This window comes from Flammeovirga pacifica, from assembly GCF_000807855.2.
In the GTDB taxonomy this organism is placed as follows: Bacteria; Bacteroidota; Bacteroidia; order Cytophagales; family Flammeovirgaceae; genus Flammeovirga; species Flammeovirga pacifica.
On record NZ_JRYR02000001.1, the window covers coordinates 3,230,054 to 3,345,396 of the forward strand.

Genomic DNA, 115,343 nt, shown 5'->3' on the forward strand with positions numbered 1-115,343 from the left:
CAATAAACTAGAGGAACTACTGCCTGTTAAATAGTTGGTGTAGACAAGTGCGGGTTTGCCGACTGCTTACATCTACTCGGATCAACCAATAAAGAAAAAATCAAAATGGACGATATCATCAACTTTAAAAGGTGGTATATCTGCAAATTTAGTTCGAGAATTTACAGTTCAAGAAATTAACGACGTGCAAATTACAGTGAATGGAGTCTCAAAAATTACTACCGATCCAAACAATAAAGAATTTGCAACTATTAATGGTATGCCTACTCGTTTTGAGGGAAGTGGTGATATGACTTCTACTTTGGTACTTGATGCGAAAACTGGATGGATAATTTCTGCGAATGTTAATCAACAAATAGACGGTAAGAATATAATCAAAGCACAAGGACAAGAAATGACTATCCCAATAAAGATGTCTTCACATACTTCTTTAAATAACTCATCCACTGTAAAATAGATTATTCCTAATGTTTTTATCATTTATACAAGAGGCTATGGAAAACCTATTTACTCACAAGGCTCGTAATATTACTACGGGTCTTGGGGTATCATGGGGGCTTTTTATCCTTATCTTACTCTTAGGAGGTGGAGAAGGTTTGTATAATGGTATTCAAAATATTTTTTCGGGGTATGCTCAAAATACTGTATGGGTTTATGGAGGAGAGACATCAAAAGTGTATAAAGGAAAAGTTGAAGGGGAACGGATTGATTTTGATCCTATTTTTTTAGATAATGTACAAAAGAAATTTAAGGAAATAGATCAGATTGCTTTAGACATAAAATACCAAGGTCACCTTCGTACTACATATTATAGAAATGAGGTCCAAAGTGTTTTGAAAGGAGTCAATAATGCTTTTTTTGAACTAAAGAAAGTTCCATTAAAAAATGGTAGACACTTTAATCTTTTAGATCTAAAAGAACACAGGAATGTTTGTATCATTGGTCAACATCAACAAGAAGTATTGTTTCATAAGGAAAGTGCTTTAGAAAAAACGATATATATCGATAATATTCCTTTTACAATAGTGGGCGAACTGGAAAACAATCACCTTTTTTCTCAATCTGAAAATCGAAGTATTTTCATTCCTTTGGATAGTTATCATCATCATTTTGAAAAAAATGAGACGTATAGTTCATTTGGTTTTGTATTAAACGAAAAGACAAATGAATTTATTAAGAAGAAATTTAAACCCTTTCTCTCAGAGTCACTCGGTTTTGATCCAAAAGATAATTCTGCTATTTACCTTTTAGAAGCTAAAGAACAGAAAAAGTCATTTGACTCATTATTTAACTATATCAATGGCTTTTTATGGAGTGTAGGTATATGTCTATTATTAAGTGGAATGATTAGTATTAGTAATATGATGGTTATGGGAATTAAAGAACGCACCAAAGAATTAGGAATAAGAAAAGCTTTGGGAGCTACTCCAAAAGAATTGTTAATTATGATTATTACCGAATCTACTATTCTTACATTTATCTCTGGTGCTTTCGGTATTTTATTAGGAGTCTTTTCAATTGAGTTAATCAACTATTTGCTCAGAACATTAGAAGATAAGATGTTTATTGAACAACTTGAAATTAATATTCTCGTTATCTTCACTGCTTTTATTTTACTGATTTTTTCTGGTATTATCGCTGGGTTGATTCCGGCTAAAAAAGCAATGAATCTAACTGTTGTCTATGCATTAAACGAAGAAAACTAAACGACTATGAAAAGCACTTATTTTGTTTTATTTATTATTATTATCGCTGTATTTTCTGCATTTGCGTTTAAAGAACAACAAAAAGAAGATCGGTTAAAAAATAAAGGGGTACACCCTTATTACACTATTATAAAGAAAGAGAAGAAAATTTCAGGGCATATAGAACCTGTGAAAGAAATACATCTAAAACCACAGATTTCTGGTGTAATTCATCAATTATATGTTCGTCCTGGCGATTATGTACGTAAAGGTGACTTAATAGCAACATTAAAAGTAATTGTAGACCCTCTTTCTTTGGAAGATGCGGAAAATAAAATGCTAATTGTAAAGGAAAATTACCAACTCGCAAAACTAGAATTAGAGCGAAATAAAAAATTATTTGACGCCGGAGGAATTTCTTTAAGTGCTTATCAAAAAATTAAAAATGAAGCACAAAACCTTTATCAAGAATTAAATTCTATCAAAAGAAAAATTCAATTGATCGAAAAAGGCCATATCTCTGGTGAAAAACAAATTTCTAATCAAGTCTTCTCTACCATATCGGGTATCGTTTTATCTACCCCTTTTAAAGAAGGAAGTTATGTTATAGAAACCAATACTTTTAACGAAGGAAGTACAATTGCAACCGTAGCCGATATGAACAAAATGTTGTTTAAAGGTATGGTTCCTGAAAATGATATTCAGTTTCTCAAGCCCAATATGCATTTCCCTGTGCTAATAAATGCAACTGGAAATCAGTCATTTAATGCTATTTTAAGTTATATATCTCCAAAAGGTAAGCAAGTGAATGGCATCTCAAAATTCGAAATCGAAGCATTAATTCAATACGAGCAAAATAAACATTTAGTTATTCGTTCTGGCTATTCTGCTATTGCTAATATTTTGATTGAAGAAACAGATAGTGTGCTTGCTATCAAAGAAGAACTTTTACATTTTGATCAGAAAGAAAAATCTTATGTCTATTTAAATAACGAGGGGAATAAAGAAAAAAAATATGTGGAAATAGGCATTTCAAATGGTACCGAAATAGAAATCACTAAAGGCTTAACAAAAAATTCATTACTAAAAATATGATACAAATTTCCAATATCTATAAATCGTACCTTACGAATAATACCACTACCAATGTTTTAAAAAACGTTTCTTTGAATGTTCAAAAAGGAGAATTTATTGCTTTAATGGGGTCCTCAGGTTCTGGAAAATCTACTCTTTTAAATTTGATCGGCTTATTAGATTATTTCGATAAAGGTGAATTGATCATTAACAAACAAGTGTGTAATTCATTAAATGAAACAGAAAGAGCTTTATTCAGAAATAAAAATATGGGTTTCGTCTTTCAATCTTTTCATTTGATACCTACAAAATCAGTAATAAAGAATGTAGAACTTGCACTTTATTACAAAAGAATTCCTCAAAAAGAAAGATCTAAGTTAGCTATAGAAGCCTTACAAAAAGTAGGATTGGGGGATAAACTAAACCAAAAACCAAATGAGTTATCTGGCGGGCAAAAACAAAGAGTAGCTATCGCAAGAGCAATCGTCACCAACCCTTCTATTCTTTTTGCTGATGAACCTACGGGTGCATTAGATTCTAAAACTTCTCATGAAATTATGCAATTAATAAAAGAGATACATCAAATGGAAAAAACCATCGTAATGATTACCCATGATGTCGAAATTGCCAATTTCGCAGATAAAATTATACATATTAAGGATGGACAAATCGTATCTTAAACATGAAAACCAAGCAACTAACTATTCTATTTTTGGGGCTATATACCCAAATCTGCTTTTCTCAGACTACAGTATTATCGTTAAATGATGCAATACAATTTACATTAGTCAAAAACTACGATATACAAATAGATCAACTTTCTCTTGAGAATGCAGAACAAAATAATACTTGGGGAAATGCTGGAAGATATCCAGATATACAACTTCAATTAGGTGGTTCTAATCAATATCAATACAACAATCCCGCCTCCCCTTTTGCTTTAGGTGGTTTTACAAATAATGCTGTATTTAATTCAGGGATATCTGGTCAATGGATCCTATTTAATGGCTTTAATGTTTCTCTAAAAAAAGATCAATTATCTTCTCAAGTGAAACAATCTGAATGGGAGCTTTTAGCTACAATGGAGAATCAAGTAGAAGCACTTATACAAGCTTATTATCTAGCTCAATTTGAAAAAGAAAAATTAAAAACTATTCAAGAAATTTTACAATCATCAAAAGAAAAGTGGAAACTGTCAAAATTGCAAAATAAACTTGGTGCAGGAAGTAAATTTGAAATGATTCGTGATGAAACAAATTTTTATACTGATTCAACAAGATATATCGATCAAAAAGTCCAATGGAAAACTGCTATTCAGGATTTAAATTATTATATGAACAATGATAATATTCATACTACTTATGATCTTAAAGACAAACTAAATGTACCATCCCCTATGTTAAATTTTGAAGATTTATTGGATGAAATGCTAAAAAATAATTCCAATATAAAAAGACAACTGGTTATATCTCAACTTCGTGAAAATCAAATTCAACAACAAAGAAATACAAAAGTACCTACTCTAACAGCTGATATCAGTTTTACATCAAATACCAATAGATTTACAGCAGATATGCCACAAGTAGATGGAGGTTTTCAAAAAGAAACAAATATTGGATATAATTACGGTCCATCAGCCGGAGTTACCCTAAGAGTTCCCATTTTTTCAGGTGGTAAAAATAATCGTTTGATTCAAACTGCAATTATTCAAAAAGAAGTAGCTGATACTGAATCTAAAAAGACTTTACTATTTTTAAAAAATAAATTTACTAAACTTTTTATGGAATATCATAATTCTATTGAAAAAGTAAAATTAAGCACAAAAAGTCTTGAGGCTGCAAAATTAAACCTAAACTTATCAAGACAACAAATGGATAGTGGTATGATTTCATCATTTGAGTTCAGACAAATTCAAAATAGTTATTTAGAGTCATCCATAAGATTATTAAATAATCAATACTTCTTGATTATTAATCGTGTTGCATTATTAAAAATTTCTGGTAAGCTCGTTAAATTATAAAATTCACTCCGAATCTGAGGTAGTCACCTTGATAGAATCTTGTTTTGCTTTGCGTGCCTGAATCTCTTTATATCTAGCTTTGTTCTTCTCTCTTAGTTCTTTGAGTTTTCGTTCACGCTCTTTTCTTGCTTCTTCTTTAGCAATTAAATCACCATTGTAGATATACTTTTCTAGGTAGCCTCTTTTTACTTCACCATTTACATATTTCTCCATCATTAATGATGCAATTGGAGCTGCCCATGTACCGCCAAATCCAGCGTTTTCAACATAAACTGCTATCGCTATTTTAGGTTTGTGAAGTGGTGCAAATCCCATGAAAATAGAGTGATCTTCACCATGTGGGTTCTGTGCAGTACCTGTTTTACCACATACAACAAGATCTTTACTAAATGCTCTTTGTGCAGTACCAATTCGAGGTACATCAGCCATTGCCCTAGCAATGTGATCTACGTATTCTGGTTTAACATTTACGGTATGCTTTTCTTTAAAATCTTCTATTGGACCTTCGCCTCCAACATCTTTAATAATGTGAGGGGGGTAATAATAGCCTCTATTAGCGATGATTGCTCCTAGATTAGCCAATTGTATCGGCATAGCCAAAACTTCGCCCTGCCCAATACTAATAGAATGAATGGTACTAATTTTCCATCCTCCGCCTTTGTATATTCTATCATATAATTTTGAACTAGGTACTAGACCGCTTTTTTCATACGGCATATCTACACCTAGCTTTACACCAAAACCATATCCTTTAACTTCTTCTCTCCAAGTGTTAAGTGTTTCTCTTAAACGATCAGAAGTCTCATATCTTTTCCCTTCATCATCTAGTAACCTTCTAATCTCTTGGTAATACCATGGGTTACAAGAATTAACTATTGATCCTTTTACATTTAGAGGAGTAGGGTGATTATGACAACCTACTAACCTTTTATTACAAGCAAAATAAGTGGATAAAGTATCTACTTCTCCATTTTGAAGGCCTATCATCGCCATAACAGTTTTAAAGGTCGATCCCGGAGGATACCTCGACTGCATGGCTCTATTAATTAATGGCGTATATTTATTTCTTGATAACTTACTGTAATTTTTAGAAACTCTTTTACCTTCACCTGTTAATTCATTTGGGTCATATGAAGGTGCAGAGATCATGGCTAATATTTCTCCTGTACTTGGGTCGAGGGCTACTATAGACCCTACTTTATTGACCATCAACTGCTCTCCGTATTTCTGTAATTCTATGTCTATAGAAGAAGTAAGTGTTGTACCAACTCTTGGAATAGTATCTAGCTTACCATTTTCATAAGGACCTTTAACCACCCCTTTTACATTCTTCATTACATAGCTTACACCACGTTGCCCTCTCAATTCTTTTTCGTAAAATTTCTCTACTCCAGTAATACCAATAAGGTCACCACTCTTGTAATAACTTGTTGTATCTTTTTTAAGAAATGATCCCGAAACTTCTTTTACGTAACCAAGTGCATTGGCTAAACTTTGATGAGGGTAAGAACGAATGGTTCTTGCTTGAATTTCGATACCTTTAAATCGAATAATTTTATCCTGTACTTTAGCGTAATCTTCTTGGTTTAATTGTTTTTTTAGAATGGATGGTTTAAACCAAGAGAAAGTTCTAGCCTTTTTAATATTATATCTAAGTTCTTCTATAGTATAATCCAACATATTGGCCAATTCTAGAGAGTCTTCCTCTGCTAGTTTGAAATACTTAGGAATAACCATCACATCAAAAACAGCCGCATTAGACGCTAATAATTTACCATTTCTATCATAAATCATCCCTCGCAAAGGATATTCGACAATACGATCTACGATGTTAGCTTCAGACATGGTCTTATATTCACTACTTAATACTTGAATATTAAGTAGTACAATACCATAAGTGATAAATAAGATGGTAAAACCAAATATAAGGTGCCAGCGTCTATTCTCCATTTAAATTACTGAGGATTAATCTTCTAAAGCGTTAGTTAAGAATGTACTTTTTAATGCCATCCAAATTAGGAAAAAAATCATTCCATAAATCAAATACACCTGATAATAATCTTTAGTATCCTTATATCTTGTCTCTTTGATCTCCGCTTTTTCATAATTATCAATTTGATCAAAGATTTTTGCTAATGCTTTATTATTGGTAGCTCTAAAATATTTCCCTTTACCAATTCTGGCAATATCTCTTAAAGCAGTCTCGTCCAAATGTTGTTCAATATATTTTGGAACGCCAAACATATCTGTACCATAAGGTACTCTTCCTTCTTTTCCTACTCCAATAGTATAGACTTTCACTCCATATCCATAGGCTAATTCTGCGGCGGTTTTAGGGTCGATACTACCTGCAGTATTTTCACCGTCAGATAATAAAATAGCTACTTTTGATTTAGCCGTTGATTCTCTCATTCGGTTAATAGCAACCCCTAAGGCAAGACCAATTGCAGTACCGTTTTTCTTGATCATATTAAAATCAATATCAGTCACTAAGTCTTTAAGAAGAGTGTAATCTGTGGTTAGAGGTGCATAAGAAATCGCTTCTCCAGAGAAAATAACTAAACCTATTCTGTCTTGTACCCTGCCATCAATAAATTTTGTAGCTACTTTTTTAGCGGCCTCCATTCTGTTCGGAACAAAATCCTCAATTTTCATGGAGTGTGAAATATCCAATATCAACATAATGTCGATACCTTCTGACCACTTTTCTACTTGTTCATTGGTTTTTTGAGGACGAGCCAAAGCAACAATCATTAAAGCTAAGCCAATGCTTAACATAAATGGTGGAATGAATCTTAGGAACGTACTCCAATCTGCTTGAAGTCTCCCTTCAGGTAATGCTACATCTAACTTTTGTCTAACTCGATAACGTAATAACCATCTTAGTAAAAATAAAATGGGTATAACTAAAATGAGATAGAGATAATCGAAATGCTCCCAATCAAAATTGGCTAATGTAGATGGCTTGAACCAGTGTAATGATAATATATCTTCGTACATAATTACTTCTTGTAGTAATCTTACTCCTTATCTTCTATTTTTTTTCTTGAACTTCAACTTCAACAGTCATATCCAAAACAAAAGGTGGCTTATCAGGATTATTCACCATTTCATAAGCATAGCCTTTTGTGGCAATTTCATTGAGGTATTTCAAAACAGGTTTTGCTTCTTCTCCTCCAAACCCAGAATAAATAACTCTATCCAATATTTTTAATTTCTTCTCTAACTGATCAGATTTTAAAATTTTACCCGTTTCCTTAGAGGTAAGAGGTTGAATGTCCTGATGAGATACTTTAGATAAATAAGCTTTCCAAATAGCCACTGCTTCTTCAGTAGTCTTACTGTCTAACTCTTTTTCTAAGTAAATATCAAATTGTGATCTGAAGTTATTGTAATGTTTCTGAATTTTCTTCTTTCTCCAATTTTCTCTGAATTTATTTCCAAATACAGCATAAAATACCATGACTGCTAGAAGTAAAAAGCCCAATATCAAAACTAACATAGGAGTGTTAAATTGAGTCTTTAAATCTAGGAAATTAGCATCGACAATTACTGTAGTTGTATCTGATACAACCGGAATCATTTCTTTAAGAAAAACACCGTCTAAATAAGCGTATAAGGTATCTGTTTTTTCGCTTCCTCTTCTTAAAACAGGTAAACCTAACTCATATACAGAATCAATTTCGTAGGTAGCTAAACTATATATCACACAGTCTATACTTACATTACCCAACGTTCTTGTATTAAAGTTCTTCTTATGTAATAACTCGAATGGTTCAAAGTTAAAAGTGGAATCAGGAAATAAAACCTCCTCTTCTGGAGAGTGTTCGTACCTTAAAGTATACTGAATTTCCTCTCCAAGCATGACACTATCTCTAATAAACCTACCATAAGGCAAATTTTGCTCTTCTTCTTGAGCAAAGACCATTGAAGGTAGAACTATAAATAATGTAAAAAATATGCTGATGTATTTTTTCATCACGTTGATGCTCGTTTGATTCGTTTATTTTCTTCCGCTGTTTCTTACCTTAAACAGTTGGACCAATTTAGGTACATAATCTTCTTGTGCATTAATAAAGGTATAATTACCTCCATTTCTTCTTACCAAATCGCTTAGTTCTAAACGATTTTGTGCATAGAATTTATCCAATTTCTCTCTAAACTGTTTAGAGGAAGTATTGACCCAAATTGTTTTGCCTGCTTCCTTATCAAATAAAGGAGCAATACCAATTCTCGGAAAACTAGTTTCTCTATCATCACCTACATGTATTACCACTAAATCGTGCTTTCTACATAAGGCTTTTAGATGACGTTCATAATTTTCATCTACAAAATCGGAGATTACAATAATAATACTCTTTCTTTTGATCATAGATAAAGTTTGCCCCAAAGCTTTATTGATATTTGTCTTTGGTGATTTTGGCTTCAAGCGGAATAACTCCCCTATCAGCTGATACGCATGCTTGTTTCCTTTATTCGGTTTTACATAGCGTTCTTTGTCATCAGAAAAACATAGAAGTCCTACTGAACTTGCCTCCTTTAATGCAGACATTGCCAATACACTTGCTATCTCTTTCGTAACATCTATTTTCTTTCTGGTCGGTTTACCTATATCCTGAGATGCACTCACATCGACCACGAAGAAAACGTTTTGTTCTTTTTCTTCTTTGAACGTTTTGACAAAAGTACCATGTCCTTTTGCACTAACATTCCAGTCAATATGTCTAATATCGTCTCCATACTGATAAAGGCGTACATCATCGAACTCCAAGCCGGAACCTTTGAATACAGAATGAAAATCTCCCTGCATGTGCGAGTTGATCGCCTTGCGGATACGAATTTCATACTTCCTTAACTTTTTCAGTAATTCTTTCATTCATTAAAATTTAGACTTTCCCAGTTACCAAATTTACTTCAACCTTATCTTTGTGTACAACTTAAATGCTCATTTAACACTATTTAACCACATTTTTACATACTACTAACATTATATGATTCTTAGTTAACTAGTCTTTCGATATTTTTGCCTTTATGAAAAGAATATTAAATGTACTCGCATTAGGATTAATACTAGTAAGTTGTGCTCCTAAGCAACAAGCTGAAGCACCTGCTGATCTACTATCTAAGGATATTGTGATTAATGTATTAATTGATCTTTATAAAGCAGAAGCTACGGTGTCTACGCAACACCTTCCTAAGGATGAAGCTATGAATGCATACATTGCTTTACAAGATAACATTTACACAAAAAATAATGTAGATTCTGCAGCATTCAATAAAAGCTATAACTTCTATTTAAAAAATAGAGTAGAAGAAGCAGCCGAAATCCAAAAAACTGTAGTAGAGCGTCTTAAAGAAGAAAAAGAAGAACTTTCTAAAAATCAGACTAATAATGGTTTGATAGAAGAATAAATATCTTTCTAAAAAAGATTTAAAGCACCATTTATTGGTGCTTTTTTTATGTCTGATGCCCTTCTATAAATATATTTTCACAATAAAAATTATCTTCTCAAACTACTGCTCTCTAAATTTGTTGTTTGATAAAGAGATATTTCATTCCATATGATCAAGACATTATTAGTTACACCGCCACTCACGCAGCTCAATACACCTTATCCTGCTACAGCTTATTTAAAAGGTTTTTTGAGAGAACAAAACATTGAGGCACATCAAATTGACCTTGGGTTAGAATTGGTACTCAAAATTTTTAGTGTAGATGGCTTAACTCAAATTTTTGATCAAGCTGAAGATGTTATTCAAGAGGCGAGTGATAATGTGCAAAGAATATTCATGCTTCAAGATGACTATTTGGAGACCATTCAACCTGTTGTTCAATTTCTTCAAAATAAAGACAATACGTTAGCACACAGTATTTGTCAGGATGATTTTCTACCAAGAGCCTCTCGTTTTAATAATGTAGAAAATGTAGAGTGGACTTTCGGTACTATGGGTATCAATGATAAAGCACGTTACCTAAGTACATTATATTTAGAAGATATAGGTGATTTTATCATAGAGACTATCACAGAAGATTTTGGCTTCTCTAGATATGCTGAAAGAATTGCGATGTCTGCCACTAGCTTTAATCCTATCGAAGAAGCTATTGAAAGCGACCCTCATATATTAGATCAATGGCTATTAGATATTTTTGAAGAGAAACTTCAACTTTTCAATCCCGAATTTGTTGCCTTCACTGTTCCATTTCCTGGTAACTTGTATGGTGCGTTAAAATGTGGTCAGTACTTAAAGAGTCATTACCCACATATCAAAGTAGCCATGGGTGGAGGGTATCCTAATACCGAACTAAGAACCTTAAAAGATCCTAGAGTCTTTAACTATATAGATTTTATCACTTTAGATGATGGAGAAGGGCCTCTCATGAACCTACTTCAATTTATTAAAGGTGATAAGAATGAAGTACAGCTACAACGTACTTTCAAACTTACAGATGATGGGGAAGTCACCTACATCAATCAAAAAGTTCAAAATGTAATTTCACACGCCAATGTTGGTACGCCAGATTATAGTGATCTTTTACTAGATCAATATTTATCAGTAATTGATGTGGCCAACCCTATGCATCGACTTTGGAATGATGGCCGATGGAATAAACTTACAGTCGCTCATGGCTGTTATTGGAAAAAATGTACTTTCTGTGATATATCACTTGACTACATTGGAAGATACGACCCTGCCCCAGCGCAATTGATAGTTGATCGAATTGAGCAAATTGTAAAAGAAACTGGACAAACAGGTTTTCATTTTGTAGATGAAGCTGCTCCTCCTTTGGCTTTAAGAGATATTGCCATAGAACTGATCAAGAGAGGAACAAAAATCACTTGGTGGGGAAATATCCGTTTTGAAAAAACATTTACAGCAGATTTATGCCGATTACTTTCTGCTTCTGGCTGTGTGGCTGTGTCTGGAGGAATAGAAGTTGCCTCAGACCGCTTATTAAAACTGATGAAAAAAGGAGTGACCATCAAGCAAGCTGCTCAAGTTACTAAAGCATTTAGCGATGCTAATATTATGGTGCATGCTTACTTAATGTATGGTTTCCCTACTCAGAATACACAAGAAACTATCGATTCTTTAGAGGTGGTAAGACAGATGTTTGCACAAAAGTGTCTTCACTCTGGTTTCTGGCATCAATTTGCCATGACTGCCCACGCACCTGTTGGATTAAATCCTGAAGAATATAAAGTTGAAAAAGAAGCATTTGAATTTGAAGGTTTTGCTTGGAATGATTTACCACATATCGATCCTACCGGAGCCAAACACGATCGATTTAGTCAAGGGCTAAAAACATCTATTTTTAATTATATGCACGGCTTAGAACTGGAATTACCTGTTCAAAACTGGTTCGACTTTTCAGTTTCATCAACGACACTAGATCCTACTCTTATTGAAGATGCTTTAGGAGAACATCAAAAATCTGATGATACTCTTTTAAAATACTCTTTGATATGGCTTGGCAAAACTCCTATGGTAGAAATTGATGAAGAAGAAGATTGGGGAGAACTTATCTTTATCAATAAAAAAGAAGACATGGTCATTGAGACTTCAGCATTCATGGCCGATTTTATTGCTGAACATATTGAAGGTTTAAGTATCTACAGTGAAGAGAGCTATCCTTCTCTCCTTTCTATCTGTGAAGCTTTTGAAGAACAGACAGGTTTACCAAAAGAAGATCTATTAGAAAGCGAAGCGTGGGAAAAACTTAGAAAAAATGGTTTACTGCTCATCAGGTTGTAAAAAATAGAAAAATTATCAAAAATAATTCACCTCAATTATAACAAAACACACAGTTTAAAATACTCTCAAAAACGTAAAATGAGTTTGATTTAGTTATTTTTAAAATTAGTTCCAGAAATGTTAATACATTAACTTCTGTTAGCTAAAATAGGGTAACGTAATGTAAGGTTTATCAGTATATATAGATGTAATTCAAAACAACATAAACCTTTAAAAATCAACATTATGAAAAAGAAACTCGTTGCTATCGCTCTATTAATTGCAGGTATTACTTTTACAGCAAATGCAGATAATCCTCAAAAAAATATTCGCAAAAGTTATAAGACAACAACAGTTGCTCAACAAGATAAAAAATTAGCCGTTATGCATGAAGAAGATGTGGTAGTAAAGAACCGTAAAGGTGCATATCACATTCAAAATAAGGCAGGTGTTACAACGCTAAACGAAGCGCAAGACGTTACTCCTGGCAAAACAATCAAGCAAACGGAGACTGCTAAATATCCATACATGAAGTGGAACAAATAATTTAGTTAGTAAAATAAAATATATTACTTCAGTAGCTATTATGTAAGTTATATGAAGTAAAAAGAAACCCAACCGAGGTGCATTCGGTTGGGTTCTTTTTTTTATGTAAGTTTTTTTTGATTAGTCCACTTTTTTACCCTAACAAGTTATTTGGATTGAATTTACATTTGCAATTCATATGGATTCAAAATATACCCAGCTTCCCCTGTTATTAACTCATATTGCACTTTTCTTTGCCCTCCTGTAGGTTTAGCATTAGAGTCAGAATCCTTATAAATTGGATAAGTTCTGATGATATTATTTTTTACAAATTCAATTTCATCATGTCCCATATATCCCACCGATAGATCGTCATGGTCAGTAATTGGAGGGACAATAATTTCTCCGTAGCTATTATCACTCATCGAAGTGACTCCGATAATTTTGGCATAACTTCCAGAGCCAGCTGATCTTTGGGTGATATAAACTTCTTCAAAACCATCATCATTTAAATCCATTACATTAAACTGTTCTATGGGGTCTGTTTCATTTGTTGAAATGATTTCCATAGAGTTCGGGAAATTGACGCCTTGAATTAAAATGTTACTCACACTGTGACTAAGTTTTTCTTCAGTCAATGTGAATACCATACCTGATGATGTTTCAATAGTATGGTCAATAGTTTTAGGAAAAATCCCTTCTGTTAAGTTATCAACAGTTCCCTTTTTTTGTTGTTCTTTTTTAGAGTGACAACTTATTGTTATTAAGCTAATTAATGGGATTATCAACAATCGTTTCATGTGCAGTAAGTCTTGTGAATAAGTATTCTTTAATGGAATTTAAACATAATTTTGATGATTGTGTATCAAAATCTTTATTTTTCGAATAAAAATAAGTTATCAACATGAATTGTGAATAACTTATTGATTTCAACAACATAATCAAGTAAAAAGTAATAGAGAATAAGTCATATTTGTTGATAACATTATTTGGAATACAATTTTAAATAGGCTTCTCTTTGAAAGAAATTAGATATCCACAAGAGAAAAAATAAAAAAAATAGGCTGCCATTTACCTATTGTAAACAGCAGCCTAATTTTTTGTAGAATAGTCTACTACTATTTTACATAAAATACATTTCTAAGTAGAATAAAGCTACACCACCAAGGTAACCAATTGCTGCTATCCAAGCGATATTTTTTAAGTACCAAGTAAATGAAATACGTTCCATCCCCATTGCAGCAACACCTGCTGCAGATCCGATAATAAGAATACTACCGCCGGTTCCTGAACAATAAGCTAGCATTTCCCAGAATTTTCCATCAACTACAAAATTAGCCATCTCACCTGTAGCACCTGCTTCTGCAATTGGGTACATTCCCATAAATGCTGCAACAATAGGAACGTTATCAACAATAGCAGATAAAACTCCAATTAATGTATTTTGTAAATATATATCTGTAAAATGTTCTTGCATAAATCCGGCTAGTACATTTAAGTGACCAGCACTACTTAAAGCTCCTACACCTAATAAAATACCCATTAAGAATAATACGGTAGGCATATCAATCTTTTTTAAGATTCGTCCTACATTTAGCATACGCCTATCGGCTGCAGTTTTGCTGTGTAATTTAAAATCAGTCATAAACCACATTACACCCAATCCTAATAACATTCCAATAAATGGAGGAAGGTGTGTATAAGATTTAATTACAGGCACTGCCAATAAGGCTAAAATACCCATTACCAAAACAATAATTCTATCACGCAAAGAAATAAAGGCCGTTTTCTCATCCTCATGCATTTCTGGAGGATCAATTTCACCTTTTAGTTTCATGGCTAAAACTATCATAGGCAAAACCATAGCTACCAATGACGGCATGAAAATCTCTTCTATAATTTTTAAAGCGGTAATTTGACCACCAATCCACAACATAATAGTCGTTACGTCACCGATTGGAGACCACGCTCCTCCTGCATTAGCAGAAATGACAACCATACTGGCAAAATACCAACGTGTTTCATCATCTTTAATCAGTTTTGCCAATACTGCAACAATTACAATTGTTGTTGTCAAGTTATCTAGGGCAGCTGATAAAAAGAAAGTAAGTAAAGACATAATTACCAATAGTTTCGACTTTTGAGTCACTTTAATCTTATTGGTAATAATTCGGAATCCTTGGTATTCATCAATCACTTCGACAATAGTCATTGCCCCCATTAAGAAGAATACAATTGATGCAATTTCGGAGAGATGCTCGGTGAGTTCATGATGTACAATAAACTGTACAATGCCTTCATGACTTGTTTCATTACCACCTTCTACCCATGCTTTCCAAGATTCACTAAATCCTAGTTGAAGAATATCATCAGCACCAATCGCATAAAGTGCCCAAAGACCAGCACCCATAATAAGGGCTGTTGCGGCTTTGTTAATGTGTATATTGTGTTCGAGAACAATTAAAATATACCCGAAAATAAAAATTTCGAGCATTAGATAGTACATCATTATAAAAAATTTTAGGTATAAATTAGGTTTGGAAAAATTACTAAAAAAATAACATTCCAAACATGGTCCAATAGTTATTTTTCGCAAGTTAGGGGAACCTTATTTTATCTACTAATTTTAAAGAATATTTGTTAAGTTTTCTAAACGATAAAGTCTATAATACAGTACAAAACTCTTATTGTACTAACTCATTTATAAAAAAAAGTTGATAAGAGACAAATATTGACCACTAGCATTGAAAAGCTTTATTAGGTTTGATTTTTACACCGTTAGCTATGAACAAGCAAACTAATGTTTGATTAGATCCGAGTCCAAATTAGAAGTAGGCACTGAAATGAAAAATCATTGTCAAATCCTCAATTTTCAAAAGGTTTCTTAACCAATTATGGCAATTTGACCGATATTTTGTTAATTGAAATTATCAGATGACAAACAGCTAAAAAAACACTACTCAGATTATCCACAAAATGTATCAATTATTATTTAAAAGAATAATTCTATTCACCTGTATTATTCTGACTACTAAAATATCTGCACAAACTAATGTTGAAGATGACACCTATTTTATCAACTTTGATATTAAACCTATATCTATTTTAGGAAAAACCAACATCAATTCTTTTGATTGTGATTATGTTCCAGATGAACCATTACATTCTAGTTTTAAACTAAAAAGGGTGAATGATCATTTTCAAAAGATTATTCATGATGAAATGAGCTTGGATGTATTAAAGTTTGACTGTGGTATTAAACTTATGACGAAAGAATTTAGAGAGCTTTTAGATTATAAACACAATCCTTCTATATACATACAGTTTACAGGTCTTGAAAAAGATATATCCGATAAAAAACAGGCCTACATTCATCTGATTTTAAAAATTGGTAAATTGAGTAACCCTCAAAAGTTCAAAGCTAAAATTCATAAAGTATCCACCGAAAAATATGAACTCACCGGCATAGGTCAATTTTCAATTTTAGATTATCAGTTAGACCCTCCTCAAAAAATGATGGGTATGGTAAAAGTCAAAGATCAAATTTCTATTGATTTTACCATACATGTTTCTAAAAATGAAAAATCGTAATCATCATTGTATTAAAAATACAGTAGCTAAACTAAAGTAAATTAATAAGCCTGTTACATCAACAATTGTGGTAATGGCAGGACTAGCTACAACAGCTGGATCACCTCCAAATTTTCTTACTATTAGAGGAAGTCCTGCTCCTATCAAAGTAGAACTAACTACTTGCAATGCTAGCGCTAGGGATATAACAAAAGCAACAAAAGGTAATGTAAGATGGCCTGGTAAAACAGTGTCAAAAGATAGTAAAGACACTTTTACAAAAGCTATTGCTGATAAGCAGACCGCTAATAATAATGATATCCTCATCTCTTTAAAAGTAATTAACCACCAATCTTTCGACTTTACTTCTCCTAATGATAAAGCTCGAATAACTACTGTAGATGCTTGTGATCCTGCATTTCCTCCTGTATCAGCTAACATGGGCATGTATAAAGCCAAAATAACCATTTGATCTAATGCTGATTCAAAATGGTGGATAATCAAACCTGAAACCATTCCTATCACCGCTAAAGAGACCAACCAAATTACCCTTTTCTTAAAGTGTTTGAAAACGGATAAATCTAAATAACTTTCGTCCTCATCAGCCTCATCACTGGGTTGTATACCCATCAGGCGTTCCATATCTTCTGTTTGTTCTTGTACGATGACATCAATTGCATCATCATGTCGAACAATACCTACTAATTTCCTTTCTATGTTGATAATAGGTAGGGCTACTAAATTGTATTTTTCAATCATCTTCGCCACATTTTCTCTATCATCATCTACCTGAGACGCTACAAAATCAACATGAATTAAATCTTCAATTTTATCTTCCAATTCAGCAAGAATAAGATCTTTTAATGTAACGAAACCAAGTAATGTTTTTTCGTTATCTACTACATATACATAGTAGATCATTTTCTTTCCAGGAGAATCTATTTTTATTTTATCAACAGCTTGTCTAACGGTCATCCAGTTACGAACAGTTGCAAAATCTGTGGTCATGATACCACCCGCTGAATCTGCTTCGTAGCCACTCAACTCCAAAACATTACTCCTTACCTGTTTATTTAAGTAAGGCAATAATGCCGATTGTTCTTGTACTGATAAATCTTGATAAAAATCGGCCCTCTCGTCAGAACGCATGTCCTGAAACACTTTTGAAAAAGCTCTTTTATCCAATTGCTGAAAGAAAAAATATTGAGTATCAGCAGATAATTCGCCAAAGATTTGTGCTTTTTCCTTTTTAGAAAATAAAGAGAATACAATCAGTTGATTTTCTTCTTCTATTTTCTCTAGAATTTCTACAATCTCTATGGTAGGTAGTTTTTCGAGTACTTCGCTTAGTACTTCCCAATCTTTTTGATCGATAAGGCTTTTGACAATTTCATATCTTTGATCGCTGTTAGTAACTGTCATTATTATTTGAAATATGAGATGGTAGTATCAGTTTTATATCAGAATAGTATCTAATAATTAAGACTATTTGAAACGATTTAAATTTAACAAATAGGCAGTATTGTAGACTATATTATGATTATTCCTTAAAAGTAAAATATCTATAATGAATTTTGACTAAATTGTATTTTAATAATCACAAAACCCTTAATAATTAAAATGTTTACAGGAATAATTGAAGCTTTAGGCAAGATTACTGATATAACAAAAGATCAAGAGAATACGATTTTTACAGTAGAATCACCGATTTCTCACGAACTTAAAATTGATCAAAGCTTAGCACATAATGGGGTTTGTCTAACCGTAACACATATTGATGGTCAAAAACATCAAGTAGTAGCGATTCATGAGACACTTCAAAAAACAAATTTAGGAGATTGGACCGTTGGCGATGTAGTCAATTTAGAAAGAAGTATGCCTTCTCACGGCCGTTTTGATGGTCATATTGTACAAGGTCACGTCGATCAAATCGGAGAGTGTATTAATGTACAAGACGAACAAGGTAGCTGGAGATTTACTTTCGAATATGATGCATCTACTAAAAACTTTACTGTAGAAAAGGGTTCTATTTGTGTAAATGGAGCAAGTCTTACTGTGGTTGATGATGCTAAAGGTCAGTTTAGTGTTGCTATCATTCCTTATACTTATGAGAATACTAATTTCCATAAAATTAAAAAAGGAACAAAAATCAATTTAGAATTTGATATATTAGGAAAGTATATTCAAAAGTTAAAAACACTAGATCTCTAAAATGAGCAATATTAAGTGTCTTATAGTAGATGATGAAGAAGTTTCTCGCATGGTAGTGCGTGACTTTGTGAAACGTTCCGAGGGTTTAGAACTTGTCGGAGAGTTTGACAATGCCGTATCTGCTTATGAAGCCTTACAAAATACTGCTGTTGATGTACTTTTCTTAGATATAGAGATGCCTCAAATGACGGGCATTGAATTAGTTCAATCTCTAGAAAAGTTACCTCAAGTTGTTTTAATAACAGGGAGAAGAGACTTTGGAGCCGAAGCTTTTGAATTTAATCTCACAGACTATTTGATCAAACCAATTACCTACCCTAGGTTTTTGAAAGCCGTTGAGAAAGCAAAACAGTCTATCGAAACAAGTGATCAGAAATTAGTTGAAACAAGCTCGGATGATACCTTGTTTGTTAAGGCTGATAGTAAAATTATCAAATTATCTCTCTGTGATATTTATTTTGTCGAAGCTCTGTCAGATTATATGCTGATCAATACATTGGATAAAAAATATGTGGTACACTCTACCATGAAAGCATTAGAGAAAAAATTTCCTGATAATTTTATTCGTGTTCATCGGTCATATATCGTCAATTTAGAAAAAGTAGACACTATTGAGGACATGCAAATAGTAATGCCTCAAAAAGAAATACCAATAGGAAATAGCTATAAAAACAATTTCCTTTCGAAATTGAATTTCTTATAAACAGAAACGCTCCAAGATTTGACTCTTGGAGCGTTTTTTTATTTAGCCTTTTTCTTTTTAACTCCTTTTTCTACTGCATCGATTAAAGATCCAGCAATATCTTTATCAGAAACGCCTTCTATTCCTTCTAAGCCAGGGGACGAGTTTACTTCTAACAATAATGGGCCGTTACTACCTCTAATAATATCTACTCCAGCTACTTTTAATCCTAAAGTTTTAGCCGCTTGTATGGCGATTTTTTTCTCTTCAGCAGTAATTTTCACTTTAGAAGCAGTACCTCCCATGTGGATGTTTGCTCTAAATTCTCCAGGAGCAGCAGTACGCATAATGCTTTCTACTACTTTACCATTCACAACAAAAATTCGAATATCCTTTCCATTCGATTCTTTGATAAACTGTTGTACAAGAATATTAGCTTTAAGACTTTTAAATGCATTAATAAGACTTTCAGCTGCCTTTTTTGTCTCTGCTAAAACAACTCCTTTACCTTGAGTTCCTTCTAGAAGCTTTACAATAAGAGGTGCTCCCCCTACCATTTCTATAAGACTTTCGGTATCTAATGGCGAATTAGCAAAACCAGTTGTTGGTATAGGTAATCCACTGTTGATAAGTAGCTGTAAAGAGTGCAATTTATCTCTAGATTGAGTAATGGCATTTGCGGTATTTAAAGTATACACTCCCAATGCTTCGAAATGCCTTGTTAATGCTGTACCATAAAATGTCATCGATGGGCGAATTCTAGGAATGACTGCATCAAAATGGTTAAGTACTCTCCCTCCTCGATAATGCATCTCTGGTTTTTCTCCATCTAGTTTAATGTAACAGTCTTTGATATTCAAAAATTCTATATCATGACCATGTTGTTGTGCTGCTTCTATGATTCTTCTATTGCTGTAAAGGTTAGGGTTACTAGCTAATAGCGCAATTTTTAAACCCGTAGAATTTCTTTCGTGAGTTTTATAAAATTGATCAATAACATTAGAAGATAACTCGCCTAAATTAAAAGATACTTCGGGGTCTACCAATAACTTTCCAGACATTGCTTGTCTCCCTAAAAGCATACGGTATCCCATAGAATCTCTGTTGGTTAGCGTTAATTCTACATCCCAAGTGGCTTCAGCCATAGAAATCACCGATTTGATTACATATCGTTTTTCACTTTTTCCACTAGAGCTTTTAACCGTTCTTTTATCAATTACTTTTGCCTCACAATGCACCGCAGTCTTACCGTTGTTTTGTAGTGGATGCACTTCAAAACTTACCCAGCTTTCTCCATCCTTTTTAAATGGAGTTATATTTACAGCGTGTAATGCAGATGTCTTAGCTCCAGAATCCACTCTTACTTTTATAGCAGGAATCCCTAATTGAGGTAATGCAGACCATTCTTCACTCCCCACAACAACTTTGTCAATAGAAGTCATTATTTATACTATTTATCAAACAGAAATATTTAAAATAAAAAAAAATGATTGTGATATAATTATACCACAATCATTAAACTGATTTTCTGATGATTAGTTACAAAAATCATCAGAAAATAGAAATATTTTTTATATCAAATTTAAACAAGGTTCTTTAATCACCTAACTTTCCATAATCAACAGAAAATCTATAGAATTCCTCATCCACTTGACCTCTTACATCAACTGCTCTGATTTTAAGAATAAACTCAGAATTTGTGTATCCATAAAGGTCTTCTCCTGAAGGAATTGATTTAACCAATAAATTCATATCTGATACTATTGTTCCTATATCAATTGGATAAGTTAAATTAGAAAAGTCAGTAATTATTCTACTTTCTCCTTGTCCTTCAGTACCTAATTGAACATCAGTAAATTCTATCACTAAAGAATCCAATGCTACATTTTCATCTACTTTACCGTCTAGTTGAATACGAACATTATCTGTATCTGCTTCATCAAGTACTTTTACCGTATTTTCTGGTACATATTCTTTTACTCCATTAAATATAAAATCCGTAACAAGAATTGCTGGTGGTAAATCTTCTTTAGCCACAATAGAGTATCTAAATAAAGATGCTTCGCTCCAAGTTTGATCTTGATCAATAACTTGTACACTTACAGTAATTGTCTCACCTGTTGATGAACTTGTAGGATCAAAACCCCAACTGAAATCTAAAGACGATAATGATACTAAATCAATAGAGTTTACACCATTTAAAGGTAACTCTTGATCAAATAAAGTTTCAGGAGTTACAGACTCATTTCCTAAATCAAGTGTTGATTTTATTACTTGTAGTCTAACTGAATCTAGCCCACCTTCATCTTGTACAACTAAGGTATTTAATGCAAATTCAGCACCTGGGTAAATCAAAACAATTCTATCAGATGGAATTTGCTCTGTTGATGTATAACTGTCAAAATTAGGAGCAACATCATCACAGTTAATTGTTAACTGTTTGATATAAGTAGAAGTATTACCAAAAAGATCCTCGATGATAAGTGTCAAGTTGGTAGTACCATTTACAATATCATTAGGTATAAATAATTTTTTTTGAACGATAGAGTTAATATTTACGCTTTCGCCCTGTAAAGGAAATAGTATAGGGTAACTATCACCTATCTGTACAGAAACTTTTGCTAGACCTATATTATCAATTAACATTCCGTCTAGATAAATTCGCTCTCCTCTACAAAAAACAGTCGCCTCTGTATTTCCAGGTATAGCAGATACAACATCAACATCTCCGTCAACAGATGGCCCTAAGGTATCTGTCCCAATTTGGAAAAAAGTAGTGTCTTCTATAATATTGCCACCTGCATCTTTATTCCTTAGAGATAGATAATAGGTACCAATAGAAACATGAGGAGGTACCACTAAAGCCGAATCAATAACAATGGCTCTTGCATTTACCTCATAGGTTGAATCATATTCAAATTTTACAGTTGATGTATTTTCATCATTTACTTTTCCAATAGAAACAGTAGCCTCTTCGATTAAAAAATTATCAGAAAAAGTAACTTGTAAGTTAAAGGTATCTTTATAGAAAAATATGCTCTCTTCATTTATGTCCATTGAATTTATCGATGGATCAAAATTATCTTCTAAAGCGATACATGAAGTAAAAACAGCATAAAGAATAAAGTATAAAGCAATGTTATGTAGTTTCATTCTAGTAATTTGGTGAGTCAGTTGACATGCAATTTAACGAATGTTAATAAAAGATGATAATATTCGGAAGAGAAAATAGTTAACAAGATGATTTTCAGTAAAAATTCATGCAATCGGTTTCTACAAAGTAACAATGATACTTATTTTTAAGTTATTTTTTAATTTTTATCTTAAAGAAAGTTTAATATTGACCAAATAGCATTAAAAACTATAAATCATTTCATTTTACAGGATATTATGAAGACTTTTGTAAGGTCATCAAGAAGATATTGATGTTAGTTGGAGCCCTAAGGTAATTCAACGATACATCTAAATTTTTACTATGTTAAGCAGCATAGAAGTCAGATGAATAGATTGAAGAGAGAGCTTGGAGAACGTTAGATATTTTGTAACTAACGTTCTTTTTTTATGTCTCATTTTTCATAACATTTAACACATCAATCATTTGAATAATTTGAAATTAAACACAAAAAAAGGTATCTCTTTTTCAAGAAATACCTTTTCAACTTCAATAATAATTATTCAATTTTTCAATTAGAAACTAATTGCAGCTTCTAACATGAATCCATTGAATTTACCATCTTCATATATAGCATTTGTTGATCCACCTACTGCTCCTTCAGGTGCAGCTCTGTGTGTTTCAGCATAAACATCATATCCACTGTAAGTATGGTGTACATAACCCGCTTTCATCATCACGTTTCTTGTCATGAACCAACCTGCAGCTACTTCAATTCTATTTTGACGTAGGTTAGCGTTATCCACTGACCATTCTTCGCCTACACCGTTTCCGTCGGCATCAAAGTATTCACCACCTTCATTTCTATTAGTACCCCAAGCAGTGTTGTATTTACCACCAACATAGAATTGCTCAGTACCACCAAATCTGTAAATCAATTCAGCATTGATTTGGTTCCAGTTTCTAGACTCGATATCATCGTTATCATTGAATTCATTTTTACCTGAACCATTAGATACTTCATATGTACCGAAGAATTCTAAACCTTTGAACTTCACAAATGGGTTAATCATAAATGAAGTGATTTGTCCGGTAAAACCTGGATCTACACGACCATTTTTATATGATGATGTAGTTGAGTGATCTGGTTCATCCATTACTGAATAGAATCTTGAACCAGCTCTATCACCTGCATAAAGGTTTGCGTTAGCAATATTAGAGTTATGATATACTGAACCTGTTAAACGAGCTCTTAAGTCGTCGTTGATTTGTTTGTCGTAACCTAATTTACCATAAACAGACCAGTTACCTGTAGAAGTTACATTTTGGTTTAATTTACCATTTGAAACACCGGCCATACCGATCCAACCTGCTTTTTGAGCATATACTTCCATAGCCATTTCAGTAGCAAATGGATCCATGATTGTATTTCCGAAGAATGCATTACCTACTGCATAAGCATTGTTTGTTCTTCTGAAATGTTGATCACCATAGTTGATTTCCATTTGACCAACTTTCACAGTAATGATATCCATGATATCGTCTGCCAATTGGCTTTCTAGTTTAAGGAAGTTCAAATTATCAATTTGTAAATAACCACCCATAACCCATGCATCGTTATGGTGACGTGATGACAAGTAAGTTTGTAAGTGAACTCTAACACCATCCGCTAACTGAGCATCAATGTTTAAATTGGCTGTAGGTAGGTTAAAACCAGGATGAATATTCGCAAGTTCAACTACACCACTGTTTGAGTGAGATAAACCTTGCATCTGTAATGCGAAGTCAGCACCTACTCTTACTTTCATACCATCAAATCCTACTGTATCTGATTTTGTAGTTTCGAATACGCCAATGCCTCTTTGGTCATTGTAACGCATATATTGCATATCTCTGTTGAAAATACCGCCTTTATTTTGAGCATAAGTAGACCCTAAAGTGGCGAAAAAAAGCATAGCAAGTACACTCAACACTTTGTATTGATTGTTCATAATAATTTAATTGATTAGTTTGGTTTTAGGATAATTCTTAGAATGAGAATCCCAATAATTGTTTTAGTTTTTACTCAAAGTAAAATATTTAGGAGGGGGAAAACACCTCAATATCAATTTCTTTACTTTGAGATAGTATTTAATGAAGATTGGAATGGGTGATAATTCCAGTCTGAACATTCTGATTAAATGAAAGTGACTTTCATCTCGATTTTCACTTCGTCGACAACCTTAATGGCACCAAACATCAAACTAGGTGGTTCTACACCATAATCAGACATATTGAAAGTTGTGGTACCTTTAAAAGTGACCTTACCATTACTTACTGTAGTTGTTGGTTTTAGCGTTATTGCTTTTGTGTTTCCATTAATTGTAAGATTACCTTGAGCAGTTACATTACCCTCAGAATCTACAGTAGCAGATGTCAATTTATAAGTGATATTTGGATGCTTTTTGGCATACATTGTTTTGTGCATGTTACCATCTAGGCTACTTTTGCCCGATTCCATGCTGCTCACTTCCATAGTAAGATTTAATGACTCGATTGCAGTTACATTAGCATTTTCAACTGTAATTTTTGCATCACCTGTCATCTTTTTGACATCTCCTTCCCAATCGTGCGTATTGGACGTACCAATAGCAGTCACCTTGCTTTCTTCAAGTACTAGCTTACTTGTTTGAGCTTGGACAGTTAACGATAATAAAAGAATGGACACAATGGTAGAAATGATATTAGTTTTCATTAAATGGTTTTAGTTTATAATTTTAGATAATTCTTTTCTCTTACGGGGTGTATTCAAATGTACATTAACAATTGGCAGAAATCGAAAAAAAAATAGTTATTGATCGTAAACAAAAAACAACAAATCTAAATCGATGCGCCGATTTAAATTTGTTGTTTTTTCTATTGATACAGGTCATTTTTATTTAATGACTATTCTTTCTCAATCACTTCTTTTTTTAATTCTTTCTTATCATACTCTGCAAATTTATTTTGAAAAATAAAGATGAAAAGTACCCCTAAAAAGATTGCAGAGTCTGCAATATTAAATACCGGGCTAAAGAATAAAAACTTGTCTCCTCCATAAAAAGGCAACCAATCAGGAAAATTACCTCTTACCATTGGGAAGTAAAGCATATCAATTACTTGTCCATGAAACCAAGGAGTTGGAGAATTAGGAATCATATTTCCTTCTATAAATACTCCGTAGAATACAGAATCTATAGAATTACCAATTGCACCACCTAATATCATTGCTCCACAAACAAGAAAGCCCCAATGTGCTCCTTTTTCATTCATGATGTAAAGACCATAAACAATACCTCCTGAAGCTATAATTCTAAATGTCGTTAATATTAATTTACCGTATTCATTACCAAATTCCATCCCAAATGCCATTCCTGGATTTAATAAGTAATGTAATCTAAACCAATCGCCAATTACTTTTACTTCTCCAAAAGTACCCATATCCATAAAGTTATGAACCAATAACTTGCTCAGTTGGTCCAACACTATAACCAATATGGCTACTCCATAAATTTTTGATAAATTATTTTTCTTATTTCCCATCATTCCTTTCCCTTCGGAATTAAAATTAGCTTTAAATTAGAATCTACTCCAGAAATAAGGAGTAAATATGATCATTACAGTAAAGAGTTCTAGTCTACCTAGTAACATTAGAAACGAAAGTACCCATTTTGCTAAATCTGGCAAATGAGCAAAGTTATCAACCGGACCTACAGTACCAATACCTGGTCCGATATTACCTAATGATGTAGCCACTGCACCTATAGAAGTCATTAAATCTACACCAATAGCAGACATCACTAAAATTCCTATTCCAAATATCAAAAAGTAAGCCATGATAAAAGCAAGTACATTAAAGGTAATACTTCCTTTTATTGCTTTACCATTAAACCTTACAGGTATAATTGCTGTTGGATGAAGTTGTCTTTTCAATTCTAAAAAAGAGTTCTTGAATAGAATAATATGACGAACAATTTTTACACCTCCTGCAGTAGACCCTGCCATACCACCACTAAACATCAACACAAAAATAATCATGGTAGCAAATGGTGTCCAAGCAGTATAATCTGCAGATACAAAACCTGTTGTTGTTATGATTGATATTACTTGGAAAAGAGCATCTCTAAACGATTTCTCTACACCTAAGTCGGTAGTCATCACTATAGTTACTCCTATGGCGAAAGTAGCCAAGGCTATTACATAAATATAATATTTATACTCTTCATTGTTCCAAATCGCTTTAAACATTCTCTTAAATAAAAAGTAGTTTAAGGTAAAATTGGTACCCGCCAATAGCATAAAAATAATCAATATGTATTGTATGTATGGAGAAAATGAGGCTGCACTATCATTAAATGTAGAAAATCCTCCTGTGGCCATTGTTGTTAAAGCATGGTTTAAAGCGTTATAAAAACTCATCCCACCAGTCATTAGTAAAATGGTTTCAACACCTGTTAAACCTGCATATACCCACCACAATCTTCTTGCTGTTTCTTTTATTCTAGGTTGCAATTTATCTGGTGTAATACCAGGGGCTTCCGCCACAAATAACTGCATACCTCCAATGCCTAAAAATGGTAATACTGCTACTGCCAACACAATGATACCCATACCACCAATCCATTGTGTTAGTGATCTCCAGAATAGTATCCCTTTTCCGACACTTTCTATATCGTTAAGTATACTTGCTCCAGTAGTAGAAAAACCAGAAATTGTTTCAAAATATGCATCTGCAAATGAGGGATTAATCTCACTAAACAGATAAGGTAGACTACCAAAAAATGCCATCAAAGCCCAGCCCAACGAAACGATTATATAACCATCTTTCTTTCTGAATTCTTGAGAATATCCTACTTTCCTAGCATATAAAGAGGCAATACCTCCTGAAAAAATAGTGATTGCTCCTGCTTTGACTAATGCTTCCCAGTCACCATCACCAAAATAAAATGCAAATGGCAAGCAGAAAAGCATAAAAACCCCATTCAAAAGAATAAGGATACCTAAGATTCTACAGATAAGCCATATATTGAATAAACCTTTTCGTTGCATGCGTTTAGTAAAAATCAGGTTTAACGGAAGAATGCTTCCACTTTAGATATACATTCGGGACGGGTCAAGACCACTGCCCTATCATAAGGTTCGAATTGGAAATCGCCTTTAGGAATATAGGCTTTTCCTTTTCTAATTGCTCCACCAATAATAGCTGACTTAGGAAACCCTAAATCTTTCAATACTTTTTCAGTTACTGGAGAGTTTTCGTTCACTACGAACTCCAATACCTCAGCATCTACACCATGAACATTGGTAAGTGAAATAATTTCGCCTCTTCTTATGTATCTAAAGATGAAACTTGCTGCAATTAGTTTTTTATTAATTAAAGTATCTACACCCATGTTTTGAGATAAATGAATGTAGTCCATGTTTTCAACCAAGGCAATAGTTTTATCTACGCCATGCTTTTTGGCAACCAAAGAAGTGATAATGTTGGTTTCAGAGTCTCCAGTAACAGCAATAAATGCATCTGCACTATCAATTCCTTCTTCCTCAAGAAGATCAACATTTCTACCATCTCCATGAATAACCAATGTATTTGGTAGCTCTTCTGCTAATTGAAATGCTTTCTCTTTATTTTTTTCAATAAGAACGACATTGTATTTAAAGCTCAAAGATCTAGCGGCATAAAAACCTACTTTACTACCACCAAGAATAATCAACCTCTTGATCTTTTTCCCTAGCTTTTTTCCTGTAAGTCGAATAACACTCTCTACGCCATCAGGTTTTGCGATGTAGTAAACGTGATCTCCTAATTCAAATTTAGTATGACCTCTAGGAATAATAGTTTCATCATTTCTTAGGATAGCTACAGTTAGAAACTTGAAATCTTTATTTAGATAAGTCGTTTCTTCTAGTGTTTTCCCAACTAATGGTTTTTCAGAATCAATGGTGATCCCAATAAGAGAAAGTAAACCCTTTTCGAATTCAAAAGTATCGGTAATTGCGGCCTCTTTTAAAAGCCTTTTAATTTCTTTTGTAGCAAGAAGTTGAGGTGAAATCATTTCATCGACACCCATTCTTCTCATATCCAATATATCACGAGAGTGTAAATATTCACTATTCGTAATTCTTGCAATTGTTCTTTTTGCTCCCAATCTCTTGGCAACCATTGCAGTAATAAGGTTGGTCTCTTCTGATGAAGTCACAGAGATCAACATATCAGATTTATCAACATTCGCTTCCTCAAGGACAGCAAAAGATGTAGATGAACCTTTTACAGTCGCTACATCTATATGATTAGCGGCATGATTTAAACTATCAACATTAGTATCGATAAGTGTAATATCATGGTCTTCGTGTGCCAGTAGTTTACCCAAATGGAAACCTACATCACCTGCTCCCGCAATAATGATTTTCACAGCTACTTTCTCTTTATTTCGAAACTTGTTTTCCTAAAATTAGGAATATTAAGGCAAATATAAGCAGATAAGTATAGTTGTAATAATTTTTAGCCCTCAACCCACGATTCTCTGTCTAAACTTCTAAATTGAATCGCCTCAGCGATGTGTCCTGCTTCCACTTTTTCACTTCCTGCCAAATCAGCAATCGTCCTTGCCACCTTCAAAATCCTATCATATGCTCTTGCAGACAAGCCGAGTCTATCCATTGCAGATTTTAGAAGATTTTTTCCTAATGGATCTAAAGTGCATATTTTTTTCACTACTTGAGAAGGCATCATTGCATTACTATGTAATTTTAATCCTTCTTTTTCGAACCTATCTTTTTGTATCTCTCTAGCCTCGATTACTCTTTTACGAATTTCATTACTGGATTCTGCTTCTTTTAAAGACGCAATTTGATCAAAAGAAACTGGAGTAACCTCCACATGTAAATCTATACGATCTAATAATGGTCCGCTAATCTTGTTCAAATATTTTTGTACTGCTCCTGGAGGACAAGTACAATCTTTTTCTGGGTGATTATGATATCCGCAAGGACAAGGGTTCATACTCGCAATCAACATAAAATTAGCAGGAAAGTCTACTGACATTCTTGCTCTTGATATACTTACTTTCCTCTCTTCAAGAGGTTGGCGCATAACTTCTAATACCGTTCTTTTAAACTCTGGTAATTCGTCTAGAAATAAAACCCCATTATGAGAAAGTGATATTTCTCCGGGTTGAGGCACTCCTCCTCCTCCAACTAAAGCGACATCACTAATGGTATGATGTGGCGATCTAAAAGGACGAGTACTTATAAGATGTCCATTATTAACCCCTAACTTTCCTGCTACAGAATGAATTTTTGTTGTTTCTAATGCTTCCTGTAAAGAAAGTGACGGTAAAATTGTGGCCAATCTTTTTGCCAACATTGTTTTACCTGCACCTGGAGGTCCTATCATAATAACATTATGACCACCTGCTGCCGCTATTTCTAAAGCCCTTTTCATGTTCTCCTGACCTTGAACTTGAGAAAAGTCTAGTTCGTAATCATCTAACATATCATCAAAAAGCTCTCTTGTGTCTATTTCTAGTGGTTTTATTTCTTTATCTCCTTGCACAAACTCAATAGCTTCTAATAGACTTGAAACACCTATAACATCCAAGTTATTAACAATAGCTGCTTCTTCAGCATTTTCTTTAGGAAGGATAAAGCCTTTTTTACCTTGTTTTCTTGCTTCAATAGCGATAGGTAAAGCTCCCTTTATAGGTCTTAACTCTCCATCTAATGAGAGTTCTCCCAAAATGATGTAGTCTTCTAATGCTCTTGCACCTATCTGTTCTGAAGATTGTAAAATGGATAAAGCAATGGGTAAATCGAAAGCAGCTCCTTCTTTTTTAGTAGCTGCAGGAGCTAAATTTACGACCACTTTTTGCCTTGGAATAACATAGCCATAATGCTTAACAGCACTTTCTACTCTATGTTCACTTTCTTTTATGGCACTATCGGGTAAACCTACCACAAATAGTCCTTTACCATTTAAAACATTCACCTCTATTTCTATAAGAGAGGCATCTACTCCGTAAACAGAGCTTCCGTAAGTTTTTGAAATCATAGTTATTTTTGAATCGTAGCAGTTTTGAATTTATTCATTTGTTTCATCAGAAGAATCTATCGTTGCCTCTTCTGTAGTAGTCTCTTCTTCTACAGGAGGAGGAGCATACATTCTTCTCAATATTGCTCTTAAGTTATTTAATGCTTTTCTAGCATCTAAATAAGAAGGATCTATTTCTAGTGCTTTCTCGTAGTTATTTCTAGCCTCTCCATAGTCTTTAATTAAATACTGTTCCGTTAGTCCCAGTTCATACCAAAGTTCTTTTGCGTTTTGTTCATATTGTAATCCTTCTAAAAATACTTTTTTTGCTTCTAATGGAAGTCCTTTTTTACGTAATAGTTTTCCTAATTGTCTTGAAGTATGCATTTGAGTAGGATCAATTTTCAATACTTCTTTAAAAATAAACTCTGCACTATCGAGATGTTGTTCTTGTACTAATAATTCTGCTTCGAATGTCTTTAAAGACAAAGAAGTAATCTCTTTTTCCTTTGTGGTATTTATTATTTGCTTTGCTTCCTCTAATTGATTTTTTTTCATCGCATCATGAACAAGGTAAGCATAAGCCAAGGTATCAAAAGGATTCAATCCTATAATTTCTTTATTGATATTTTTGACCTTTTCAGTATTTCCAGAAATAAAATAATATTCTGCCCATACTCTTTTTAATTGGATACTATTAGGTGCTTCTATATTTGATTTTAATAGTAATTGATAAGCACTATCCAATTCATTCATTTTTAGAAAAGATTGAGCAAGAAGAATATTTAAAAACGGATGTTTATAAGCTTTCTCTGATGCTAATTTGATATTAGAAATAGCATCTTCATAGTTTTTAAAGGCATAATGATTTTTTGCAGCGAGGAAAAAGTAACTCCCTACAGTAGAATCTATAGCTGTGGCTATTGAAATATCTTCTAAGGCTGCTGCCCATTGTTTGATTTCATATTCAGCATTAGCTTTTAAATAGTGTAGGTTAGCATTGTTCTCATCATCACGGATAAGATCTTCCAAATAATTAATTTGCTTCACATAATAGGCTTCTTTCTTCGATTTTGCATCAACAAAGCCTTCCATTACATCAACCTTTTGTTTACAACCTATTAGGAAAATAAAAAGGATGCTATATAAAATTGATAATCTAATCATTAAACACTTAATGCTAAAAAATATGTTGTGTAGATTGTTTCACCATTAAAGTAATGTACCATAGCTTGATTTTGATAAACCACACTAGAAAAATGTATCTAATAAAATCCTACCGTTGATAAAAAAATCGCTATAATATAAAAAGTACGTTGGTATACTACTTCAACACTCTAAGTTCTAGAAATTTTAAGAATAAAAAAAGCCCACTTTGGGGAAGAAGTGGGCTTTTTGTAAAGAATAATGCTTATGACATCTTATTTTCTCTTTTTCTTAAAGAAGAAAGTTCTTTTTGCATTTCTTCTCCTTTATTTCTTTCAGTAACTAGTTCTCTTCTGACTTTCATCTCTCTTTCTTGAGCCTTAGTTCTGAAATCATCATATTCTTTTTCAACATTATCATAATCTCGTTTCACCTCAACTACTGTTTGGTTATTTGATTTGAATTTGATCAAACCAAAAATCAAAACGAGGATCAAAATTACAATAATAGAAAAGGCGGTATAAACTACAGAATATTTATCTAGATCCATACCTGCTAGTGTGATGTAATCTCCAAGATCGATTAAACGATCTTTCTCACCCAACCTAGCTTCCATTTCTTTTACTTCCTGATTAGCTAATGCCGTCTCTTTACGCGCCTCTATAGCATCAGTGTAAGCTGTAGACAACGTATCATCTACTTCTGCCCAATAAGAGTTTAACCAATCTTGTTTAATCATACGGTACTCTTTCCAGCGACCGCCTCTTTTAGACATAAACTCGTATTTTGATTTAAGCGTATTATCCGCTGGGCCTTTAGGTTTGGCAGGTGCAGCCTTTTTAGTAGAAGTAGTTTTCACAGTACTACTTGTAGTATTACCAGTTTGAGTTGCTGAACCTGCAGTCTCTTGAGCATAAACACCTAATATCGTTAATGATAAAGTTAAAGTGAATATGACTTTTAATATTCTTTTTGACATGTTAGTTGGTATTTTTATTATATCTATTTTACAAATATAAAAATAGCGAGCAAAAAAAAAGCCTTACAGTGAAAATCTGTAAAGCTTTTTTGTTGTCCGACTAGGTCTCGAACCTAGACTCTTCTGTACCAAAAACAGACGTGTTGCCAATTACACCATCGGACAATATTCCGGAAAAAGATCTCAAATGTTATTTATGTTGTCCGACTAGGTCTCGAACCTAGACTCTTCTGTACCAAAAACAGACGTGTTGCCAATTACACCATCGGACAATTTCTGAGAGCGTTTCCCCGAAATGCGATGCAAAAGTATATCGAAAAATTTAATCTTGCAAATTATTTATTAAAAAAATCAATAAATAATTGTAAATAAAAACCATTAAAAATGATTATTTCTCGAAAAATCTTGATTACATCTTGATATAAAACTCTCTAATTCAGGGATATTCCCATCTACAAAAAACTGATTTTGTACTCCATTTTTTTGTAAAACTTCTATTTGATAATTTCCTACAAAGCCATAATAGAATAAAAAGGCACACGCCAAAAAAACAGAAAATCCTGTGAATAACTCAAAGAAACCTGAAAAAGAAGAGAACAAAGCAAATGGACCTAAAATTCCTCCTGATAGTAATGGTAGTATCAGTTTCTTCTTTTTCACAAATAGTTTTTTGATATGACGTTTCTCAAATTTCCTTCTAGTGCTGGTAAGATTTAATTCAAAAAATATAGTAGTCATTTTTATATAATTCCCTTCCCCCAGTTGGAGTACCTCATCATTATTTTCTTCTATATTTAGCCATTTATATAAATAACTATAAGAGTAATAATATTGTGAAGAAGGTACTGCCTTCGACATATTAGTATCGTCAAATTGATCTTCAGGGCGATATGTTGTGTATTCTGCCAAAGAAACTATTAAATTAAATCTATGTTGTGCTTTCTATAAAGAGACGTCAAAAAATAATCATTGAACATAATTCATATTCAATATATCATCAAATTCTTTCTAAATTTACATAGAGTATGTTGTTTTTAGGTTTTCATTCATAATATGCAAAAATTAAACTTACCATTATCTAAAGTCCGAACAGAAGAAAAAGAGGGAAAAACCTATATTTTTGATCCAATCAGAAAAAAAATGTTGTTACTTACTCCTGAAGAATGGGTAAGACAACAATTTTTACAAATGTTATTGGGCATGGGATTTTCTAAAAACTTAGTAGGTATAGAAAGTGGGCTAACGGTTAATAAGCGTATTAAACGTTCTGATCTCTTGTTTTATGAAAGAGGTGGCACTCCTTTTCTACTTGTAGAATGTAAATCTCCTACCGTAAAATTAAGTAATGAAACATTTCAGCAGGTGGCTCAATACAATAGTAAAATTAAAGCTCCCTTTATTTGTATTACTAATGGGCTGCAACATTACTTTTGTTCTATTAACTTTGAAAAAGGAAGCTATGAGTTTTTAAAAAAAATCCCTCTTCCTTGTTATATTAATAAGAAAAAATAATGAAATCATTTTTTATATACATCTTCACTTTTATTTCTTCATTTCTTTTGTACTCTTGTGGAGTAGAAGAAATTAAAGACCCGCGTTTAGAAGTGGCCATTATATCTCCAAAAGTTAACCCGACTACCGCAAGAGCATTGGTTTTAAAAGATCAAAAATTTGTTTACGAAGCAAGGGTAAGAGGTGGAGATGACGATTCCTATAAATGGTCTGTCAATAATGAACAAATTGCCACTACCTTAAGAACTGATTCTATTTCATATAGTAATGAAGGTTTTCAAATTGCCAAATTTGAAGCGGGAAACAATACCTATACAGGAAGTGCTGAAATCACATTATATGTTGTTGAAAGAGCTGCATCTTTCGACGATCTTACTTTAAATGATAATTCCTATTGGGTAGGGAATGATATGAGTGGATCTTCTTCTACATTTACTTCAGGGAACATATCATTTAATAATGTTTCTCCTACCTCTTCTGATGATTATTATGAATTTGGATATTCTAATATTACAGATTCTAGTGTTAGTGAATACGGTCAGTACGGTGCATTTTTATTACTACCTTCAAATAATCAATTCGGAGTAGTAAGAACTTATGAAAATGGAAAGTTGATCATGAAATTTGATGGAAAATATAGCCCTATGAGCATAGATTTAGCGAATAATGGCTCTGTTGTTCAATATGCTAAAGGCGAAACCGGGAACAATGCTTTCAGTAATGGAGACTTTTACCAAATAGACATCAGAGGTATTAGAGGCGATACTGTTGCTACTGATACTGTCATTTCTACTACTTTAATTTCTAGAATAAGTAACAACTTATCTGTTAACAACAGTTGGGAAAATCAAGAACTCATTTCACTCGGTCTTGTTGAAGGGTTAGAATTTACGATTACAACAAGTAAAAAAGATACGGCAAATGTCATTACTTACCCAAGAAGGTTCTGTATAGATAACCTTATCTTACTCAATGATTCTGGAGAAATTTCATCATTAATTAATGACTAACTTATGCTTAAAATAGAAAATTTAATCAAATCTTTTGGAATAGGTGATGATGCATTAGAAATCATCAAAAATATTTCTTTTGAAGTAAAAGAAGGCGAATCTGTGGCTATTGTAGGGACTTCAGGTTCTGGAAAAACCACCTTACTTGGATTGACCGCAGGATTAGATACCCCTACCTCTGGTAAAGTCTTTATTGATAATATTGATATTACTACTTTAAGTGAAAATGATAAAGCTGATATTCGAAATCAAAAAATTGGTTTCATTTTCCAGAACTTTCAATTACTACCTTCTCTTACTGCTTTAGAGAACGTGATGACCCCTTTAGAATTACAAGGTCAATCAAATGCAAAGAAAAAGGCCAATGATATGCTTAAAGAAGTAGGTTTAGAAGGAAGAGAACATCATTATCCAAATCAACTTTCTGGAGGGGAACAACAAAGAGTGGCTTTAGCTAGAGCATTTGTAACTACGCCAAAAATTCTTTTTGCCGATGAACCTACAGGTAATTTAGATGAGGAAACAAGTGCTCATGTAGAAAACCTACTTTTTGAGCTCAATAAAAATCATAATACTACTTTAGTAATTGTCACTCACGATCCTCAGCTTGCTCGAAAAGCTAAACGTATTTTAAAGGTAAAAGATGGCAAAATGGAAGAAGACAACATCAGTTAGTTGTTGATTTTTTAGACCAATTCGAAACTAATGCTACACCTGTAAAAATAAGAATTGTAGCATATAATTGCTCCCATCTAGGTTGTTCATCAAACAGAAAAACAGCAATAGCTCCAGCTATTAAAGGTTGGAAATAAATATAAAAGCTTGTTGTACTCGCATTCAAAACCTGAAGACTTATAGCATTAAATAGATAAGTGATACATGTAGCACCAACCAATACGAAAACTACAGACCATGTTACTTCTGGTGTAAAAGTATGCCATTGTACTTCCACAATATCCATAATTCCAAATGGTAAAACGAGTGGTACTCCAAATATGAATACCCATTTTAGAATAGTAAAAGGATGATACTTTGTCGCTAAAGGTTTAATTAATATCAAGTAATAACCATATGAGCTAGCATTGACAATCACCAAAATATCACCTAGTGTAGATCCATTACATAAATCTAGTCCATTCATACTCACTAAAATTAACGCTCCGCTCAATCCTAATACAATACCTATTACTTTTTTTAGTGTTACTTTTTCTTTTAATATGAAGGCAGACATAATCAATACTAAGATGGGAGAAGATACCATAATTACAGAAGCATTGATGGGTGATGTTAGAGACAATCCTTCAAAGAAAGTGATCATATTTAAACATGCTCCAAAAAAAGCAGCAACAATCAACTTTCTATAATCTTGCTTACTTTCAACCTTTTCTTTGACAAAAAAAGCATGAATTATAGTAAATAATATTGCTGCAAAGGCGACTCTCATTAATATGAAACCTTTGGGTTGTATATAATCCGGCATCACAATTTTAGCCACATTATAATTAGCTCCATAGGCGAACGATGCCCCAACAAGAAATAAATGTGCTTGTAATTTTGTTATACTTTTTCCCATCGATTTTTATTGATTGATATGAACTCCGATTCACTCATTTCTGTGAAACTATTTTGATCAGATTAGTCTATTTTTTAGAAATTTCTTTCTCTTTGTTCTTCTTCTTGATACTTATCAAATACACGCCTGAAAAAATTAAAGCTGCAGCAATAACCTGAACTATTTTGATCGTTTCATCAAAAACTAATATGGCTACAAATGTAGCTACCATCGGCTGAAAATAGATATAGAAACTCGCTGTGCTAGCATTCACCACTCTCATCGCAATTGCATAAAATAAATAGGCCAAGAAGCTTGTAAAGACTATTGTATAACTAATAGCTCCCCAAATAGGTAAGGGAATACTTTCCCAATCCATGGTGTTAATATCGTTCCATGTCATGATTGTCACAAAAGGAAGTGCCAAGACAAACGTCCACTTTGTTACCGTAAAAGGATGATATTTAGCAAGAAGAGGTTTTGATATAATTAAATACACACTATACAGTGATGCATTAATAAGTACCATCATGTCTCCTTGAACAGATCCTGAATGAAATGCTATTCCATTAAGTCCAATCATTAGTACTGCTCCTATAAAACCTAATGAGATACCTACCACTTTTAGTGGTGTTACTTTCTCTTTCAGAAAAATAGAAGATAAAGTGAGGACAATAATTGGAGAAGAAACAACAATAACCGAGGCATTGATTGCACTAGTTTGTGCTAATCCTTCATAAAAAATTAATTGATTAAAACTCGCACCAAACAATGCTGCTAAAAGTAATCTACCAAAATCCTTCTTATCGGTTACCTTTTCTTTTACCGTAAAAAAATGTAAAAGAGAAAATAATATAGATCCTCCTAAAATCCTTAGAAAAATAAAAGCAAAAGGAGTAATAAACTCAGGCATTGCTAACTTTGATACTACAAAGTTACAGCCATAAATAATTGAAGCACCTACTAAAAATAAGTGTGCTTGAAGCTTAGAAATATGTGCCATTAGTTAGTCTTCCAATTCTCCAATTGGATCAAATTTATCAAAGACAAAAGCCGTATGAGGGGCATCTCTCATTTCAGGAGTTAAATCTTGCCCTGCCCAATGTTGATAATGTCTTCCTTCTCTCCATAGTCTAGACTTAGACATATCGTATACTTTTCCTTCGAAAGCAACCCATATTTCTTCTTTGTCTTGTCCGTTTCTGAGCGATAATTGGCTTCTAGTAATTTTTTGCATAGTCATAAAAAAATAGTGACTTTATTAATATTGAAAGTTAACAAAGCCACTATAAATATAGTTTTAGAATCTAATTATTTAATAGGAACATTTACGTGACGTTCCGCATGGTAAGAAGAACGTACCAATGGACCAGATTCTACATATGTAATTCCTCTTTTTAATCCTTCCTCTCTTAAGAAGTCGAATTTGTCTGGGTGGATATATTCGATTACCTCATGGTGCATTTTAGTGGGTTGTAAGTACTGACCTAAAGTCAATACGTGTAAACCTACTTCTGCTAGGTCATCCATTGCTCTAAAGATTTGCTCATCGGTCTCACCTAAACCAAGCATGATACCTGTTTTAGAACGGCGACCTTCATCTACAATTCTTTTGATATGCTCTAAAGAACGATCATATTTAGCTTGAGGACGAACAGCTCTGTAAAGTTCTTTCACTGTTTCCATGTTATGTGAAATCACTTCTTGACCACCCTCTATCATTCTGTATAAAGCATCCCAATTTTTTCTTGTATCAGGAATTAATGTTTCAATAGTAGTTTCAGGACAAAGTTTTTTTATCTCTACTACTGTTTGATACCAAATTTCTGCACCTCTATCTTTAAGTTCATCACGGTTTACTGAAGTTATTACCGCATGCTTCACTTCCATTTTATGAATAGCGTCTGCAACACGTTTTGGTTCCTCAGCATCGTACTCTGTAGGACGACCTGTAGCTACTGCACAGAACGAACAACCACGTGTACAAATATTACCAAGAATCATAAATGTTGCTGTACCTTCACCCCAACATTCACCCATGTTTGGACAGTTACCACTTTGGCAAATTGTATTCAAATTATGTTTGTCTACCAATTTACGAACGTTAGCGTACTCTTTCCCAATTGGCAACTTCACACGCAACCAATCTGGTCTACGTTTAGGTTTATCTTTCTTCTCCGAAGAGATTACTGGTAGTTCTATCATTTAATTTTTCGTTTTCTTGGTGTCCATAACGACACAACTGCAAAAATACGAAGTTGTTTTTCAATAATGAAATCCTTCTTCAAAAAGCAACATTTTTATGGTGATATTAGTTAACCTTTATGAAAACAGCTCAGATATAGATGTTAATAATCAAATTCACCACCCTTAAGTGTTAATTTTTAAGAGAAAGACTGTTTGATTTATCGAATTCTTTTGATTAAAAACATCTATATGTTTGTTTTGCCAAATATTGTGATTGCGAATATAAAATTCTTACATAATGGAAAATTCAACAACAAATAGATCTCATCAAAATATAACCATATATACAGAGGCAAATCCTAACCCAAATTCTATGAAGTTCATGTTGAGCTTCATGTTATTACAAGGTGGAGAAAGCTATGATTTCCCTAGTATTGAAGAAGCTGCTGTTTCTCCTTTAGCCAAAGAGTTATTTGGTTTCGAAGAAGTAGAAAGAGTTTTCTATATGAGTAATTTCATTACTATCACTAAAAAAGAAGGATCATCAGATTGGATGGAAATCATTCCAAAATTCAAGGAGTTCCTTACGCAATACTTCGAAGCTGAAAAGCCAATCTTTGAAGATGTTGCAGAAACAATTGTAGAATCAGCTGATTCTGAAGCAGTGAAAAAAATCAAAGGTGTTTTAGAAGAATACATCGCTCCAGCAGTAGAAACGGATGGTGGTGCTATTAAATTTCACTCTTTCGATGAAGAAACTGGTGTTGTGAAGGTTTTACTTCAAGGTGCTTGTTCTGGATGTCCGTCATCTACATTTACTTTAAAAATGAGCATCGAAAACTTACTGAAGAAAATGGTTCCTCAAGTAACTGAAGTAGTTGCTGAAGGTGTTTAATAAAATATAACTGATTGATAAGATCATTCTTTTAATGCGATATTCTAATTAAATTAGGGTATCGCATTTTTCTTTAAAAACAAAACAATGGAAAATAGAAATATAGTATTTATTGCTAAAAGTTTGGATGGATATATTGCTGGACCAAACGGTGAATTAGAATTTTTAAATAGTGTTCCAAATCCTGATCAAGAAGATGTAGGTTTTCTACCTTTAATGGATCGTATTGATGCATTAGTAATGGGCAGAAACACTTTTACAATGGTCTGTAACTTTGGCGGTGAATGGCCTTATTCTAAACCCGTTTTTGTTTTATCGAATACTCTACAAGAAATTCCTGAAGAATTTCAAGATAAAGCCATTATTGTTAATGGTGAATTGACAGACCTTGTTGCCGATCTTAACTCTGAAGGGTTCCATAAATTATATATTGACGGAGGAGCCACGGTACAAAGTTTCTTAAAGGAAGACCTTATTGATGAAATGGTGATTTCTACTATTCCTATATTAATCGGTGAAGGCGTACCCTTATTTGGTAGCTTACCTAAATATATGATGTGGAATCATGTGGAATCAAAAGTCTTATTAGGGCAAATAACACAAGATACTTATTATAGAAATAGAGGATAAATAAAAAGTCCAATTGAATCTCTAAGTTCAATTGGACTTTTTATTATTGTTTTATTTCTTGGGCACTTGAGGTAAAAGCAAAACCATGTTGACCTATATAACCTAAATTTACGGCCTCTATAATTGGTTTATTCTTTAATTCTTGAGGAGCTCCATATTCTACAATAAAATTAGCTCCTGCCCCGCTTACCTTTTCTCTAAACTCTACAATATATTCAGCAGAACCTAGTGGCTTTATTTCTAAATTTCTTTTTAAATAGTTTTTCAAAAGATTACCATCACTATCATAATAATCAATTTTAGTAAAGTAGATACTTTCTGTTGGACTGGTATTTCTAAGGCTTAATACTACAGTAAAGTAGATTTTACTTTTTCCAGATTGATGATAAAGATTAGAATAAGAAGATACATAAAACGATTTTTTACCTACTAATTCTGGAGTATCTTTTTGATCCACATAGTGTAAACTCTTTCTTGAAGTTTCTAAGTGAATTTCTTCCACTTTTTTTGTATTGTCTTGAGGAGTACAATTCATCATCAAAGATGATAATATTCCCAATACGATTATTTTTATTATCTTTTGCATAAATTATTTTTTTACAACTTGAATTTAGTCAAAAAAAATAAGAGTGATGATCAAAAATTGATATCACTCTTGTGATTTATTTTATTAGGGTATTAGAAACTCTATTTGGCCGTAGAATTTACTTTTTCACCTTTCGGTAATTTATACTCACCATTCAATACAGATTGACCTGGCTCGTAGATTCTTAATAAGTAGTTCCAACCATCTGCTGGTGCATCTAATCTGTTGGAAACATCACCTACTTGCTCTTCTGAACCGAAGTAAACTGTAAAAGTTCCGTCATCATTTAATGTTACATTTGATGAATTAACAATGTTGTTATCTGATTCCATATAACCATCAGCATTATAAACTGTGATAGACCAGAATCCTGTATTTTCAGGTACTTCAAATGTCGATTTATAAGAAGCTCCTTTCTCAACATCTTCACCAAAAATTAGGTAAGTTGCTGCCTCCTCTGGAAGTAAACCCCATCCTGCTGCAGTTGCAATGTGTCTTGTTTCCTCATTTACTTCTCCTCTTTTACCTTGCATTCCGTCGAAGCTGTCATAATTTAATGCATCGCTTACATATTGTGCTCTAACGTCAGCTAAAGACTCTAAATCCCAGTTATGCTGAGGGAATGACTCATTGGATTTTGAAACTGCTGTAAATTGATTTTGTAAATCATTGATATATTGAATTTCTTGTGGATCTAATGGATCAATGACTTGAATTCTTAAGATTAGGTAAACAAAATCTGTTTCTGCTGGTGCTAATTCATAAGTTCCAGGTTTATTGAATATATCTAAAGTATAGTGATCGTTATCCATGACTTGAATTGTAGCATATCTACCATCTGTTTCAGGATATGTGATTGTTAATCCTTCTTTGTTATCCCAAACACTTCCGCTGTATAACACATCACGGTTCATTCTAATTACCGTTTGTTTATCTAACTGTGTAATATTTCTAAAGTGATAATAGGTATTTGATTCTCCTTCTGCATTATTGATAATTGCTTGATACATAAAGTCTGATTCTGCTCTATTGAAGGTCTCTGGTGTAACTTTGATTGAAGTATCATTTTGAGCAGTTGCTACTGAAGCGAAGGCCATTAAACCGGCAACAAGGGAATAGATCTTTTTCATTTTTTCGTTATTTAATTTGTGAAAGATAACTACTATAACGCCATTTTATTTCCTCATAATGATAAGCTAATGTAAAAAAATAACTAAAAATAGGAATTGTATATTTTCTAAAAAAAAGAGAAGAAATAATCTAATTATGAGCATCATACATATTATGTAAAAACCCCTTAGATAAGTAATACATCACTTATCTAAGGGGTTAGCTTGATTTTAATTTTTATTTATTCTTCAATTACAAAGTCTCCTGGTTTCCACGTCTTATCAAACCAAGGCTCTAATGGGCCGTATAATCGGGCGATACAACTAAAACTTTTTCCAGGAATAGTTTGTACCCAATTATTCTCTTTTCCTACTGGAGGTTCAGCTGAAAACCAAATTGTATATGAGCCATCTTTATTTTGTTCTAAACCTTCTTGGAAACTATCCATACCGGCAGCTCTTTGATTTGTTTCTAACAGGCTTCTATGTTGATTAGAATAAACTGTAAATGACCAAAAATCTTTTGCAGGAACTGGTCCTGGTAACGTTACAGAATATACTTTATCACCTGATAAAGTTTCTCCGTTAGAATCTTGAGCCGTAAATACATACGAAGAACCAACACCTACTTGAGATTTAGCCATTGCTGGAGTTACACCAATAGCCATATAATGCATGAATGTTCTCCAATCTGTAACGATAGTATTATTCACATCTCTAAACTCATGATTTTCAGGAGCATATGGAGAGAACCATTGACGGTCATCATAGAAATAAAGACGACGGTCACGCGGTTTAAAACTTACTGCTCTTGAAGTGGCATTACCTACCGCTGCTGCTTCTACTAAAATTTCTTTCATTCTTGCATCAGGATTGAATTCTTCTCCTTTTACAATACCAATACCTTCCCATAATGCTGCATTCCCTTCTCCAAATGCCCCCTGATCTTCATATTGAATAGCAGCATTTAGTTCTTCATAAAACTCAAAATTATTAGCGTGAATAGTATTATATTGTTTACCTGTCAGATCAACAAAATGTTGTTCGGGTACAGATTCTGCCTTTGAATATGGATATAATTTCCAATTGGCCTCTACATGTTTCACAGTCTTAGGAATATCTCTATCGATAACAAAAGCCCTCATTAACAAGCCATTTCTATAAGTGGGCGTGTGTACAATATGGTAACCTTCATTAGGTAATTCTCCTTTATATCCAGGAGGAACAAAAAGGTATTTCCCTCCTTTACCTTGATCAGCACCTGTAAATCCAACATCTGCAACAAAGCGGAAGTAAGCGTCCATTACAGGACCTAAAACACCTGATGGAACTTCCAATACCGTAGGGCCTTCTTTTACATTAATTTCTGCAATGCCATAAAGAGTTGTTGTATTTGGTGTTAACCATAATGACCTTGCATCAAACATATCTTTGTAAATACCTAAACTATAAGTATCCATTCCTGTTTGTTTCATTCCCTCTAAATAACCATACATAGAAGCAGCAGGAACACCCACCATAAAAGATTCTACACCTCTGTAGAAATCCATATTATCATACAGTTTTTCTACTGTTTTATCTGTTGGTACGCCGTCTTCAAAGTTCAATGTTCCTAATTGACGAGTTTCTACAACATCAGGTGTCAGAATTTTTTCTGGAACATCTGCTTTATACTTAATATCTTGAGCTTCAGCTAAAGGTCCCATAATACTAAAAAAGAATAACATTGAAACTTTTGAAAGTTTGTTCCAAATTGTTGAAGTGAGTAGATTATTTTTTTTCATTGTTTTTTTATTTTTTTGAAAACATAACTACTCTAACGCCATTACAATTCTTTAAAATGACAGGGTATTGTAAAAAAATAACTAAAAATAGGAATTGTATTTTTAGTTACTGATAACATTACTCATAAGCTTCTCTTTTCCCTATATAAGGTATACTTAATAGTGGTGAGTAGTACTCTTTGTTACTATTCCGATTTTTGATCATTCTTTTGATGAAACTTGACATTTTTAGCTATCCACTTTCCCGTTTACAAAAACATACTTCACAACTTTCATCAGTCAAAAAGAAAATGAAAAACATCTTATTAATTGCTTCTACAGCTTTACTTTCTCTATACCTTTTCAATTCATGTAAATCACAGAAAAGGTTATTCATAGAAGAACTTCAAAATGAAATTCCTAAAGATGAAGAGGAAAAAGTCAACGTCAATGTTATGCACAAAGGGTCTACCATCATTTTTGAAATAGAACCTATTGGTGTTGAATATTCTTACACATCTGTAAAAATGTTTGAATTATTGGCTAATGCTATCATGTCAAATAATATCTCAATAGGTAAAGATTCTGCTCTTTATGGAGGTATAGATCATTTCGATAACTATAAAGTCTTTGTAAAGTTTACCGATAAAAAAATATTCATTGGAGAGCGCCCTTTAACCTATGAGGCTGAATTATCCACTGCTATAAATTAAAAATCTAATCATTTTATTATCATATTAAAAATTACATCATCATGTTTAAAAATTTAAAATCGTCTATTAATCACTGGTACTTATTACTAATTGCAGGTATTTTGTTTATTGTTGGAGGAGTACTCACCTTTACCTTCCCTATAGTTAGTTACATTACTTTAGCCACCGTTTTTGCTTACTTATTTTTAATAGAAGGAGTTTCAGAAATGATATTCGCTATTGCAAATAGAAAAGAAATAAAAGGTTGGGGCTGGACATTATTTTACGGTCTTCTTTCTTTCGTAATTGGTGTTTATTTAATTCTAAATCCAGGACTTTCTGCTGCAACAATGCCAGTATATTTAGGCTTTTTCTTTATGGCTAAATCTTTAGTAGGAATAGCGATAGGAGGTAAAATACAGAAAGATTTTGGCTTAGGAGGACACCTTATTGCTGTTGGTATTGTTGGAATTATTTTATCTACCATACTCATTGTAAATCCAATATTTGCTGGTTTCACCATTTTATTAACTACTGGTATTGTACTGATTTCATCAGGAGTATATAGCTTTTTACTCGGGTTAAGGTTTAGAACCTTAAATCAATTAATGAAACAGAAAAAGCAATCTAATTCTGATAAAAAACAGGAAAAGACATCAGAAGAAACAGTAAAAGATAAAAGTAATAATGAGGTAAAAACAGTTGATAACGAAGAAACTGAAATAAAAGAAAATAATGTAGAAGTTGTAGTTGCTGAAGAAGTGACTGAAGAAAAAGATGCTTCAAAGAAAGATAATGTTATCCACCTATAAACTGAATAAACCATGGAAATTAGAAAAATAATGATTGCTGGAGGTGGTAACCTTGGCTCTCAAGTCGCTTGGCAGTGTGCAGTAAAAGGATTTAATGTTGTGGTATACGATGCTTTTGAACAAGGAATTGAAAGAAGTAAAGCTTACCATTTACAATTTGCTCAGTTATTTATGGATGAAAAAGGAATGACTGAAAAAATGAAGGAGAATACATTCCAAAGAATCAGATATACGACTAATTTAGAAGAAGCTGTTCATGATATTGACCTTGTGAATGAGTCGATTCCAGAGAATGTCAAAATCAAGAAAAGTTTTTACATGGAGCTATCTAAATATGCTCCTAAAAAGACGATTTTTACCACAAATTCTTCTGCTACATTACCGAGTGATTATGCTTTATATACGGATCGTCCAGAAAAGTTTCTTGCTTTACATTTTGCTAATGGAATTTGGGATGCAAACATAGGAGAGGTGATGGGACACAAAGATACTGCTCCTCAAATTTTTGAAAGAGTAATAAAATTTGCCAAAGAAATCGGTATGGTTCCTATCCCTATCTATAAAGAACAAAATGGTTATATCATCAATTCCCTGCTTATTCCTATCTTAAAAGCGAGTGTAGACTTATTGAAAAATAATGTCTCTGATATTGAAAGTATTGATAAAACCTGGATGATTTGCACCGATACAGAAGCTGGTCCTTTAGGCATTATCGACTTAATAGGTATGAAAACAGTTTATAATATCTATAAGTTTATTGGTGAGCAAAATAATGATCAAAAAGCCATTGACCGTGCAGAATACCTCAAAGAGAATTATATAGACTTAGGTAAAATGGGCGTTTCTTCAGGAGAAGGTTTTTATAAATATCCTAACCCGGCCTTTAGAGATCCTTCATTTTTGAGTTAAAATTCATTTTAATATAGTTTTATTTATTTGTGTAACGGTAGAATTAGAAGTATTATTTACTTCTTAATTTTACCGTTTTTTTTGTTTTAAAAATGCTGTTTTGATACATTCTGGTAAGATAGAAGTATCAAATATTTATTTTCAATTTTCATCATATTTATCACCCATAACAACCCGCACTAACAATTCCTATTTTTAGTTATAATTATCATTTTTAATGTCATTTTTCAGTAATAAAAATCACGTATAAATAAGCATAATCTACAAAAAATCAACAATTTAAATTTTAAAATTATGCCTATCGTTGTCATTGCACAAGCCATCATATCGTCTATTTCAATTCCTACTGAAGCGGACAATATTAATATCCATATGAAAGATGGAGAATTGATTTCACTTACAAAAAGGGAATTGAAACAAAAACATTCTACACCAACAGATATTGTTTATAAAAGAGATAAAGAGTACCACAATATAGCTGTTGCTGATATTGATTATATCAGATACGAATCATTAGATACTTATGATAAAACTGTCAACTTTATTGATGAGTACAACATTATGGTCAAAGAACTAGATCAGCATGTATTGGATTATTACAATACAAAAAGATATAAGAAGTCGAGGACCTCACAAACTTTAGCAGTAGCAGGTTGGACATTGGCTGTTGCTGGAAATCCATTGTTTTGGGCAGTGGCTCCAATTCCTACAACACAAGCTGCTTTAACAATGAAAAAAGTAGATAAAGCCTACGTTCTTAATGGTAGTGAGTGGAAAGCTTGTAAAAAGTTCCAAAAGGAAAAAATTAAAGATTTAAAAGCGAAAGCAAAATTGAAAGAAGAAAATGGAGTGACATCAGAAGAAGAGAAAAAATCACCTTTGATGCCTACAAATAACCAAGAGTTAGAACAAAATTTAGAAACGAAATAACAAAAGTTCTACTCCAATCCTAATTCTTAAATCTATCTTACTTCACTCTAGCAGTCTTTATCATCTCATTTATCATGAAAATTAATTCTCTACTAAAATCGTTTATCACTTATTCTAGCATTATTTTCATAACCTTCACAAATGATTTACAGGCGTCTTCTCCTGTTGAAGGAAAGCCCTTTTTAAAATATTTAAAAGATATCAAAATTGAAAAAAATGAAAGAATAGATGAATTTTATTATGCTGATGGAAAAGTGGTTTCATCGAATGATGCTATATCTAACGTTGTATTGCAATATGAAGGAAAATCTATGGGTTTTAGTATTAATAGAACTTATTTTATTCCTGGTGCTGGATTCACAAAAAAGGATTACAGAGATGCTTCCACTTTCAATTATGAATTGATCAATTCTTCAAAAGAAGCATTGAAGGAGGATTTTATTACTGTGGAAAGTAGTATCAGAAAAATCCCTTTTTTACCACTAAGAGCAGGATTAAGCGGACGCTGGGCTATCTTGAATGGATATGCTCCTCTTGATTATAATACGCATAAAAACATTAAGCGTACTGTTTTTGAAATTGAAGAGAATTTTACTACGTCATCAGGAGAGTCTATGAACATTATTGGTTCGAGTTATGGCAGTGTAGTTGCTGCCAATACAGTAATAGCACTTTTAGAGAGAGACAATGGCATTGATAAAATAGACGTATTGATTTTATCTGCATCGATGATCGATCAGGAATCTGAATTAGGGATGAAGCTAAAGACTTTACAAGAAGAAGAAAAAATAGCAGTATTGTATTATCAGATAACACCAAATGATAATATTACAGCTTGTTCTGGCAAATCTAAAAAAGAAGCCAGGAAAGGATTTAGAAGAGTGGTATTTAATACAGCACCAAGTATTATCAACCTAAAAAAACATGCACATAATATTGCTTCTAAAAGTCCTAAAAGAGCTAATGAAGTATTTGATGTGATTATAAGAAATAGTGAGGTAAACTGGACCATTGACAATAATGATTACTTCACTCAGAGTAAATAATCAGAATACATATTTACTATTCTTGTTTTTAGGTATTATTCTACATCAATATGTCATTTTCAGAAGGGCTAAATTTCGTTTAATAAACCATACTAAGAAATCATCAACTAAAAAATCTACTATAATGTCTACTACTATTAATGATGACTGATTTGGCTTTTAAATAATCTGAATCGATCATTGGTGCTTAAAATATTTAAAATCTACTTTCAATTTTAAGCAACAATTTATTCATGAACCTCAAAAATAAGGTTCAAAAAATTCTCAATCATATTATCTAATCAATTTATTTACAACAATGAACTCTAAATTCTTAAGAATTCTAGGTGTCCTCATCTTTATGTCCTTTTATCAACAAAGTTTTGCTCAGAACGACAAAGTAAAACGAAGCGATCTTTACAGTCGCGGAATTGAAAATAATACTTTCGTAAAGAAAGGACAATGGCTTACAGGAGCTACTTTCAACTATTCAGAACATTCTAATGATAATTACAAATTCTTGATTCTGGAAGATTGGAGCGGTAAAGGATATAACTTCCAAGTAAGCCCGTTTGTCGCTTATTTCTTAAATGACAATTTCTCAATAGGAGGCAGGTTCACTTACAATAGATCTCTGCTCGATATTGATGAATTAAATCTGAAAATAGGAGATAACTTATCGATGTCTATTAATGGAGCACATCAGTTATCTCACACATTTTATTCTACTTTTTTCATTAGAAACTACCTGAGTTTAGGAAAAAGTAATCGATTTGGTTTATTCAATGAAGTGCGCTTATCCTATGGTTATGGGCAATCTAAAGAGACAACAATTGGTAATACACCAGCGGAAACTCAAGGTGTTTATTCGGTCATCAATGAATTTAATATTGGTGTAGCTCCAGGTCTTGTTGCATTTATTAATGATAACGTAGCCTTAGAAGCTTCTATCGGATTAATTGGTTTTTCAAACAAATGGACAAAACAGGTTGAAAACCAAGTAGAAGAAGGCGAACGTAGAGTAAGTAAAGCCAACTTCAACATCGACATTTTCTCTTTAAATATTGGTCTAGCATTTTATCTATAATTTCATGAAAAAACTTTACAAATTAATCGTTATATCAATTCTTATTGCTTTTTCATCTTGCATTAAAAATGACATCCCTTATCCTACAGTATTTGGTGAATTTCTACACTTCACAATTGAAGACCAAGTAGGAGCAACAAGAATTTCTACAGCAGAACAAACAGTGACTATTCGTGTTCCTTCAAATGCTGATTTAACTAATTTAACCGTAGACAGTGTAGTCATCACAGCAGACGCAATGGTTTCTCCTGATCCATTAGAAGTGATAGACTTTTCTGAAAAAGTTATCTTCACCATAAAAACATACCAAGAATATGATTGGGAAGTTATTGTAGAGAAAGAAGACGAGGAGGAAATTTCCTTATCTGACTTTACTATTGAAGGACAAGTAAGAGCAGAAATTAACCAAGAAAATCAAACCATTGATGTGATCATGCCTTCAGGAGTATCTTTAGAAGATCTTACAATCTCAGTATTTGATTACAATCCTATTTCTGCTGTAGTAAGTCCTCTACCATCAGAAACACATGACTTTACGAACCCAGTGGTATTTACTTTCAATGACACACTTTCTTGGACAGTAAATGTTTCCAACTTGGAAGATGATGAAATTTCATTGTTTGATTTTAAAATTGAAGGGCAATTAAGTGTTGATATTAACCAAGAAAATCAAACCATTGATGTACTTATACCTGCGGGAGTATCTTTAGAAAACCTTACAATATCAGTTTTCAATTATGAACCTATTTCTACTGTAGTAAGTCCATTACCATCAGAAACACATGACTTTACGAACCCAGTGGTATTTACTTTCAATGACACACTTTCTTGGACAGTAAATGTTGATCAAGAAGTGATTGAAGGTGATCAGGTACCTTATTCAAATTTTCAAACATGGTTTCAAACAGGTAGTGGAGATCGATCATTTTATCTACCAGGACAATCTTTGGATGAAAATATATGGAGATCAGGAGATAAAGCTGCAGCAGATTTATGGATAAAAACATATCCAAAAACCGTCACTCCATATCCTAGTATTGACACTCCTGAATATGCTTTATTAGAAACAAAATCAACAGCAGGTGTTATTGCAGCAGGTTCTTTATTCACAGGTGATATTAAAGGTAGTGGTATAAGTAATGTCACAACTGATTTCGGTATTCCTTTCACAGACAGGCCTAAATCTTTTACAACAGAAATTGAATACAATCCAGAAGTGTATGGAGATAACATTGTTGATAAATGTGATGTGTATGTAATTCTTCAAGTAAGAGAAGGAAGTGGATCAGATGAAAAGCGTTACCGCTTAGCAACAGGATGGTTTAGAACAGATGAAAACATGGATAGTTTTAAGCTATTAGACATCCCTATGGTCTATGGTGATGATGCTTCTTTGGAATCTTATATGTTGCCTAACGCAAGTAGTAAAGAAATGCCTGAAGAAGGTTTTTACGATAACCTTGAAGCGCAGCCAACACATATAATTATGGTTTTTGCTTCATCGGCAGACGGAGCGAATTTCAATGGTGGAGTTGGTTCTAAATTAAAAGTAAAAAATATTGAATTAAAGTATTAGTGATAGATCAATATATTTGAGTATATGTTGTATTGAGGATTTCTAGCATAGAGAAATCCTCTTTTTTATTTGTGGATAGACTTAAAAGTAATGCAAGTGGTAGACCTAGAAATAGGCTACCCTTTTTTTGTGTAGATACTGTACAGGTATCGCATTCAAATAATGATAAGACAAACTAAAGAGACACGACCATTCAACTTCATTTTTGTTTGAATACAAAACGAAGTAAACAAGTGAAAACTTAAAAGGTAAAACCAAAAATCCTTACTTATCTCCTCAATGATTAACCGCCTTATGTTATGAAGTTACTCACAACTTTTACTTTAATGCTGATGAAAATATGATTAAACTATTGGAGTGGAAGGAGAATCATTACAAATGATGAAATGATTGTTTTAATCATATTCTGTAGCTGACAAGAAAATATATTAAAAACTAATCAGTAAGTATTCGAAATGATAGCTTACTCTGTCATAAGTTTAAAGGCTTTAGTGTCTTGTATTTATGATTTACTGGGAGTGCCATAGGTATGTAGGTCGATGATACAACAGGTATATTGACGCTTCTGATGTACAAATAATAGAGTGTTAAATGTTCAATCAACTTCATGGTTTTTGTGATGCATAACATAAAATTTATTCCTTTTGATTGTAGAACATACCTTGATAAAGTATGCCATCACAAAAGTTGAGACAAAAGAAAAGCCCTTGAAAAAGTCAAAGTGACTATTCAAGGGCAAACCTTCTAAATTACCAACAACTACACCTAGTATCTTACATCGTTTCTTTAATTTCAGGCAATTTATACTCTCCATCAATGATAGACTGTGCAGGAATATATACTCTCATATTAATCCAAAAGTCTTCAGACGGCATGATCAACTCGTTTGGACGGTTCTGGAAATCTTCTTCAAATACATAGTGTATATCAAAAGTTTTTCCATCTGAATTTAATTGGATCTCACGGTTACTAATCGAAGAACCTTCATCTGTTTTTAAATGCTGATCATCTCCGTACACAGTGATCGAATAAAAGCCTAAATCAGTATCTTTTAATTCTGGAACTTGGTAGGTTACCTTATGTGAATTTCCTTTTTTAACTTTATAATTAGCCGTTAAATAAGCTGCATCTTCGTCTGGTAAAAGCCCTGTTGCAATAGAAATCCCTCTATTTGTATCTTCTTTAGATACGGGGTTTTCTAATGTTCCCATAGAACCTTCTACTCCTTTTTCATTAGCTACTTGTACATAATGTTGATGCACGTTCTTAAACTCTTCCATATTCCAATTTTTCACTTGGAAAGGAGTCGGTTCATAACCATTTAAATATTCAATTTTTAATAAATTCTGAAAGTCAGAAGTCTTTTTAATATCTTCAGAGTCTTTTGCATCTACCTGAATTCTAACATTTGCCACAAAGTAGTCGCTACTTACTGAAGCAGGAATAATATATCTACCAGGGCCGTAAAAAACTTTATAAGTTACATGATCGTCATTCCAGACATGTAATGACATATAACGGCCATCTGTTTCTGGTAATGTAATAACCACATCTCCACCTCCATCTAAAATTGAGAAAGAATATTTGGTATCTCTATTCATCATTGGAGCAGGTTGTTTATCCAATTGCATCACATTATAGTGATGGTGCCACTGTGTATTATTTGCTCCTTGTAAAAACTCTTTATTCATAGCCATATCTGCCATGGCATTGGCATAATTATCTTTTGTAACCGATATGGATTTATAGTCTTGTGCGATAGCTAATGCTGATAAAATAACTAAACAAATAACAAGAAAGTAAGCATATATTTTTTTCATTTTAATGACATTTTATTTTATGAAACATCCCCTCTTTAACGCTAATACTTTACTCGAAAATGACATTGATTAGCAAAAAAATAACTAAAAACAATAATTATCTTTTCTTATAAATCATTCCTGTTTTTGGTTATAAAATTATCTTTTGATGTTATTTATTAGTAATAAATGACGTATACATTAACATACTAATTGGAAAAATTATCTACTAAAATTATATCGTTATGCCTATCGTTGTTATTGCACAATCCATTATTTCTGCGATCTCAATTCCTACTGAAGCAGATAATATTAATATCCATATGAATGATGGTGAGTTAGTTTCTCTTACAAAAAGAGAATTGAAACAGAAACATTCTACACCAACAGATATTGTTTATAAAAGGAATAAAGAATACCACAATATAGCTGTTGCCGATATTGATTATATCAGATACGAATCTTTAGATACTTATGATAAAACAGCCAATTTTATTGATGAGTACAACATTATGATCAAAGAACTAGATCAGCATGTTTTAGACTACTACAATACTAAAAGATATAGAAAATCAAGAACCTCACAAACGTTAGCAGTGGCAGGTTGGACATTGGCTGTTGCTGGAAATCCAATATTCTGGGCGGTGGCTCCAATTCCTACAACACAAGCAGCTTTAACAATGAAACAGGTTGATAAAGCCTATGTGCTTAATGGAAGTGAGTGGAAAGCTTGTAAGAAATTTCAAAAAGAGAAAATTAAAGCTCTAAAAGAAAAAGCACAGCAAAATAAGGAGGTAAAAGAAAGTCCTTTTGAAATATACAGGTTATCCTCTCCAACTCCATATCAAGAGCATTTCAATAAAAATTTAGAAATCTAAACCTTTACTACTAAACCACTTCAAACATGAAAAAATCAATCATAATATTCTCATTTCTCTTTATAGGTTTTGTCTATAAAGCAATGGCACAAAAAGATGAATTAGCTGCAAAGCTTCAAAATCCATTGGCCAATATTATTGCTTTACCTATACAAAATAATGTAAGTGTTGGCTCTTCTGCTTATGATGGATCAATTTACACGATGTCGTTACAGCCTATTGTTGCAAATGAGCATAAACATTTCAATTTGATCCATAGAGGTGTTTTTGACATCTCCCATTTACCTTCTTCAGCAGAAGGGAGTGGCAGCACTTGGGGAGTAGGAGATTTAAATTATTCCTTCTTTTTATCCCCTAAAAAGACCAATAAATTGGCTTGGGGTGTTGGTCCTTCCATCACTCTGCCTACTGCTTCACATGAAATGTTAGGAACAGGAAAATGGGCAGCAGGTGCTGCAATGGTAATGGTATATCAAACACCAAAATGGACTTTTGATATGGTCATGCGACAAACGTTTTCTTTTGCTGGTGATGAAAGCAGAGCAGATGTAAATAGCTTTGTTTGGCAAACACTTGCCGCATATAGTCTTGGTAATGGATGGGTATTGAATACTTTTCCTACAATCACTGCAAATTGGAATGCCGACAAAGGTCAAAGGTGGACAATTCCTGTTGGAGGAGGTATAAATAAATTAGTCTTTATTGGTGGGAAATTACCCGTCAATTTAGGAGTCCAATATTATCATAATGTGGTAAGGCCTGATCACGGACCAAAAGGAGAATTTAGAGTTGTGACCTCATTTGTATTAAGAAAATAATCTAGTGTTAGTTTAATTATTGTTATCCATGAAACCAACAATCTTTTCTTTCACCATAGTACTACTTCTTTTGGGAAGTACTTCTATTTATGGCCAAGATCAGATTGCTTGGTTTCATTATTTTAATAAAATGAATTTGTCATATAAATATTCTATTGATACAGATATTGGTTATCGTAATGATTTTCAATCAATGGAGAGGTGGCAAATAAGGACAGGTTTAAAATATAACCTCAATGAAGACTTTAACATTCGAGCAGGAATTATGCATGTACAAGGTACTCATGCTGACAATGAATTAAGACTTTATCAAGATTTCCTTCATAAAACAACATTTTCTGATTTTCATTTTTCACATCGTCTTCGATTTGAAGAACAATTTTTCCCCATGATTAATCAGCGTAATTATAGAGTGAGGTACAACCCAATGGTGAAGTTTTCTACTGGCATTGGAGCTGTTACTTTAGGAATTGAACCTTTTATCAATCTCAACCCTTTAAAAATTTCAAGCAACAGAATTTACTTAGGAATCACTCGCTATACTTTTAAAAATACGTTGGTAACACTACAATACATTAGAGAAGGTAGTTATGCCAATTCAGAGATGAATCGTTTGAATTCTTCTCATATGATCAGAATAAAAATAGATCATACCATCAATCCAATACGGTTTAAGAAATAAAAAAACAGCATCTAGTTCATTCTGATGCTGTTTTTTTTATTACCCATTATCTATCTTATTTATTCATGAATTTGTACAACGTCCGATTTAAAGGAAAAGCCGTGTTGACTAAAATTCCCAATGTTTACAGCTTCTATTAATGCCTTATTTTTAGGAGGGGTAACACCTCCATATTCTACAATAATATGAGACCCATTACTTTCATTAATATTCTTTTCAATCACAAATTCAGCTGATTTTAATGGAGTTAACTCTATAACACCCTCTTCTTTAATGTGCCTTTCAATCAGCTCTGCATTGCTATTATAGTAATCTACTTTTGTAAAATAAAGGGTATCAGACAAACTTGGATTTCTAAGATTGAGTACAGTTATACATGGTGTCCTTTTTCGTTTTTCAAGTCCTTTGATTTCAGCATAGGCAGATACATAATATGTTTCCTTAAATGATAAATGAGGAACTTCTTTCTTATTTATTTCATCTTCTATCTGTTGTTCTTTAGTATCACTAAGGTCTTCTAAAGAACGGCAACCCAATGATATTATGAGTAGCAGAATTAGGCTTAATGTTGATTGTTTTGTCATAGTATTCGCTTCAATTATTTGAAATAAAAAAAGCCTGATTACTTAATGAACCAGGCCTTAATCTATCATCACTAAAAACTATTTCTCTTGATTTAAGACATCTTCTAATGGATTACCTTCTGCTCCTGATGGCTCTAAGATCATTAGGTATTTAGATAAAGTCATGGCCACATCAATCGTAGAAATTTCAGAATAAATCATCCTTTTTTGTAACTGATGCCCCGCAAAAATGACAGGTACTGAAGTATCGTAACTCCATGGCGAACCGTGATTTACTAAAGCGATATCCCCATCTACAGTTAAACTCCAATTAGGCTCGTTGATAAGGTAAATGTCTCCAGATCGTTTAGGGTTGTAATTATTCAATACTCTTCTCGTGATAGGAGTATCTGGTAAATTTCCATTGGCTACATCAGTACTAGTATAAGCGTAGGCAATACCATTTACTTTCATGAATTCTTCAGCAATCATACTCGAAACTGCTTCAAGGTCTAATCCTTTTTCTTGTATTAATTTTCTATCAAGATAGATATATGGAACATAACTCAGTTTAATCACTTCTTTTCCTATACCGAACTGCTTTTTCAACTTTGTGTCGATAGTGGATAAATCTAATTGTGTGACATCTAAAACATCAACAGGAAATCCTTTTTGCTTTAAAGATTGAGCAGACTCAGGTGCTCCATGATCTGATGATAATACGATAAGCGTATTTTCTAATCCAACCTTCTGATCTATATATTGGAACAGATCAGCTAGGTTACGATCCAAACGGATCAAGTTATCTTCACTTTCTAAGCTATTAGGTCCAAATAAGTGCCCTACATAATCTGTACTTGATAAACTGATACTCAAATAGTCAGTAATCTCATCTTGTCCAATACCTTCTTTTTCAATTAATTCTTTGGCAAAATCTACCGTCAGCTCATCTACCACAGGACTTGCCATTAATAAAGTATAGTAGTATTTGCTGTCTCCGTAAGGATGAGGAAATACGTTTCCAAAACCTAAACCTTCTGGGTTTTCAAATGGACGATCATCAGCGTCACCAAATCTGTATGTTTTTATATCATTTGTTAGATTCCAGTAGTCATTTTTAAATTGATCTGCTTCTTTTTTATCATTCCATTTGTTCACCCATTCTGGAAATTCATTATAGTAGAAAGTACTCGATGTAAATGCACCATCTTTTGTACTGTACCAAAATGCTTTTCCATTATGCCCTGCCATAGAAACAGCCCCTCTATCTTTACCAGAAACGGCATATATTTTTGATTGAGGACCAAAAGCACTCGCCATTTCATCACTAAAAGTAGTGGTCATAATATTGTGTGGAGATCTTCCTTCTGATTTTGATACTTGAGAGTGATCTACCTCTGAACTTTTATCTCTTGCACTTATACCACCAGTTGCATCATATGCACTGTCTTCAATATTGTAAACTAATCTATCTTCTTCGTGATCAAACCAAGCATTTCCAACCATACCGTGTACAGAAGGATAAGCACCAGTAGATAAAGTTACATGACCTACAATTGTTTCAGTATTGGCATGAGGGTGATGTGCATTGGCATACCAAACTCCACTATCTAAAAGGTATTTGAAACCACCTTCGGTCCATCTATTTTGAATACTAAAAGGCATATCACCTCTTAATTGATCCACTGTAATTTGTAACACTAACTTAGGTTTATCCTGAGCGAAAAGGGGAGAAAAACTACTTGCTAAAACAATGCTTAAAAGTGTAATTATTTTTTCCATATAGAGGTAATGATTAATAAATTTATTAGTTGATTGTGAAGAATAATTTTGCTTGATAAATGATATCGTTGGTAGAAAAGTCTTCTGTGATTGTATCCCTAGAGTAGTGATACCCCACTCGGGCTTCAGCTTTCCATTTTCGATTAAAAACAGCACCTACTCCAGCACTTGTTCTTACTACATCATTGAATTGCTTTACACCGATCAGGTTCCAAAAAAACTCTATAGACATTGGGAAATAAATGCCTTTTGCTTCGGCTAAAAGATCGCCTTGTAATTTTAAATTGAGATCTAATAAATAGCGAAAACGCATACCAAAGTTGTTGTTCCAATTATTGGTATTCAACTCAAAACGTTCTTCTAGCTTTACATAATGTCTTAATCGTAATCGTTTCCAGTTTGGCCAATCTAAAGTATATCCTTGGTAAGGTCTTATTTCTAATCTATCTGAAATATCTTTATTATCTGTATAGAAAAAAGCTAATCCACCCGATAGTGATTCTTTGTATTGTAATTTTTTAAACATTATTTTAGGTAATGTTATATTGATCCCTGGATTTACATAATACCTGTTCCAATACTTTGGTGAAATTGTTCTGAAGCCAAAATCGCTTGAAATATTTGTAGTATTATTCAACCTGTAAGTCATCTTATAACTTGACCAAATCTGCTCTGTTAAATTACTAGATTGATTCAATTCTTGAGCTTTTACATTAAAATGTAAAATACTAAAGAATATAAGAAGTATAATTTTAAATTTAGTATGAAGAAGCATATCCGATGAGAATTGACGTTGAGAAAACGCTACTGAATAAATATTAATAGAATATTATCCGAAAAACATATTATCTCAAACGTCGTTTGTTAAAGTATATATGCTCTAATTCATCAAAAAAATAACCAAAAACAGGAATATGGATTTTATTATTGAGGCTGGAAATGCAAGTGTGATTTCACAGAAGCTTTGTGAAGATTATGGTGTTGAAGAAAACTACGGAATAGTAGAAGTTGATACACCTCAATTCCAAATTTCTTATTTAGTTTTAGCTTTTGAAATAGGAATAGAAATCAGTATTGCTAAAGGTAAGGCAATTGAAGATATTCACCTGATTAGAAGAGCGAACAAAAACAACGATAATATCCCCTTAGTTTTTTCTAATATCCCTACCTATCATTCCGGTAGGAATAAAATTCCTTTCCACAACAATACTTCTTCTTTTGAAGTTTCTTGGTCAAATACTAAAGATGAGACGTATATCGACATTCCTAAAGAGGAAGATTTTGTCATCATTACCTTTCATATCAATAGACAAAATTTTAGTGAATTACAGGACAGTAGACTTACTGTATTAAGAGAACTTTTAGATAGTGACAAACCTTTTACTTTTTATCACTTTTGTCCTCATAAAATTCAAGTACTCATCCAACAAATTGTAGACTTGGATGGAGAGTATGATTGGATGGAATTGATGATTAAATGTTATGGATATAATGTTTTAGCAGAGTTCTTATTACTTATCAAAAAAATAGATACAGAACAATATACACACTACCATCAATTACAATTGCAAAGGGTTTTAGATATCAAAAAATATATTCTAAAAAACCTAGATGATAATCTTACCTTGAAACATCTTTCAGAACAATTCTTTATTTCAGAAAGTAGTATTCAAAAAGATTTCAAAAGAGTATATGATCAGACGCCACATCAATTTATAAAAGAAGAAAGATTAGAAAAGGCAAAAGATTTACTTCAAAATTCTAATTATGCTATTAATCAGATTGCATATATGCTTCGTTTTAAAAATGCATCCCACTTTAGCTCAAGTGTAAAGAATAAATTTGGAATGTTGCCTAAATCTTTAAGATTGATGACTAACTAAATTTCATAAAAAAACGGTACTTCAGTCGAAACCAAAGTACCGTTATTTATTTTTTCAGAGGGATTGATTAATACTTTTTAGGCATTAAATCTTCGTAAGCTTTACCTTTTGCAGGTTTACCACCAACGATTGTCATCTCATCAATTAAGTTCTTCGCACCGTATACTTTATCCATAATCCAAAGTACATAACGTACATCTACGTTGATACAACGTTGTAGATCTGGCTCGAAAGAAATATCACCTGACATTGCTTCCCAGTTACCATCAAATGCTAAACCGATTAATTCACCTTTACCATTAATTACTGGAGAACCTGAGTTACCACCTGTAATATCATTATTAGTAATAAAGGCTATTCTTAACTCGCCATTGGCATCAGCATATTGACCAAAGTCTTTCTTAACAACTCCTTCTTTAATTTCTTTTGGAAGGATGAACTCATGGTTCTTAGGGTCTTCTTTTTCTAATAAACCTTTTGATGTTGTATAGTAAGCATAAAACATTGCATCACCAGGAATATAGTCTTTCACTTGACCATAAGTTAAACGCATCGTTGAGTTCGCATTTGGATAGTATGATGTACTCGGGTTCATTTCTCTGATACCTTTTACATACAATCTATTTCCATCAGACACTTTTAGCTCTGCTTCTTGCTCTTCTTTTGCTACTGTTAGGTAAGCTTGGAAAAACTCATCATGTAATTCCTTCAACATATCAGCAGCATAAGCTTCTTGTGAAGGGTTATTGATAAATGCCTCTGTTCTGGCTTGATCAGAGAAGATAGAAGTAGAATATGCTTTTTCAACATATGCTTCATAGCTGCCATCAAATTCTCTTTCAATTTCTTCGTATATACCTGGTACAGGAAGATTTTTATTTTCTGGGCGGTCTAATACCTCTTTGTATTTTCTTAATAAAACAACTGCTAATTCTTTATCAGAAGAATAGTCGTAATCTTTGAAGAATCCTTTAGCGGCATCTAAGGCTGCTTCTTGAGCTGCTTTTAATGATGCTTCCGAAGTTTCTTCATTAGAAGCTTCTCCTACAAATCTTGCCATCTTTCTAGCTTGCATTACTGCTTCCATTCTGAAGGCCCCTTGTGTAAGTAACACCATCGCTACACGACCATCTCTCTTACCTGCATATCCTTCTTTTAGCATTTCAGTTACCTCACCATATTCTGATTTACGTGATGCATCTTGGCCAATCCACTGATTGAATTTTGCCTCATCTGCTTGTTTTTTCTCAATCACATGCTGACGCTTCAAACCTTTTGTTTGACCAATGAAATACTTCCAGTAATTTGCTGTAGAAGCATATTTAGACGCATATTGTAATCTTACTTTAGGATCAGCATCCATGTGCTTTCTCCAAGTTTTAAGAATAGCATCACGCATCTCAACAAAAAGTGGGTTAAATACCTCAATTTGTTGTTTCACTCCTTCAGATGTTAAGTAACGATCTGTAGATCCTGGGTAACCCATAATCATGGCAAAATCATCTTTAGCTACACCATTAATAGAAACTGGCAAGTGATGTTTTGGCGTATAAGGTACGTTATCTTCAGAATATTTTGCTGGTTGGTTGTCTTTGTTTGAGTATACACGAAAAACAGAGAAATCACCAGTATGTCTTGGCCACATCCAGTTGTCTGTATCGCCACCGAATTTACCAACTCCTTCAGGAGGGTTACCTACTAAACGAATATCGTCGAAACGCTCATAAACAAACATGTAGAATTCGTTACCTTCGAAGAAAGACTTCACAGATACCTCATAGCTGTCGTTATTTAATTCTTTTTCTTTATCCGCTTTGATTTGGTTCATCACCTCAGCAGCTTTCTTTTGTCTTTCCATTCCTTTAAGACCTTCCAACTCTTTATTTACTTGAGGTGAAACATCATCCATTCTTTGTAAGAAACGAACGAAAAGACCATCAATTGGCTTTTCTTCATCAAAAGATTTTGCAAAGAAACCATTCGTTAAATAATCGTTTTCAACTGTAGAAACCGATTGGATACCACCGTATCCACAGTGATGGTTAGTGAAAATCAGTCCTTTATCAGAAACAATTTCACCTGTACAGAAACCACCGAAATGAACGATAGCATCTTTTAATGAGCTGTTATTGACACTGTAAATTTCTTCAGCTGTTAATTTTAAGCCCTCTTTTTTCATATCGACATAGTTCAATCTCGATACAAACATTGGAAGCCACATCCCTTCATCTAGAGGTTTGTTATTTCCAAAATCAGAGGCGGAAGCTTGTAGAGACATTATCAATACAAGCGCTAGTTGCATGAATTTCTTCATCATTTCGTATGGTTAGTAAATATTTTTATTAATTCTAAGTGCAATTCTACCAAAAACTTATCATAAATCACATTAGGTCTAAGATTTGCTTTGGTATTATTTAACCTCAAAGGACGTCTTTAAGATAGATTAACTAATTCACTATTATTATCGTAAATATTGTGAGGCGTTCTTTACCTACTTAATAACATATCAAAACTGTTATGAAGCGATCATTTAAGATTATCTTTACATGTATTTTTCTTTCCGTAATTTTATTCAATCAAAGTTTTGCTCAAGATTTTAATACAAATTACACAACGGGTAAAAGTGCTTACGAAAAGAAAAGTTATAACAAAGCAATACAAAGCTTACAAACTGCCAGGCTTCAGGGAAAAGAAACTGTTGGAGATACTCACCCTGACTACATTCACACCATCGAATATTTGGCTTTATCCTACCAAGCACAAAAAGATTTAGGTAATGCTAATATCTATTTTCAATCTTTAGAAAAATTACTTTTCAAATCAGGTAATGCTGTTTCTGAAAAGATGGCGAGTACACAAACTCACATTGCTGATAATAGTCTGCACATGAAAAATTTTGCTCAAGCAAGTATTTATTATGACAAAGCAGAAAAAACGACAGAAAAAGTAACAGGAACTGATTCTAAAGCTTACGCTTCTGCAAAACATAAACATGCCTTACTTTATGTAAAAGGAAGGAAGTTTAAGGAAGCTGATGGAATGTACAGAACGCTTACACCCATCGCAGAAAAACACCTGAAAGGTACAGCTGAATATGCAAGTATTCTCTCAGAACAAGCTGATATTTCTATGGGTTTAAAACGCATTGAGGAAGCTGCTATACAATTAAACCTAGCAATTACTGAATATGAAAAATCAGATGCTCCTAAACAATCTTACGTTCACCTTTACTTAAAAGAGGCTACATTATTAGAGAAAAATCTAAAAACAGATGAAGCCATCAACGCCTATAAGAAATACGTAGATCGCTTAGGTGATGCTTTTGGAATCGATCATAAAAAATATTTATCAGAAGTAGAAAGATTAGCTGTACATATCGATTTAAAGCTACACTCTGAAAAAGATGCTTATGATTTAATGAAGAAAAAATCAGCAGGTATACAAAAGAAATTTGGTGATAAGAGTTTAGAAGTGGCGATTACTTTTATTGAGTTAGCTGAGTTGGAAATCAATCAAAATCAAATTGATATAGCCAACGCAAATACTGATAAGGCAATAGCTATTTATACTGAGAAGGGAAAAAATAAGTCTCCTGAAGGTATTTCTGCTTCAATTACTAAAGCGAGAATTATGAATATCCAAAATTCTCCTGATGCTGAAACTGCTTATAAGCAAATTATTTCTGATACTGAATCTGCGCTAGGAGCAGATCACACTACTTACGGTAAAGCTCTTGATAGTTTAGCCTTTTTCTACATCGAAGCTAAACGTTTCGATGAGGCTGAAAAAGCAATTACTGACGGGATGACTGCAAGAGAAAAAAGTGTAGGAAAACAACATATCGATTATGGTAATTCTTTATATAGCTTAGCTACTCTTTATTCTTCTCAAGATAGTTTAGTGAAAGCAGAAAAAACGCTTATTCAAGTAGCAAAGGTGAGAGAAGCATATTATGGGGCTCTTACATTAGAACATGCTACTTGTATCAAAGAACTTGGTGATTTGTACAAAGATATGGGCGACGAAAAGTCTGCTGCTGCTTTAAAAACTTACCGTAGAGCAATTAACTTGTTTGAAGGAATTGGTATGAAAGACAGTGATATTGTAAAAGATATTTACAAAAGTATTGACCACATCAATACGAGATAATTTATCTTCTCAAAAGAAGAAAGGCCTCAAAAGTTTGATGAAAATTTTTGAGGCCTTTTTATATATCAATAGGTTTTTATTGAGGTAAATATCCTTCTCCCAAGCTCGCTTCCCTAAACCACACTTCCGCGTAGGCACCATTAGCATATTGTTTCTGTATATCTCCTCCAAAAGAGTCCGAGCCTGTATGCCAAACTATGTTTGTATTAGGATCTTTTCCGTTCGTCTGATTATAGGCTCCTTGTTTGAAAATCTGCTTTTCTCCTGCATAAGCATCCTTCTTCTCTACGCCATCACGACCTAAAGATGCATATAACTCATGTATTTGATCAGGAATTTTATCATAAGTTTCAAATTCTGATGATAGCAAATTTTTAGTGAAGCGAACTGTCGGATGTCTTTCACTTTTAAAAGTTAGGTACATTATTCCTTTATAGACATTGACTTCATAAGAAAACTCCTCTCCCAAGGCAATTCCTTCTTTTGGTTCTTCAGGGTATTGATCTTTTTGATGTCCGACAACAGACATATCATATCCCCAAACTGCTTGAGAATAATCCCATCTTTTTCCATTATCGCCTTCTGTATTGATCTCATAGTTCCAAAAAATAGATCCTTTTTGATGACCAGGAAACTTTTTATAGAAGATCTTTAAAGGTTCATTTTCATGTCCTTCATCACTATGAATTTGGCCAATAACTACCGAATAAGAAGCAGCTACTCTAGCATCCCCTAATGTAGAAACATGTTGCACTTTTAGTGTTCCTGTCAGTCTTCCTCCTTCTTTAGGGTACCATCTTTTCTTTTCTCCTAACTCGGTTCTTGTATTACTAGATGTTTTTGATGTGATACCTGAATTAGGTGTTTTATATACTACCCAATCCGTATTTCCATCATTTTGAACATAAAAAAAGTCTTTCTTTTCAAATTTTGTTAGATCGTTTGATCGGGTTCCATCACCCAATAGTATTTTCCAATTCGACATAAAGGGAATTACATCATTAGGGTATTCTATTAAGTCAGAAGCTTCATCACTTATTTTTTTAGGATTTGATGAACACCCAATAAATAGAATGCACCCAACTAATAGAAACAGGTTGTTTAATTTAGTCATCTTTATTTGTTTGATTTAGATTCAGTAATTGATAGAGAGTTTCATTTCATATAATTGATAACTTACAAAAGTTTATTCACTTTTATTCTTTTTCAAAATAATTCTATAAAATTGGAGGCTTTAACAGTAATTAAAAAAGCCTCACTTTATACAAGTGAGGCTTCTTTTGTTACCAATAATTTGAAATTAAATTATCATTTATCTAATACTTATTTTCTTTCTAATATCTATTCCATTACCAAGTACTCTAATAAAGTATATACCTGTTCCAAGTCTTGAAACATCAACTACTGCTTTAGATGTAGCGTCAACTATTTGTTTTGATACAGGAATACCTGAAATGTTCATGATCGATACACTGTATTCTCCTTGAGGTAAACCTTTAATGTTTAATACCTTACTTACTGGCACAGGATATAATACCACTTCAGAATAATCAGGTAGAGCTACATTCGAGAATCTAGCTGCAGATAAAGTTCTGAAAATAATTTTATCCAAATTCCATTGCCAAGAACTTGATCCTGATGCAGTTACTTTTAATATATGCGTTCCCGCAGTTAATGAAATAGTACCTCCACTTAAAGCAGAATAACTATCCCACTGACCATTATTTGGAACATTAGTAACCGAAGTTTGACCGTCAATTTCAATTGTTATTTGTGCATCATTTTGAGGTGTAGAAATCAAATACTCAATAGAATATACACCTGTGGCAGGAACAACTACAGAATATTCTGTCCAATCTCCTGAATTTACCCAATTGATATTAGTTGAAGTTGTATTCACTCCTAATCCTGGACCACCCCAAGCAGCATCATTTATTGTACCTCCAGTTGAAGTAAATAACTCAGCTTCTACCGTAAATTCTTCATCTTCAACTATAATACTTGTCACAGTTACCATTGATGAAGCTGTAAAATTACCATCATTAGTTATTACAGTTATGGTAGCACTACCCTCACTAACAGCTGTAACAACTCCATTACTAACTGTTGCTACAGCATCGTTTGAAGAAGACCAAGTCACAGACTTGTCATCGGCATTTGATGGGCTTACTGATTCTACTAATGTAGCGTTACCTCCAACCGTTAAATCTATACTTGAAGAATTTAAAGTAACTCCAGTTACAGCAATTGGTTGAGGTACTTCGGTAGATGTTGGTGTGATCACGAAGTAATCCATATTCCATTCCCAACCATTTGTACCTGCTCCTTCTAATTTGATGGTATTAGAACCTGTCAAATTAATTTTATGAGTTGATTTAACTGAAGTGAAATTATCCCAGTTTCCAACATTAGGAACGGCGTCTGATCCAACTTCTACATTGTCAACATATATTTTGATTGCTGCACCAGATACTGAAGTACCTACAAAATACTCCACTTCATATTCTCCAGAAGCTTCAACATTATACTCTGCCCAATCACCAGTCTGATTATAATTTGTTGCAGTCACCCCGTTTACTGAATACGTTTCGAAACCACCATAAGTACCTCCTGTAGCCACAAATGATTCCGCTTCAATTACTAATCCCGTAGGTGGAGTAATCACATCATCTGCTGTACCAGTCACTAATAATGAAACTGACTCTCCACCTTCAATACTTGTTATAGTAATGTTTGCTGTTCCTTCTGACACAAAACATACAGATCCATTATTATCCACGGTAGCAACCGATGTATTGCTTGAAACATAAGATACCGTTTGATCTAGAGTAGTCCCATCACACGTTTCTCCAACAGTTTGAGTAGATAACTGTATACACTCATTTATTTTCGCCGATGTTACAGAAGATGTGATAACCACAGAAGGTGTTTCAGGAACACACACTTTTTCTGTAACAGTAATTGTGGCTGTTGCGGTAAATCCTCCATCTGAAGAAGTTGCAGTGATTGTTACTTCGCCCATGGCAACACCTGTTACTGTACCATTTGGAGAAACTGTAGCGATCGCTTCATTACTTGATGACCAACCTACAGATTGATTCGTTGCATCTGCAGGAGTAATTTCAGTACTTAAACTTAATACATCTCCTTCTTCTACATTACCAGCCAAAGGAGTAATTGAGATACCAGTAACATCAACAGTATCTACAGGTAGATCAATTACTGTTACTTCAATATGATCAGTGTGACCACCATCTTGTGCAGTAACTGATATTGTAGTTGTACCTGCTTTTAGAGGAGCAATCAAACCATTCGCACCTACAAAAGCGACTGAAGAGTTAGAAGACTCCCATAGTACTCTTTGATCTGTTGCATCCGCAGGAGTGAATATTGGATCAATGGTAATATCTTGTCCGACATTTAATTCAAGAGCAGTTTCTGTAATTTCAATACTTTGAACAGGGTTAGGAATAGCATCACCCACTACCTCTACTTTACAACGAGCAAAGAATTCTCCATCCTGAGTAATTACATCTGCAGTAACAATACCGCTTGAAATTGCACGGACTACACCTTCGCCGTTTACAGTAGCTATCATAGGGTTACTTGTGGTCCAAGAAACTGCTTTTTTCGTTGCATTTGCTGGTAATATCACGTGATCTAAATCAAATGTTTCTCCAGGTTGTAAAATAATTTCTTGCTCAGAAACAGTAACACCTTCCACTGCAACTACCCCTGTTTCAGGAATTACATTGTATAATCTTACCCAGTCGATTAAATAGAAATTTCTACCATTAGCATCGTCTAAATCTTCATCAGTTGGCCAAACATTCAATGCTGTCAACCAATCTTGTTGCTCCATGTTGATAATAATATGCTGAGGTTTACTTAAACCTGTTCCTTCAGTATATCCAAATTTATCCAATGCATCAAACTCTGTATAAACAGTTTGTACCTCTCCTTTTTCATCTAAGTAAGAGTGCTCATGACTTTTCATTGTTCTAACCCACTTACCATTGATATAATACTCAACGTGATTAGGGTTAACCCAATACACACCAATTCTTAGCCAGTCGTCATGCCATGAAGTTCTATCTTCTTCCCAATACCAAGTCCCTTTCACACCATGTTCATCACGAGGTTGATAATCTTGGAATGGATCTCTAATGAAAGTGTGATGACTTAAGTGGATTCTCTGATCTAACCAACCACCATCTTCTTGCACATTAGGATACGATTCTAACATATCCAATTCTTCTGTTTCATCTTGGCTGATCATCCAAATATTAGCGGCTAACATACAACTAGGTTGTCTTACTTTTGCCTCCATAAACATAGGATAACTGAAAGCTTTTTTAGATGATATACAACCCGTATAAATAATGTTTTGATTGTCTTTAGCTGCATGAATCACTAGATTTCCATCAGAAGTCCATACGTGATCTTTGTGATAGGAAGTCGCTGAAGGACCAGAGAAACCATTGATATACAACTCATTCCATCTGTCATCAAACTCTTCTCCTCGGTTCGAGCTATTAGATTCATAATTAAATCCATCTGATACAGGATCTAATTCCCAGATCATTCCATCAGGTAGATCTGCTGGAATAGGAACACCATCCCAATCATTTTGGGCATAAGTGTTTAAGGTGAAAAGGCATAGTGCCGAAATCACAAATAGTTGAAGTGTTTTCATAATAATTTAAGTAATAATTCATTCATTAATGGCAATAGTTCATAGTACGTTCAATTGCCTAAGGAGTAAAAAATAAAGTTGGGGAACCCAATCCATAACATGATGAGTAAATACAACATCAGATTACAAGTGGATATCTTACAGAAAATTCTCCTTTACATTTCAGTAAAATTCATAGTATTTACCATTTCATTTCAAGCTAGTTTCATTTATATCAATAGTAGATATGTCTCTAGCAACCAGATATAATTGATTAGCTAAATATCACAATACCTCTTGTTATATTGATGTATTATCACTCGATCAAAACTAAACAACGCATGAACAAAGGGTAAAAAAACTGAACAATAAAAAAACTCAAAAACCTGTATATCAACGATTTAAATAAATCTCAGTTTTATAAAAAACTAGATTTTAAAATCGTCTCAAAAAGAGTGATTATAATAAAATGAATGATGTACTTGGGTTATATTTTTATCAAAATCCTGATTTTTAAGAGGTTAAACGCTAACTAATGTGATAAAATTTAGGCATAAAAAAAACGACACATCTCCATTTTAAAGATGCGTCGTTCTTATTTCTTTTGAAACTATTATTCTAGGGATTATCCTAAATAAGGTTTCAGTGCTTTACTTCTTGAAGTATGACGAAGACGTCTAATCGCTTTTTCTTTGATCTGACGTACACGTTCACGTGTTAAATTGAATTTTTCTCCAATTTCTTCTAAAGTCATTGAATGCTCTCCGTTTAATCCGAAGTATAGAGTAATTACATCTGCCTCACGTTTTGTTAACGTTGAAAGGGCACGTTGTACTTCTTTACGTAAAGAATCATTCATTAACTCTGTATCAGGCTTCTCCTCCATATCGTTTTCCAATACGTCGTAAAGGTTATTTTCTTCACCTTGTACGAAAGGAGCATCCATAGATACATGACGACCAGAAATTTTCATTGTATCTACAACCTCGTTTGTAGTTACATCCAAAACTTCTGCTAATTCGTCCGGAGAAGGCTCACGTTCATAACGTTGTTCCAACTCAGAGAAAGTTTTTGAGATCTTGTTCAAAGAACCCACTCTGTTTAATGGTAAACGTACGATACGAGATTGCTCTGCTAGTGCCTGAAGAATAGATTGTCTAATCCACCAAACAGCATAGGAGATAAACTTAAAACCACGCGTTTCGTCGAAACGTTGGGCAGCTTTAATTAAACCCAAGTTACCCTCGTTGATCAAATCACCTAGAGAAAGCCCCTGATTTTGATATTGCTTAGCAACTGACACTACGAAACGTAAGTTCGCTTTTGTCAATTTTTCTAATGCAATTTGGTCTCCCTCACGAATTTGTTTTGCAAGAGTTACTTCTTCATCAGGTGTTAGCAGGTCAACCTTACCAATTTCTTGTAAGTATTTGTCCAGCGATTGTGACTCCCTGTTCGTGATCTGTTTACTGATCTTGAGTTGTCTCATCCGTTCTTTATTGTTAGAATTTTCTCACCAATTACAATAATATAAAAATAATTGATGACAAAACATTTATACTGAGTCAGTTAAAACCGCAAAAAGCGTGCAGTTCTATACATCCTACATTATTGACTATAAAAAGACATAAAAAGTTTAGTAAAACCTTATAATATTTTTAAATAAAACTTGGTTTTACTAAACTGTCTTTCAGTCTCTTATTATCTTCTGTTATAACCTCCTCGGTCATCTCTTCTACCGCCACGGTCTCCACCACGACGATCATCTCTTCTACCACCACGGTCTCCACCACGGTCAAAACTTCTTCTCTCACGTGGAGGAGGAGGAGTATAACCTTCTGGCATTGGAATAAGTGCTTTACGAGATAATTTGAATTTACCTGTTTTAGGATCGACCTCTAATAGTTTAACATCAATTGTCTCTCCAACGTTCAAGATACCTTCAACACTATCCGTTCTTTCCCAAGCGATTTCAGAAATATGTAGTAAACCTTCTTTACCTGGCATGAATTCGATAAATGCACCGAAAGGTTGTAAAGATTTAACTTTACCACTATAAGTTTCTCCAACTTCAGGTTGTGCTACGATAGCTTTTACTCTACCAATTGCACCATCCATTGCTTCTTTATCTACAGCAAAGAAACTTACTTTACCTTGGTTCTCAACTTCTTCGATTACGATAGTTGCACCAGTGTCTTTTTGGATCTCTTGGATCACTTTACCACCTGGTCCAATTACAGCACCAATTAAGTCTTGAGGGATCATCATTACAGCACTACGAGGAGCATGAGGCTTAAGATCATTTCTTGATTCTTTAATTACCTCATCCATGATACCACGAATGTGAGCTCTACCTCTGTTTGCTTGCTCTAATGCTTGTTTTAATACTTCGTAAGGAAGACCGTCAACTTTAATATCCATTTGACAAGCCGTAATACCTTTTTCAGTACCTGTTACCTTAAAGTCCATATCACCAAGGTGATCTTCGTCTCCTAAGATATCTGATAAGATCGCATATTTTAATTCACCTGTTTCAGGATCATTTTCTGAGATCATACCCATTGCAATACCAGATACAGTACCTGTGATATTCACACCTGCATCCATTAATGCTAATGAACCTGCACAAACAGTTGCCATTGATGACGAACCGTTTGATTCTAAGATATCAGAAACAATACGAATTGTATATGGATTTTCATCCGCTGGAGGAAGAACTCTTTCCAAAGCTCTATGTCCAAGGTTACCGTGACCTACTTCTCTACGTCCAGGACCTCTATTTGGTCTTACCTCACCAGTTGAGAAACCAGGGAAGTTGTAGTGAAGGATAAATTTACTAGTACCTGAAGCCATTGCACTATCCAACATTTGCTCGTCCATTTTAGTACCAAGCGTAACTGTTGTTAATGATTGAGTTTCACCACGAGTAAATAAAGCAGAACCGTGAGCTGAAGGTAGAACGTCTACTTCAGGAACAATTGGTCTTACTTCTTCTAAATCACGACCGTCTAAACGGTTTTTAGTGTTCAATACTAAATCACGAGAAGCTTTTTTCTCACATTTAGCAATGTAACGTTTGATAAGCGGTAGTTTCTCTTCAGTCTCTTCACCTTCAGGTAAAGCTTCTAAGTAAGCTTTTTTCACTTCTGTGAAAGCTGCTTTACGCTCAGTTTTACCTTTGATACCTTGAGATGCTACTGCATATAATTTATCATATAAAGCAGTGAAAACTTCTTCTTTCAATTCTTCGTTTTCTACATCGCCTACGAATTCTCTGAATCCTTCAACGCCTGCAGCTGCTCTTAATTCAACTTGAAGTGCACATTGAGTTTTGATAACTTCATGACCAACTTTAATAGCTTCGATCATTTCGTCTTCTCCAACTTCTTGCATTTCACCTTCTACCATTGTGATGTTTTCTGAAGTTGCACCGATCATTAGATCAAGTGTACAACCTTCCATCTGTGCTGGTGTTGGGTTTACGATGTATTCACCGTTTGCATCTTTAACTACTCTTACCTCAGAGATTGGTCCATCAAAAGGAATATCTGTGATTGATAATGCAGCTGAAGCAGCAAATGCTACTAATGCATCTGGTAATGCGTCTTGATCTGCTGAGATCATAGAAATCATGATTTGTGTATCATGATAATAGTCTGAAGGGAATAGTGGACGTATTGCACGGTCTACTAAACGAGAAATTAAAATTTCTCTGTCGCTTAAACGACCTTCACGCTTTAAGAAGCCACCAGGAATTTTACCTGCAGAGGCAAATTTCTCTTGATAATCTACTGAAAGTGGCAGGAAGTCCGCTCCTTCTCGTTTGTCTGGGTTAGAAACTACAGTTGCCAATAACATTGTGTTTCCCATTCTCAAGACAATAGAACCATCTGCTTGTCTTGCCATTTTGCCGGTCTCTAAACTAATCTCACGACCGTCAGGAAGGGCAACTGTTTTTTTAATCACGTTTTCAAACATCGTAATTGTGTTGTGTTTTTTTTTCTTTCTACATCTTATAGCAGGTATTCAAGGATCAGGTCCTACCTGCTGTCAAAATTCGGCTAGTAAAAGCTTTCTTTTTCCAACCCAAAAATTTAGTCATTTTTTCTACGGATTACACACCTTTTTGAATATATTTTTGAAAAAAATTAAACAAAAATGATGTAGTATCATATACGCAAAAAGGGAATTCCAAAAAATGGAATCCCCTGAGTGATACTTTTGTACCAAAAATTACTTTCTGATACCAAGCTCTTTGATGATCGCTCTGTAACGGTTGATATCTTTTTTAGCAACATAGTCCAACATAGAACGACGCTTACCAACAAGTTTCATCAAACCACGACGAGTTGAGTGATCTTTTTTGTTTTCTTTTAAATGCTCAGTTAAGTGTGAGATACGCTTAGTGAACAATGCAATTTGAGCTTCAGGTGATCCAGTGTCTTTCTCACCATCTTTGCTGTGTGCAGCAAAAATCTCTTTCTTATACTCAGGGCTTAAGTAATCCATAACCACAAATTAGTTTTGCGAAAAAACTTGAACTTCACGATAATAATCTCTTTTGACAGCGATACCGCGTGCCGAAATTATTTACACTCAATTCGTAGTATTTCGAATGTTAAACAAAATTTTCAGGGTGCAAAACTAGAGAACTTTTTAATAAAAAGCGAATAATCTTCAACATATCTGTATTCATTAACGAAAAAACACAATATTCGTATTCTGAATTGGTTAGAACTTAAGTTCAACAATAAAATTGTAAATCATTTGATCAAAATAAGAATAAAATAATCGCTAACTGATGTTACTATAATCAATGTTATGCTCCTTTATTTTTACCTTTGTAGATCAATTAAAAAATATAAAGAATGGCAAATAGATCTGAAAACCTTCCTAAAAAATTTACAGATAGGCTAAGTGGTCAACTTTCTGCTGAAGATTTCGAATCTTTTAAAGCAGCAATTGATGGTGATGTACCGGTATCTTACAGAACCAATCCATTTAAACCTGCAGATATTGAGTTTTCAGATACTACACCTGTTCCATGGTGCGACGAGGCTAAATATATAGCAAAACGTCCTTCGTTTGCTGAAGATCCACTTATTTTTGCTGGTGCTTATTATGTACAAGAGGCTTCGTCTATGTTTTTATGGCAAGCTCTAAAGCAACACGCTCCACTTGATAAAGACATTAAAGTATTAGACTTATGTGCTGCTCCTGGAGGAAAAAGTACTTTGATCAATTCTTTATTAACTGAAAAAAGTGTTTTAGTATCCAATGAGATTGTTGGTAAACGATCTCTTCCTTTAATAGACAACTTAGTTCGTTGGGGCAACCCTAACACGATCGTAACCGGAAGTTATGCCGAAAGCTTCTCTCAACTAAGAGAATATTTTGATGTAATTGTAACCGATGCACCTTGTTCTGGTGAAGGTATGTTTAGAAAAGATCCTAAAGCAGCTGGTCTTTGGTCACCTTCTTTAGTAAATTCTTGTGCGGATGTTCAAACGGATATTGTTAATCATATTCCAAGAGCATTAAAAATGGGTGGTTTATACATCTATAGTACTTGTACTTTTGCTCCAGAAGAAAATGAAAGACGTGTAGAACAAATTCTTGAAACAGGAGAGTTTGAACCTCTTGATATTGATCTTAAAGAAGAATGGGGAATTACCAAAATAGAAGTTGAGAAAGAAGGCGTTACAGCTACTGGCTATCGTTTCATCTTCCATAAAACAAAAGGTGAAGGACTTTTCCTTGCTGCCTTCAGAAAGAAAGGTGAAGAAGCAAGGACTCAAAAATTCAGCATTTCACCTAAAAAGATCAAATCTATCTTTATGGTAAGAAAAAGGGAATCTGAAGATCTAAGAAAGTGGATAAAAAATGGGAAAGATTTCGAATTTTATCAAGATGATAGAGAAGATGTGTTTGCTATTCCTTCACATATGGTCCAAGATTTCAAAATCTTATCCGTGAGTCAGAAAGTGAGACATCAAGGAATTAAAATTGGACGTTTTAATAAGAAAAATAATCAATTGATTCCTGATCATGAATTGGCGGTTTCCAATATTGCTGCGGAAGATATCCCTAGACATGATGTTGAATATCGAGATGCTATCAACTTCTTAAAGAAACAAGAAATGTCTATGCGTTCAATTCAAGGGGTAAAAGGTTGGGCAATCATCACTTATAAAGGATTAGCTTTAGGTTGGGTGAAAGCGTTACCGAATAGATTGAATAACTATTATCCTTCTGAATTGAGATTGAGAAAAGATGTTTAAGGAGATAATAACTAATAACTAATAACTAATAACTAATAAAGATAAAACTGTATCTAGTTAATTATGTTATCGTTATAAAAGAAAAAACACAAGTATTTTAATTGATACTTGTGTTTTTTTATTTACTAGAAATTGAGTGTTATTTAGATTTTTCTGTGGCTTGAATAATAATAGCTGCTATTCTAGATATTAAGAAAATGATAAAACCATAAAGTGTTGTAATCATTGATACTTTAATTCCTCCTGCCAATAAAGCCATGGGAACATCTCCAGCAGCTTCAATAGCTACTAATGCTCCAAAAATACCTACTAACTGCCCTAAAATGCCGGTTACAAGGGCTAATGTCCCTAATTCTTTCATTAATGAAAATGACTTTTCAGGTTTAAAAACATTATTTCTCACCTTTAGTATTCTCATTACCATAAATACAATCATTAGAATACCTATGATAGATAGCGTATTCATAAATTCTAAACCACCCCAATAATAAAGTTCTCCGATGTTCATACTTAACGTTGTTTGATGAATGATAAATTAATGATTCAAACTTACCGTATCGAATTAGCAATAAATTAAATCATCGGTGTAAAGTCCTTTTTTATCTTTATTCTACTGATTTTTATAGACTAATGATGATTGATCAAAGTATTCTATAATTTACAGACTAATTTGATAAGACCATCTACAAAAAATGTAGATTCACCGACAAAATACACTTCTCATAGTATATATTTTGATATTTGTATATGATCAAAGAAAAGATAAAATCAAACTCACTATTACAGAAAGTAATTTTTGAAACCACTTACTGGGGAGTGATGTTTATGATATCATGTCTATTTTTAGGACATTTCCATCAAGACTACTTCAATACATTTCTGTTTTGTGCATTTTGGTTCCCTTTCACTATTGGATTTACATTTTACGTTAATAAGGTATTGATCGAAAAATATCTTTATGCAAAAAGGTACGGTAAATTTATTCTCTACCTTCTCTACTCTATAATAATTAGCACCTACATCCAAATACTTCTCATCTTAGGTTTTCTCGTTATTCTTGCTGATCTAAACTACGATAATATGAACCCTATAATTGATGATTTTTCTGTATTATGGTTCGTACAACTATTTACAACAGCCATGTATTCTTTCTTTTATCAGGTGAAAGAAGATCAAAAAAAGAAAAAAACTATTTATCAATTAGAAAAAGAAAAACTTGAAATTGGTTTTCAGTTAAAGGAATTAGAACTCAACACTTTAAAAGATCAAATTCATCCTCATTTTTTATTTAATACATTAAATAACATCTATGGTTTAGCTATTGAAAAATCAGATGATTTACCTCAAGTACTTCTTCAATTAAGTAGCTTGTTAGACTATTTAGTGTATCAATCCAAAGAAGAAAAAGTGACTTTAAATAAAGAAATAAAAGTTTTAAAAGAATACATTGCTTTAGAACAACTTCGATTAGACAATAGATTGTCTTTTCAATTTAAACAACAAGACTTTGATGAAAGTATAAACATCATCCCTTTTCTTTTATTTCCAATGATAGAGAATGCTTTTAAACATGGTATTAAGTCCAATACAGAAAATGCCTTTTTACACATTCAGACAGAAATTATAGAGGATATTTTTGTGTTTAAAGTTAGTAATAGTAAGCCGTCTAATGTATCAAACACTTCAAAACGTGGTACAGGGCTTGAAAATTTACGAAAACGACTATCCCTATGTTATCCAAATCAACATCAGTTAGAAATAACAGAAGATAAACAACAATATACAATTCAACTAAGCCTTCATTTAACACATGAGTAATTATAAAGTATTGATTATAGATGATGAACCTATTGCTAGACGTATCATCAAAAACTTTTTATCACAAGTAGAAGGTTACGAAGTGTTAGCAGAAGCTGCTGATGCTAAAGCCGGTTTTACTGAAGTAATGAAGAATGATATCGATCTCTTGTTCTTAGATATAGAAATGCCTGAAATATCTGGATTAAATTTCTTGAGATCATTGGCTCACCCTCCTAAAGTGATTATCATTTCTGCTTATAGAGAATACGCTGTAGAAGGGTTTGAATTAAATGTGATTGACTACTTATTAAAACCCGTGGCTATAGATCGTTTTAAATTAGCTCTCGAAAAATTTGAATCTTCTTTAGAGACTTCATCAAAAGGCATTGAACAATTAAAGAACGATTACTTATTTATCCGTTCAGACAGAAAGCATTATAAAATCAACTATAATCAAGTTACATATATTGAGAGTCAATCTGACTACTTAATTATACATGGAGAAAAAGAGGAAACCTGGAAAACAAAAGACACTATAAAGCATATTGAAGAGAAACTTCCTCCCCAGTTTTTAAGAATACATCGTTCTTATATTGTCAACATGGATCATGTTACTGCACTTAATAGAGAATTGGTCGAAATAAAAAAAGAGATGCTCCCTGTAAGTAAAAGCTTCCGAGAGGAAGTCATTAAAATTTTTGAAAAGGGAAGTTGATCATTTAAGAGGTGAATAAAATAAAAAAGGTCTAAAAACAAAAAAAGCTAGCTGAAGCAGCGAGCTCTTTCCTGTTAAACCTAATTTTATTAACCCATTATCAATCAAAAACGTTTAATGTTTTTTAATCTTTAATGTCTTATCTGATGTAAATGTAATAAAAAGTTTATTAATACAAACACTTTACAGGTGATTTTATTTACAATTATTTAAAATATATGACTTTTTGATACAAAAAAGCGTTAAAATCCTATTCCTGTGATGTATACTTTTGACCTAAAACTCAAAATAAATCATAAAAAAAGAGTACTATCATCTATTGATAGTACTCCTGTTTTAGCCCTAAAACTTGATATAAGTTTTATTTATTTGACTTCCTTTTTATCTCCAATCCTACTAATTCTAATTTTAAAAGCAGCGAAGAGTAAAGTCATTATCGGACTCAATATATTAAAGAAACAGAAAGGTAAATAAGCAACCGTTGCTACTCCCAACACCGAAGATTGTGCCACTCCACAAGTATTCCAAGGTACAAGTACAGAAGTTACAGTTGCAGTATCCTCTAAGGTTCTACTTAAGTTTTCTGGAGCAAGACCTTTTTCTTTAAATGCCTTAGCATACATTTTGCCTGGTACAACTATAGATAAATATTGGTCTGATGCTGTAAAGTTAAAAAAGACACATGTTCCTGCTACCGAAGCAAACAAACCAGTTTCAGAAGTCACTTTACTAATTATTGTTGAAGTAATTTTCTCTAACATTCCTGATACCTCCATCGCTCCACCAAAAGCCATTGCAACAACAATCAACCATATAGTATTTAACATCCCTGCCATACCACTAGATCCTAATAATTCAGAGACAATATGGTTATCAGATTCTATAGAAAATCCTTCATACATAGATTTCATTCCTACATAATAGAACGACTTCCATCCTTCTTCTAAACCTTCAACACCTTGTGAAATAACAGCTACTGCTTTAGGTTGAAATAAAATACCAATAACTGCTCCTGCTAATGCACCGATAAATAATGCAGGCAATGCGGGTACTTTCTTTACAATCATCAAAACAACTACTGCAGGAACTACAAATAAAACTGGAGAAATATAAAACGATTCGTTCAATGCTGTTAATACTGATTGTACATCATCTTGTGATATCTCAGCACTATATTTAAATCCAATAATTAAGAATAATATAGAAGCAATAGTAAATGAAGGTACAGTAGTAAAAACCATATAGCGAATGTGTGTAAACAAATCGGTTCCGGCTACTGCTGGTGCTAAATTCGTTGTATCTGATAATGGAGACATTTTATCTCCAAAATATGCTCCACTAATAATTGCACCTGCAACTAAACCTTCTGGCATATTTAACGCTTTACCAATACCAAGTAGTGCAATACCTACGGTAGCAATTGTAGACCATGAAGAACCCGTGGCTACAGATACAATTGCACAAATAATAATGGTTGCAAATAAGAATATAGAAGGGTTTAGTATTTGTAAACCATAATATACCATCGCTGGTACAATACCACTTAATAACCATGCTCCTGATAAAGCTCCAATCATTAATAGTATAAGAATAGATGACATTGCTGCAGATATACTGTTGACAACTCCATCTAATAATGTTTCAAAAGATATTTTTAATCTGAAGAAAGCGATTAGTCCCACTACTGCTGTGGATAGTAAAAGAGCAATTTGATTAGAACCATCTAATCCAGCATCTCTAAAAACTACTACATTAAGTCCAAGTAAAAAGACTAAGAAAATAATGGGTATGATGGAGTCTAAAAATGATGGTTTTCTGTGTGTTATATTCATAGTTGTTTGTTTAAATAGTTGCAATGCTACTATTTATATCCTCGTAATTTGATTTGTCGATTGTAAAACTAACAAAAAGGGATGTGAATACAATTCTTATTGAAGATCGTATTACATCCCTTAAGTTTTAATGATATAATTTTTGTTAGAGCAAATTGAAAAAATCTTAATTTTCTATATTTTCATTAATAATCGACTCTAATTCTTTAACTCTCTCTTTCTGCTTATCTAGTTCTTCATTCAATTGGATCACCACTCTAGACGTATTCATATCTGCAATACTAGAGGCTATTATTTCTGATATATTCTCTAAAAATTGGATTTGATATTCATCAAAAGTTTTGAATGAAGAAATCTCTAAAATACCGTACATTTTATCTGCATAAATGAGTGGTAAAATAATTAAACAGCTTGGTCTTGCACCTCCCATTCCAGAAGTAATATTAACGTAATCATCAGGTACATCTTCTATATACAACATCTCTTTTTCTTTGTATACCTGACCCAATAACCCTGTTTCTAAGCTGAATTTTCTCTCATCATACCTCTTTTTATCATAGGCATAAAGAGCCACTAATTCTAATTGTTCCTTTCCTTCGTATAAGTCTCTTAATAGAATAAATGTACCTTGACTTGCCTCTACATATGATATGGTATTTCTCAATAAATTATCATACCACTCCGATTCAGCATCAAATTTATCTCTAAGTAACTGAGCAAATTTAGCCATACCATTTGTTACCCAATTTCTTTTATATTCTAATTCCTGAACTTTTTGGAATTGATTTCTCATTTTAATCAAATCCAATGCTAAAGGTTTTTTATTGTATTTTTTGTTGTATAACACATCAACCTCCCCCTCACTTACCTGATGAGAAAACTGATGAGCGGCTTGTAATTGAGCATTGACATCACTTAACAAAGATGTGATATCTGCTACTTCATCATGTTCAATTTTAGAGGCTTCTTCAAGCTCTTTTATCGATTCTCCTGCTACTAATTTTTCAGCAAATACTTTTAAGAAAGTAAACCTTTTCATCAAAACATTAGAGAAACGGAATACAAACCATGAAAGAATAATTGACTGAATTAGAAATATGGATAGGAAAAGAATCAATATCCATTGTAAATACTGTTCATTAGAAGAAGATACATTTTCTGATAAGTTCAGTAATCGAGACTTTGTTTTTTCTTGAATATCATTGACTGATTTCATTAATCCGGCAACACCACCTTTACCAATTACTTTAAACAAATCAGCTACTTTATGCATTCCAAATTGATATGCGGCAAGACTTGCTCTTACGTTTCGCATATCTTGTTCTGTCAATGTATTTTTTGAAGATAGATAAGTTGTTAGTAGATCTTTTTCAAACTCATCCACAGCTTCATCAAACATTCTTAAATATTTCTGCTCTCCTCTTAGTAAAAAATCTTTTTCGTGCCTTCTTAAAGTCAATAATAAGCCGAGATTATAATTAATCTCCATCTTTTCGATTTTATGAGCTTTGCCTCTCATATTACCAATCATTCCCCAATCCTTAAAGCCTAGATCAAGGTATTTTCTCATTAAAAAATCTTGTTGAGATTTTAATTGCTCTAAATCTGTTCTTAAATATTCTAATTCTTTCGCCCTTTCATCATTCAAATCATCCATTTTCTTTCTTACTTCTTCTACAGTAAAAAGGGCTGAATCTAGTAAATTTATGGAACGAACAGTATTGGTACTTTTTCTATTTTTATAGAATTCAGCACTATTTAAATCATCTAATAAAAAGTTTTTAAAATAGATTTCTGATTCAGTATAAATAGTATTACACGCTTTAAACTGTTCGTTTAGGCTATTCGTTTTTATCAAAGACCTTGTACCAAAATATACCACAGCAAGGGTAATCAATAACAAGGCGGTATTGATAGAGAATAAAAGTAAAAGTCGGAAACGAACGGTCTTGTGAATTATCATACTTCTTGATCTAATCTGCCTCAAAAAAATAAGGACTGCTAAAAGCTTTGCTTTTAAAACAGTCCTTACTTCAAAAATATTGCCTTAATGCTTCAAATGATGTTATTTTTTTTGTAAAATCACTTCCGCTTTTTGTACATTCTCAGATAATTCGACTACTGCATTAAAGATTCCATCATGATCAAAACCAGCTTCAGCATGTAGTTCAAGTTGCTCTCCATGTTCAATTATTGTATCAGGAATACCTAATCTTACTACTCTTTTGTTCATGTATTGGTTATCCATCATCCATTCTAAAACAGCCGAACCAATACCGCCCTGAAGACATCCATCTTCCACAGTAATAATTTTATCGTATTTATCGAATACTTCTTTTAATAAATCATGATCCAACGGCTTTGCAAAACGCAAATCGTAGTGACCAGGATTTAATCCTTCTGCTTGGAACCTATCTCTTAGTTGAACCACATAATTACCAATGTGACCAAAAGTTAGAATGGCCACTTCTTCACCTTCATGAACTGTTCTACCTTTACCTACTTCAATAGTTTCTAATGGAACTTTCCATTCTGGCATCACTCCCTGTCCTCTTGGATATCGAATACAGAAAGGAGACGTTCTATGCTGTTCTGCTGTTTTCATCATATAACGTAATTCCGCCTCGTTCATTGGTGCCGCCACCACTAAGTTTGGAATACATCTCATGAAAGCAATATCATAGGCCCCGTGATGTGTTGCTCCATCTGCTCCTGCAAAACCTGCCCTATCAAGACAGAAAATTACAGGTAAATTTTGGATACAAACATCGTGGATGACTTGATCGTATGCTCTCTGCATAAATGACGAATAGATGTTACAGAAAGCAATCATTCCTTCTGCAGCTAATCCGGCAGCAAAAGTAACAGCATGCTGTTCGGCAATACCCACATCAATAGCTCTATCTGGCATAGCTTTCATCATTATATTTAATGATGAACCAGAAGGCATTGCGGGAGTAATACCCATTATTTTATCGTTCTCCTTGGCCATTTCCAAAATAGTTTCACCAAATACAACTTGGTATTTTGGAGGCTGTGGAGCTGTAAATGTCTTTTTCTTGATTTCACCCGTAAGTTTATCAAACTTACCAGGCGCGTGCCATTTCGTCTGATCTTTCTCTGCTAAAGCATAACCTTTACCTTTTACAGTAACTGCATGAAGAATTTTAGGACCAGGGATATTTTTTAAATCATTTAATACATGTACTAAATGATTCATGTCATGACCATCCACAGGGCCAAAATAACGTAACCCTAATGCCTCAAATAAATTACTTTGTTCTAATAAAGCTGATTTTAAAGCATTTTCTGCAGAGGCTACCGCTTGTCTAGCATGTGGACCGATTTTCTTGACCTTTCCTAACATATTCCACACTTCATCCTTCAGTTTATTGTACATCGGAGAAGTAGTGATGTCTGTTAAATAATCTTTTAAGGCACCTTGATTAGGATCGATGGCCATTCTATTATCATTTAAGATAATAAGAACATTGGCATCTGATGCACCCGCATGGTTCATTGCCTCGAAAGCCATTCCGGCTGTCATCGAGCCATCACCAATTACAGCAATGTGCATTCTATCATGCTCCCCTTTTTCTTTAGAGGCGATTGCCATTCCTAAAGCAGCACTTATTGATGTAGACGAGTGCCCCACACCAAAAGTATCAAATTCACTTTCGTCTCTTTTAGGAAAACCTGATAGTCCTCCATATTGACGGTTAGTGTGAAAATTATCTCTACGACCTGTTAAGATTTTATGATTGTAAGCTTGATGACCAACATCCCAAACTATACGATCATAAGGAGTATTGTATACATAATGTAAAGCAACAGAGAGTTCGGTTACTCCTAGGCTTGCACCAAAGTGCCCACCATAGATAGAAACATTGTCAATAATGAACTCACGCAATTCATCACATACCTGATAAAGCTTCTCTAATGGAAGTTTTCTCAGATCTGAAGGATCATTAATATTTGCAAGAAGTTCACCTGGCTCTATAAGCATAACTTTACCGTTTAATTTCTAATTTTTCTTAGTCTGAAATCGTAATTATATAGTATAACGAGTTTTATAAAATTACATAGTCAACTAAATTTGAGATCGCTAACTTGAGCTAGCTCACTTTAGCTATTCTTAAACTTAAACAAATTTCTTAAAAGAAAACTCAATCTTGTTAGTAATTGTTTTATATAATAAGCAGTTTAAGTATAAGCGACAAAAATAACACAAAGATCACTTTGTTTATCAATTAGGACTTAAATAGTTCTAAAATAGTCGAAAAATACAACAATAACTAAAAGAAAATCAGAATTAATAAAACTGAATTTCATTTTTTATAGTCGGAATAAGATTAAAATATTAAATATATGAGCAGTAACAAACCAAGAACACTCTTCGAAAAAGTGTGGGATAGTCACGTCGTCCAAAGAAAAGAAAATTACCCAGATGTACTTTACATCGATACACATTTCATTCATGAAGTAACCAGTCCTCAAGCATTTAATGGTCTCAGAGGTAGAGGAATTGAACTTGCACGCGTTGACCAAACTTGGGGTACTGCTGATCATAATGTACCGACTAAAGATCAACATCTTCCTATTAAAGAGGCACTTTCTAGACATCAAGTAGAAACATTACACAAAAACTGTGATGAATTTGGTGTGAAGTTATATGGCTTAGGACATCCTTTTCAAGGTATTGTTCACGTTATCGGGCCTGAACTTGGTGTAACACAACCAGGGAAAACTATTGTATGTGGTGATTCTCATACATCTACTCATGGTGCCTTTGGTTCTATTGCGTTTGGAATCGGAACATCACAAGTAGAACAAGTGATGTCAACTCAGTGTACTCTTCAGAACAAACCTAAAGCAATGCGTATTGTTGTAGATGGTGATTTACAAGAAGGTGTTACTGCAAAAGATATTGTATTATATGTTATTTCTAAACTTTCTGCCTCAGGAGGTACAGGTTATTTCGTAGAATTTGCTGGTTCAGCTATCAGTCAATTATCTATGGAAGGTAGAATGACAGTTTGTAACATGAGTATCGAAATGGGTGCTAGAGGCGGTATCATTGCTCCTGACCAAACTACTTTTGACTATTTAGAAGGAAGAGAATTTTCTCCTAAAGGCGAAGCTTGGGAAAACTCAGTGAAATATTGGAAGTCTCTACCTACTGATGATGGAGCTACTTTTGATGCAGAATATGTTTATGATGCTGCTGATATTGCTCCAATGGTTACTTATGGTACTAACCCTGGTATGGGTGTAGGTGTTGATAAATCAGTTCCTATTCCAGAAAGTGAATCAGATAAAAAAGCCTTAGAATACATGGGTCTTCAAGAAGGAGAATCTTTAATTGGTAAGCCAATTGATTATGTATTTATTGGTAGCTGTACTAATGCTCGTATCGAGGATTTAAGAGCTGTTGCTGAATTCGTGAAAGGCAAAAAGAAAGCAGATGGCGTAAATGTTTGGATCGTTCCTGGTTCTAAGCAAGTAGAAAAACAAGCAATTGCAGAAGGTTTAGATAAAATCTATGCTGAAGCTGGTTTTGAACTACGTGAACCTGGCTGTTCTGCTTGTTTAGGTATGAACGAAGATAAGGTACCTGCAGGCATGTATTGTATTTCTACATCAAATAGAAACTTTGAAGGTAGACAAGGTCCTGGAGCTAGAACTTTATTAGCTTCTCCTCTTACTGCGGCCGCTGCAGCAGTTTCCGGACATATCGTCGATGTTAGAGAACAATTAGCCACTGTTTAATCCCAAAGAAAAAATTACCATGAAATATATAAAATCAACTTGTGTTCCTTTAAAAATAGAGAACGTAGATACTGATCAGATTATACCTGCTCGTTTTTTAAAAGCGACTACTAAAGAAGGTTTTGGTGATAACCTTTTCAGAGATTGGAGATATGACAAACAAGATCAACCAATCGCTGACTTTGTTTTGAACCAAGATACTTACCAAGGTGAAATCTTAGTAGCTGGTAAAAACTTTGGCTGTGGTTCTTCTAGAGAACATGCTGCTTGGGCTATCGGTGATTATGGTTTTAAAATCGTAGTTTCAAGCTTCTTTGCTGATATCTTTAGAGGAAACTCATTAAATAATGGTATCCTTCCTTTAATTGTTTCTGAAGAATTTTTAGCAGAACTTTTTGCTGATATCAAAGCAAACCCAGCTACTACTCTAGAAGTAGATTTAGAAACACAAAAGGCATGGATCTCAGGTAAAGAAGATAACAAACAATCTTTTGAGATCGATGAGTATAAAAAAATGTGCTTGATAAATGGTTACGATGATATCGACTATCTATTAAGTTTAAAAGAGGAAATAGCTAAGTACGAATCAGAAAGACCTTATACTTTTAATGTATAAGTGAAATGATTCAACAATAGGGAACAAACTTCAAAAATAACAGAACTATGAACAAGAAAATAACAGTGATTGCCGGTGATGGTATCGGATTAGAGGTAACAGGCATCACTCAAAATATATTAGAAATTATTGGTGAGCGTTTCGGACATCAGTTCGAGTTTACACCTGCATTAATTGGTCATGCTGCCATCGAAGCTACAGGAGAACCTTGTCCTCAAAAGACAATTGATACTTGCCGTGCTACTGATGCTGTTCTTTTAGGTGCAGTAGGTATGCCTATGTATGATAACAACCCTAACTTAAAAGTACGTCCTGAACAAGGTCTTCTTAAAATCCGTAAGGAATTAGGTTTGTATTCTAACATCCGCCCAATTAAACTTTTTGATGAGTTATTATATACATCATCAATTAAACCAGAAATTCTACAAGGTTCTGATATCATTTTCTTCCGTGAATTAACAGGTGGTATCTACTTTGGTACTCCTCGTGAAAGAAACGAAGATGGAACTGAAGCTATCGACACACTTCGCTACTCTAAAATGGAAGTAGAAAGAATTGCTCGTCAAGCTTTTGAATCAGCAATGACTCGTCGTAAGAAACTTTGTTCAGTAGATAAAGCAAATGTATTAGAATCTTCTCGTCTATGGAGAGAAACTGTACAAGCTCTTTCTTCTGAATACCCTGAAGTTGAAGTAACACATATGTTTATCGACAATGCAGCAATGCAATTGATTCGTGATCCAAAACAATTTGATGTTATCGTTACAGGTAACATGTTTGGTGATATCCTTACAGATGAAGCTTCTCAAATTGCTGGTTCTATGGGTATGTTACCGTCTGCTTCGGTAGGTAATGAGATTGGTCTTTATGAGCCAATTCACGGTTCTGCTCCAGATATTGCTGGAAAAGGTATTGCCAACCCTATCGCATCAGTATTATCAGGTGCATTATTATTAGATATTTCATTTGGTCTTAAAGAAGAAAGTGATGCTATTATTGGTGCAGTTGCTCAATTCTTAAAAGAAGGCTATAGAACTTTAGATATTGCTACAGATGAAACTCCAGAAGACAAACGTATGAATACGGCACAAACTGGAGAAAAGTTAGCTGAATTATTGGCTTCAGTAGCAGTATAATATATACTATCAAAATCCAACAAATTAACATCAATCCTAACCATTCATTTGGTTAGGATTTTTTTTATATAAATACATTTCATCGAAATACAATATCATTTTACCCCCTCCTGACTAATTAATTTTAGAAAAATCTTTATTGGGAAGTTCTTGACCTTTTTTCGGAAAAACATACTTAACCAACGCCGTTAGAGTAGTTATAATCAAACATAAAAAACATAAAATTATGATTAAATTATTAACTAAAATCACTTTATTATTTTCAATTATCGCTTTCGCTTCTTCTTGTAATTCTTCAAACGATGAAGTTCAACCAGAGATCAATGATAATGTTGTTGCAAATTATTTAATGACAACTGCTGGTCTAAATTCAACAAAACAATTTGTATCTGTATACAACCTTGAAAATGTTGAAGTTTTAGAAGAACTTAAATCATATGATGTCGGAAGTAATGAATTTATCAACGTCTATTTAGAAGATGGTACAAGAGTAGACCTTACAGATATTGAAGGTGGTACATCTCTTTTTGATGTAGTTTTATTAAGTGGTGTAAGTTTATCAGATATTGGTCAACCTGTACATTCTTATAAAGACCAAAATGAAGATGTAGCACTACTTAAAACATCAATTAAAGTAGTACATGAAATCGTAGAAGATGTGAATTCTATCATCGTTCATGAAAATCTTACTACTGTTGGTATTGGCTCAACAAAGCAATCGGTTACAGTTTACGATGCGAATGAATCAATTAATGAAAAAGAATTTGACCAGTATGTTATTGGCGAAAATAAATTTGTGAATATCTACTTAAACGACAGTGAAAGAGTTGATGTAAAAAACGTAGACCCGACTATTACTCTTAAACAACTTTTAGAAGATCAAGGGATCAATTATAATCAATTATCTAACAATCGTCACCAATACAGAAATGAAAATGGTGAACTACAAATGATTGCTACTTCAATAAAAGTTGTTATAGACTAGATTCTTTAATAACCCAACTTTACAACCCCTTCCTATTAATTTAGGAGGGGTTGTTTTTTTTGTTTAATAACCAGCTGCTTGTCCATCTTTCCTACTTTCACTAGCTCCTCGATATACTTTATTTTCTGCATCCCATAAAATAGCTTGGTAACCACCATATGCTCCACGTACAAAACCCACTTGATGACCTCTATCCATTAAACCTCTTATGGTTTCATAAGGAATACCCGATTCAATTCTGATCATTCCTTTATTAGTGGTTTCTTCACCCATTGGAGAAGCTCCTCCTGTATGGTCCCAACGAGGTGCATCTCCAGCCTCTTGTAGATTCATTCCAAAATCAATCAAATTCATTACAATTTGTGTATGGCCTTGTGGTTGAAAATCTCCACCCATCACACCAAAAGAAACATAAGGTTTACCCTCTTTAGTGATAAAAGCAGGAATGATAGTATGAAAAGGTCTTTTTTCTGGTTCATATGTATTGGCTTGACCTTCTTTTAAAGAAAATAGTTCGCCACGATCCTGTAACATAAAACCCAATTTTGGAGGCACCATTCCGGAACCCATTCCTCTATAATTACTCTGAATTAGAGAGATCATATTACCTTCCTTATCGGCTACTGTCATATAGATTGTTTCTCCTGCAGAAATCTGACCTGCATTATAAGTTGTGGCTTTCTCTCCTATTAGATCTCTTCTTTCCTTCGCATACTTATCAGATAATAATTCTTCGACGGGAACATCATAAAAATCCATATCTGCATAATATTTGGCTCTATCCTCAAAAGCTAACTTTTTTGCTTCAGTAAATAAATGTAGATGTTCTGCAGAACCAAATGCTATATTAGAGAAATCGTACCCTTCCAAAATTTGTAACATTTGAAGTGCTGCAATACCTTGTCCATTAGGAGGTAATTCCCAAACATCATATCCTCTGTAATTCACCGATACAGGCTCTAACCATTCTGAATGATGATTGGCTAAATCTTTCTCGCTTAAAAAGCCACCTTGTTCTTTAATAAATTTACCGATGGTCTTTGCTATATCTCCTCTATAAAAAGCATCTCTTCCACCTTCAGCAATTTTCTTATAAGTGTTAGCTAAGTAAGGATTCTTATATATTTCTCCCTCATTTGGTAATTTCCCATTATTCTGTGAAATATAAGTATCCTTAATATTCGGAAACCCCTTATCCATATATCTAGGAATTGACTTCTGAATATACCACGCAATCAACTCTGTTAATGGAAAACCATTTTCCGCGTAATTAATTGCAGGCGATAATATCTCAGACATCTCTTTAGATCCGAACTTTTTATGAAGTTCAAACCAACCATCTACTGTCCCTGGAACACTAACTGGTAATGGACCTAAAGCTGGAATTTTATCGTATCCATTCTTCTTGAAATAGTCTAACGTCAGCTTCTTTGGAGATCTTCCGCTACCATTTAAAGCATATAACTTTTGTGTTTTTGCATCCCAAACGATGGCGAAAATATCACCACCAACTCCACAACCTGTTGGTTCCATCAATCCTAAAGTTGCATTAGCAGCAATGGCGGCATCAATCGCGTTTCCTCCATTTTTTAAAATATCCAATCCCACTTGAGTGGCTAATGGATGAGATGTAGCGACCATTCCATTTTGTGCTAAAACTTCAGATCGTGTAGCGAAAGTTTTACCGGTCACTCTATCTTGGGCGATAGTTGAGATGGAAAAGATCATTATCCCAAAAAGGGAGAGTAATGTTATTCTGTTCAGTGATTGCATTATTGAATTGGATTAACTTGTTTTTAATTGATTTTCATAGATAGTATGTATCCTAAAATCAGTTGATAAATATACAATTTACAGTCATCAATCTATAAAATTAGATTTTGTTTATGCGTTAGTTGAAAAATATACGACCTACGTTGAATTAACTGACATGTTAATAAGGTATTGTTTTCATTTGTATTCTATCAAAGGTTCTAAAAGAGCAAACGATCAAAAAAATTATCAAATGAAAACTTCCATAATTCTTCTCTTTCTGATTATTTCCTCCTCCGTATGGGCACAAACAATCCCACTAAAAGGTAAAATATCCGCTAAAGGAAGTCATGAATCTTTAGTGAATGCACTCATTACTGTAAAAGATGCTGATCATAAATATCAAGTGCTTTCTGATTTGGATGGGAATTTTAAAATGAACATCAAAAAGAAAGGAAAATATACACTTGAGGCCATGTATTTAGGGTATAATAACCTATCACAAGATCTGATTATTTCTGATGAAAATGGACATCAAATTCATCTTGAATTAACGCCAATGTTTACCGAACTTAATGAAGTGGAAGTAGTGGCTGATGTACCCATTGTGATTAAAGAAGATACCATCCAAATTTCATCAAGCAATTATAAAACTCATGAAGATGCAACAGCTGGTGATCTAGTCACCAAAATGCCGGGTATCGATAAAGATAATGATGGTAATATTACTGCAGAGGGAGAAACTGTTAGCAAAGTACTTGTTGATGGTAAAGAATTTTTCGGCAACGATCCAAGTACTGCAATGAGTAATCTTCCTGCAGATATGATCGACTATGTTCAAATCATCGATGAAAAAAGTGATCAGGCACAGTTTACTGGTTTTGATGATGGAGAGAGAAGTAAGACCATTAACTTTGTGACTAAAAAGGATGCAAAGTATGCTTATTTCGGAAAAGCGGAAGCGGGCTACGGTTCTGATGAACGTTATAGTGCTGGTGGTAATCTTAATATTTTTAAGGGCGATCAACGACTTTCTTTTATCGGTATGTCCAACAATGTGAATCAGCAAGGGTTTATGTCGGACAACCTTTCTTCGGGGTCATCTAGAATGAGGAGAGGAAGAGGAAGACAAGGTGGTGGAAATTCAGGAATGGATATGTCGACCAATTCCAATGGAGTCAATACAACCCATATGTTGGGCACGAATTATATTGATTCTTGGGGAGAAAAATGGGATGTAAACGCAAGTTATAGCTATAAAGTAATCAATAATGAAACAGATCAGGTATCGACAACAGAATATATTGTATCTGAAAATAGTAATCAGATAGTAGATGAATTGTTGGATATGGATTCTCATAAAGAAAACCATAATTTCAATATTCGACTCGATTATGAAGCAAGTCCTAAAACAACGATTCGTATTCGTCCGGTCATCAAACTCGAAAATGGAGATGCTAACACGTATAGTTTATCCAATACATCTTTAAAAGGAGGAGATGATTTGAATAGTTCAATGCAGTCCAACTTCACATCGACCAATTCTGCAGATATTAATAATAGTTTTCTCTTACGTCATAAATTAAATGATAATGGCAGAACTATCGCATTAAATTGGAAAGTATATTATCATAATGACGAGACGTTCGAAAATGCACTCACCAACATCAATTATTATGGGCAAAATGCAGAAAACGATTCTACTGCACAGAAGATCTTAGGAGATACAGAAAAATTCAGAACATCGGCCAATTTGATATTCACAGAGAGATTAGCCAAAAACCTTCAATTAAAACTAAATTATTTCCAAAGTTGGGAACAACAGAAATCAGATAGAAAGACATACGACATACTGGACCCGTCTGCTGAAGATGGTATTTTCTTAGAAGATCTTTCCAATACTTTCACTTCTCATCAGAACATTTACCGTCCGGAAGCGGGGTTGATGTACAAGAAAGGGAAAATTAATATTACTACAGATTTGAAGTATCAGTACTCGACTCTATTTAACGAAAGTGAGTACCCTCAGCAATCCAATACCGAAACTACTTTTGGATATCTTTTACCAAGTGTACATATCAATTATACCTTTGCGAGAACGAAACGAATGCGATTGTCCTATCAGAAAAACGTCAGTTTACCCTCTGTAACGAATCTTCAAACGGTAGTTGATTTTAGTGATCCTCTGAATGTATCTACTGGTAACCCTTACTTGGAAGGTGAGGAAAACCATGTATTAAGATTGAACTATAGAAACTTCAATATTTCAAAAAAGCAGATGTTCTTCGTCAATTTATCGGCAACACAGACAGATAATAAAATTTCGAATTATACGATTATTGCGGAGAGTGATACCGTAATCAATAATGTACCCTTAAAGAACGGTTCTTCTTATACCGCTCCAATAAACTTAGATGGTTATTTAACTGCTCGAGGAGTGATGGTTTTTGGTACTCCTATCAATCCACTAAAAACTAATGTGGCTTTTACAACAACAGGCGGATATACAAGAAACGTGGGTATTACCAACGATATCACTTCTTACACTTTCGATAAGAGCTTAGGGCAAGGCGTTAAGTTCGCGAGCAATATCAGTGAGAATGTAGATTTTAATATCTCGACTCAGTTTACTTATCACTGGATCAATAACGATCAGAATACCACCTTAAACGGTAATTATTTACACAATAATTTAAGAGCGAGTCTTACCGTTGAACCTATCCAAAGATTAGTATTTAACACTTCATTTATTGGTAATATTTATACTGGTGATGATAACCTTATACAAGACAATATCTATAAATGGAATGCAGCTGTAGCGTATAAACTCTTCCAGAAGCGTCAGGGAGAAATACGTTTCACAGTTTCTGATATCCTAAATCAAAACAGAGGAATCACACGTTCAGTGACTGAAAATTATATTCAGACAAGCACTTACAATATTGTTCCTAGATATTTTATGCTCTCTTTTATTTATCGTCCGAAAGGGAAAACGAATCCGAAGGATGAAAGGAGAAGAGGGATGGGACCACCTCCGGGGGGAAGGTTTTGAGGTAACAAATAGTAACGTTAAAGCTCGTTTTAAATAAGCAACTTGAAAACTAAAGGAATAATACTTCCTAGAGAAAGAGAGATAATGCAACCCCTCGAACACCAAAGACAATAGATTATAACAAAGAGATAAAAAAATAGAAAATTTAAGATAAGATGAAAAAATATATCACAACACTTCTGATATTGATGTTAACCATCACTGCATATGGACAAAGAGGACCTCGCTTTTTTATGAAAGGACCACAAGAACTTCCATCAGAATTAGTAGAAGAATTACAATTTGATGACACCGAAACGAAAAAAGTCAATAAAGCTTTTATGAAGTTCCAAGAAGATGTGATGACCATGATGATGCTCGCGAAAGAAGAAGGTGAAGTTGATCGCGAAGAGATGAAAAAAGAAAGCGATAAGCTAAAATTAAAACATCTCGAAAAAACAAAAGGCCTCCTTGATGATCAAAAATACGAGCAATATAAAGCCTTCGTATTGATGGAAATGAGGGAGCAGCAACAATACATCTTAGAGCTTAAATTAAGACTCACTCCGGATCAAAAAGAAAAATACGATGCCATCACAGCTTCATCAAAAGCAACTTTTACTCAACTAAGGGAGCAATTCGAAGGCGATCGAGAAGGAATGAGAGAGGCGATGCAAAAGGTTCAAAAACAACAAATGATGATGCTTTCTTCAGTATTAACGGAGGAGCAAATGACTATTTATAAAGAATCGATGCAGCAGAGACGTGGGAGGAGGCAATAGAATTAGGAGTTAGGAACTAGGAGTTTTTAATTTAGACAAAACTCCTAGTTCCTTACTAAAAAAGCCCTCCCAAACACTATAGTTCAAGAGGGCTTCAATATATCTAAAGGAAAAATTAGTTAATTGTTCTAACCGGTTTTCCTGTAAAAGTCTTTCCTATAAAAGGTGTGTTTAGAGATTTTGATCGGATGTCTTCCTTTGTAAATGTCCATTCTTGTTCTGGAGCAAATATAGTAAGACACGCTTTCTCTCCTTTATCAATTTTAGGCAATCCCAACTTCAAAATTTCTCTTGGTGAGGTTGTCAACTTTTCAATGATAAGATCAACATCTATATCATTAGGCTTATTAGTGATAAGATTAGCAAAAGCTGTTTCCAAGCCAATAATACCAAAATCAGCTAAATCAAATTCTAATCTTTTAGATTCTATATCATGAGGAGTATGTGATGAAACAATCGAATCAATCGTTCCGTCTTTGATACCTGCCCAAAGTGCATCAATATCTTTTTGTGCTCTGAAAGGAGGCCATACTTTTTTATTCGTATCGAAGTCGCTCAAAGCCTCATCAGTAATTGCTATTTGATGTGCTGCAATGTCACAAGTAACATTTAAGCCATCTGCTTTAGCTTTACGAATTAGATCTACAGACTCTGCAGCAGAAATATTAGCAAAATGGATTCTACCTCCAGTATAAGTCAATAAAGAAATCAATTTCTGAATACCTAACCATTCCGCAATATTAGGAATACCTCTAGTTCCCATCAAAGTACTTGGTACTCCTTCGTTCATATGACCATCCATGTCCAATGTTTTTTCATTGGCCATTTCTACCAATAAGCCATCGAACTTTTGCATATACATAATGGCTCTTTTCACAACACCTAAATGCCAAGAGTGATGAATACCATCTGTAAAAGCAACTGCACCTGCCTCGTACATATCAATTAACTCATTCATTTCCTCTCCCTTTGTATTTTTAGTCAAAGCTCCCATAGGATGAATGTTTACTGGAGAAAAGGCACTCATTTTCTTTATAAAGTGAATACCCTCTTTGGATTGAATTGTAGGGTTGGTATTTGGTAATGTAGCAACATCGGTAAATCCACCAAATTCTGCTGCATTACATAAAGAAGTAATATCTTCTTTGTGTTCATCACCGGGTTCATTTAAAGTAGCACGCATGTCTACCCATCCTGTAGAAACCCAAAGGTTATTACCTTCGATAACTTCTGCCGATGAAGATGAAATTGATGACTCTGAAATATCAGTAATGATACCGTCTTTAACTAGAACGTTAACGGTTTTTTGGTGATAAGGGGAAGTTGAACTTGATACTCTAACGTTGTTGAGCAATATTTCTTTCATGATGCTGCTACTCAAAAATACAGAAATTAATTTCGGCTACTGACCACAATTTTCAGGAGTAACCTCACAAATGTAGTGTGTAAAAAGGATTTAGAAAAAATAAAATCACAAAAAAAGAGATACTTTATAAAGTATCTCTTCTTTTTTAGAGTTGTTCAAAGTTGTTTTACTAAACGGCAGACTTGAATTTTACCATCGTGTACAACATGAACAGCATCCATAATATTTTTTACTAATCTTAAACCCATTCCTCCTTTACTATGCTGTTTAATAACATCAGTAATTTCAGGTGATTGATAGGTTTTAATATCAAAAGCTGCTCCACCATCTTTTATTTCTATGATTACAGCATTTTCAGACGTATTAGAAATAGAAACTTCAATTTCTTTTGATGGATCACAACTATTGGAATGAATCATTCGGTTGGCACAAACTTCGTCAACAGCAACAACAATCATATCTCTTTGAGTAAGAGGTACGCTGTATTCATTCAATGACGAGAGAACAAATTCACGTATTGTATGAAGATTGGTTGTTTCACAATTGACTTTTTTTGTAAACATTGCCGATTTAAAGTGTTTGAATGGCTTCTTCCTTATTTGTAGCTAGATTCAAGAATTGGTCTACTCCTAAAATCTCAAAAACGCTTTTGATATTCTCTGCTACGTTAAACAACACCAAAGAAATGTTTTTTAATTGAACGTCGTCTAGTCTTGAAGTAAATACGCCAATACCAGCAGAGGATATATAAGTTAATCCTACACAATCAATTAAGAACTTCTTATTACCGTCATCAATATGTTTTTGGAGAACAGTATCTAACTCTACAGAAGAACTAGCATCTAACTCACCATCTACCTTGATTAACGTGAAGTCATTTTCTTGTACAACATTAACGTCTACTTTGGTCATTATGTATACGGGTTTTTAAAATTAAGGTTACTCTTAATTTCACTTTTTTTACAAAATTTCTGAATAAAAGAAACAAAGGGAGCGAATTTTACGTACCCTTTGTTCCATTTTATAATTTGCTCTACAATAGAACAGTGATTCTTAGCTTTATGATCTTGCTTTATTGTTGATTAAAGAATCAACATCGCATCACCATAACTTAAGAAACGGTATTTTTCTTTGATAGCTTCTTCGTAAGCTCTCATCATTAAATCATAACCTCCAAAAGCAGAAGCCATCATTAATAATGTTGATTTTGGTTTATGGAAACCAGTCACCATAGAAGAAACAATTTTGAAATCATAAGGAGGGAAAATGAACTTGTCTGTCCATCCTTCGTTTGCTTTCAATGTATTTGATGCTGATACTGAAGTTTCTAAAGAACGTAAGGCAGTTGTACCAACTGCACAAATGTTTTTCTTTTCAGTAAGTGCTTGGTTTACGATATCAACAGTTTCCTGTCCAACACTATAGTGCTCTGAGTCCATTTTGTGTTTTGTCAAATCTTCGACATCCACATCTCTGAAAGCACCTAAACCTACATGCAAAGTAATTGGAGTAATCTCTACAGATTTAATTTCCATTCTTTTTGCAATTTGAGGAGTAAAGTGTAAACCTGCTGAAGGAGCAGCTACAGCACCTTTTTTCTCTGCGAAAATAGTTTGGTAACGATCTCTGTCAGAAGGCTCTGCTTCGCGCTCTAAGTCTCTTGGAATTGGCGTTTCACCTAATTCTTCGATTGTTTTGTAGAACTCTTCGTCTTCACCATCTACTAAGAAACGGATTGTACGACCTCTTGAAGTAGTGTTGTCAATCACTTCAGCAACTAAGCTACCATCGCCAAAATATAGTTTGTTACCTACACGAATCTTACGAGCAGGATCAACTAACACATCCCAAAGGTGAGATTCTTTGTTTAGTTCACGTAACAAAAATACTTCGATTTTCGCACCCGTTTTTTCTTTATTACCATAAAGACGTGCTGGGAAAACTTTAGTATCGTTCATTACCAAACAATCACCTTCATCGAAATACTCTACGATGTCTTTGAACAATCTATGTTCGATTTCGCCTGTTTTACGATGAAGAACCATCAAACGAGCTTCATCTCTGTTTTCTGCTGGATATTGTGCAATTAGATCTGAAGGCAGATCAAATTGGAATTGGGATAGCTTCATGGAATGAAATTACGTATTTTATTCTATCTATTTTTTACGATATATCGCTTAACTTTTCTTCAATACACACAAAATGCGTACCTTGAAAATCAAGACGGTAAATTTAACAAATAAAGATCAGATAATCTCCAATCAATCAATAGATAAAAGGTTTATTATCTAAAAAATTTCCATTTTTTCTAATTTATGCTTTTCCTTCGACTTTTTTTTGAAAGTTTTCGCTTCGCAGTTAATGCCTTGAAAGAAAATGTTCTCCGTACTGTACTCTCATTACTTGGAGTTACAGTCGGTATTTTTGCCATCATTGCCATTTTCACTTTGGTAGATGCACTCAATAATAGTATTCAATCTAGTTTAGCTGTTTTTGGGAATAATGTGATGTATGTTGGTAAGTGGCCTTTTGCTTTTAATGAACCTAATTACCCTTGGTGGAAATATTACCGTAGACCTAATCCTAATGTAAAAGAGTATAAATTTATTCAAGAAAATGCAAAGTGGGTAAAGCATGTTGCCATTTTTGAAGACAAACGAGGGAAAACTATACAATACAAAAATAGTAGTTTCGAAGATGGTCAAATCTTAGGTGCTTCTTTTGAATACAATAAAATCAATACATTAAATATTGAAAAAGGACGTTACTTTACTAGTAGCGAAATGCAAAAAGGAGTTCAAAATGCCATTATTGGCCATAGTATAGCAGAAGAATTATTTTCTAGAGAAGACCCAATTGGTAAAACCATCAAAACTCAAGGACAAAAATTTAAAGTGATTGGTGTCTTTGAAAAACAAGGAGAAAGTTTACTGAATACTCCTTCCAATGACGAACTAATCATGATTCCCTATTCGGCTTTAGTAAAAATGTATGCTTCCAAGGGAAATTATATTTCTCCTCAATTAATTGTAAAAGGATTTGAAGAGGATGAGGGAATGGAAGAAATACAAGGGGAATTAAGAGGATTACTCAGAAGAGTTAGAGGAATTCGTCCCAAAGAAGAAGACAATTTTGCTTTAAATAAAACTGACGCCATTGCCGATTTTATTGGTACTGTTACAGGAAGTTTAAAAATTGCTGGAGGTGTCATTGGTATGTTCTCCATCTTAGTAGGCGGATTTAGTATTGCCAATATTATGTTTGTTTCGGTAAAAGAAAGAACCTCCCAAATAGGTATTCAAAAAGCCTTAGGTGCAAAGAATTATTTCATTCTTTTACAATTCCTTTGTGAAGCAATGTTCCTTAGTTTCTTTGGTGGAATAATGGGACTTTTACTCGTCTCCTTACTCTCCTTCTTCTCCACAGAAGCATTTGAGATATCGTTAAACTTTCAAAATTTAATCGTAGGCTTATTTATTTCTGCCGCAGTAGGTATAATTTCGGGTATTGCTCCTGCTATATCAGCTTCGAGAATGGACCCTGTTGAGGCCATGAGGGCATCATAAATTTGATACAATTATAAAATGATCACCCCATCAGAAAGAATTAGTGCACAGTTTCCTTTTGAACCTACCAATGGTCAAAAGCAACTTTTTGAATTGATGGACCCTTTTCTTCTAGAAACCAATAGGAGGAAAAATACATTTTTATTAAAAGGATATGCAGGTACTGGTAAAACATCTGTTATTACAGCCCTGTCTAATATACTCCGTTTTTATAGTTATAAACCTTTACTTTTAGCCCCTACAGGACGGGCAGCAAAAGTGATGTCTTCTTATGCACAAAGAAAGGCATTTACCATCCATCGTATTATTTATAAGCAGTCAGAAGATCCAGATTCTGGAATGACTCGTTTTGAACGCACAAAAAACAATGCGGTCAATACGATTTTTATTGTGGATGAAGCCTCGATGATTGACGATCATTCTTATCCTGGCGGAGAAGGTTTACTTACCTCACTTATCAATTATGTTTTTCAAGAGCCTAAGGCCAATAATAAATTAATTTTGATTGGGGATGTTGCTCAGCTACCTCCAGTAAAACAAGAAATTAGTCCCGCTCTTGATGAAATATTTCTTCAAAATGTACATCACTTAAACCTGATTAGCCTTGAACTTACTGAAGTGGTAAGACAAGCTTCCGAATCAGGAATTCTATATAATGCCACACAATTAAGAGATTGTCTTCAAACAGATCAACAAATTAAGTTCAATACTTCTTCGTTTAAAGACATCTTTAAAATGGGGACAGATAAGTTAGAAGATGGATTACTGTATGGTTATAATAAATATGGAACTGAAAATACAGTGATTATTACAAGATCAAACCGTGCCGCCACACAGTACAATCAATACATCAGAAGACAAATTCATTATAGAGAAGATGAATTAGATGCTGGTGATTATTTAATGATTGTGCGTAACAACTATTTTTGGCTAGACGATGATTCTCCAGCAGGCTTTTTAGCCAATGGTGAATTTATTGAGGTTTCGAGAGTGGGTGGCATTGAAGAACGCTACGGTCTTAGGTTTTGTGATATAAGATTTAGATTACTCGACTACGAAAACCATCCTGATATAGAAGCTAAAATTATTTTAGATACACTTCATTCTTTTACTCCTCAATTGGATCAAGAAGAAAATCGATCGTTATTCCAGAAAGTGGTTGAAGATTATGAAAATGTAGAGAATCCTAAAGCTCGAAACAAAATGATTAGGGAAGATCCTTATCTTAATGCATTGCAAGTAAAATTTGCCTATGCCCTTACCTGTCATAAAGCTCAAGGCGGGCAATGGGATGCCATTTTTGTCGACTGTGGTTTTCTAAGAGATGATATGATCAACTCTGATTTTGTCCGTTGGCAATATACAGCCATCACGAGAGCAAAATCAGAATTGTTTTTAATGAATTATCCTAAGAAATTTTTCTAATTAATTATCGTTAGACACGCTGTCAAACATGGCAACTACACGTGCTGGTGCTGCAGAAGCGCCTACAATTTTTAATGGAAAAACAGCTACTTTAAAACCTTGATAAGGTAACGCTCCTAAATTCACTAATTGTTCCATATGGCAATATTCTTTCTCTTGCCCTACCAAGTGTGCTTCCCAAAATAATTCAGAATTCCCTGTCTCTTTGGCTTTTTCCATCAGATGAGGAAGAGGTAAATCCCAACCCCATGAATCTATCCCCATCACTTTTATTCCTTTATCAATTAAATAATGAGTAGCCTCTGCACTCATACCTGTCCCTATTTTATGGAAATTCTCGGTCCCATTAAATTTATCACGACCCGTCTTAATTAAGACAATCATCCCTTCTTTAATTTCCAATTGATTCTTTAATAAGAACGTTTCGATATCAGCGACTGTAATCGGATCAAAATCTTGTTTATGTTCCATATCAATAACTAAACCCTCCCCGTAACACCAATCCAATGGTACTTCATCAATTGTTTTCGCTTTTTTACCTGCTACTGTTGGAGAATAATGCCAAGGAGCATCGATGTGAGTGGTAGAATGAACACCCATTTTCTCAATGGTATCATCTGCCCAACCCTCAAATCCTTTAGGAAATAACTTAAACGGCAACCCTAAAAGTCGAATCAACCACTTGGCTTTTTTATGCGATTTGTGCTTAATTTTTACACGCATAAACCAAGGGTCTTTTTTATTAAATTGAATTGGTTTAGAAAGATCTACAATTTTCATAGCTGAGAAACGGTTAGTTAAAAAAATGACTACTAAAAAGTATTTTTCAGCAGTCTATCAGTTTGATCTTTAAAAGTGTAGCAATAAAAAAGCCAACATGAAGTTGGATAATATGACTTTCGTTTTGTGAGAATTATATAAAAAACTCTAATTCTATCCAATGTTACTATACGGAAAAAAATTATGAATAGAATTAGAGTTAATCTTATTTTTTACCTAAAAATTATTTCTTAGGTACGTAATATTTTGTTTGAGTAGGAGAATAAATCCCAAGTGTCAAACCTGTAACTAATTGATTTAAAAAACTTTGATTTGTTTTTACCACATAATCCTTTTGACCTTCTGGAAGAAAATCTTGTGGCTTTTGATATGTATTATCCAATGGTACTAAACCTAAAATCAAATTGTGATTCCAAGATTTGTTCACTTCTTCTAGTGGTGTAGTCTTTTCAACATTACCTACTAATAGTCTAGTATTATAACATGAAGACAAAGAAAATAAAACAAGTAAAGATATAATTAACTTTTTCATTATAGAATGTATTAAAAAATTAGTTTGCGTATAGTGACTATGAAGTTATTCTACCCTAATACTTAATTCAAAAAAGCTCATATTAAACAATGTTAAATTGTAAAAAAGCCAACCCGAAACGAGTTGGCTTTTTCATCATGTAACCAAGTATTTAATCGTCCTATTTCATCAATATGAAAATTGATAAAAAGATTTATGTGTAACGCTAATTAAACAACGAAGAAAGGATAAGACTCTTTCTCTATAATTTCATCAGCTAATTCACGTCGTAATTCATGTACATTTTCTAAATCGTACTTTGTGAAACGCTTCAAGCCCATCAACATTACTTTTTGTTCGTCGCCTTTGGCAATACCGCCAATAGCTTCTCTACCAGATGTAGCCACAACTTCTGCTGCTTCTCTGATAAATACCTTAGAAATATTAATTTGATGCTTACAAGCTTCTTCACCTTTTTCTTCTACCATCTTCTCAGTACGAAGAATAGCAGATTCTGCAGCGTAAATTTGAATCAACATATCCGCAACATTCATCAAAATCTCTTGTTGATCATTGATTTTTGCTTCGAATACTTGAACAGCTCTACCTGCAACCATCAATGCTGCTTTTTTCAGACGTTTTAAAATGTCTTTTTCAACATTGAATAATACCGAAGTATCTATTGTTTCAAATGATGGTACTGAAGTCAATTCTTTTGCTACATCCATTGCTGGAGAAACAATATCTAACTCACCTTTCATAGCTCGTTTGATCATCATTCCTACCAATAGCATTCTATTGATTTCGTTGGTACCTTCGTAAATTCTTGATATACGAGCATCTCTGTAAGCTCTTTCAACTGGTGCTTCAGCAGAGAAGCCCATACCACCGTACACCTGAACTGCTTCATCTACACAGAAATCGAGTACTTCTGAACCAAAAACTTTAAGAATAGCGCATTCAATAGCGAATTGCTCTACTCCTTTCAATTTTGCCTTTGCTTCATCCATACCACCCACGAGTAGTTCTTCGGTGTGGTCTTCTATATTTTGTCCTGCTCTATAACACATCGACTCAATAACATATGTTTTTGTCGACATTTGAGCTAATTTTTGCTTGATTGCTCCGAAGTTAGCAATAGGTTGTTTGAACTGCTTACGCTCTTTTGCATAAGTAGTTGAATGGTTAATTACTGCACGACATCCTCCTAAAACACCCGCGCCTAATTTTGCACGTCCGATATTTAAAATGTTTACAGCGATTTTAAAACCATTGCCTCTTTCTGATAACATGTTCTCAGCTGGAACTTTACAATCTGTAAAGAAAACTTGACGAGTAGAAGAACCTTTAATACCTAGTTTTTCTTCTTCCTCGTTCATTGTTATTCCACCAAAAGATTTCTCTACAATAAATGCAGTGTGGTTTTTATCATCTTCAATTTTTGCGAAAACGATGAACAAGTCTGCAAAACCTGCATTAGAGATCCACATTTTTTGACCTGTGAGTAAATAATGTGAACCATCTTCTGATAAAACTGCTTTTGTTTTACCTGAGTTGGCATCAGAACCTGCATCAGGTTCTGTTAAAGCGTAGGCAGCTGCCCATTCGCCTGTAGCTAATAGTGGTAAGTATTTGTCTTTTTGTGCATCAGTACCGTAATACATGATTGGTAAAGTACCAATACCTGTATGCGCACCATATGTTGTAGAAAATGAACCTGCTTCACCGAAAACATCGGCAATTAACATCGATGTATTAAAACTCATGCCTAAACCTCCTTTTTCTTCAGGAACAGAAATTCCTAAAAGGCCTAATTCACCAGCTTTCTTAAAAATGTTTTCAACTAACTCCCAATCGTGACCATCAATTTTTTTGGCATTAGGAGTAATTTCTGTGTCAATAAAATCTTTAGTGGCTTGCGCCATCATTACCTGTTCTTCAGAAAATTCTTCGGGAGTAAAAATTTCGTTCGCTTCAGATTCACGAATTAGGAATTCTCCTCCTTTAATTGCTTTCTTATTGGTTACAGTGTTCATAATTCTAAAATGTAATTTTTATAGTGTTGTTTTCTTTGGTGTTTAAACTTTTGAGATGGTCAAAATAGAGATGACTAGAGAGTTTATCCATTTTGACCATTTCCAAAAGTGAGCACGTATATGTTTGTGTTATTTATTGGTCATTTTGTCAAAACGCATATATTATACTGCTTTATAGAAGTGATTATTCACTTATTATTGTATGCAAGCATAACATTCATTTTCAAATATATGTAAAAATATTATGCAAGCATAACAAAAAGATAAAAAATGTTGAAATAACGTTTATTTTTCTTCTCAAGTCTATCTGATAACATTAATCACATAAGAATGATTCTATTATTTATAAGAATCATTTAAATCTATTTTATAATTATGACTTATCTCACTATTGCTGTGCCCTTCGTTATGTATTTTTGTAGCACTTAAACACATGCGTGTTTTAAACAAACAAACAACATCAACATATTAGAATTATAATACACTTAGAATCATGAGCGAATTTTTCTATCAAAAGCCATTTCCATTAAAAGGAGATGACACAAAGTATAGATTACTTACAAAAGATTACGTATCAACAACTGAAGTTGATGGCCGTAAATTTTTAAAAGTTGATCCAAAAGGTTTAGAGTTACTATCTCAAGAAGCAATGGCTGATGTGTCTTTCTATTTAAGAACAGCACACTTAGAAAAAGTAGCTAAAATCTTGGAAGACCCAGAGGCATCAGATAACGATCGTTTCGTAGCACGTACATTATTAGAAAATGCTGCTGTAGCTGCAGAAGGTCAATTACCTTCTTGTCAAGATACAGGTACAGCAATTGTAATGGGTAAAAAAGGTGAAAGCGTTATTACAGGAGCTAACGATGCGGAGCACTTGTCTCGTGGTATCTACGAAACATATAAAGAAAGAAATTTACGTTATTCTCAAGTAGTGCCATTAAGCATGACTGAGGAGAAAAACACGGGAACTAACCTTCCTGCTCAAATAGATATTTACTCTGAACAAGGTAACTCATATGAGTTCTTGTTTATGGCTAAAGGTGGTGGATCTGCCAATAAAACTTTCTTGTACCAACAAACTAAGGCTTTATTGAATGACGAAAGTTTAACTGCCTTCGTTAAAGAAAAATTGAAGTCGATTGGTACAGCAGCTTGCCCTCCATATCACTTAGCATTTGTGGTTGGTGGTACTTCTGCTGAAGCTAACATGGCTACAGTGAAAAAAGCATCTGCAGGATATTATGACAACCTACCTACAGAAGGTAACATGGGTGGTCAAGCATTCCGTGATGTTGAATGGGAAAAGAAAATCCAAAAAATCTGTCAGGAAAGTTTGATTGGTGCTCAATTCGGTGGTAAATACTTTACACATGATGTAAAAGTGATTCGTTTACCTCGTCACGCTGCTTCATGCCCGGTGGGTATTGGTGTTTCTTGCTCTGCAGATAGAAATATCAAAGCAAAAATTAACGAAGATGGTATCTGGTTAGAAGAATTAGAAAGAAATCCTCGTCGATTAATTCCAACTGAATCAACTGCTATGGCTGATCCTATCGATATTGATTTGGACAGACCAATGGAGGAGGTATTAGCTGAATTGACTAAATACCCTATCAAAACTCGTTTGAACTTAAAAGGTACTTTGATTGTAGCTCGTGATATTGCTCACGCTCGTATCAAAGAAATGTTGGACAAAGGCGAAGAAATGCCAGAGTACTTCAAAAACCACCCAATATATTATGCAGGTCCTGCAAAAACTCCAGAAGGAATGCCTTCAGGATCATTCGGACCTACAACTGCTGGTAGAATGGACCCATATGTTGGACCATTCCAAGCAAAACGTGGTTCTATGATTATGCTTGCTAAAGGTAACCGTTCACAACAAGTAACTGATGCTTGTAACGAACACGGTGGATTCTACTTAGGATCGATCGGTGGCCCTGCTGCAATTTTAGCAAAAGAAAATATTAAATCTGTTGAAGTAGTTGACTTTGAAGAATTAGGAATGGAAGCGGTTCGTAAAATCGAAATCGTAAACTTCCCTGCCTTCATTATTGTTGACGACAAAGGAAACGATTTCTTTGCTGAACTTTAATATGCACTAGCAATTCGATAGATTTCAAAAAATTAATCCCTCATGACTTCGGTGATGAGGGATTTTTTTATTTAAAATTACTACCAATCAAATAGTTGATGGGTCAAATTGATAGAAACTAAAATTCACTTCAACATTTGTATCATGACATTAAGACTTACTCTTCTCTTTACACTAATCGCACACCTATTGTTCGGTCAGAAAGAAATCAAAAACTATGTACTCGAAAACACTAGTCCCATCACATCATTTGATTTTGATCAGGAAGATTATTCCGACCTAGAAGCGATCAAGAACTCTATTGGTGATGCTAAAGTGGTCATGCTTGGAGAACAAGACCACGGAGATGCGAATACCTTTAAAATGAAAAGTCGTTTAGTAAAATACCTTCACGAAGAACTTGGATTCAATATCATTGCTTTCGAAAGTAACTTCTATGGTATGCAGAAAAACTTTGAGGAAGATCCACAAAATTTCGAAGCAGCCAAGGATAAAATTTTTCCTATTTGGACCAAATGCGAAGAATGTCAGTCGACCTTTGATTATATAAAAGGCACTTATTCTTCAGACCAACCATTATACATGACTGGTGTTGACGTTCGTCGATATGATGCCCATCCGAAAGGTGTTTATTCTGAGGATTTTGATCGTTTTTTATCAGACAATAGTATTAATATTGACGACAAGAAACGATTTATTGATATTCTAGATGAGTTATATAAGAATGAATACGACTCAAAAGCTACAGAAGAAGATCGATCATTCTTTTTCACTACTCTAAAATCCATTGACCAACAGTACAGCAAAGATGATTTCATGAAGCAGGAATTACAGAACCTAAACGGATATGCTGAGAATTCTTGGTTGATCAACATGAAAAAAATCTATTCTAAAAACAGTACTTTTCAATACCGAGATGTTCAGATGGCCAATAACTTAGTTTGGCTCTCTCAGAAACGCTTTCCAAATGAGAAGATAATTGTTTGGGCTGCTAGTATGCATACAGCTAAGAGCCATTTTAAATACCATAGTTCACTTGGGCTTATGACCTACAAAACACTAGGAAATAAGATGTACACACTAGGCTTTACTTCTTATAAAGGACAAGCTGGTAGAATAAAAAGCGAACCATACGATATCAAAAAACCTGCTAAAAACTCTTTTGAACAGTGGCTTTCCGACTCAAAATATACTTTATCATTTACCGATTTCACTGAATTCAAAGGTAAACCAAAGTATTTTTCTATGAAGGGATTAGTTAATTATACTTATCGAATGAGATGGACTGAAGTCTATGATGGAGTCATCTACATAGAGGAACAACTCCCTTGTACTGCCCTTGTTAAATGACACCCAACAAGGGTAAATGCATGATTCTCCTTTGGTATTCACCTCTTTTTAAATTTACCACCTCTTTTAATTCATTTTTTTACTCTATCTAATTTTGATATTCAATAGTTTGCGTCAAGGTCTTAGTGGTAATACGAAAAAAAACAATTACCCTGAATATTAAAATAGTATGTGATGAAAGAAATGATTTTTAAATTCCTATTGCTCTTAATTTCCACTTCGGTTTGGGGACAAGTTCAATTGGAAAGTGCAATGGAAAAAGCTAATTCTGTTCCTATTAGTAATGAGGTTCCTTTAACTCCAAATAATTTTAAATTTGATGATGTTGTCACAAACAATCAGATCAAATACAAACCTCCTTTTAAATTTCAAAGAACCATCTATGTTGATGCTAAAAAAGGAAATGATAAGAATGATGGGTTAAGTCAGAAAAAAGCTATCAAAAGTTTACAACAACTGGTTAAACTAAAGGTTAATTTTGGCGATCAAGTTCTTCTAAAAGGAAATCAAGAACACTTTGGTGGAATAGACTTGATCAACTTGAATAAATCATCCAAAAATAAAAATCGTATTCATATTGGTAGCTATGGTCACGGAAAAGCCACCATCAATTTTAAAGGTTATCCTGCAGGTATTTGGATTCAGAATACTTCCAATGTATTGATATCAGATTTAAAAATGACAGGTAATGGAGGTCCTGAAAATAGTACTTTCATGTACAACAAAGAAGAAAAAAGAATTGACCAACGCTATGGGGTTAGAATACTTTCTGACAACTCCCACACACATAGTTTGATGGAAAACTTCCTAATTTATAATGTAGATATTGAAGACGTTTACCTCTTAAACAATGCAGAAACTTCTCGTGCATGTAGACAATGGAATATGAATGATAATGCTGGTTGGGGATGGGGAGTCTTTGGTCAAGTGCATCAAAAAGGAAAGGGTATTCGTAATATTGCTGTTCAACATGTGACGGTCAAAAATGTGAGTCAGATGGGAATTCGTTTCAAAGGAAATGGAAAAATTGATGGTTCTTTAAAGCATAATGTAGATGATGTTCGTATTGAATATTGTACCGTTTATCAAGCTGGAGGACCTGGTATGCAATTCAACAGATGTAATAATAGCCATCTTAAATATAGTAGAATTACTGAGTCAGGAAATAGAAACGACAAACGTAAATGGGGACGAGGAAGCGGTATGTGGACTTGGGGACTACAAAACTTTTTATTCGAATACAATGTCTTTGAAGGTGCTCAAGGTATTGCCGACTCATGTGGTGCTCATATTGATTTCAATTGTAAAAATGTAGTGATTCAAAATTGCTTGAGCCGTTACAATGCAGGTGGATTTATAGAAATTCTTGGGCTTAATTATAATTGTTCTTACCGCTTTAATGTAAGTATTAATGATGGATGGAGAAATATTAAAGATCCTAATCAAAAATTCTGGGGAAAAGTAGGTACTCCAGGAGCTATTATTACAGTAAATGGACATAATCATAAAAAGAAGTACATAGGCCCTTATCAAACCTATATTTATAATAATACAATTATTAATACCATTGCAGGAAATAAGCCCTATAAAAACCCGAATGTTTTCAATATTTCTACTTCCAATGAAGGTATCGTGATGATGAATAACCTGTTCTGGTTAGAAGAAAAAACAAACAAAGGTTGGTCGATGCACCGTTGGAAAGATGGAGCTGCTTATGATGCTGCTTTTGATTTTATGATTTCCAAAGAACCTACAAAGAATGCTACTTCAGGAAAAGGATTTGATGGTTCTTTAGCGGCAAACATCCGTCCTATGAATCAAACAGAATTGGATAAAATGGAGTTAATCATGAAAAATAATATCTATCGCCTTTACAACACAGAAGGAAAAGATAAATATACATCTGTGGATAAAGCTTTAGATGAAGGGTATTGGGATGAAAATGCCTTTGGTGGTTTACCTGAGTTTGAAAATGAGAATGGATCTTTTGCAAAAGACTTTGTTCCTCAAAATAAAAAATTGATTACTTCTGGAGCTAAAATTCCTCAATTAAAGTCTGATAAGACAGAAAATGGAATTTATTATGGTGGATTGAATGTGAAAACTGATTTCTTTGGCAACCCTATTCAAGGAAATATAATCGGTGCAATTGTTCCCAATGCAACATTGAGAGATTGGTCTCATTTAATGAAAGAAAACGATAAAGTGGACGACAAAAAAGTTGTTCAATAAAAACAATAATTATTGATGTGAACTACTTATAAAAAAAACCATCTGATTTTTTTCAGATGGTTTTTTATATTAACCTTTGTCCTTCACTGGACGGTACGGATGTACCCAACTCGTAAATGGACCCACTTTCCTTGTTTGAATCCATACTTTTCCTTTACCAGAGAAACGGCAAACTAAGCCTTCACCAGAGAAGAAAAGAGATTTATAACCTCCTACTTTTGAGATATTATAGTCTAAACCTTCAGTGAAAGCAACAATATGACCTGTATCGACTACATAACCGTCTTCTACATCAATTTCTATGATCCCTCCATAAGAGTTAAACCAAAGATCTCCTGTTCCTGAACATTTTATCAAGAACAAGCTTTCACCTGAGAAGAAGCCTTTTGTTAACCCTTGGAATTTTGTTTCTACTTCAACACTCATTGCTGAAGCAACAAAAGCAGAATTCTGAAGATAGATTGCTTCATTCTCTAAATATACATGATCCACATCTCCTGGAGCACTCGGAGCAATTTGAATTTCTCCTGCACCATTTTTTGCTTCAAACTCATTAATGAAAAGTGATTCTCCAGAGAACATTCTTCCGAAGCCACCTTTCATCTTTGTTTTCATTTCAATATTGGTATCCATTGTCGCCATTGCAGACGCTTCCACCTTTATTTTCTCCCCTGATGGGATATTGACCGTGATAAAACCAAAATCAGGTTTACAGTCAAATCTAAAATCTAATCCTTTTTTATCTTCTGTAAGCATGATCTATCTTGGTCTTAATGTTGGTCCTAAAATTTGTCCGAATGAACTTGGGTTATGAGATTGTACCCACACCGTTCCTTGTCCTTTAAACTTACACACCAATCCTTCACCACCTAGGAAAGAACTCATCCAGCTTTTTCCTGCTTTCGTTACTTCAAAGTTTAAGGTTTCTTCAAATGCCACTATATGGCCTGTATCCACGATATAATCCCCATCAATTTTTATAGGATAAATGGCTCCATAAGAATTGAAAATTAAAGTCCCTTGGCCATTCAAGTTCAACCAAAAAGCACTTTCACCAGAGAAAAAGCTCTTGAAGCCCTGCCAATTGAAATCTACTTCAATATCTGGAGAGGATGCTACATATGATCCTGCTTGCACAACTAATCCTTCTCCATGTAACTCATGTGTCATCATATCGCCAGCAAGAGTAGCACTTAGCCAGACTGTACCCGGTTCATTACCTGCTGAATAATGGTTTAAGAAAAAGCTTTCTCCAGATAACATTCTTTTCAAACCTTTCATGATTCCTCCTCCACTTTTTTTGTGTGTTGTGGTAGTCATCGTGATTGTTGGGCTCATGGCAATCATCGCTCCTGCTTCAGCAGTAAAATGTTGTCCCGGCTCCAAATCTATCTTAACAGCTGAAGCCCCTGGCCCCATCTGAATCTCTGTCTTTAATGATGTATTCAATAGTTCTGCCATGATTATAAGTTTTTATTTACCCATGATGTCATTCCAGACATACTTCTTGTCTGAATAAAAATCTTACCTGAACCTTCAACTCTGGTAACGAATCCCTCTCCACTAAAAAATGATGAGAAAATACCACCAGACAATTGAGGTTTTAACTTCATACCAGGCTCGTAACCTACTAAATGACTTGTATCGACAATAAATTCGCCACTTACTTCTCTTTCGATCAAACCACCGAAAGCACCAAAAATGACTTTTCCATGTCCTGAAACCATCAATTTAAAAAGTCCTTCTCCTCCAATCCAAGATCCAAAACCAGCGAATTTCACACCTAGTTTTACATCGGGAGTAGAAGCAATGTATGCACCTTGTTGTAAACAGAAACTTTCACCATTTAACTCCTTCACTTCCATATCTCCAGGAGTAGGCTGAGTAATAGTTAAAGTAAGCGGTTCTGATGTGTTGTTAGTAAAACGATTGACAAAGAGTGTTTCACCTCCAAAGATTTTTTTGAGTATGGCATTAAAAAAACCTCCATTTAGTTCGGCAGTCATATCAAGTTGAGTTGACATACTTGACATTGCATCCGATTCTGCAACAAACGATTCGCCCGGCTCAATTGTTACGTGAACATGAGCAAAAGCGGGTTTGCCTTTAACGTCTAAATTCATAAATATTTAATTAGTTGTTAGTAATACACCCTCTTTAAAATCATTGTAATTAGATTGAAAAGAGATATAGTTATTTTCCTTGTTATCTATAATCTGTTCTTTCAGATGAATTATTCTATCGGGTGTTGACGGGTGTGTTGAAATAAAAGACATCAAGCTATCCATTGAAGTCATTTCATTTTTTTCGTCTAACATTTCAAAAAATTGGATCATTCCTTCTGGGTTAATTCTACTTTGTTGTAAATACTCAACCCCTTTTATATCTGCCTCCTTTTCCAATGTTCTCGAATAAGCTGATGTTTGTATCTCGAACATCGTATTGGCTAATGTTGCCATGATAGCAGATCCGTCTCCAAAAAATAAATACACAATACTAAAAAAGCCGATTTTATCAATGGCTCCTCGAATATGATGTCTTAATGAGACATGAGAAATTTCATGTGCCATCACTCCTGCTACTTCATCCCAAGAAGATGCATTTTTGATCAACCCTGAATTGATCACCACTTTTCCACCTGGTAATGCGAAGGCATTGATAGACGCATCTTCTACCAAATACAATTCGATATTAAAACCTTCTGCTTCCACCTGATTAATTAATGGTTGAAGTTCCTCTCCCAATACTGCTATCAAAGAATCATTTTCAATAAAAGTATATTCTTCATATATAGACTCGAAGAGTTCTTCTCCTATTTGTTCCTCCCAAGAGATCGGTACATTCTCTGCTCCTTTTCTGACAATATTATCTTTAAAGAGGTAAAAGCAAGTGCTCATCAATATGCAAATGCCTAAAACCAAAGCAACTCCACGATAAAGACTATTCAATACAAATTTGGTGTCTTTAATATGCTCACGAAAACGAGGATCACTAATCAAAAAATCATCTTTGAGAATAGATTTATCTTTAGTGTATATTGAGACCTCTTTTTCCTTTCTTGATTTGAAAAAGATAAATTGACCAGAAGCTCCTCCTGCTTCAATTTCTAAATCAGCAAAAGGAATATGGTAATAAAAATCTCCCGCTTGAATATCAATTTTCTGCGATCCAAATCGTACATCTCCTTGTTGTCTTCCTGTTGGTAATTGAGGATGAATCAAGATGGCTTTGTAAGTGGTAGAATTAGTCTTGTTAGTTATTGTAGGCATTAAATAAAAAATATTTATTGAGGCTTGAGTTTATTACCTCCCTATTTCTGTGAGCCCATGGTACAAATCATGAGTTTTAAGAGTTACATTGTATAAGTAATAACTATTTAATGATGTACCTACATTGTTGTACAATTTAACGAGGTACTTTTTACTACTTAAGCATAGTCAATTTATAAGATAAAATTGATAATTCCCAATGCTAGGAATAAAGCAGAAACTACTCTTTTGTATTAACAATACCCTGCCTTATACTTTACACCTTGATAACACAAAAAAAATTGGACATGAAAAAGCCCTACGCTTGGGAGGCGTAGGGCCAATATTTTCGATTTGGAATTACGTAAACCTAGTTTACGGGGTAAATACGAGGGCATTTACCTTCGACTTAAGATTTGTGCTGGAATTACTCAGCAGACTCTTCTTCAGTAGCTTCACCTTCAGCAGCAGCTTCTTCACCTGATTCCTCAGTTGAAGCTTCAGCAGCCTCAGCAGCTTCTTTTTCAGCTTGAGCAGCAGCGGCAGCAGCAAGAGCTTCAGCCTCAGCTTTTTTCTCAGCTTCTTCAGCAGCTTTACGAGCAGCAACACCCGCTTCTAATTCTGCTTTTACAGCAGCTTCAGCAGCAGCTTGTTTTGCTTCTAACTCAGCAGCATAAGCAGAAGATCTCTCTGACATCCATGCATCAAAAAGTTTATCAGCTTCCTCTTGAGTTTTAGCGCCTTTGTTCACACCTACTTGAAGGTGTTTCTTGTACATTGCACCAGCTTTAGACAATACCATACGAGCAGTGTCAGTAGGCTGAGCACCATTCAATAACCATTGTGCAGCAGATGCAGCGTCAATGTTGATAGTTGCAGGTTCAGTGTTAGGGTTGAAAGTACCTAACTTCTCAATAAAACGACCATCACGAGGAGATCTTGAGTCTGCTACTACTACATTGTAAATAGGCTTTCTCTTACGGCCACGACGAGCCAAACGAATTTTTACTGCCATTTTAATTTAGCATTTGTGTGTTGGAAAGGAACGCAGTCCTTTATGACACAGTTAAACATATGGGAAACACGTTCCCGATTCAATCGGCAAAGATAGTATAACTTATTGAATTCTACTACCTAAACCAATTATAAAAACGTTGAAGTCTTGTTTTTTGATACGTTTTGAGTAATGATGTGGTGGTAATATTTTTTAATAAGGCTTTGATAGACTATGATTTAGAAATTTTTTACTAAAAATTGAATTCCTAAATTCCTTAACACATCACCTAATATTCTCAATTGATTACTATCTTGCAGAGTATTCAAAAAGAACAATCAACAAACATTATAGATGTCAATTACATTATTATTAATCATTCTGAACGTAGGTGTCAGTTACTATGCATTTCAAAATGATAGTGTACGTTATAAACTTTTGATGGATCCTTATTTAGTTTCATCAAAAAATCAGTGGTACAGGTTTATTACTTCCTCTTTAGTACATTCTAATTGGATGCATTTATTATTCAACATGCTTACTCTTTATTTCTTTGGAGGGGCTGTAGAAAGAATATGTTTAATTCTTGCTGGTAATGGTGTTACAGGTAATTTAGCTTTCTTAGCTTTATATTTTGGAGGGGCTATTATTGCAGATATTCCTTCTTACATTCAACATAAAGGAAATATCAATTATAGATCTTTAGGTGCATCTGGAGCTGTTTCGGCAGTGGTATTCTTTATGATTATTTTTGCTCCAATTCAAGAGATCTGCCTTTATTTTGTTATTTGTCTACCATCATTTATTCTTGGAGCCATTTTCTTGGTTTATTCTTATTACCAATCCAATAATCCAAACACTTATATCAATCACTCTGCTCACTTATTTGGGGCTATTTTTGGTGTAGCATTTGCTATTTTGCTTGATCCAAACTCAATTATCCGCTTTTTCCAACAAATCCAATCATGGATAACATTTTAAAAAGAATTAAGCTTTCTGTAAAGCACCATATCACTCATCGTATACTTATTCCATTACGTACGCTATTGAGGCAAGGAATGACACCTCACTTATTAGCTTGGAGTGTTACGGTAGGTCTTTTAATTGGATCCTCTCCTTTGTTAGGTATTTGTACTTGGCTTTGTATTTTGGCGGCTTCCATATTCCGTTTAAATCAATTTGCTATTCAGATAGCTAATTACGCCGTTTCGCCTATTCAAGTTTTTCTAATTATCCCTTATATAAAAGCAGGTACTTCACTATTTGGAAACAGTGCAAAAGGAGTCACTTTAGAAAAAATCCAAGAGGCATTAGATATTGGAATATTTCATGGTATAAAGGAAATGGGAATTTTAATGATACAAGGTGCAGCCGTTTGGATTGTTGTTTCTGCTATTATTGCCCTGCCTATGCAACTCCTATTAAGAATTGCTTTCAGAAAAATGTTGAAAAACATGAACAGTTCGGAGGAAAATAAAGTTACGGAGTAAAATATCTTATTCACTTAAACTAAATCAGAAGAATGGATTTAGCCTCCAGCTTAATCAATTGGTACGAAAGTAATAAAAGAGATTTACCTTGGCGTCATACCCAAGATCCTTATAAAATTTGGTTGTCTGAGATTATACTTCAACAAACTAGAGTACAACAAGGACTTCCCTATTACGAAAAATTTGTTAGTAATTTCCCTACAGTAAAAGACTTTGCTGAAGCGGATATTGATACCATACTACACTTATGGCAAGGCTTAGGGTACTACTCTAGAGCTAGAAATATGCATGTAGCAGCACAACAGGTCATCGATCAGTATAATGGCCATTTCCCTGATAACTACAAAGAATTACTTTCTTTAAAAGGAGTTGGTAATTATACTGCAGCAGCCATTGCTTCTTTTGCTTTTAGAGAAAAAGTAGCTACTGTTGATGGAAATGTCTACAGAGTTTTATCGAGGGTATTTAATATCGAAGAAGATATTGCTTCGGGTAAAGGACAAAAAATTTTCACTGAGGTGGCCAATCAATTGATATCGGAAAATCAACCTGATATTTTCAATCAGGCATTAATGGAATTTGGAGCTATACATTGTACTCCAAAACAACCCAAGTGTGAAACATGTCCTTTTGTTCAATCTTGTGAAAGTCGTTTACATCAAATTATTGATCAACGACCTGTAAAATTAAAAAAGGTAAAAGTGATTAATCAGTATTTAAAATACCTTTTGATTGAACATGATGGTAAATACTTAATGAAAAAACGTCAAGAAGGTGACATTTGGGCAGGTCTTTTTGACTTCCCTTTGGTCATTACTTCCGAAAAAGAACAATCTTTATCAAACGGCATTATTCTTGAAAACACACAATTAGGAATTAATACGAAAGATATTTTTTTCTCGAGTGAACCAATTAAGCATTTGTTATCACATAGAAGATTATTTATTGAATTTTTTCATGTAAAATTGCAAACTCTTTTGGATACTCAATCTGATATTTTTCAATATAGATGGATGGATATTAATGAAATTCAGTCGGTTGGAAAACCTATCATTTTAGAGAATTATTTGAGAAAGAATATTTATTAATTAATTTAGAATCTGAGAAGAAAATCTTTTCGATCATTAAGAGTACTTTTTGATACTACTTTTTATACATCGAACATATTAAATTTACTCTTCGATACTTAATGATTCATATCTTTTAATTAACAACCAAAACAAAACAATGGCTGGAGTAAACAAAGTCATCTTAGTAGG

98 protein-coding genes and 2 tRNA genes (1 of these 100 cut by a window edge) are annotated in these 115,343 nt (G+C 33.7%); 46 read left to right on the plus strand and 54 right to left on the minus strand.

Features of this window, described 5'->3' with window-relative positions:
• Positions 1 to 55 precede the first annotated feature (55 nt).
• Genes NH26_RS12595 through NH26_RS12615 form a run of 5 tightly spaced genes read left to right on the plus strand, consistent with a single transcriptional unit; the run spans position 56 to position 4,779 of the window.
• The gene (locus NH26_RS12595) at positions 56 to 457 is read left to right on the plus strand and encodes a DUF6263 family protein (protein ID WP_044225918.1); all 402 of its coding nucleotides are present in this window, start codon (positions 56 to 58) and stop codon (positions 455 to 457) included.
• A 37-nt stretch (positions 458 to 494) separates the two neighbouring features.
• Positions 495 to 1,706: an ABC transporter permease gene (locus tag NH26_RS12600; protein ID WP_158021937.1), complete on the plus strand. Its 1,212-nt coding sequence runs from the start codon at positions 495 to 497 to the stop codon at positions 1,704 to 1,706.
• A 6-nt stretch (positions 1,707 to 1,712) separates the two neighbouring features.
• Entirely contained in the window at positions 1,713 to 2,780 is a 1,068-nt protein-coding gene (locus tag NH26_RS12605) for an efflux RND transporter periplasmic adaptor subunit (RefSeq protein ID WP_044225913.1), read from the plus strand.
• The gene (locus NH26_RS12610; RefSeq protein WP_044225910.1) at positions 2,777 to 3,439 is read left to right on the plus strand and encodes an ABC transporter ATP-binding protein; all 663 of its coding nucleotides are present in this window, start codon (positions 2,777 to 2,779) and stop codon (positions 3,437 to 3,439) included. Before NH26_RS12605 ends, NH26_RS12610 begins: the two co-directional genes overlap by 4 nt.
• A gap of 2 nt (positions 3,440 to 3,441) precedes the next feature.
• Positions 3,442 to 4,779: a TolC family protein gene (locus NH26_RS12615; protein ID WP_044225907.1), complete on the plus strand. Its 1,338-nt coding sequence runs from the start codon at positions 3,442 to 3,444 to the stop codon at positions 4,777 to 4,779.
• A gap of 3 nt (positions 4,780 to 4,782) precedes the next feature.
• On the opposite strand, the gene mrdA is transcribed toward NH26_RS12615, so the two are convergent.
• The 4 genes from mrdA to NH26_RS12635 are packed head-to-tail and all read right to left on the minus strand — an operon-like array spanning position 4,783 to position 9,655.
• Positions 4,783 to 6,729, minus strand: coding sequence for a penicillin-binding protein 2 (gene mrdA, locus NH26_RS12620; protein ID WP_044225904.1), 1,947 nt, complete (start codon positions 6,727 to 6,729; stop codon positions 4,783 to 4,785).
• Positions 6,730 to 6,744: 15 nt separating this feature from the next.
• Complete coding sequence (locus tag NH26_RS12625; RefSeq protein ID WP_044225901.1) at positions 6,745 to 7,779, minus strand: vWA domain-containing protein; 1,035 nt, start codon at positions 7,777 to 7,779, stop codon at positions 6,745 to 6,747.
• Between the two features lie 34 nt (positions 7,780 to 7,813).
• Positions 7,814 to 8,758: a hypothetical protein gene (locus NH26_RS12630; protein ID WP_139263042.1), complete on the minus strand. Its 945-nt coding sequence runs from the start codon at positions 8,756 to 8,758 to the stop codon at positions 7,814 to 7,816.
• 24 nt (positions 8,759 to 8,782) lie between these two features.
• Entirely contained in the window at positions 8,783 to 9,655 is an 873-nt protein-coding gene (locus NH26_RS12635) for a DUF58 domain-containing protein (RefSeq protein ID WP_044225895.1), read from the minus strand.
• A gap of 155 nt (positions 9,656 to 9,810) precedes the next feature.
• Between NH26_RS12635 and NH26_RS12640 the strand changes: the two genes are divergently transcribed.
• The 3 genes from NH26_RS12640 (at position 9,811) to NH26_RS12650 (ending at position 13,059) form a co-directional block, all read left to right on the plus strand.
• On the plus strand, positions 9,811 to 10,191 hold the full coding sequence (locus NH26_RS12640; protein ID WP_044225892.1) for a DUF4296 domain-containing protein: 381 nt from the start codon (positions 9,811 to 9,813) through the stop codon (positions 10,189 to 10,191).
• A 150-nt stretch (positions 10,192 to 10,341) separates the two neighbouring features.
• On the plus strand, positions 10,342 to 12,534 hold the full coding sequence (locus tag NH26_RS12645; RefSeq protein WP_044225889.1) for a B12-binding domain-containing radical SAM protein: 2,193 nt from the start codon (positions 10,342 to 10,344) through the stop codon (positions 12,532 to 12,534).
• 225 nt (positions 12,535 to 12,759) lie between these two features.
• The gene (locus NH26_RS12650; protein WP_044225886.1) at positions 12,760 to 13,059 is read left to right on the plus strand and encodes a hypothetical protein; all 300 of its coding nucleotides are present in this window, start codon (positions 12,760 to 12,762) and stop codon (positions 13,057 to 13,059) included.
• Positions 13,060 to 13,220: 161 nt separating this feature from the next.
• Here the strand turns inward: NH26_RS12650 and NH26_RS12655 are convergent, their stop codons facing one another.
• Together NH26_RS12655 and nhaD are read right to left on the minus strand one after the other, a co-directional pair.
• On the minus strand, positions 13,221 to 13,838 hold the full coding sequence (locus NH26_RS12655; protein WP_052432125.1) for a hypothetical protein: 618 nt from the start codon (positions 13,836 to 13,838) through the stop codon (positions 13,221 to 13,223).
• A 323-nt stretch (positions 13,839 to 14,161) separates the two neighbouring features.
• Complete coding sequence (gene nhaD, locus NH26_RS12660; RefSeq protein ID WP_242427326.1) at positions 14,162 to 15,532, minus strand: sodium:proton antiporter NhaD; 1,371 nt, start codon at positions 15,530 to 15,532, stop codon at positions 14,162 to 14,164.
• 482 nt (positions 15,533 to 16,014) lie between these two features.
• Here nhaD and NH26_RS12665 point away from each other — a divergent pair, with 482 nt between their 5' ends.
• On the plus strand, positions 16,015 to 16,629 hold the full coding sequence (locus tag NH26_RS12665) for a hypothetical protein (RefSeq protein ID WP_044225883.1): 615 nt from the start codon (positions 16,015 to 16,017) through the stop codon (positions 16,627 to 16,629).
• 3 nt (positions 16,630 to 16,632) lie between these two features.
• Here the strand turns inward: NH26_RS12665 and mgtE are convergent, their stop codons facing one another.
• Positions 16,633 to 18,030 carry a magnesium transporter gene (mgtE, locus tag NH26_RS12670; protein ID WP_044225880.1) on the minus strand — a complete coding sequence of 466 codons (1,398 nt, stop codon included), beginning with the start codon at positions 18,028 to 18,030 and terminating at the stop codon, positions 16,633 to 16,635.
• Between the two features lie 198 nt (positions 18,031 to 18,228).
• Between mgtE and NH26_RS12675 the strand changes: the two genes are divergently transcribed.
• Both NH26_RS12675 and NH26_RS12680 read left to right on the plus strand, forming a co-directional pair.
• Complete coding sequence (locus NH26_RS12675; RefSeq protein ID WP_044225878.1) at positions 18,229 to 18,819, plus strand: riboflavin synthase; 591 nt, start codon at positions 18,229 to 18,231, stop codon at positions 18,817 to 18,819.
• A gap of 1 nt (position 18,820) precedes the next feature.
• On the plus strand, positions 18,821 to 19,522 hold the full coding sequence (locus NH26_RS12680; protein WP_044225876.1) for a LytR/AlgR family response regulator transcription factor: 702 nt from the start codon (positions 18,821 to 18,823) through the stop codon (positions 19,520 to 19,522).
• A 38-nt stretch (positions 19,523 to 19,560) separates the two neighbouring features.
• On the opposite strand, the gene rimK is transcribed toward NH26_RS12680, so the two are convergent.
• From rimK to NH26_RS12745, 13 genes are all read right to left on the minus strand, one after another.
• Positions 19,561 to 20,943 (minus strand): 30S ribosomal protein S6--L-glutamate ligase, encoded by a 1,383-nt coding sequence (gene rimK, locus NH26_RS12685; RefSeq protein WP_044225873.1) that lies wholly within the window; start codon positions 20,941 to 20,943, stop codon positions 19,561 to 19,563.
• A 154-nt stretch (positions 20,944 to 21,097) separates the two neighbouring features.
• Positions 21,098 to 22,654: a DUF4625 domain-containing protein gene (locus tag NH26_RS12690; protein ID WP_044225870.1), complete on the minus strand. Its 1,557-nt coding sequence runs from the start codon at positions 22,652 to 22,654 to the stop codon at positions 21,098 to 21,100.
• 534 nt (positions 22,655 to 23,188) lie between these two features.
• The gene (locus NH26_RS12695) at positions 23,189 to 24,604 is read right to left on the minus strand and encodes a hypothetical protein (protein ID WP_052432123.1); all 1,416 of its coding nucleotides are present in this window, start codon (positions 24,602 to 24,604) and stop codon (positions 23,189 to 23,191) included.
• 185 nt (positions 24,605 to 24,789) lie between these two features.
• Positions 24,790 to 25,347 (minus strand): YceI family protein, encoded by a 558-nt coding sequence (locus NH26_RS12700; RefSeq protein ID WP_044225868.1) that lies wholly within the window; start codon positions 25,345 to 25,347, stop codon positions 24,790 to 24,792.
• Between the two features lie 191 nt (positions 25,348 to 25,538).
• Positions 25,539 to 26,174 carry a lipoprotein signal peptidase gene (locus tag NH26_RS12705; RefSeq protein ID WP_044225865.1) on the minus strand — a complete coding sequence of 212 codons (636 nt, stop codon included), beginning with the start codon at positions 26,172 to 26,174 and terminating at the stop codon, positions 25,539 to 25,541.
• A 36-nt stretch (positions 26,175 to 26,210) separates the two neighbouring features.
• Positions 26,211 to 27,680, minus strand: a complete 1,470-nt coding sequence (locus NH26_RS12710; RefSeq protein WP_044225858.1) for a TrkH family potassium uptake protein — start codon at positions 27,678 to 27,680, stop codon at positions 26,211 to 26,213.
• Positions 27,681 to 27,700: 20 nt separating this feature from the next.
• Entirely contained in the window at positions 27,701 to 29,044 is a 1,344-nt protein-coding gene (trkA, locus tag NH26_RS12715) for a Trk system potassium transporter TrkA (protein WP_044225855.1), read from the minus strand.
• An 89-nt stretch (positions 29,045 to 29,133) separates the two neighbouring features.
• Complete coding sequence (locus NH26_RS12720; protein ID WP_044225852.1) at positions 29,134 to 30,681, minus strand: YifB family Mg chelatase-like AAA ATPase; 1,548 nt, start codon at positions 30,679 to 30,681, stop codon at positions 29,134 to 29,136.
• 30 nt (positions 30,682 to 30,711) lie between these two features.
• Positions 30,712 to 31,755: a tetratricopeptide repeat protein gene (locus NH26_RS12725; protein WP_071397164.1), complete on the minus strand. Its 1,044-nt coding sequence runs from the start codon at positions 31,753 to 31,755 to the stop codon at positions 30,712 to 30,714.
• A 316-nt stretch (positions 31,756 to 32,071) separates the two neighbouring features.
• A complete protein-coding gene (locus NH26_RS12730; protein ID WP_044225850.1) occupies positions 32,072 to 32,785 on the minus strand; it encodes a hypothetical protein in 714 nt (237 codons plus the stop codon).
• A gap of 92 nt (positions 32,786 to 32,877) precedes the next feature.
• Positions 32,878 to 32,950 (minus strand) — tRNA-Gln (locus NH26_RS12735).
• A 34-nt stretch (positions 32,951 to 32,984) separates the two neighbouring features.
• Positions 32,985 to 33,057 (minus strand) — tRNA-Gln (locus tag NH26_RS12740).
• A 106-nt stretch (positions 33,058 to 33,163) separates the two neighbouring features.
• A complete protein-coding gene (locus tag NH26_RS12745) occupies positions 33,164 to 33,694 on the minus strand; it encodes a hypothetical protein (protein WP_044225849.1) in 531 nt (176 codons plus the stop codon).
• Between the two features lie 144 nt (positions 33,695 to 33,838).
• Between NH26_RS12745 and NH26_RS12750 the strand changes: the two genes are divergently transcribed.
• From NH26_RS12750 to NH26_RS12760, 3 genes are read left to right on the plus strand one after another with little or no spacing between them, the layout of a single operon-like run.
• The gene (locus NH26_RS12750; RefSeq protein WP_044225848.1) at positions 33,839 to 34,297 is read left to right on the plus strand and encodes a type I restriction enzyme HsdR N-terminal domain-containing protein; all 459 of its coding nucleotides are present in this window, start codon (positions 33,839 to 33,841) and stop codon (positions 34,295 to 34,297) included.
• Positions 34,297 to 35,307: a DUF4465 domain-containing protein gene (locus NH26_RS12755; RefSeq protein ID WP_044225845.1), complete on the plus strand. Its 1,011-nt coding sequence runs from the start codon at positions 34,297 to 34,299 to the stop codon at positions 35,305 to 35,307. The genes NH26_RS12750 and NH26_RS12755 overlap by 1 nt, the downstream gene beginning before the upstream one ends.
• A gap of 3 nt (positions 35,308 to 35,310) precedes the next feature.
• Complete coding sequence (locus NH26_RS12760) at positions 35,311 to 35,982, plus strand: ABC transporter ATP-binding protein (protein WP_044225842.1); 672 nt, start codon at positions 35,311 to 35,313, stop codon at positions 35,980 to 35,982.
• Here the strand turns inward: NH26_RS12760 and NH26_RS12765 are convergent.
• From NH26_RS12765 to lipA, 4 genes are all read right to left on the minus strand, one after another.
• Positions 35,975 to 36,880: a DMT family transporter gene (locus tag NH26_RS12765; protein WP_044225838.1), complete on the minus strand. Its 906-nt coding sequence runs from the start codon at positions 36,878 to 36,880 to the stop codon at positions 35,975 to 35,977. The two genes, NH26_RS12760 and NH26_RS12765, sit on opposite strands and share 8 nt — an antisense overlap.
• Before the next feature lie 67 nt (positions 36,881 to 36,947).
• Positions 36,948 to 37,862, minus strand: a complete 915-nt coding sequence (locus NH26_RS12770) for a DMT family transporter (protein ID WP_044225836.1) — start codon at positions 37,860 to 37,862, stop codon at positions 36,948 to 36,950.
• Positions 37,863 to 37,865: 3 nt separating this feature from the next.
• Positions 37,866 to 38,096: a cytochrome b5 domain-containing protein gene (locus tag NH26_RS12775; RefSeq protein WP_044225947.1), complete on the minus strand. Its 231-nt coding sequence runs from the start codon at positions 38,094 to 38,096 to the stop codon at positions 37,866 to 37,868.
• 74 nt (positions 38,097 to 38,170) lie between these two features.
• A complete protein-coding gene (gene lipA / locus NH26_RS12780; protein ID WP_044225822.1) occupies positions 38,171 to 39,064 on the minus strand; it encodes a lipoyl synthase in 894 nt (297 codons plus the stop codon).
• Between the two features lie 280 nt (positions 39,065 to 39,344).
• Here lipA and NH26_RS12785 point away from each other — a divergent pair, with 280 nt between their 5' ends.
• Both NH26_RS12785 and NH26_RS12790 read left to right on the plus strand, forming a co-directional pair.
• Positions 39,345 to 39,941, plus strand: a complete 597-nt coding sequence (locus NH26_RS12785) for a NifU family protein (RefSeq protein WP_044225820.1) — start codon at positions 39,345 to 39,347, stop codon at positions 39,939 to 39,941.
• Between the two features lie 87 nt (positions 39,942 to 40,028).
• Positions 40,029 to 40,571, plus strand: a complete 543-nt coding sequence (locus NH26_RS12790; RefSeq protein WP_044225818.1) for a dihydrofolate reductase family protein — start codon at positions 40,029 to 40,031, stop codon at positions 40,569 to 40,571.
• Positions 40,572 to 40,614: 43 nt separating this feature from the next.
• On the opposite strand, the gene NH26_RS12795 is transcribed toward NH26_RS12790, so the two are convergent.
• The 3 genes from NH26_RS12795 to NH26_RS12805 all read right to left on the minus strand — a co-directional run bounded on the left by NH26_RS12795 (position 40,615) and on the right by NH26_RS12805 (position 44,050).
• A complete protein-coding gene (locus NH26_RS12795; RefSeq protein WP_084812170.1) occupies positions 40,615 to 41,157 on the minus strand; it encodes a DUF3124 domain-containing protein in 543 nt (180 codons plus the stop codon).
• Between the two features lie 101 nt (positions 41,158 to 41,258).
• Positions 41,259 to 42,287, minus strand: coding sequence for a DUF1214 domain-containing protein (locus NH26_RS12800; protein WP_199880240.1), 1,029 nt, complete (start codon positions 42,285 to 42,287; stop codon positions 41,259 to 41,261).
• A 221-nt stretch (positions 42,288 to 42,508) separates the two neighbouring features.
• Positions 42,509 to 44,050, minus strand: a complete 1,542-nt coding sequence (locus tag NH26_RS12805; RefSeq protein ID WP_199880241.1) for a DUF1254 domain-containing protein — start codon at positions 44,048 to 44,050, stop codon at positions 42,509 to 42,511.
• Positions 44,051 to 44,262: 212 nt separating this feature from the next.
• Between NH26_RS12805 and NH26_RS12810 the strand changes: the two genes are divergently transcribed.
• The 7 genes from NH26_RS12810 (at position 44,263) to NH26_RS12840 (ending at position 51,060) form a co-directional block, all read left to right on the plus strand.
• Positions 44,263 to 44,742 carry a hypothetical protein gene (locus tag NH26_RS12810; RefSeq protein ID WP_044225812.1) on the plus strand — a complete coding sequence of 160 codons (480 nt, stop codon included), beginning with the start codon at positions 44,263 to 44,265 and terminating at the stop codon, positions 44,740 to 44,742.
• Positions 44,743 to 44,783: 41 nt separating this feature from the next.
• Positions 44,784 to 45,533, plus strand: coding sequence for an HdeD family acid-resistance protein (locus NH26_RS12815; protein WP_052432120.1), 750 nt, complete (start codon positions 44,784 to 44,786; stop codon positions 45,531 to 45,533).
• A 12-nt stretch (positions 45,534 to 45,545) separates the two neighbouring features.
• Complete coding sequence (locus tag NH26_RS12820; protein WP_044225809.1) at positions 45,546 to 46,442, plus strand: 3-hydroxyacyl-CoA dehydrogenase; 897 nt, start codon at positions 45,546 to 45,548, stop codon at positions 46,440 to 46,442.
• Positions 46,443 to 46,736: 294 nt separating this feature from the next.
• Positions 46,737 to 47,372 carry a hypothetical protein gene (locus NH26_RS12825; protein WP_044225805.1) on the plus strand — a complete coding sequence of 212 codons (636 nt, stop codon included), beginning with the start codon at positions 46,737 to 46,739 and terminating at the stop codon, positions 47,370 to 47,372.
• A gap of 74 nt (positions 47,373 to 47,446) precedes the next feature.
• Entirely contained in the window at positions 47,447 to 48,418 is a 972-nt protein-coding gene (locus NH26_RS12830) for a hypothetical protein (RefSeq protein ID WP_044225800.1), read from the plus strand.
• Between the two features lie 298 nt (positions 48,419 to 48,716).
• Positions 48,717 to 49,484 carry a hypothetical protein gene (locus NH26_RS12835; protein ID WP_052432119.1) on the plus strand — a complete coding sequence of 256 codons (768 nt, stop codon included), beginning with the start codon at positions 48,717 to 48,719 and terminating at the stop codon, positions 49,482 to 49,484.
• Between the two features lie 4 nt (positions 49,485 to 49,488).
• Positions 49,489 to 51,060 (plus strand): PCMD domain-containing protein, encoded by a 1,572-nt coding sequence (locus tag NH26_RS12840; protein ID WP_044225797.1) that lies wholly within the window; start codon positions 49,489 to 49,491, stop codon positions 51,058 to 51,060.
• 773 nt (positions 51,061 to 51,833) lie between these two features.
• On the opposite strand, the gene NH26_RS12845 is transcribed toward NH26_RS12840, so the two are convergent.
• A complete protein-coding gene (locus tag NH26_RS12845; RefSeq protein ID WP_139263045.1) occupies positions 51,834 to 52,880 on the minus strand; it encodes a DUF1254 domain-containing protein in 1,047 nt (348 codons plus the stop codon).
• Between the two features lie 224 nt (positions 52,881 to 53,104).
• Here NH26_RS12845 and NH26_RS12850 point away from each other — a divergent pair, with 224 nt between their 5' ends.
• From NH26_RS12850 to NH26_RS12860, 3 genes are read left to right on the plus strand one after another with little or no spacing between them, the layout of a single operon-like run.
• On the plus strand, positions 53,105 to 53,737 hold the full coding sequence (locus tag NH26_RS12850) for a hypothetical protein (protein ID WP_044225795.1): 633 nt from the start codon (positions 53,105 to 53,107) through the stop codon (positions 53,735 to 53,737).
• A 26-nt stretch (positions 53,738 to 53,763) separates the two neighbouring features.
• Positions 53,764 to 54,555: a hypothetical protein gene (locus NH26_RS12855; RefSeq protein ID WP_044225792.1), complete on the plus strand. Its 792-nt coding sequence runs from the start codon at positions 53,764 to 53,766 to the stop codon at positions 54,553 to 54,555.
• Between the two features lie 28 nt (positions 54,556 to 54,583).
• Entirely contained in the window at positions 54,584 to 55,237 is a 654-nt protein-coding gene (locus NH26_RS12860; protein ID WP_044225789.1) for a DUF2490 domain-containing protein, read from the plus strand.
• 59 nt (positions 55,238 to 55,296) lie between these two features.
• Here NH26_RS12860 and NH26_RS12865 read toward each other — a convergent pair whose 3' ends face one another.
• The 3 genes from NH26_RS12865 to NH26_RS12875 all read right to left on the minus strand — a co-directional run bounded on the left by NH26_RS12865 (position 55,297) and on the right by NH26_RS12875 (position 58,357).
• Positions 55,297 to 55,821: a DUF3124 domain-containing protein gene (locus NH26_RS12865; protein WP_071397165.1), complete on the minus strand. Its 525-nt coding sequence runs from the start codon at positions 55,819 to 55,821 to the stop codon at positions 55,297 to 55,299.
• Between the two features lie 78 nt (positions 55,822 to 55,899).
• Positions 55,900 to 57,582, minus strand: a complete 1,683-nt coding sequence (locus NH26_RS12870) for an alkaline phosphatase family protein (protein WP_044225777.1) — start codon at positions 57,580 to 57,582, stop codon at positions 55,900 to 55,902.
• Positions 57,583 to 57,607: 25 nt separating this feature from the next.
• Positions 57,608 to 58,357 carry a DUF2490 domain-containing protein gene (locus NH26_RS12875; protein ID WP_044225775.1) on the minus strand — a complete coding sequence of 250 codons (750 nt, stop codon included), beginning with the start codon at positions 58,355 to 58,357 and terminating at the stop codon, positions 57,608 to 57,610.
• Positions 58,358 to 58,496: 139 nt separating this feature from the next.
• Between NH26_RS12875 and NH26_RS12880 the strand changes: the two genes are divergently transcribed.
• Positions 58,497 to 59,465: a helix-turn-helix transcriptional regulator gene (locus NH26_RS12880; RefSeq protein ID WP_044225774.1), complete on the plus strand. Its 969-nt coding sequence runs from the start codon at positions 58,497 to 58,499 to the stop codon at positions 59,463 to 59,465.
• Positions 59,466 to 59,532: 67 nt separating this feature from the next.
• Here the strand turns inward: NH26_RS12880 and NH26_RS12885 are convergent, their stop codons facing one another.
• A complete protein-coding gene (locus NH26_RS12885) occupies positions 59,533 to 61,782 on the minus strand; it encodes a S46 family peptidase (protein ID WP_044225772.1) in 2,250 nt (749 codons plus the stop codon).
• 200 nt (positions 61,783 to 61,982) lie between these two features.
• Between NH26_RS12885 and NH26_RS12890 the strand changes: the two genes are divergently transcribed.
• On the plus strand, positions 61,983 to 63,614 hold the full coding sequence (locus NH26_RS12890) for a tetratricopeptide repeat protein (protein WP_044225770.1): 1,632 nt from the start codon (positions 61,983 to 61,985) through the stop codon (positions 63,612 to 63,614).
• 76 nt (positions 63,615 to 63,690) lie between these two features.
• Here NH26_RS12890 and NH26_RS12895 read toward each other — a convergent pair whose 3' ends face one another.
• The 5 genes from NH26_RS12895 to rpsO all read right to left on the minus strand — a co-directional run bounded on the left by NH26_RS12895 (position 63,691) and on the right by rpsO (position 72,798).
• The gene (locus NH26_RS12895; RefSeq protein ID WP_044225768.1) at positions 63,691 to 64,728 is read right to left on the minus strand and encodes a polysaccharide lyase family 7 protein; all 1,038 of its coding nucleotides are present in this window, start codon (positions 64,726 to 64,728) and stop codon (positions 63,691 to 63,693) included.
• A gap of 198 nt (positions 64,729 to 64,926) precedes the next feature.
• Positions 64,927 to 68,310 carry an Ig-like domain-containing protein gene (locus NH26_RS12900; protein WP_044225766.1) on the minus strand — a complete coding sequence of 1,128 codons (3,384 nt, stop codon included), beginning with the start codon at positions 68,308 to 68,310 and terminating at the stop codon, positions 64,927 to 64,929.
• Positions 68,311 to 68,914: 604 nt separating this feature from the next.
• Positions 68,915 to 69,778 (minus strand): sigma-70 family RNA polymerase sigma factor, encoded by an 864-nt coding sequence (locus NH26_RS12905; RefSeq protein ID WP_044207596.1) that lies wholly within the window; start codon positions 69,776 to 69,778, stop codon positions 68,915 to 68,917.
• Between the two features lie 212 nt (positions 69,779 to 69,990).
• Complete coding sequence (pnp, locus tag NH26_RS12910; RefSeq protein WP_044225764.1) at positions 69,991 to 72,267, minus strand: polyribonucleotide nucleotidyltransferase; 2,277 nt, start codon at positions 72,265 to 72,267, stop codon at positions 69,991 to 69,993.
• Positions 72,268 to 72,522: 255 nt separating this feature from the next.
• Positions 72,523 to 72,798, minus strand: coding sequence for a 30S ribosomal protein S15 (gene rpsO, locus NH26_RS12915; RefSeq protein WP_044225762.1), 276 nt, complete (start codon positions 72,796 to 72,798; stop codon positions 72,523 to 72,525).
• Between the two features lie 359 nt (positions 72,799 to 73,157).
• Between rpsO and NH26_RS12920 the strand changes: the two genes are divergently transcribed.
• On the plus strand, positions 73,158 to 74,570 hold the full coding sequence (locus NH26_RS12920; protein ID WP_044225760.1) for a methyltransferase RsmF C-terminal domain-like protein: 1,413 nt from the start codon (positions 73,158 to 73,160) through the stop codon (positions 74,568 to 74,570).
• A 139-nt stretch (positions 74,571 to 74,709) separates the two neighbouring features.
• On the opposite strand, the gene NH26_RS12925 is transcribed toward NH26_RS12920, so the two are convergent.
• The gene (locus NH26_RS12925) at positions 74,710 to 75,078 is read right to left on the minus strand and encodes a MotA/TolQ/ExbB proton channel family protein (RefSeq protein WP_044225758.1); all 369 of its coding nucleotides are present in this window, start codon (positions 75,076 to 75,078) and stop codon (positions 74,710 to 74,712) included.
• A 572-nt stretch (positions 75,079 to 75,650) separates the two neighbouring features.
• Here NH26_RS12925 and NH26_RS12930 point away from each other — a divergent pair.
• A complete protein-coding gene (locus NH26_RS12930; protein ID WP_071397166.1) occupies positions 75,651 to 76,388 on the plus strand; it encodes a sensor histidine kinase in 738 nt (245 codons plus the stop codon).
• Complete coding sequence (locus NH26_RS12935; protein ID WP_044225748.1) at positions 76,381 to 77,085, plus strand: LytR/AlgR family response regulator transcription factor; 705 nt, start codon at positions 76,381 to 76,383, stop codon at positions 77,083 to 77,085. Before NH26_RS12930 ends, NH26_RS12935 begins: the two co-directional genes overlap by 8 nt.
• A gap of 365 nt (positions 77,086 to 77,450) precedes the next feature.
• Here the strand turns inward: NH26_RS12935 and nhaC are convergent, their stop codons facing one another.
• From nhaC to dxs, 3 genes are all read right to left on the minus strand, one after another.
• On the minus strand, positions 77,451 to 78,917 hold the full coding sequence (gene nhaC / locus NH26_RS12940) for a Na+/H+ antiporter NhaC (protein ID WP_044225744.1): 1,467 nt from the start codon (positions 78,915 to 78,917) through the stop codon (positions 77,451 to 77,453).
• Between the two features lie 166 nt (positions 78,918 to 79,083).
• A complete protein-coding gene (locus tag NH26_RS12945) occupies positions 79,084 to 80,880 on the minus strand; it encodes a GAF domain-containing protein (RefSeq protein WP_084812171.1) in 1,797 nt (598 codons plus the stop codon).
• Between the two features lie 102 nt (positions 80,881 to 80,982).
• Positions 80,983 to 82,923: a 1-deoxy-D-xylulose-5-phosphate synthase gene (gene dxs / locus NH26_RS12950; protein ID WP_044225738.1), complete on the minus strand. Its 1,941-nt coding sequence runs from the start codon at positions 82,921 to 82,923 to the stop codon at positions 80,983 to 80,985.
• Positions 82,924 to 83,285: 362 nt separating this feature from the next.
• Between dxs and leuC the strand changes: the two genes are divergently transcribed.
• From leuC to NH26_RS12970, 4 genes are all read left to right on the plus strand, one after another.
• Complete coding sequence (leuC, locus tag NH26_RS12955; RefSeq protein WP_044225735.1) at positions 83,286 to 84,686, plus strand: 3-isopropylmalate dehydratase large subunit; 1,401 nt, start codon at positions 83,286 to 83,288, stop codon at positions 84,684 to 84,686.
• 19 nt (positions 84,687 to 84,705) lie between these two features.
• Positions 84,706 to 85,302 carry a 3-isopropylmalate dehydratase small subunit gene (leuD, locus tag NH26_RS12960; RefSeq protein ID WP_044225732.1) on the plus strand — a complete coding sequence of 199 codons (597 nt, stop codon included), beginning with the start codon at positions 84,706 to 84,708 and terminating at the stop codon, positions 85,300 to 85,302.
• A gap of 47 nt (positions 85,303 to 85,349) precedes the next feature.
• Entirely contained in the window at positions 85,350 to 86,438 is a 1,089-nt protein-coding gene (gene leuB, locus NH26_RS12965; RefSeq protein WP_044225730.1) for a 3-isopropylmalate dehydrogenase, read from the plus strand.
• Between the two features lie 226 nt (positions 86,439 to 86,664).
• Entirely contained in the window at positions 86,665 to 87,423 is a 759-nt protein-coding gene (locus NH26_RS12970; RefSeq protein WP_044225727.1) for a hypothetical protein, read from the plus strand.
• Positions 87,424 to 87,486: 63 nt separating this feature from the next.
• Here the strand turns inward: NH26_RS12970 and ggt are convergent, their stop codons facing one another.
• Positions 87,487 to 89,151 carry a gamma-glutamyltransferase gene (gene ggt, locus NH26_RS12975; protein ID WP_242427327.1) on the minus strand — a complete coding sequence of 555 codons (1,665 nt, stop codon included), beginning with the start codon at positions 89,149 to 89,151 and terminating at the stop codon, positions 87,487 to 87,489.
• Between the two features lie 277 nt (positions 89,152 to 89,428).
• Between ggt and NH26_RS12980 the strand changes: the two genes are divergently transcribed.
• Positions 89,429 to 92,227, plus strand: coding sequence for an outer membrane beta-barrel protein (locus NH26_RS12980; protein WP_158021938.1), 2,799 nt, complete (start codon positions 89,429 to 89,431; stop codon positions 92,225 to 92,227).
• Between the two features lie 155 nt (positions 92,228 to 92,382).
• On the plus strand, positions 92,383 to 92,988 hold the full coding sequence (locus NH26_RS12985; RefSeq protein WP_044225722.1) for a hypothetical protein: 606 nt from the start codon (positions 92,383 to 92,385) through the stop codon (positions 92,986 to 92,988).
• Positions 92,989 to 93,103: 115 nt separating this feature from the next.
• On the opposite strand, the gene NH26_RS12990 is transcribed toward NH26_RS12985, so the two are convergent.
• The 4 genes from NH26_RS12990 to queA form a co-directional block, all read right to left on the minus strand.
• Positions 93,104 to 94,354, minus strand: a complete 1,251-nt coding sequence (locus tag NH26_RS12990) for a dihydroorotase (protein ID WP_044225719.1) — start codon at positions 94,352 to 94,354, stop codon at positions 93,104 to 93,106.
• Between the two features lie 155 nt (positions 94,355 to 94,509).
• Entirely contained in the window at positions 94,510 to 94,917 is a 408-nt protein-coding gene (locus NH26_RS12995) for an ATP-binding protein (protein WP_044225716.1), read from the minus strand.
• 7 nt (positions 94,918 to 94,924) lie between these two features.
• Entirely contained in the window at positions 94,925 to 95,266 is a 342-nt protein-coding gene (locus tag NH26_RS13000; protein WP_044225713.1) for an STAS domain-containing protein, read from the minus strand.
• A 170-nt stretch (positions 95,267 to 95,436) separates the two neighbouring features.
• Positions 95,437 to 96,483, minus strand: a complete 1,047-nt coding sequence (gene queA, locus NH26_RS13005) for a tRNA preQ1(34) S-adenosylmethionine ribosyltransferase-isomerase QueA (RefSeq protein ID WP_044225711.1) — start codon at positions 96,481 to 96,483, stop codon at positions 95,437 to 95,439.
• Between the two features lie 186 nt (positions 96,484 to 96,669).
• On the opposite strand from queA, the gene NH26_RS13010 reads away from it, so the two are divergent.
• Positions 96,670 to 97,920 carry an ABC transporter permease gene (locus NH26_RS13010; protein WP_044225708.1) on the plus strand — a complete coding sequence of 417 codons (1,251 nt, stop codon included), beginning with the start codon at positions 96,670 to 96,672 and terminating at the stop codon, positions 97,918 to 97,920.
• Between the two features lie 18 nt (positions 97,921 to 97,938).
• Positions 97,939 to 99,345, plus strand: a complete 1,407-nt coding sequence (locus NH26_RS13015) for an ATP-dependent DNA helicase (RefSeq protein WP_044225705.1) — start codon at positions 97,939 to 97,941, stop codon at positions 99,343 to 99,345.
• On the opposite strand, the gene NH26_RS13020 is transcribed toward NH26_RS13015, so the two are convergent.
• From NH26_RS13020 to NH26_RS13030, 3 genes are all read right to left on the minus strand, one after another.
• Complete coding sequence (locus tag NH26_RS13020; RefSeq protein WP_044225702.1) at positions 99,346 to 100,125, minus strand: cyclase family protein; 780 nt, start codon at positions 100,123 to 100,125, stop codon at positions 99,346 to 99,348. It lies immediately after the preceding gene.
• A 223-nt stretch (positions 100,126 to 100,348) separates the two neighbouring features.
• On the minus strand, positions 100,349 to 100,657 hold the full coding sequence (locus NH26_RS25265) for a Bor/Iss family lipoprotein (RefSeq protein ID WP_044225699.1): 309 nt from the start codon (positions 100,655 to 100,657) through the stop codon (positions 100,349 to 100,351).
• A gap of 209 nt (positions 100,658 to 100,866) precedes the next feature.
• Positions 100,867 to 102,672 (minus strand): acyl-CoA dehydrogenase family protein, encoded by a 1,806-nt coding sequence (locus NH26_RS13030; protein ID WP_044225695.1) that lies wholly within the window; start codon positions 102,670 to 102,672, stop codon positions 100,867 to 100,869.
• 493 nt (positions 102,673 to 103,165) lie between these two features.
• On the opposite strand from NH26_RS13030, the gene NH26_RS13035 reads away from it, so the two are divergent.
• The 3 genes from NH26_RS13035 (at position 103,166) to NH26_RS13045 (ending at position 108,352) form a co-directional block, all read left to right on the plus strand.
• Positions 103,166 to 104,770 carry a fumarate hydratase gene (locus tag NH26_RS13035; protein WP_044225692.1) on the plus strand — a complete coding sequence of 535 codons (1,605 nt, stop codon included), beginning with the start codon at positions 103,166 to 103,168 and terminating at the stop codon, positions 104,768 to 104,770.
• A 144-nt stretch (positions 104,771 to 104,914) separates the two neighbouring features.
• Positions 104,915 to 106,120 carry an erythromycin esterase family protein gene (locus NH26_RS13040; RefSeq protein ID WP_044225688.1) on the plus strand — a complete coding sequence of 402 codons (1,206 nt, stop codon included), beginning with the start codon at positions 104,915 to 104,917 and terminating at the stop codon, positions 106,118 to 106,120.
• Positions 106,121 to 106,294: 174 nt separating this feature from the next.
• Positions 106,295 to 108,352, plus strand: coding sequence for a right-handed parallel beta-helix repeat-containing protein (locus NH26_RS13045; protein ID WP_044225682.1), 2,058 nt, complete (start codon positions 106,295 to 106,297; stop codon positions 108,350 to 108,352).
• A 69-nt stretch (positions 108,353 to 108,421) separates the two neighbouring features.
• Here NH26_RS13045 and NH26_RS13050 read toward each other — a convergent pair whose 3' ends face one another.
• From NH26_RS13050 to NH26_RS13070, 5 genes are all read right to left on the minus strand, one after another.
• A complete protein-coding gene (locus NH26_RS13050; protein WP_044225679.1) occupies positions 108,422 to 109,108 on the minus strand; it encodes a TIGR00266 family protein in 687 nt (228 codons plus the stop codon).
• Between the two features lie 3 nt (positions 109,109 to 109,111).
• On the minus strand, positions 109,112 to 109,813 hold the full coding sequence (locus NH26_RS13055) for a TIGR00266 family protein (protein WP_044225676.1): 702 nt from the start codon (positions 109,811 to 109,813) through the stop codon (positions 109,112 to 109,114).
• A 2-nt stretch (positions 109,814 to 109,815) separates the two neighbouring features.
• Entirely contained in the window at positions 109,816 to 110,475 is a 660-nt protein-coding gene (locus tag NH26_RS13060) for a TIGR00266 family protein (RefSeq protein ID WP_044225674.1), read from the minus strand.
• 6 nt (positions 110,476 to 110,481) lie between these two features.
• The gene (locus NH26_RS13065) at positions 110,482 to 111,621 is read right to left on the minus strand and encodes a M48 family metallopeptidase (RefSeq protein ID WP_044225671.1); all 1,140 of its coding nucleotides are present in this window, start codon (positions 111,619 to 111,621) and stop codon (positions 110,482 to 110,484) included.
• A 406-nt stretch (positions 111,622 to 112,027) separates the two neighbouring features.
• Positions 112,028 to 112,615, minus strand: a complete 588-nt coding sequence (locus NH26_RS13070) for a 30S ribosomal protein S16 (protein ID WP_044225668.1) — start codon at positions 112,613 to 112,615, stop codon at positions 112,028 to 112,030.
• A gap of 333 nt (positions 112,616 to 112,948) precedes the next feature.
• On the opposite strand from NH26_RS13070, the gene NH26_RS13075 reads away from it, so the two are divergent.
• The 4 genes from NH26_RS13075 to NH26_RS13090 all read left to right on the plus strand — a co-directional run.
• A complete protein-coding gene (locus NH26_RS13075; protein WP_044225665.1) occupies positions 112,949 to 113,575 on the plus strand; it encodes a rhomboid family intramembrane serine protease in 627 nt (208 codons plus the stop codon).
• The gene (locus NH26_RS13080) at positions 113,560 to 114,084 is read left to right on the plus strand and encodes a DUF2062 domain-containing protein (RefSeq protein ID WP_044225662.1); all 525 of its coding nucleotides are present in this window, start codon (positions 113,560 to 113,562) and stop codon (positions 114,082 to 114,084) included. The genes NH26_RS13075 and NH26_RS13080 overlap by 16 nt, the downstream gene beginning before the upstream one ends.
• 32 nt (positions 114,085 to 114,116) lie before the next feature.
• The gene (mutY, locus tag NH26_RS13085) at positions 114,117 to 115,172 is read left to right on the plus strand and encodes an A/G-specific adenine glycosylase (protein ID WP_044225659.1); all 1,056 of its coding nucleotides are present in this window, start codon (positions 114,117 to 114,119) and stop codon (positions 115,170 to 115,172) included.
• A gap of 139 nt (positions 115,173 to 115,311) precedes the next feature.
• On the plus strand, positions 115,312 to 115,343 hold the 5' portion of the coding sequence (locus NH26_RS13090; protein ID WP_044225656.1) for a single-stranded DNA-binding protein. The gene runs 403 nt beyond the window's last position; the window shows 32 of its 435 coding nt (coding positions 1-32); its start codon is at positions 115,312 to 115,314; the stop codon falls past the right edge of the window.

Coding starts and splice junctions, on each gene's coding strand:
- NH26_RS12600 (WP_158021937.1), top strand. CDS start 495: ATGGAAAACCTATTTACTCACAAGGCTCGTAATATTACTACGGGTCTT.
- NH26_RS12605 (WP_044225913.1), top strand. CDS start 1,713: ATGAAAAGCACTTATTTTGTTTTATTTATTATTATTATCGCTGTATTT.
- NH26_RS12610 (WP_044225910.1), top strand. CDS start 2,777: ATGATACAAATTTCCAATATCTATAAATCGTACCTTACGAATAATACC.
- NH26_RS12615 (WP_044225907.1), top strand. CDS start 3,442: ATGAAAACCAAGCAACTAACTATTCTATTTTTGGGGCTATATACCCAA.
- mrdA (WP_044225904.1), bottom strand. CDS start 6,729: ATGGAGAATAGACGCTGGCACCTTATATTTGGTTTTACCATCTTATTT.
- NH26_RS12625 (WP_044225901.1), bottom strand. CDS start 7,779: ATGTACGAAGATATATTATCATTACACTGGTTCAAGCCATCTACATTA.
- NH26_RS12630 (WP_139263042.1), bottom strand. CDS start 8,758: ATGAAAAAATACATCAGCATATTTTTTACATTATTTATAGTTCTACCT.
- NH26_RS12635 (WP_044225895.1), bottom strand. CDS start 9,655: ATGAAAGAATTACTGAAAAAGTTAAGGAAGTATGAAATTCGTATCCGC.
- NH26_RS12640 (WP_044225892.1), top strand. CDS start 9,811: ATGAAAAGAATATTAAATGTACTCGCATTAGGATTAATACTAGTAAGT.
- NH26_RS12645 (WP_044225889.1), top strand. CDS start 10,342: ATGATCAAGACATTATTAGTTACACCGCCACTCACGCAGCTCAATACA.
- NH26_RS12650 (WP_044225886.1), top strand. CDS start 12,760: ATGAAAAAGAAACTCGTTGCTATCGCTCTATTAATTGCAGGTATTACT.
- NH26_RS12655 (WP_052432125.1), bottom strand. CDS start 13,838: ATGAAACGATTGTTGATAATCCCATTAATTAGCTTAATAACAATAAGT.
- nhaD (WP_242427326.1), bottom strand. CDS start 15,532: ATGCTCGAAATTTTTATTTTCGGGTATATTTTAATTGTTCTCGAACAC.
- NH26_RS12665 (WP_044225883.1), top strand. CDS start 16,015: ATGTATCAATTATTATTTAAAAGAATAATTCTATTCACCTGTATTATT.
- mgtE (WP_044225880.1), bottom strand. CDS start 18,030: ATGACAGTTACTAACAGCGATCAAAGATATGAAATTGTCAAAAGCCTT.
- NH26_RS12675 (WP_044225878.1), top strand. CDS start 18,229: ATGTTTACAGGAATAATTGAAGCTTTAGGCAAGATTACTGATATAACA.
- NH26_RS12680 (WP_044225876.1), top strand. CDS start 18,821: ATGAGCAATATTAAGTGTCTTATAGTAGATGATGAAGAAGTTTCTCGC.
- rimK (WP_044225873.1), bottom strand. CDS start 20,943: ATGACTTCTATTGACAAAGTTGTTGTGGGGAGTGAAGAATGGTCTGCA.
- NH26_RS12690 (WP_044225870.1), bottom strand. CDS start 22,654: ATGAAACTACATAACATTGCTTTATACTTTATTCTTTATGCTGTTTTT.
- NH26_RS12695 (WP_052432123.1), bottom strand. CDS start 24,604: ATGAACAATCAATACAAAGTGTTGAGTGTACTTGCTATGCTTTTTTTC.
- NH26_RS12700 (WP_044225868.1), bottom strand. CDS start 25,347: ATGAAAACTAATATCATTTCTACCATTGTGTCCATTCTTTTATTATCG.
- NH26_RS12705 (WP_044225865.1), bottom strand. CDS start 26,174: ATGGGAAATAAGAAAAATAATTTATCAAAAATTTATGGAGTAGCCATA.
- NH26_RS12710 (WP_044225858.1), bottom strand. CDS start 27,680: ATGCAACGAAAAGGTTTATTCAATATATGGCTTATCTGTAGAATCTTA.
- NH26_RS12720 (WP_044225852.1), bottom strand. CDS start 30,681: ATGATTTCAAAAACTTACGGAAGCTCTGTTTACGGAGTAGATGCCTCT.
- NH26_RS12725 (WP_071397164.1), bottom strand. CDS start 31,755: ATGGAAGGCTTTGTTGATGCAAAATCGAAGAAAGAAGCCTATTATGTG.
- NH26_RS12730 (WP_044225850.1), bottom strand. CDS start 32,785: ATGTCAAAAAGAATATTAAAAGTCATATTCACTTTAACTTTATCATTA.
- NH26_RS12750 (WP_044225848.1), top strand. CDS start 33,839: ATGCAAAAATTAAACTTACCATTATCTAAAGTCCGAACAGAAGAAAAA.
- NH26_RS12755 (WP_044225845.1), top strand. CDS start 34,297: ATGAAATCATTTTTTATATACATCTTCACTTTTATTTCTTCATTTCTT.
- NH26_RS12760 (WP_044225842.1), top strand. CDS start 35,311: ATGCTTAAAATAGAAAATTTAATCAAATCTTTTGGAATAGGTGATGAT.
- NH26_RS12765 (WP_044225838.1), bottom strand. CDS start 36,880: ATGGGAAAAAGTATAACAAAATTACAAGCACATTTATTTCTTGTTGGG.
- NH26_RS12770 (WP_044225836.1), bottom strand. CDS start 37,862: ATGGCACATATTTCTAAGCTTCAAGCACACTTATTTTTAGTAGGTGCT.
- NH26_RS12775 (WP_044225947.1), bottom strand. CDS start 38,096: ATGCAAAAAATTACTAGAAGCCAATTATCGCTCAGAAACGGACAAGAC.
- lipA (WP_044225822.1), bottom strand. CDS start 39,064: ATGATAGAACTACCAGTAATCTCTTCGGAGAAGAAAGATAAACCTAAA.
- NH26_RS12785 (WP_044225820.1), top strand. CDS start 39,345: ATGGAAAATTCAACAACAAATAGATCTCATCAAAATATAACCATATAT.
- NH26_RS12790 (WP_044225818.1), top strand. CDS start 40,029: ATGGAAAATAGAAATATAGTATTTATTGCTAAAAGTTTGGATGGATAT.
- NH26_RS12795 (WP_084812170.1), bottom strand. CDS start 41,157: ATGCAAAAGATAATAAAAATAATCGTATTGGGAATATTATCATCTTTG.
- NH26_RS12800 (WP_199880240.1), bottom strand. CDS start 42,287: ATGAAAAAGATCTATTCCCTTGTTGCCGGTTTAATGGCCTTCGCTTCA.
- NH26_RS12805 (WP_199880241.1), bottom strand. CDS start 44,050: ATGAAAAAAAATAATCTACTCACTTCAACAATTTGGAACAAACTTTCA.
- NH26_RS12810 (WP_044225812.1), top strand. CDS start 44,263: ATGAAACTTGACATTTTTAGCTATCCACTTTCCCGTTTACAAAAACAT.
- NH26_RS12815 (WP_052432120.1), top strand. CDS start 44,784: ATGTTTAAAAATTTAAAATCGTCTATTAATCACTGGTACTTATTACTA.
- NH26_RS12820 (WP_044225809.1), top strand. CDS start 45,546: ATGGAAATTAGAAAAATAATGATTGCTGGAGGTGGTAACCTTGGCTCT.
- NH26_RS12825 (WP_044225805.1), top strand. CDS start 46,737: ATGCCTATCGTTGTCATTGCACAAGCCATCATATCGTCTATTTCAATT.
- NH26_RS12830 (WP_044225800.1), top strand. CDS start 47,447: ATGAAAATTAATTCTCTACTAAAATCGTTTATCACTTATTCTAGCATT.
- NH26_RS12835 (WP_052432119.1), top strand. CDS start 48,717: ATGAACTCTAAATTCTTAAGAATTCTAGGTGTCCTCATCTTTATGTCC.
- NH26_RS12840 (WP_044225797.1), top strand. CDS start 49,489: ATGAAAAAACTTTACAAATTAATCGTTATATCAATTCTTATTGCTTTT.
- NH26_RS12845 (WP_139263045.1), bottom strand. CDS start 52,880: ATGAAAAAAATATATGCTTACTTTCTTGTTATTTGTTTAGTTATTTTA.
- NH26_RS12850 (WP_044225795.1), top strand. CDS start 53,105: ATGCCTATCGTTGTTATTGCACAATCCATTATTTCTGCGATCTCAATT.
- NH26_RS12855 (WP_044225792.1), top strand. CDS start 53,764: ATGAAAAAATCAATCATAATATTCTCATTTCTCTTTATAGGTTTTGTC.
- NH26_RS12860 (WP_044225789.1), top strand. CDS start 54,584: ATGAAACCAACAATCTTTTCTTTCACCATAGTACTACTTCTTTTGGGA.
- NH26_RS12865 (WP_071397165.1), bottom strand. CDS start 55,821: ATGACAAAACAATCAACATTAAGCCTAATTCTGCTACTCATAATATCA.
- NH26_RS12870 (WP_044225777.1), bottom strand. CDS start 57,582: ATGGAAAAAATAATTACACTTTTAAGCATTGTTTTAGCAAGTAGTTTT.
- NH26_RS12875 (WP_044225775.1), bottom strand. CDS start 58,357: ATGCTTCTTCATACTAAATTTAAAATTATACTTCTTATATTCTTTAGT.
- NH26_RS12880 (WP_044225774.1), top strand. CDS start 58,497: ATGGATTTTATTATTGAGGCTGGAAATGCAAGTGTGATTTCACAGAAG.
- NH26_RS12885 (WP_044225772.1), bottom strand. CDS start 61,782: ATGATGAAGAAATTCATGCAACTAGCGCTTGTATTGATAATGTCTCTA.
- NH26_RS12890 (WP_044225770.1), top strand. CDS start 61,983: ATGAAGCGATCATTTAAGATTATCTTTACATGTATTTTTCTTTCCGTA.
- NH26_RS12895 (WP_044225768.1), bottom strand. CDS start 64,728: ATGACTAAATTAAACAACCTGTTTCTATTAGTTGGGTGCATTCTATTT.
- NH26_RS12900 (WP_044225766.1), bottom strand. CDS start 68,310: ATGAAAACACTTCAACTATTTGTGATTTCGGCACTATGCCTTTTCACC.
- NH26_RS12905 (WP_044207596.1), bottom strand. CDS start 69,778: ATGAGACAACTCAAGATCAGTAAACAGATCACGAACAGGGAGTCACAA.
- pnp (WP_044225764.1), bottom strand. CDS start 72,267: ATGTTTGAAAACGTGATTAAAAAAACAGTTGCCCTTCCTGACGGTCGT.
- rpsO (WP_044225762.1), bottom strand. CDS start 72,798: ATGGATTACTTAAGCCCTGAGTATAAGAAAGAGATTTTTGCTGCACAC.
- NH26_RS12920 (WP_044225760.1), top strand. CDS start 73,158: ATGGCAAATAGATCTGAAAACCTTCCTAAAAAATTTACAGATAGGCTA.
- NH26_RS12925 (WP_044225758.1), bottom strand. CDS start 75,078: ATGAACATCGGAGAACTTTATTATTGGGGTGGTTTAGAATTTATGAAT.
- NH26_RS12930 (WP_071397166.1), top strand. CDS start 75,651: ATGAACCCTATAATTGATGATTTTTCTGTATTATGGTTCGTACAACTA.
- NH26_RS12935 (WP_044225748.1), top strand. CDS start 76,381: ATGAGTAATTATAAAGTATTGATTATAGATGATGAACCTATTGCTAGA.
- nhaC (WP_044225744.1), bottom strand. CDS start 78,917: ATGAATATAACACACAGAAAACCATCATTTTTAGACTCCATCATACCC.
- NH26_RS12945 (WP_084812171.1), bottom strand. CDS start 80,880: ATGATAATTCACAAGACCGTTCGTTTCCGACTTTTACTTTTATTCTCT.
- dxs (WP_044225738.1), bottom strand. CDS start 82,923: ATGCTTATAGAGCCAGGTGAACTTCTTGCAAATATTAATGATCCTTCA.
- leuC (WP_044225735.1), top strand. CDS start 83,286: ATGAGCAGTAACAAACCAAGAACACTCTTCGAAAAAGTGTGGGATAGT.
- leuD (WP_044225732.1), top strand. CDS start 84,706: ATGAAATATATAAAATCAACTTGTGTTCCTTTAAAAATAGAGAACGTA.
- leuB (WP_044225730.1), top strand. CDS start 85,350: ATGAACAAGAAAATAACAGTGATTGCCGGTGATGGTATCGGATTAGAG.
- NH26_RS12970 (WP_044225727.1), top strand. CDS start 86,665: ATGATTAAATTATTAACTAAAATCACTTTATTATTTTCAATTATCGCT.
- ggt (WP_242427327.1), bottom strand. CDS start 89,151: ATGATCTTTTCCATCTCAACTATCGCCCAAGATAGAGTGACCGGTAAA.
- NH26_RS12980 (WP_158021938.1), top strand. CDS start 89,429: ATGAAAACTTCCATAATTCTTCTCTTTCTGATTATTTCCTCCTCCGTA.
- NH26_RS12985 (WP_044225722.1), top strand. CDS start 92,383: ATGAAAAAATATATCACAACACTTCTGATATTGATGTTAACCATCACT.
- NH26_RS12990 (WP_044225719.1), bottom strand. CDS start 94,354: ATGAAAGAAATATTGCTCAACAACGTTAGAGTATCAAGTTCAACTTCC.
- NH26_RS12995 (WP_044225716.1), bottom strand. CDS start 94,917: ATGTTTACAAAAAAAGTCAATTGTGAAACAACCAATCTTCATACAATA.
- NH26_RS13000 (WP_044225713.1), bottom strand. CDS start 95,266: ATGACCAAAGTAGACGTTAATGTTGTACAAGAAAATGACTTCACGTTA.
- queA (WP_044225711.1), bottom strand. CDS start 96,483: ATGAAGCTATCCCAATTCCAATTTGATCTGCCTTCAGATCTAATTGCA.
- NH26_RS13010 (WP_044225708.1), top strand. CDS start 96,670: ATGCTTTTCCTTCGACTTTTTTTTGAAAGTTTTCGCTTCGCAGTTAAT.
- NH26_RS13015 (WP_044225705.1), top strand. CDS start 97,939: ATGATCACCCCATCAGAAAGAATTAGTGCACAGTTTCCTTTTGAACCT.
- NH26_RS13020 (WP_044225702.1), bottom strand. CDS start 100,125: ATGAAAATTGTAGATCTTTCTAAACCAATTCAATTTAATAAAAAAGAC.
- NH26_RS25265 (WP_044225699.1), bottom strand. CDS start 100,657: ATGAAAAAGTTAATTATATCTTTACTTGTTTTATTTTCTTTGTCTTCA.
- NH26_RS13030 (WP_044225695.1), bottom strand. CDS start 102,672: ATGAACACTGTAACCAATAAGAAAGCAATTAAAGGAGGAGAATTCCTA.
- NH26_RS13035 (WP_044225692.1), top strand. CDS start 103,166: ATGAGCGAATTTTTCTATCAAAAGCCATTTCCATTAAAAGGAGATGAC.
- NH26_RS13040 (WP_044225688.1), top strand. CDS start 104,915: ATGACATTAAGACTTACTCTTCTCTTTACACTAATCGCACACCTATTG.
- NH26_RS13045 (WP_044225682.1), top strand. CDS start 106,295: ATGAAAGAAATGATTTTTAAATTCCTATTGCTCTTAATTTCCACTTCG.
- NH26_RS13050 (WP_044225679.1), bottom strand. CDS start 109,108: ATGCTTACAGAAGATAAAAAAGGATTAGATTTTAGATTTGACTGTAAA.
- NH26_RS13055 (WP_044225676.1), bottom strand. CDS start 109,813: ATGGCAGAACTATTGAATACATCATTAAAGACAGAGATTCAGATGGGG.
- NH26_RS13060 (WP_044225674.1), bottom strand. CDS start 110,475: ATGAATTTAGACGTTAAAGGCAAACCCGCTTTTGCTCATGTTCACGTA.
- NH26_RS13065 (WP_044225671.1), bottom strand. CDS start 111,621: ATGCCTACAATAACTAACAAGACTAATTCTACCACTTACAAAGCCATC.
- NH26_RS13070 (WP_044225668.1), bottom strand. CDS start 112,615: ATGGCAGTAAAAATTCGTTTGGCTCGTCGTGGCCGTAAGAGAAAGCCT.
- NH26_RS13075 (WP_044225665.1), top strand. CDS start 112,949: ATGTCAATTACATTATTATTAATCATTCTGAACGTAGGTGTCAGTTAC.
- NH26_RS13080 (WP_044225662.1), top strand. CDS start 113,560: ATGGATAACATTTTAAAAAGAATTAAGCTTTCTGTAAAGCACCATATC.
- mutY (WP_044225659.1), top strand. CDS start 114,117: ATGGATTTAGCCTCCAGCTTAATCAATTGGTACGAAAGTAATAAAAGA.